Annotated in this window: 96 protein-coding genes and 2 pseudogenes (1 of these 98 cut by a window edge); 49 read left to right on the forward strand and 49 right to left on the reverse strand. The window is 71.3% G+C overall.

Annotated features, from left to right (window positions below):
• The first annotated feature begins 9 nt into the window (after positions 1-9).
• Entirely contained in the window at positions 10-336 is a 327-nt protein-coding gene (locus ACGFRG_RS18350; RefSeq protein WP_393265016.1) for a cupin domain-containing protein, read from the forward strand.
• A gap of 62 nt (positions 337-398) precedes the next feature.
• On the opposite strand, the gene ACGFRG_RS18355 is transcribed toward ACGFRG_RS18350, so the two are convergent.
• On the reverse strand, positions 399-1805 hold the full coding sequence (locus tag ACGFRG_RS18355) for a hypothetical protein (RefSeq protein ID WP_393265019.1): 1407 nt from the start codon (positions 1803-1805) through the stop codon (positions 399-401).
• 198 nt (positions 1806-2003) lie between these two features.
• The gene (locus ACGFRG_RS18360) at positions 2004-3386 is read right to left on the reverse strand and encodes an amidase (protein WP_393265021.1); all 1383 of its coding nucleotides are present in this window, start codon (positions 3384-3386) and stop codon (positions 2004-2006) included.
• Positions 3387-3605: 219 nt separating this feature from the next.
• Between ACGFRG_RS18360 and ACGFRG_RS18365 the strand changes: the two genes are divergently transcribed.
• Complete coding sequence (locus tag ACGFRG_RS18365) at positions 3606-4199, forward strand: hypothetical protein (protein WP_361421729.1); 594 nt, start codon at positions 3606-3608, stop codon at positions 4197-4199.
• Positions 4200-4290: 91 nt separating this feature from the next.
• Positions 4291-5787, forward strand: a complete 1497-nt coding sequence (locus ACGFRG_RS18370; RefSeq protein WP_393265024.1) for an alpha/beta hydrolase — start codon at positions 4291-4293, stop codon at positions 5785-5787.
• A 37-nt stretch (positions 5788-5824) separates the two neighbouring features.
• On the opposite strand, the gene ACGFRG_RS18375 is transcribed toward ACGFRG_RS18370, so the two are convergent.
• A complete protein-coding gene (locus ACGFRG_RS18375) occupies positions 5825-6901 on the reverse strand; it encodes a hypothetical protein (RefSeq protein WP_393265027.1) in 1077 nt (358 codons plus the stop codon).
• Positions 6902-7115: 214 nt separating this feature from the next.
• On the opposite strand from ACGFRG_RS18375, the gene ACGFRG_RS18380 reads away from it, so the two are divergent.
• A complete protein-coding gene (locus tag ACGFRG_RS18380) occupies positions 7116-8330 on the forward strand; it encodes an MFS transporter (protein ID WP_393265030.1) in 1215 nt (404 codons plus the stop codon).
• 23 nt (positions 8331-8353) lie between these two features.
• On the opposite strand, the gene ACGFRG_RS18385 is transcribed toward ACGFRG_RS18380, so the two are convergent.
• From ACGFRG_RS18385 to ACGFRG_RS18395, 3 genes are all read right to left on the reverse strand, one after another.
• Positions 8354-10423: a PIG-L family deacetylase gene (locus ACGFRG_RS18385; RefSeq protein WP_393265032.1), complete on the reverse strand. Its 2070-nt coding sequence runs from the start codon at positions 10421-10423 to the stop codon at positions 8354-8356.
• A gap of 200 nt (positions 10424-10623) precedes the next feature.
• On the reverse strand, positions 10624-11730 hold the full coding sequence (locus ACGFRG_RS18390; RefSeq protein WP_393265035.1) for an acyltransferase family protein: 1107 nt from the start codon (positions 11728-11730) through the stop codon (positions 10624-10626).
• 137 nt (positions 11731-11867) lie between these two features.
• Positions 11868-12896 (reverse strand): GlxA family transcriptional regulator, encoded by a 1029-nt coding sequence (locus ACGFRG_RS18395; protein ID WP_393265037.1) that lies wholly within the window; start codon positions 12894-12896, stop codon positions 11868-11870.
• Positions 12897-12948: 52 nt separating this feature from the next.
• Between ACGFRG_RS18395 and ACGFRG_RS18400 the strand changes: the two genes are divergently transcribed.
• The 4 genes from ACGFRG_RS18400 (at position 12949) to ACGFRG_RS18415 (ending at position 18411) form a co-directional block, all read left to right on the forward strand.
• A complete protein-coding gene (locus ACGFRG_RS18400; RefSeq protein ID WP_361421749.1) occupies positions 12949-13359 on the forward strand; it encodes a cupin domain-containing protein in 411 nt (136 codons plus the stop codon).
• Between the two features lie 180 nt (positions 13360-13539).
• Positions 13540-15297, forward strand: coding sequence for a S8 family serine peptidase (locus ACGFRG_RS18405; RefSeq protein WP_393265593.1), 1758 nt, complete (start codon positions 13540-13542; stop codon positions 15295-15297).
• Positions 15298-15454: 157 nt separating this feature from the next.
• Positions 15455-16276, forward strand: a complete 822-nt coding sequence (locus tag ACGFRG_RS18410) for an endonuclease/exonuclease/phosphatase family protein (protein ID WP_393265041.1) — start codon at positions 15455-15457, stop codon at positions 16274-16276.
• Between the two features lie 68 nt (positions 16277-16344).
• Positions 16345-18411, forward strand: coding sequence for a glycoside hydrolase (locus ACGFRG_RS18415; protein ID WP_393265044.1), 2067 nt, complete (start codon positions 16345-16347; stop codon positions 18409-18411).
• A 14-nt stretch (positions 18412-18425) separates the two neighbouring features.
• Here the strand turns inward: ACGFRG_RS18415 and ACGFRG_RS18420 are convergent, their stop codons facing one another.
• Positions 18426-18584, reverse strand: a complete 159-nt coding sequence (locus tag ACGFRG_RS18420) for a hypothetical protein (RefSeq protein WP_361421759.1) — start codon at positions 18582-18584, stop codon at positions 18426-18428.
• Between the two features lie 81 nt (positions 18585-18665).
• The gene (locus ACGFRG_RS18425) at positions 18666-20246 is read right to left on the reverse strand and encodes a neuraminidase (sialidase) (protein WP_393265047.1); all 1581 of its coding nucleotides are present in this window, start codon (positions 20244-20246) and stop codon (positions 18666-18668) included.
• Between the two features lie 460 nt (positions 20247-20706).
• Here ACGFRG_RS18425 and ACGFRG_RS18430 point away from each other — a divergent pair, with 460 nt between their 5' ends.
• From ACGFRG_RS18430 to ACGFRG_RS18445, 4 genes are all read left to right on the forward strand, one after another.
• Positions 20707-22674 (forward strand): FAD/NAD(P)-binding protein, encoded by a 1968-nt coding sequence (locus ACGFRG_RS18430; RefSeq protein ID WP_361421765.1) that lies wholly within the window; start codon positions 20707-20709, stop codon positions 22672-22674.
• Complete coding sequence (locus ACGFRG_RS18435) at positions 22671-24077, forward strand: adenylosuccinate lyase family protein (protein WP_393265050.1); 1407 nt, start codon at positions 22671-22673, stop codon at positions 24075-24077. The genes ACGFRG_RS18430 and ACGFRG_RS18435 overlap by 4 nt, the downstream gene beginning before the upstream one ends.
• Positions 24078-24223: 146 nt before the next feature.
• Positions 24224-25141 carry a MurR/RpiR family transcriptional regulator gene (locus ACGFRG_RS18440; RefSeq protein WP_361421771.1) on the forward strand — a complete coding sequence of 306 codons (918 nt, stop codon included), beginning with the start codon at positions 24224-24226 and terminating at the stop codon, positions 25139-25141.
• Positions 25142-25671: 530 nt separating this feature from the next.
• On the forward strand, positions 25672-26073 hold the full coding sequence (locus ACGFRG_RS18445) for a hypothetical protein (RefSeq protein WP_393265053.1): 402 nt from the start codon (positions 25672-25674) through the stop codon (positions 26071-26073).
• A gap of 18 nt (positions 26074-26091) precedes the next feature.
• On the opposite strand, the gene ACGFRG_RS18450 is transcribed toward ACGFRG_RS18445, so the two are convergent.
• Both ACGFRG_RS18450 and ACGFRG_RS18455 read right to left on the reverse strand, forming a co-directional pair.
• Entirely contained in the window at positions 26092-27642 is a 1551-nt protein-coding gene (locus ACGFRG_RS18450; protein WP_393265055.1) for a YfcC family protein, read from the reverse strand.
• Positions 27639-28994, reverse strand: a complete 1356-nt coding sequence (locus tag ACGFRG_RS18455; RefSeq protein ID WP_361421780.1) for a M20/M25/M40 family metallo-hydrolase — start codon at positions 28992-28994, stop codon at positions 27639-27641. The genes ACGFRG_RS18450 and ACGFRG_RS18455 overlap by 4 nt, the downstream gene beginning before the upstream one ends.
• A gap of 199 nt (positions 28995-29193) precedes the next feature.
• Between ACGFRG_RS18455 and ACGFRG_RS18460 the strand changes: the two genes are divergently transcribed.
• Positions 29194-29460 carry a hypothetical protein gene (locus ACGFRG_RS18460; RefSeq protein ID WP_393265059.1) on the forward strand — a complete coding sequence of 89 codons (267 nt, stop codon included), beginning with the start codon at positions 29194-29196 and terminating at the stop codon, positions 29458-29460.
• Positions 29461-29466: 6 nt separating this feature from the next.
• On the opposite strand, the gene ACGFRG_RS18465 is transcribed toward ACGFRG_RS18460, so the two are convergent.
• On the reverse strand, positions 29467-30465 hold the full coding sequence (locus ACGFRG_RS18465) for a LacI family DNA-binding transcriptional regulator (protein ID WP_361421786.1): 999 nt from the start codon (positions 30463-30465) through the stop codon (positions 29467-29469).
• A 371-nt stretch (positions 30466-30836) separates the two neighbouring features.
• Here ACGFRG_RS18465 and ACGFRG_RS18470 point away from each other — a divergent pair, with 371 nt between their 5' ends.
• Complete coding sequence (locus ACGFRG_RS18470; protein ID WP_393265061.1) at positions 30837-33974, forward strand: GH92 family glycosyl hydrolase; 3138 nt, start codon at positions 30837-30839, stop codon at positions 33972-33974.
• A 101-nt stretch (positions 33975-34075) separates the two neighbouring features.
• Here the strand turns inward: ACGFRG_RS18470 and ACGFRG_RS18475 are convergent, their stop codons facing one another.
• On the reverse strand, positions 34076-35527 hold the full coding sequence (locus ACGFRG_RS18475) for an amino acid permease (RefSeq protein ID WP_361422154.1): 1452 nt from the start codon (positions 35525-35527) through the stop codon (positions 34076-34078).
• Between the two features lie 198 nt (positions 35528-35725).
• Complete coding sequence (locus ACGFRG_RS18480; protein WP_393265063.1) at positions 35726-36682, reverse strand: hypothetical protein; 957 nt, start codon at positions 36680-36682, stop codon at positions 35726-35728.
• A gap of 623 nt (positions 36683-37305) precedes the next feature.
• Between ACGFRG_RS18480 and ACGFRG_RS18485 the strand changes: the two genes are divergently transcribed.
• Positions 37306-38025: a hypothetical protein gene (locus ACGFRG_RS18485; RefSeq protein ID WP_361421795.1), complete on the forward strand. Its 720-nt coding sequence runs from the start codon at positions 37306-37308 to the stop codon at positions 38023-38025.
• 7 nt (positions 38026-38032) lie between these two features.
• Here ACGFRG_RS18485 and ACGFRG_RS18490 read toward each other — a convergent pair whose 3' ends face one another.
• Positions 38033-39901, reverse strand: coding sequence for an alpha-L-fucosidase (locus ACGFRG_RS18490; protein ID WP_393265066.1), 1869 nt, complete (start codon positions 39899-39901; stop codon positions 38033-38035).
• Positions 39902-40099: 198 nt separating this feature from the next.
• On the opposite strand from ACGFRG_RS18490, the gene ACGFRG_RS18495 reads away from it, so the two are divergent.
• The gene (locus ACGFRG_RS18495; RefSeq protein ID WP_361421801.1) at positions 40100-40702 is read left to right on the forward strand and encodes a phosphoribosylanthranilate isomerase; all 603 of its coding nucleotides are present in this window, start codon (positions 40100-40102) and stop codon (positions 40700-40702) included.
• A 97-nt stretch (positions 40703-40799) separates the two neighbouring features.
• Complete coding sequence (locus tag ACGFRG_RS18500) at positions 40800-41789, forward strand: SAM-dependent methyltransferase (protein WP_393265070.1); 990 nt, start codon at positions 40800-40802, stop codon at positions 41787-41789.
• Between the two features lie 57 nt (positions 41790-41846).
• On the opposite strand, the gene ACGFRG_RS18505 is transcribed toward ACGFRG_RS18500, so the two are convergent.
• Positions 41847-42134: an FAD:protein FMN transferase gene (locus ACGFRG_RS18505; protein ID WP_393265595.1), complete on the reverse strand. Its 288-nt coding sequence runs from the start codon at positions 42132-42134 to the stop codon at positions 41847-41849.
• Positions 42135-42544: 410 nt separating this feature from the next.
• Between ACGFRG_RS18505 and ACGFRG_RS18510 the strand changes: the two are divergent.
• Positions 42545-43192, forward strand: a pseudogene (locus ACGFRG_RS18510) (sensor histidine kinase); the annotation flags it as partial.
• Here ACGFRG_RS18510 and ACGFRG_RS18515 read toward each other — a convergent pair.
• The 3 genes from ACGFRG_RS18515 to ACGFRG_RS18525 all read right to left on the reverse strand — a co-directional run bounded on the left by ACGFRG_RS18515 (position 43130) and on the right by ACGFRG_RS18525 (position 46528).
• Positions 43130-44437, reverse strand: a complete 1308-nt coding sequence (locus ACGFRG_RS18515) for an MFS transporter (protein ID WP_393265073.1) — start codon at positions 44435-44437, stop codon at positions 43130-43132. The pseudogene ACGFRG_RS18510 and the gene ACGFRG_RS18515 overlap by 63 nt on opposite strands.
• A gap of 197 nt (positions 44438-44634) precedes the next feature.
• On the reverse strand, positions 44635-45033 hold the full coding sequence (locus tag ACGFRG_RS18520; protein WP_393265075.1) for a hypothetical protein: 399 nt from the start codon (positions 45031-45033) through the stop codon (positions 44635-44637).
• A gap of 94 nt (positions 45034-45127) precedes the next feature.
• On the reverse strand, positions 45128-46528 hold the full coding sequence (locus tag ACGFRG_RS18525) for a cytochrome P450 (RefSeq protein WP_393265077.1): 1401 nt from the start codon (positions 46526-46528) through the stop codon (positions 45128-45130).
• Positions 46529-46860: 332 nt separating this feature from the next.
• Here ACGFRG_RS18525 and ACGFRG_RS18530 point away from each other — a divergent pair, with 332 nt between their 5' ends.
• A complete protein-coding gene (locus tag ACGFRG_RS18530) occupies positions 46861-47223 on the forward strand; it encodes a cupin domain-containing protein (RefSeq protein ID WP_361421816.1) in 363 nt (120 codons plus the stop codon).
• A gap of 45 nt (positions 47224-47268) precedes the next feature.
• On the opposite strand, the gene ACGFRG_RS18535 is transcribed toward ACGFRG_RS18530, so the two are convergent.
• Positions 47269-47541 carry a DUF1876 domain-containing protein gene (locus ACGFRG_RS18535; RefSeq protein WP_361421819.1) on the reverse strand — a complete coding sequence of 91 codons (273 nt, stop codon included), beginning with the start codon at positions 47539-47541 and terminating at the stop codon, positions 47269-47271.
• A gap of 185 nt (positions 47542-47726) precedes the next feature.
• Here ACGFRG_RS18535 and ACGFRG_RS18540 point away from each other — a divergent pair, with 185 nt between their 5' ends.
• Together ACGFRG_RS18540 and ACGFRG_RS18545 are read left to right on the forward strand one after the other, a co-directional pair.
• Complete coding sequence (locus ACGFRG_RS18540) at positions 47727-48602, forward strand: NAD(P)-binding domain-containing protein (protein ID WP_361421822.1); 876 nt, start codon at positions 47727-47729, stop codon at positions 48600-48602.
• A gap of 226 nt (positions 48603-48828) precedes the next feature.
• Positions 48829-49908: a S1 family peptidase gene (locus tag ACGFRG_RS18545; protein ID WP_361421825.1), complete on the forward strand. Its 1080-nt coding sequence runs from the start codon at positions 48829-48831 to the stop codon at positions 49906-49908.
• 87 nt (positions 49909-49995) lie between these two features.
• Here the strand turns inward: ACGFRG_RS18545 and ACGFRG_RS18550 are convergent, their stop codons facing one another.
• Both ACGFRG_RS18550 and ACGFRG_RS18555 read right to left on the reverse strand, forming a co-directional pair.
• On the reverse strand, positions 49996-50793 hold the full coding sequence (locus ACGFRG_RS18550) for an MBL fold metallo-hydrolase (RefSeq protein WP_361421828.1): 798 nt from the start codon (positions 50791-50793) through the stop codon (positions 49996-49998).
• A gap of 103 nt (positions 50794-50896) precedes the next feature.
• Entirely contained in the window at positions 50897-52429 is a 1533-nt protein-coding gene (locus ACGFRG_RS18555; RefSeq protein WP_393265082.1) for an alpha/beta fold hydrolase, read from the reverse strand.
• 107 nt (positions 52430-52536) lie between these two features.
• Here ACGFRG_RS18555 and ACGFRG_RS18560 point away from each other — a divergent pair, with 107 nt between their 5' ends.
• A complete protein-coding gene (locus ACGFRG_RS18560) occupies positions 52537-53010 on the forward strand; it encodes an SLATT domain-containing protein (protein WP_393265085.1) in 474 nt (157 codons plus the stop codon).
• A 35-nt stretch (positions 53011-53045) separates the two neighbouring features.
• Here the strand turns inward: ACGFRG_RS18560 and ACGFRG_RS18565 are convergent, their stop codons facing one another.
• Complete coding sequence (locus ACGFRG_RS18565) at positions 53046-53504, reverse strand: hypothetical protein (protein WP_393265088.1); 459 nt, start codon at positions 53502-53504, stop codon at positions 53046-53048.
• 351 nt (positions 53505-53855) lie between these two features.
• Between ACGFRG_RS18565 and ACGFRG_RS18570 the strand changes: the two genes are divergently transcribed.
• The 7 genes from ACGFRG_RS18570 (at position 53856) to ACGFRG_RS18600 (ending at position 63805) form a co-directional block, all read left to right on the forward strand.
• A complete protein-coding gene (locus tag ACGFRG_RS18570; RefSeq protein ID WP_361421840.1) occupies positions 53856-54206 on the forward strand; it encodes a metalloregulator ArsR/SmtB family transcription factor in 351 nt (116 codons plus the stop codon).
• A 55-nt stretch (positions 54207-54261) separates the two neighbouring features.
• Positions 54262-54924 carry a transglycosylase SLT domain-containing protein gene (locus ACGFRG_RS18575; protein ID WP_393265091.1) on the forward strand — a complete coding sequence of 221 codons (663 nt, stop codon included), beginning with the start codon at positions 54262-54264 and terminating at the stop codon, positions 54922-54924.
• Between the two features lie 141 nt (positions 54925-55065).
• Positions 55066-55740: a hypothetical protein gene (locus ACGFRG_RS18580; protein ID WP_393265094.1), complete on the forward strand. Its 675-nt coding sequence runs from the start codon at positions 55066-55068 to the stop codon at positions 55738-55740.
• 82 nt (positions 55741-55822) lie between these two features.
• Positions 55823-56398: a TerD family protein gene (locus tag ACGFRG_RS18585; RefSeq protein WP_361421849.1), complete on the forward strand. Its 576-nt coding sequence runs from the start codon at positions 55823-55825 to the stop codon at positions 56396-56398.
• 415 nt (positions 56399-56813) lie between these two features.
• Positions 56814-60737, forward strand: coding sequence for a Pls/PosA family non-ribosomal peptide synthetase (locus ACGFRG_RS18590; RefSeq protein ID WP_393265098.1), 3924 nt, complete (start codon positions 56814-56816; stop codon positions 60735-60737).
• Positions 60738-60894: 157 nt separating this feature from the next.
• Positions 60895-62250 carry a M1 family metallopeptidase gene (locus ACGFRG_RS18595; RefSeq protein WP_393265101.1) on the forward strand — a complete coding sequence of 452 codons (1356 nt, stop codon included), beginning with the start codon at positions 60895-60897 and terminating at the stop codon, positions 62248-62250.
• Positions 62251-62398: 148 nt separating this feature from the next.
• Positions 62399-63805: an FtsW/RodA/SpoVE family cell cycle protein gene (locus ACGFRG_RS18600; RefSeq protein ID WP_361421855.1), complete on the forward strand. Its 1407-nt coding sequence runs from the start codon at positions 62399-62401 to the stop codon at positions 63803-63805.
• A 67-nt stretch (positions 63806-63872) separates the two neighbouring features.
• Here ACGFRG_RS18600 and ACGFRG_RS18605 read toward each other — a convergent pair whose 3' ends face one another.
• From ACGFRG_RS18605 to ACGFRG_RS18620, 4 genes are all read right to left on the reverse strand, one after another.
• The gene (locus ACGFRG_RS18605) at positions 63873-64628 is read right to left on the reverse strand and encodes a dienelactone hydrolase family protein (protein ID WP_361421858.1); all 756 of its coding nucleotides are present in this window, start codon (positions 64626-64628) and stop codon (positions 63873-63875) included.
• 185 nt (positions 64629-64813) lie between these two features.
• Complete coding sequence (locus tag ACGFRG_RS18610; protein ID WP_361421861.1) at positions 64814-65596, reverse strand: VOC family protein; 783 nt, start codon at positions 65594-65596, stop codon at positions 64814-64816.
• Positions 65597-65817: 221 nt separating this feature from the next.
• Entirely contained in the window at positions 65818-66606 is a 789-nt protein-coding gene (locus ACGFRG_RS18615) for an HAD family acid phosphatase (RefSeq protein WP_361421864.1), read from the reverse strand.
• Positions 66607-66743: 137 nt separating this feature from the next.
• Positions 66744-67223, reverse strand: a complete 480-nt coding sequence (locus ACGFRG_RS18620) for a hypothetical protein (protein WP_361421867.1) — start codon at positions 67221-67223, stop codon at positions 66744-66746.
• 63 nt (positions 67224-67286) lie between these two features.
• Here ACGFRG_RS18620 and ACGFRG_RS18625 point away from each other — a divergent pair, with 63 nt between their 5' ends.
• From ACGFRG_RS18625 to ACGFRG_RS18640, 4 genes are all read left to right on the forward strand, one after another.
• Positions 67287-68240 (forward strand): helix-turn-helix transcriptional regulator, encoded by a 954-nt coding sequence (locus ACGFRG_RS18625; RefSeq protein WP_393265106.1) that lies wholly within the window; start codon positions 67287-67289, stop codon positions 68238-68240.
• Between the two features lie 48 nt (positions 68241-68288).
• A complete protein-coding gene (locus ACGFRG_RS18630) occupies positions 68289-69014 on the forward strand; it encodes a tyrosine-protein phosphatase (RefSeq protein WP_393265108.1) in 726 nt (241 codons plus the stop codon).
• 68 nt (positions 69015-69082) lie between these two features.
• Positions 69083-69322 (forward strand): hypothetical protein, encoded by a 240-nt coding sequence (locus tag ACGFRG_RS18635; RefSeq protein WP_188271897.1) that lies wholly within the window; start codon positions 69083-69085, stop codon positions 69320-69322.
• On the forward strand, positions 69322-69696 hold the full coding sequence (locus ACGFRG_RS18640; RefSeq protein WP_188271898.1) for a toxin Doc: 375 nt from the start codon (positions 69322-69324) through the stop codon (positions 69694-69696). Before ACGFRG_RS18635 ends, ACGFRG_RS18640 begins: the two co-directional genes overlap by 1 nt.
• Before the next feature lie 114 nt (positions 69697-69810).
• On the opposite strand, the gene ACGFRG_RS18645 is transcribed toward ACGFRG_RS18640, so the two are convergent.
• The gene (locus tag ACGFRG_RS18645) at positions 69811-70722 is read right to left on the reverse strand and encodes a hypothetical protein (protein WP_393265111.1); all 912 of its coding nucleotides are present in this window, start codon (positions 70720-70722) and stop codon (positions 69811-69813) included.
• Between the two features lie 196 nt (positions 70723-70918).
• Between ACGFRG_RS18645 and ACGFRG_RS18650 the strand changes: the two genes are divergently transcribed.
• The gene (locus ACGFRG_RS18650; protein WP_361421880.1) at positions 70919-71581 is read left to right on the forward strand and encodes a peptidylprolyl isomerase; all 663 of its coding nucleotides are present in this window, start codon (positions 70919-70921) and stop codon (positions 71579-71581) included.
• 19 nt (positions 71582-71600) lie between these two features.
• Here the strand turns inward: ACGFRG_RS18650 and ACGFRG_RS18655 are convergent, their stop codons facing one another.
• Positions 71601-72719 carry a glycosyltransferase gene (locus ACGFRG_RS18655; protein ID WP_361421883.1) on the reverse strand — a complete coding sequence of 373 codons (1119 nt, stop codon included), beginning with the start codon at positions 72717-72719 and terminating at the stop codon, positions 71601-71603.
• Between the two features lie 1374 nt (positions 72720-74093).
• Here ACGFRG_RS18655 and ACGFRG_RS18660 point away from each other — a divergent pair.
• Complete coding sequence (locus tag ACGFRG_RS18660; RefSeq protein ID WP_361421886.1) at positions 74094-74396, forward strand: hypothetical protein; 303 nt, start codon at positions 74094-74096, stop codon at positions 74394-74396.
• A 257-nt stretch (positions 74397-74653) separates the two neighbouring features.
• The gene (locus tag ACGFRG_RS18665; protein WP_361421889.1) at positions 74654-76540 is read left to right on the forward strand and encodes an ABC transporter ATP-binding protein; all 1887 of its coding nucleotides are present in this window, start codon (positions 74654-74656) and stop codon (positions 76538-76540) included.
• A gap of 70 nt (positions 76541-76610) precedes the next feature.
• Here the strand turns inward: ACGFRG_RS18665 and ACGFRG_RS18670 are convergent, their stop codons facing one another.
• Entirely contained in the window at positions 76611-77255 is a 645-nt protein-coding gene (locus tag ACGFRG_RS18670) for a TetR/AcrR family transcriptional regulator (RefSeq protein WP_393265115.1), read from the reverse strand.
• An 87-nt stretch (positions 77256-77342) separates the two neighbouring features.
• On the opposite strand from ACGFRG_RS18670, the gene ACGFRG_RS18675 reads away from it, so the two are divergent.
• Entirely contained in the window at positions 77343-78287 is a 945-nt protein-coding gene (locus ACGFRG_RS18675) for an alpha/beta hydrolase (RefSeq protein WP_393265118.1), read from the forward strand.
• A gap of 4 nt (positions 78288-78291) precedes the next feature.
• A complete protein-coding gene (locus ACGFRG_RS18680; RefSeq protein WP_393265121.1) occupies positions 78292-79152 on the forward strand; it encodes a tetratricopeptide repeat protein in 861 nt (286 codons plus the stop codon).
• A 40-nt stretch (positions 79153-79192) separates the two neighbouring features.
• On the opposite strand, the gene ACGFRG_RS18685 is transcribed toward ACGFRG_RS18680, so the two are convergent.
• On the reverse strand, positions 79193-79681 hold the full coding sequence (locus ACGFRG_RS18685; protein ID WP_393265124.1) for a GNAT family N-acetyltransferase: 489 nt from the start codon (positions 79679-79681) through the stop codon (positions 79193-79195).
• 69 nt (positions 79682-79750) lie between these two features.
• Here ACGFRG_RS18685 and ACGFRG_RS18690 point away from each other — a divergent pair, with 69 nt between their 5' ends.
• Positions 79751-80794: an enoyl-CoA hydratase/isomerase family protein gene (locus ACGFRG_RS18690; protein ID WP_361421904.1), complete on the forward strand. Its 1044-nt coding sequence runs from the start codon at positions 79751-79753 to the stop codon at positions 80792-80794.
• 16 nt (positions 80795-80810) lie between these two features.
• Here ACGFRG_RS18690 and ACGFRG_RS18695 read toward each other — a convergent pair whose 3' ends face one another.
• The 5 genes from ACGFRG_RS18695 to ACGFRG_RS18715 form a co-directional block, all read right to left on the reverse strand.
• The gene (locus ACGFRG_RS18695; RefSeq protein WP_393265127.1) at positions 80811-82130 is read right to left on the reverse strand and encodes a hypothetical protein; all 1320 of its coding nucleotides are present in this window, start codon (positions 82128-82130) and stop codon (positions 80811-80813) included.
• A 67-nt stretch (positions 82131-82197) separates the two neighbouring features.
• Positions 82198-83334, reverse strand: coding sequence for an NAD(P)/FAD-dependent oxidoreductase (locus tag ACGFRG_RS18700; protein ID WP_393265130.1), 1137 nt, complete (start codon positions 83332-83334; stop codon positions 82198-82200).
• A gap of 61 nt (positions 83335-83395) precedes the next feature.
• Complete coding sequence (locus tag ACGFRG_RS18705; RefSeq protein ID WP_393265132.1) at positions 83396-84511, reverse strand: glycoside hydrolase family 26 protein; 1116 nt, start codon at positions 84509-84511, stop codon at positions 83396-83398.
• Complete coding sequence (locus tag ACGFRG_RS18710) at positions 84508-86256, reverse strand: glycosyltransferase family 2 protein (RefSeq protein WP_393265135.1); 1749 nt, start codon at positions 86254-86256, stop codon at positions 84508-84510. Before ACGFRG_RS18710 ends, ACGFRG_RS18705 begins: the two co-directional genes overlap by 4 nt.
• Positions 86257-86418: 162 nt before the next feature.
• A complete protein-coding gene (locus tag ACGFRG_RS18715; protein WP_393265138.1) occupies positions 86419-88371 on the reverse strand; it encodes a PQQ-binding-like beta-propeller repeat protein in 1953 nt (650 codons plus the stop codon).
• A 161-nt stretch (positions 88372-88532) separates the two neighbouring features.
• Here ACGFRG_RS18715 and ACGFRG_RS18720 point away from each other — a divergent pair, with 161 nt between their 5' ends.
• Positions 88533-89435, forward strand: a complete 903-nt coding sequence (locus ACGFRG_RS18720; RefSeq protein ID WP_393265141.1) for an aminoglycoside phosphotransferase family protein — start codon at positions 88533-88535, stop codon at positions 89433-89435.
• A gap of 22 nt (positions 89436-89457) precedes the next feature.
• Here ACGFRG_RS18720 and ACGFRG_RS18725 read toward each other — a convergent pair whose 3' ends face one another.
• Positions 89458-90594: an AI-2E family transporter gene (locus ACGFRG_RS18725; protein ID WP_361421925.1), complete on the reverse strand. Its 1137-nt coding sequence runs from the start codon at positions 90592-90594 to the stop codon at positions 89458-89460.
• 381 nt (positions 90595-90975) lie between these two features.
• Between ACGFRG_RS18725 and ACGFRG_RS18730 the strand changes: the two genes are divergently transcribed.
• A complete protein-coding gene (locus tag ACGFRG_RS18730; RefSeq protein WP_361421928.1) occupies positions 90976-91164 on the forward strand; it encodes an antitoxin in 189 nt (62 codons plus the stop codon).
• 110 nt (positions 91165-91274) lie between these two features.
• Here ACGFRG_RS18730 and ACGFRG_RS18735 read toward each other — a convergent pair whose 3' ends face one another.
• Positions 91275-91784, reverse strand: coding sequence for a hypothetical protein (locus tag ACGFRG_RS18735; protein WP_361421931.1), 510 nt, complete (start codon positions 91782-91784; stop codon positions 91275-91277).
• A 540-nt stretch (positions 91785-92324) separates the two neighbouring features.
• Between ACGFRG_RS18735 and ACGFRG_RS18740 the strand changes: the two genes are divergently transcribed.
• On the forward strand, positions 92325-93083 hold the full coding sequence (locus ACGFRG_RS18740; protein WP_393265598.1) for a polysaccharide deacetylase family protein: 759 nt from the start codon (positions 92325-92327) through the stop codon (positions 93081-93083).
• Between the two features lie 431 nt (positions 93084-93514).
• Here ACGFRG_RS18740 and ACGFRG_RS18745 read toward each other — a convergent pair.
• From ACGFRG_RS18745 to ACGFRG_RS18755, 3 genes and pseudogenes are all read right to left on the reverse strand, one after another.
• Positions 93515-93682, reverse strand: a pseudogene (locus tag ACGFRG_RS18745) (prolyl aminopeptidase); the annotation flags it as partial.
• Between the two features lie 66 nt (positions 93683-93748).
• Positions 93749-94597, reverse strand: a complete 849-nt coding sequence (locus tag ACGFRG_RS18750; RefSeq protein ID WP_361421934.1) for an NAD(P)H-binding protein — start codon at positions 94595-94597, stop codon at positions 93749-93751.
• 132 nt (positions 94598-94729) lie between these two features.
• Positions 94730-95089 (reverse strand): zinc ribbon domain-containing protein YjdM, encoded by a 360-nt coding sequence (locus tag ACGFRG_RS18755; RefSeq protein ID WP_361421937.1) that lies wholly within the window; start codon positions 95087-95089, stop codon positions 94730-94732.
• A gap of 130 nt (positions 95090-95219) precedes the next feature.
• Here ACGFRG_RS18755 and ACGFRG_RS18760 point away from each other — a divergent pair, with 130 nt between their 5' ends.
• From ACGFRG_RS18760 to ACGFRG_RS18770, 3 genes are all read left to right on the forward strand, one after another.
• A complete protein-coding gene (locus ACGFRG_RS18760) occupies positions 95220-95780 on the forward strand; it encodes a GNAT family N-acetyltransferase (protein ID WP_393265146.1) in 561 nt (186 codons plus the stop codon).
• Positions 95781-95917: 137 nt separating this feature from the next.
• Positions 95918-96871 carry a class A beta-lactamase gene (gene bla, locus ACGFRG_RS18765; RefSeq protein ID WP_393265149.1) on the forward strand — a complete coding sequence of 318 codons (954 nt, stop codon included), beginning with the start codon at positions 95918-95920 and terminating at the stop codon, positions 96869-96871.
• Positions 96872-96954: 83 nt separating this feature from the next.
• On the forward strand, positions 96955-97920 hold the full coding sequence (locus ACGFRG_RS18770; protein ID WP_393265152.1) for an aldo/keto reductase: 966 nt from the start codon (positions 96955-96957) through the stop codon (positions 97918-97920).
• Positions 97921-98034: 114 nt separating this feature from the next.
• Here the strand turns inward: ACGFRG_RS18770 and ccrA are convergent, their stop codons facing one another.
• The 3 genes from ccrA to ACGFRG_RS18785 form a co-directional block, all read right to left on the reverse strand.
• On the reverse strand, positions 98035-99261 hold the full coding sequence (gene ccrA, locus ACGFRG_RS18775) for a crotonyl-CoA carboxylase/reductase (protein ID WP_361421950.1): 1227 nt from the start codon (positions 99259-99261) through the stop codon (positions 98035-98037).
• 70 nt (positions 99262-99331) lie between these two features.
• Positions 99332-103336 (reverse strand): type I polyketide synthase, encoded by a 4005-nt coding sequence (locus ACGFRG_RS18780; RefSeq protein WP_393265156.1) that lies wholly within the window; start codon positions 103334-103336, stop codon positions 99332-99334.
• A 189-nt stretch (positions 103337-103525) separates the two neighbouring features.
• Positions 103526-104272 carry a hypothetical protein gene (locus tag ACGFRG_RS18785; RefSeq protein WP_393265159.1) on the reverse strand — a complete coding sequence of 249 codons (747 nt, stop codon included), beginning with the start codon at positions 104270-104272 and terminating at the stop codon, positions 103526-103528.
• A 458-nt stretch (positions 104273-104730) separates the two neighbouring features.
• Between ACGFRG_RS18785 and ACGFRG_RS18790 the strand changes: the two genes are divergently transcribed.
• Both ACGFRG_RS18790 and ACGFRG_RS18795 read left to right on the forward strand, forming a co-directional pair.
• Complete coding sequence (locus ACGFRG_RS18790) at positions 104731-105339, forward strand: TetR family transcriptional regulator (RefSeq protein ID WP_361421959.1); 609 nt, start codon at positions 104731-104733, stop codon at positions 105337-105339.
• Between the two features lie 71 nt (positions 105340-105410).
• Complete coding sequence (locus tag ACGFRG_RS18795) at positions 105411-106511, forward strand: hypothetical protein (protein WP_393265162.1); 1101 nt, start codon at positions 105411-105413, stop codon at positions 106509-106511.
• Between the two features lie 75 nt (positions 106512-106586).
• Here ACGFRG_RS18795 and ACGFRG_RS18800 read toward each other — a convergent pair whose 3' ends face one another.
• Genes ACGFRG_RS18800 through ACGFRG_RS18815 form a run of 4 tightly spaced genes read right to left on the reverse strand, consistent with a single transcriptional unit; the run spans position 106587 to position 111195 of the window.
• On the reverse strand, positions 106587-107387 hold the full coding sequence (locus tag ACGFRG_RS18800) for a cyclase family protein (RefSeq protein WP_361421965.1): 801 nt from the start codon (positions 107385-107387) through the stop codon (positions 106587-106589).
• Between the two features lie 6 nt (positions 107388-107393).
• Positions 107394-108959 carry an AMP-binding protein gene (locus ACGFRG_RS18805; protein WP_393265164.1) on the reverse strand — a complete coding sequence of 522 codons (1566 nt, stop codon included), beginning with the start codon at positions 108957-108959 and terminating at the stop codon, positions 107394-107396.
• Complete coding sequence (locus tag ACGFRG_RS18810) at positions 108956-110200, reverse strand: thiolase family protein (RefSeq protein WP_361421971.1); 1245 nt, start codon at positions 110198-110200, stop codon at positions 108956-108958. The genes ACGFRG_RS18805 and ACGFRG_RS18810 overlap by 4 nt, the downstream gene beginning before the upstream one ends.
• On the reverse strand, positions 110197-111195 hold the full coding sequence (locus tag ACGFRG_RS18815) for a fumarylacetoacetate hydrolase family protein (RefSeq protein WP_393265166.1): 999 nt from the start codon (positions 111193-111195) through the stop codon (positions 110197-110199). The genes ACGFRG_RS18810 and ACGFRG_RS18815 overlap by 4 nt, the downstream gene beginning before the upstream one ends.
• A 317-nt stretch (positions 111196-111512) precedes the next feature.
• Here ACGFRG_RS18815 and ACGFRG_RS18820 point away from each other — a divergent pair, with 317 nt between their 5' ends.
• Positions 111513-112106 carry a TetR/AcrR family transcriptional regulator gene (locus ACGFRG_RS18820; protein WP_361421977.1) on the forward strand — a complete coding sequence of 198 codons (594 nt, stop codon included), beginning with the start codon at positions 111513-111515 and terminating at the stop codon, positions 112104-112106.
• Positions 112107-112167: 61 nt separating this feature from the next.
• Complete coding sequence (locus ACGFRG_RS18825) at positions 112168-113004, forward strand: carboxymuconolactone decarboxylase family protein (RefSeq protein WP_361421980.1); 837 nt, start codon at positions 112168-112170, stop codon at positions 113002-113004.
• Positions 113005-113029: 25 nt separating this feature from the next.
• Here ACGFRG_RS18825 and cpt read toward each other — a convergent pair whose 3' ends face one another.
• A complete protein-coding gene (gene cpt, locus ACGFRG_RS18830) occupies positions 113030-113560 on the reverse strand; it encodes a chloramphenicol phosphotransferase CPT (RefSeq protein WP_393265600.1) in 531 nt (176 codons plus the stop codon).
• Between the two features lie 46 nt (positions 113561-113606).
• Positions 113607-114097, reverse strand: partial view of a LysR family transcriptional regulator gene (locus ACGFRG_RS18835; RefSeq protein WP_393265170.1) — the 3' portion only. 439 nt of this gene lie beyond the right edge of the window; 491 of the gene's 930 nt are visible here — the last part of the coding sequence; the start codon falls outside the window, past its right edge; its stop codon occupies positions 113607-113609.

Below are 114097 nucleotides of genomic sequence, written 5' to 3' on the forward strand. Positions count from 1 at the left end.
GTGGACCCCATGAGCGAGATCACCGAAACAGGACCGTTGAAGAGCGTCGAGCGGATCGAGGACGCGGAGGCCGTCGTCATCGCCCCGGGGATCGTGCAGCGCAGGGTCGGCAGGACCGGCCACGCGCGCGGCTGGCTGGTCGACTTCGAGCCGGGCAGCGAGTGGCCGGAGGTCGACTTCCACACCACCGAGGAGCGCTACTACGTGCTCAGCGGGGAGGTGATCGAGGGCGAGGAGCGCCATGGGGCGGGCACCTATGTGGTGTTCGCGCCCGGCAGCCGGCACCGGCCGCGCAGTGAGAGCGGGGCGCGGATGCTCGGCATCACGGTGCTCTGAGTACGCCTGAACACACGAGTGGGCCGGAGGCACCGTGCCTCCGGCCCACTCGGCCGTGCGGGTTACTGGCGTGCGGCGTGGCCGCTCGCCAGCGGCCACTCGCGGTTGAGGGCGCCCAGCGGGATGCGGCGCTCGATCACCGGCGTCCCGAACAGCGAGAGCTGGAAGTGGAGTTGACCGCTGAGGTCGAAGCCGCCGTACAGCGCCCAGGCGCCGGACACCGAGGTCTTGCCGTCGCTGGACGCGGTGGCCTTGGCGTCGGCCTCACCGCGCAGATACGGGGCGAAGTCGGCGCTGACGCCGACCGCGCCGTACAGACCGACCGACGCCTCCGCGCCGAGTGCGCCCTTGACGCGCCCGGCGGCCGTGACGCTCGCCGTCACGGGGGTGCTGTGCACCGCCGAGGTGCTGACGGGGGACCAGCCCTTGCCGGCCGCGTAGCTACCGCCGACCCGGAAGTCGCCCTTGACGTCCTGCTGGACGTCGAGCGTGACCTTGCCGTCGGCCTCGACCTGGACGTAGCAGGTCAGATCGAGGTTGACGACGACGGGCACCGGGCCGACCTGGATGACCGGCGCGCTGTGCAGCTTGGCGAACGGGATGCGCTTGGGGGCGCCGGTGCTCGCCGCGGCGCGGCCCTGGAGCGCCCACTGCGAGGACCACTTGCCGCTCATGCCGAGGAACGCGGAGCTCGGGCCGAACCCGCCGCTCTTGCTGCCGTCGTAGGAGAACTCCACCTCGGGGGCGAGCTGCACGAAGCCGGAGACCGAGGCGCCGGCGGAGGCGGGGGCGTCCTTGGCGGTGTCCACCGCGGCGTTGACGTCCAGGCGCAGATTGCCGAGCGGCAGCTTCGCGCCGTTCGGGCCGAAGTGCAGACCGTCGCCCTTGGCCCAGGAGAAGTTGACGCCCTTCATCAGGGGCACCACGGTGACCGACGACGGGTCGACGGGGACCTTGCCGTCGGCCTTGTCCTCCTTGAGGACGGAGGCCAGGGTCGTGGAGGCGGTCTTCACCTCGGTGCCGTGCTCGGTCTTGCCGACGACTTCGGTGACCTTCGCGAGCAGGCCGTTGGGGGCGCCCGGGGCCGGTGCGCTGGCGATGATGTCGCCGACCGCGACGGGCTTGTCGGGCGCGGGGGAGTGACTGGGGGAGTGGCTGGGCGATCCGGTGCGGCGCTGCGGCGCCGAGGATATGACGGCCCGTTGCTTCGCCTGGTCGTAGGAGGCGACCTTCAGGGTGGACTTCTCCGGCTGGCCCTTGCCCGAGCGGGTGCGGGCTATGGAGGTCGGCGCGGACGACTCCAGCGGCGCGGCGGCAACGTCGAGCTGCTGGGTGTCGTCGGCCGATGCGGTGGTGGTGGCGCCGGCCGGTGCGGCCGCGCCGGTGTGCGACGAGGAGGAACAGCCGGTGGCGGCGAGCGCCAGCGCGGTCAGACCGGGGACGAGGAGGCGTCTGGTGAGGATGCGCACGTAGGGGTGACTTTCACATCGAGGGGAGGGGCGTTACTCGCAAGTAACGGAAAGGTGATCATGCCATGTACGCCAGGCGGCCGTCACATCGAGACAGCCGCCAACTCGCCCTCCGTTGCCGAAGGTTGAAGCTTCATTTACGCAGGGTGTGCGCGCCCCGCGTGTGAGGCGTCGGTGTGCATGGTGTGACGGTCCCGCTCAGCCGCCCGCTGCCGTGCGCTGCCAGGGGTTGAGCCGTTCCAACTGGGCGGCGAGGTCGAGGAGCTGATGCTCGGATCCGGGGCGCCCGACGAGCTGGACGGCGCCGGGCAGCCCCGTCGGCAGCGACCCGAACGGCATCGCCAGCGCCGGGCGGCCGGAGAGGTTCCACGGCGGGGTCATCGGTGAACACAAGGTGTTGACCGCGACGTTGGCCAGCCAGCCGCGCTCGTGCCAGGCCCGCGCCGCCGGGCCCCGGCGGGCCAGCGCGGGGGTGAGCAGGACGTCGTACTCCTCGAAGAACGGATCCAGCCGGGCGTTCAGCGCGGCCCGGTGGTCCGGGCGCAGCATGCCGAGCCGTTCGGCGGCCCGGCCGATCGCCGCGTGCCGGCGGGTGCGGCGGGTGAGCAGCCGGGGGTCGAGCCCTTCGGCGTCCTGCGCCGTGCCGCCGGTCCAGCGGGCGAGGACGACCGCGCCGAAGGACAGCGGATAGGGCGGGTGGGCGGTGGCCAGTCGGTGCCCCGCCCCGGCGAGCAGTCGCCCGGCCTGCCGGGCGAGCGCCGCGTACGGCTTGGTGACGGGCACGCCCGCGATGGGGCTGCGCGTCGAAAAGGCGATCTTGAGGCGTCGGTTGGCCCCGGCAGCCACGGACTCCGCCACCGGCTCGCCCGCCACGGACTCAGCCGCCACCGGCTCGCCCGCCAGCACCGAGAACATCAGCCGGGCGTCGGCCGCCGTCGTCGCCAGCGGGCCGTTCTCCGACATCCCGAACCAGGCGTCGCCGAGTGGGGCCGGGACGCGCCCGCTGCCGGGCTTCAGGCCGATCAGACCGCAGTGGGCGGCCGGGATCCGCAGGGAGCCCATGCCGTCGTTGCCGAGTGCGATCGGCACCAGGCCCGCCGCGACCGCCGCGGCACCGCCCCCGGACGAGCCGCCCGCCGTACGCGAGGGATCCCATGGGTTGCGCGCGATGCCGTGGACCCCGTCGGTGGTGCCGAAGACACACAGCTCCGGTACATGGGTCAGGCCCACCACCACCGCGCCCGCGGCCCGCAGCCGGGCGACGGTCTCGTGGTCGTCGGCCGCGGGCGCGGTCGGGGTGGCCGCCGAGCCGTTACGGGTCGACTCACCGCGTACCGGCAGATTGTCCTTGACCGCCACGGGCACGCCCGCGAGCGGCAGTTCGGCCAGGTCCGCGCGGGCGCCGACCGCGTCCGCCTCCGCCGGCGCGGCGGCGGCGCGCACCACCCGGAACGCACCGACCCGGGCGTTCTGGGCGGCGATCCTGGCCAGGTGCTCGGCGACCACCTCCCGGGGTGTGACCTCCTTGCGGCGCACCGCGTCGGCGATCTCGGTGGCGGTCCGGCCTGCCCAAACGGTCACGTTGGCTCCCTCGCGCTGCTGGTTCGCCACGACAGATGTGGCGGGTGCCACGGATGGTTGGAGGCCACTGTGTACGACGCGGGTGTGCCGTGTCGATACCGCGTGGATCTTCACCGCCGACCCCTGCGCCGACCCGGCCGGATCAGGGCGCCCCGAGCACCCTCGGTGCCGCGTACGACAATGGGCGGGTACACCAACCACCCCTCCCTGGGAGCTTTCTTGTCGTCACGCCTGTCGTCACACCTGTCGGCCGACCGAATCCGCCGGACCCTTCGGGGCCATGTCCGGGCGCGGGCGCTGGTGCTCGCGGTGGCGCTGCCCGTGCTGGCCGCCGTCGCCGTCGAACCCGCGCACGCGTGGCCCGTCGCCCGGGCACAGCACCCGGCACCGGCCGCCGCCACGATCACCGAGGGGCAGGTCAAGGAGGTGGCCCGGGGAGGTGTGATCACGTATCCCTCCGTCACCAGCTGTCTGACCGTGACCGTGCGGCTGCGCGGCGGCGGTCTGGTGGGTGCGCACGCGAGCCTGTTCCAGGTGCCGGGCGAGCTCCGGTCGGACGAGATCCTGCCCGCCGTACGGAAGGCCGTGGCAGGACGCGCGGTGCGGGCCGTCGAGGTCCGGGGCGCCGTCGGGGCCTGGAACCCCGGCTACTTCACCCGGGCGATCGAGAGTTACGGGGACGGGGAGGCGGTCCCGGTTCCGCAGGGGCGGGACTTCGACGGCCTGGCGCGCGCGGTGGCCGGGCAACTCGGCCAGCCCCGTGGCGCGGTGAGCGTCGAGGACGTACCGGACGGGGACCAGACCGTCCGCTGAGCGGCCCCCGGACCGGCTCGGGGGTTAACCCCACCGAGGCCGTCATGCCTGCCGTATGGGATCTTGGAACGGGCTCAACCACCCTTGTCCCATGACCACTTACCGCAACAGAAGCCTCGCCGTCGCCCTCTCCGCGGCGGCCGTCGCGACGGCCCTGACCGCCACCGTCGCCCCGGCGGCCCACGCGGGGACGGGCGGCCCCGAGGTGCCCACGCTCGACTGGACGTCCTGCGGCCCGGCCGGACAGGAGTGCGCCCAGCTGCCCGTGCCGCTCGACTACCGCGACCCGGACGGGCCGTCCCTCACCCTCGCCGTGACCCGGCTGCGCAGCGAGAACCCCGACAAGCGGCGCGGGGTGCTGCTCGCGATCCCCGGCGGCCCCGGCGGGTCCGGGGTGGGGTTGCTGAAGGAGAAAGGAGACGCGCTGCGCAAGGAGATGGCGGGCGCGTACGACATCGTCGGCCTCGACCCGCGCGGGACGGGCGGCAGCACCAGAGCGAGCTGTGAACTCACGCCGGACGACCGGAGGTTGGTCAATCTCCGCTCCTGGCCGGGTCCGGGCGGTGACATCAGCGAGAACACCGCCAGGTCCCGCCGCATAGCCGAGGCCTGTCACCGCAACGGCGGCGCGACGCTGCGCAGCTTCACCACCCTGAACGAGGCCCGCGACATCGACCTGTTCCGGCAGGCCCTCGGCGAGGACAAACTCTCGGCGTGGGGCGTCTCGTACGGAACGTATGCCGGAGCCGTATACGCGCAGCTGTACCCGCAGCACACCGACCGCTGGGTGCTGGACAGCAACGACGACCCGAACCCGAGCCGCGTCGGGCGCGGCTGGCTGGCCAACGCGGGGCAGGGGACCGACGACCGGTTCCCCGACTTCGCCGCCTGGGCGTCCGACCCCGCGCGGGAGGCCAAGGGGCTGCGGCTGGCCGAACGTGCCGAGGACGTCAGGCCGTTGGTCCTCGGCCTGGCGGCGAAGCTCGACGCCGCACCGAGGCAGACGACCACGGCGGGCGTTCCGCTCACCGGCAACATGCTGCGCCAGGCCCTCCAGTTGGCCCTGATGAGCGACGACTCCTTCCCGATGATGGCGCGGCTCGTCAAACAGGCCCAGGACCCGAAGACGACGCCGGTCCTGCCCGGGCCGCTCGCCGGGCCGCTCGACGACCAGGACGTGGCGGTCATGTTCGGGGTCGTCTGCAACGACGTCGGCTGGCCGACGCGGGTCTCCTCCTACGAGCAGGCGGTCGCCGCCGACCGCGTCCGGCATCCGCTCACGGCGGGGATGCCGGTCAACGTCACGCCCTGCACGTTCTGGCAGGACGCGCCCGCCGAGAAGCCCGCGCGGATCACCGCCGACGGCCCGTCCAATGTGCTGCTGGTCCAGAACCGGAGGGACCCGGCGTCGCCGTACTCCGGCGCCCTGAACCTGCGTCGGGCCCTGGGCGACCGGGCCCGTATGGTCACCGTCGACCACGGCGGCCACGAGGTGTATCTGGCCAACGGCAACCCGTGCGCCGACCGCACGGTCACCACGTTCCTGACCACGGGCCAGCGTCCGGAGGACTCCGTCTGTCCGAGCTGAACCGGCACCCGCACAGGGACGGTTGACCCCGCGCCCGTCAGCCGGTGAAGCCGATGTGCACGTGGTCGTGGTGGGTGGCGTCGGAGAAGTACTGGTTGGCCGTCGCGCCGCCGGTGAGCTGCACAGGGCCGCCCACGTTGTACGAGCCCGCGGCGGCGGCCGCCCGCATGAACGCGGTGATCAGGCCGCGCGAGGTCGCCGGATCGACGACCGGGTGGCCGTCGATGCGCCAGACGTCGAAGGCCCGGCCGAGCGGATGGTCGCTCGGCCGGTTCGTCCCGAACACGTTCAGCGGGTGCCCCGACCGTACGACGCTGACCGACACCCGGTAGTCGCCCGCGAGCGCGAGCATCGCGCTCAGCACGCTCTCGTGCACCTGGCCGCTGCGGATGTCCGCGGCCGAGGCGGGCGGCAGCTCGATCCGCGACCGGGCGAGCACCGCCCGCGCCGAGGCACCGAGCGCGGCCGGCGGCCCAGGGTCCGCGGGGTGCAGGGAGGTGACACCCCAGCCGGTGGAGGTGCGGCTGAGCCGGACGTCGACGGTGGTGCCGTCGTCGTGGACGGCCGCGCCCGCCCGGGTGCTCTGCGCGCAGACGACCAGGACACTCGCGGAGTCGGCGAGGATCCCGCCGTACTGGGCGTCGATCACCCGGACGACCGCCGCGTCCGCCGCCGGGGTCAGCGGCCCGGCCTGGGCGGCGAGTGCGTCGGCGAGCCGCGCGGGGATGCCCAGCGCGGCGGCCCGGGCGGCCGCCCTGTCCGGTCCGCCCTGCCCGGTCGGCCAGGTGCCGAGGGCCTCGATCAGCCGGACGGCGGCGACCTTCGCCGCGGGCTCGACCTCGCTCGCGCCCGGCCGCCAGGGAACGGCGGGCGGCAGCGTCGCGCCCGAGCCCGCGCTCGCCGTGGAGCCGGACGCCGTGGGCGGACCGGCGGCGGACGGGGAAACGGCGGTGGACGGAGAGCCGGTAGTGGACGGGGAGCCGGTGGGCGACGACGTCTTCGTGCTCGTCGAGCAACCGGCGGCGCAGGCGCACCACGCGGCGGCGCCCAGGAGCAGGGAACGCCGTCCGACGGCTGATGGCTGGTTCTCGCGGATCGTGGGACGACATGCCATGACCGCTCCTCCGACGGACGCAAGGCGTACAGATGGCGTCCACTATCCGCCCCCCGACCGCAGACGGCGGTGAACGCCTCTCCGTGACTGCTCGGGTTGCGCCATCCGCCACGGCCGCATCATGACGTCGGAAAGCTGCCGGACCCGGCCCCAGGTCGGCTGCTGGACTGTCGGGACGAAGACCGGCGGACCACCAGCCATGGGACGGGACCACATGAGCACAGCCACCACCACGCCTTCGACCTCCGAGGGCCGCGCCGCGCGGCGGCCGCCCCTGAGCGGGTGGCTCGCGGTGCTGTCGGTGACGGCGGGCCTCTTCTCGATCGTCACCACCGAGATCCTGCCGATCGGGCTGCTGACCCCGATCGGGGCCGACTTCGGCGTCTCGGACGGTACGGCGGGACTGATGATGACGACGCCGGGGATCCTCGCCGCGCTGGCCGCGCCCGCCGTCACCCTGGCGACCGCGCGCGTCGACCGCCGTCTGATGCTGTGTGCGCTGATGCTGCTGCTCGCCGTGGCGGACTTCCTGGCGGCGGCCGCGCCGGTCTACTCGCTGGTGGTCGTCTCGCGGGTGCTCGTCGGGGTCACCATCGGCGGCTTCTGGTCGATAGCGGCCGGGCTCGCCGAGCGTCTGGTGGCAGCGGAGTCGGTCGGGCGGGCAACCGCCGTGGTCTTCGCGGCCGTTCCGCTGGGATCCGTCCTCGGTGTGCCGGTCGGCACCCTGGTGGGGGACGAGTTCGGATGGCGGACCTCCTTCGCCCTTATGGGAGGTGTCTCGGCGGCGGTGTTCGCGGCGCTGATGGTGGTGCTTGTGCCGCTGCCCGCCGTGACGGCCGTCCGTCCCGCCGTACTCCGCTCCCTGCTGCGCACCACCGGCACCCGGGCGGCGCTGCTCGTCACTTTCCTGACCGTCCTCGCCCAGTTCGGCGCGTATACGTATGTGACGCCGTTCCTGGAGCAGGTCACCCACGCCAGCCCGGGCGCGGTCACGGGTCTGCTGCTGGTGTACGGAGCCGCGGGCATCGCCGGCAACTTCCTGGGCGGCGCGGTGGCGACCAGCCGTCCGCGGGCCGGCTTCGGCGGCGCGGCGGCGCTGGTCGCCCTGGCCGCGCTGCTGCTGCCCGTGCTGGGCGGTTCGGCCGTGGGAGCCGTGCTGCTGCTGATCGTGTGGGGCCTCGGCTACGGGGCCGTGCCCGTCTCGTCGCAGACCTGGTTCGCCGTCTCGGCGCCGCGTGCCCCGGAGGCGGCCGGGGTGCTGTTCACCGCCTCGTTCCAGGCGACGATGTCGATGGGCGCGCTGACCGGCGGGGTGGTCGTCGACCGGGCCACACCCTCGGCTGTCATGCTGCTGGGCGGGTCGGTGGCGGCCGCCGCCGCGCTAGCGACGACGGCCGTGGCCCCGGGCGGGCGACGCCGTCCCCGATGAGGACGGCGACGCGATCCGAGGCGCTACGAGACGGTCGGCACTCCGGCGCCGGAGTGGACCGACCAGCCCGTGCCCCCGGGCTCGAACCCGTCGGCCGGGTCCAGCGTGAGGGTGCTGAGCCGGGCCTGGGTGTCCAGGATCGCGACGACCACGCGGCCCTCGGCGTCAAGGGCGGCCGAGGGGGCGTGCACCAGCGGACCGCCGCCCAGCGGGATCCACCGCTGGCGGACCGGACTGCCGTCCAGCGGCTGGAGCGAGAGACTCAGACCGCTGTCGTCGGTGCGCTGGATCAGGGCGGCCTCGCCGCCGGGGAGCCGCACATGGGCGAGCGGGCCGAACCCGGGGGTGGTGTCGGCGATCTCGGGCTGGGTGTCCCAGCTTCCGCCCGCCTCGCGCTGACGGTTGACCAGCACCCAGCCGGTCCCGGGCTGGCGCGAGACCATCATCAGGCGGCCGTCCGACTGCTCCATCAGCGTCACCGGCGCCGCGGGCCGCGCCAGCTGCGTGCCGTAGTCACGCTGGAACGGGCCGCTGGGCGTCTGCTGGTACCAGCGCAGCATGCCCATGCCGATCATCCTGCTGGTGGCGTAGAGCTCGACGGCCCCGTCGCCGCGCGTGACGGCGGCCGCGCCCTCCAGCGCCCCGCCCTGGAGGTCTCCCCACGGCTCCCAGCCGCTCGGGGTGTACACCCGCGAGCTCAGCCCGGTGCCGAAGTTGCGGATCACGACCTGGATGCCCTTGTCGGTGGCGGCCACCACGGGCATGCCGAGCGCGCGGCGGCGCGGCTCGTGCTCCGCCGACGTGCCGTACGGGCTCTTGAGGTCGGTCCAGGTGCCGAACTCGCCGGTGACGGAGTCCTGGACGACGTGCAGCAGGTCGCGCTGGTGCTGCTCGGGCGTGGCGCCGACCGTGGCGCGCACCGCGATGACGTGGATGCGGCCGCCCGCGTCGCGCACCGCGTCGAGCCGGGCCAGGCAGCGGCCCTCGCCCCGGGGCCACTGCCCGAGCGGCTCGGGTCCCGACCAGGTCGTGCCGCCCGGCCGGTCCTGGGTCCACATCACCGGTCGGCCACCGAGCACCGCGAAGGCGGTCAGGCGGCCGTCGGAGCGCTGCTGGAGCCAACTGGTGCTGGGCTGCCAGCGGTAGCTGGTGCTCTGTCCGTAGAAGCGGTTGTAGGAGCGGTTGCCCAGCACACGGTCGCCGCACATGCCCGGGGCCTCGCGGCACTCGTGGCCGTCCTCGCCGCCGTACACCGCGAGGTAGGAGAACTTGCGGGCGGCTTCCTGGGCGCTGAGGTTGTTGGGGCGGAGCTTGTTGCAGTAGCCGAGGTAGCTCTCGACGGCGGGCGGGCACACCGGCTTGGTCTTCTCGTACGCCTCAAGGGCGGCCAGGGCGAAGAACGCGGCGGCGGTGTGGTCGGAGTTGTCGGCGTAGGTGATCGCGCCGGTCTCCTTGTTGACGCCGGTGCGCTCCGGGTCGGGGTTCATGACGCGCACGACGCTGGGCGCGTACGTCCGGAGGACGTCGGTGAGCGTGTCGATGACCCCGTCGCGCGTCATCGCCCGGCCGTCGCTCTTGGCGGGGATGGGGCTGCCGGTGGGCCGCAGGGTGTCCAGGCGCGCGTTGAGCCCGCGCCACAGGCCCAGGATGCTCTCGCCGTTGGTGCCGTGGCCGGTGCGCAGGTTGAGGAAGATCAGGGTGACCCGGCCGTCGCCGAGCGTGCTGATCTCGACGCTGACGCCGTCGTGGACCTTCATCGTCGAGCGCTGCCACTCGGCGCGCCGGTTCCCCGTGACCATGGCGGCGTACGCGGCGCGGATGCCGTGCTGGCGCGCTGCGGTGTATCCCGCGAAGTCGGCGACGGCGGTCTTGCGGCCCGGGTCGTCGGTGGGGAGGTTGATGCCGTCGGCCTCGCCGGTGGTCAGATACACACTGACCACGTCCACCCCCGATTGCAGGGACTGCAGCAGGTCCGGCGTCATGAAGTACAGGTCGTCGTCCGTATGCGCGCAGATCTGCAGATGCGGCGCGGCGGTCTCGGGCTGTCGGGGCTGGGGCAGCGAGGGAGTGGTGAAGCGCTTGAGAAGACGCATGGTCGGTAGTGGCCTTTCCTGAGCTCCGATCGGTGGGGCGGTCGGTCCTTCGGACGGGAGCGCAGCGGACGCACAGGAGGTCGCACGCTCCTGCGTGTGGTGCTGAGATGGGTGATGAGGAGTGCGGAGTACACCTCGACGGGGACTCCGCGGCGATCCGGCCGGAGAGTGTGGGGTTTCTCCGGCCGGTGGTCAGTGGGTCAGAGCTGGGCGAGGCCCTGCTTGAGGCGGCGGCCAAGCGGGCGCTCGACATAGCGGTGCACCAGCCAGGCGGCGCCCAGCATGGTGACGATCACCGAGCAGAGCAGCACATACGGCGGTACCTGCGGCGAGAGCGCGCTGAAGATCTCACGCCCGATGTTCTCGTGCAGCAGGTACAGCGGGTAGGTGAGGGCGCCCGCGTAGGGGAGCCAGCGCCAGGTGATGCCGGAGAGCTTGCCGGTGGCGACGAGCGCCATGATGGCGAAGTAGGCGGCGACGAAGACGATGACCGGCCAGGACTGGACGTTGTGCCCCATGTACTTCTCGGTGTTCGCCCAGGTACGGAGGGCGAAGGGGAGGCTGGAGCAGAAGCACACCAGGACGATGCCGGTCAGCATGAGGTTGGGGCGGAACCGGTACATCAGATAGAACGCGACGCCCGCGATGAAGTACCAGCTGCTGTCCGGCATGATCAGCAGTTGCACGGGGCTGCCCTCCGCTGTCTTGGCGAAGAACGCGCTGGCCACGGCCCAGACGCAGCAGAACGCGAGCACTCTGCGGTACGTGAGTCCCCGCCAGGCGACGACGGCGAACAGCAGGTAGAAGCGCAGCTCGGCGAAGAGCGTCCAGTAGACCCCGTCGACGTGCCGCACCCCCAGCGGTTCCTGCAGCATGGTGAGGTTGGTGATCACGTCGTTCCACGGGATGGGGCTCGCCCCTCCGGGTATCGACGCGACGGTGATGGTGGTGGCCAGGACCCCGAACCAGTACGCCGGGTAGAGGCGCACCACGCGCGAGACGAAGAAGTGCTTGAGCGGCTTGTCCCAGCAGCTCATACAGATGACGAAGCCGCTGATCAGGAAGAAGAGCTGGACCCCCAGCCAGCCGTAGGAGGTCACCGGGAAGAGCCAGGGGAAGAGCACCTTCACATCGGTGGGCCAGGCGCCGCCGAGTGCCGTGTAGTGGTAGAGCACCACGGTGAGCGCGGCGAACAGCCGCAGCCCGTCGAGCGCGTAGATGCGTGGGGGACGGGTGGCCTCGGGTGGAGAGACGGGCTCCGGCCGCTGCGTCGTCGATATGAGCGCAGCGCGCGTCGAATCGAGCATCCTGTGGTGTCCCCCTACGGTGGTGTCCCCGCCACCGGGTTGATGAAGCTGTGCCTGATGAGGCAGCCCGTGGTCAGGAGGGCCCTCGGCACATTGGCCGGATCATATGACTTACCACAGGAGCCTCACAACAATGATCATGGACGGCGTGTCGGGGGCTCGCCGCCCGGCCCGAAACGCCGCCGGTACGCGGACGGGCTGAGCCCCGTCTCACGGCGCAGCCGGGCCCGCAGATTCGCGGCGGTGCCCAGGCCGCTGCGCCGGGCGACGGCGTCCAGGCGCTGCTCGCCGCGCTCGATGAGACGGCACGCGAGAGCCACGCGCTCGCCGGTGAGCCAGGCCAGCGGGGTGGTACCGAGCTGGAGGCGGAAGCGGCGGTGCAGGGTGGCGGGGCTCACAGCCGCGCGGGCCGCGAGGTCGACCACCGTGAGGGGTTCGCCGAGCCGCTCCTGGGCCCAGGACAGCACCGGCGCCAGGGACTCGTCCGGCACGTCGGGGACGGGCCGCTCCACGAACTGGCGCTGGCCGCCGTCCCGGTGCGCGGCGAAGACGAGGCGCCGGCTCACCGCGTTGGCCACCTCGGCGCCGTGGTCGCGGCGGACCAGATGCAGCCCCAGGTCGAGCGCGGCCGCACTGCCCGCCGCGGTGAGGATGTCGCCGTCGTCGACGAACAGGACGTCCGGCTGGAGCTCGACCGAGGGGAAGCGGGCCCGGAAGGAGTCGGCCCACTGCCAGTGCGCGGTGGCCCGGCGCCCGTCGAGCACCCCGGCCTCGGCCAGTGTGAAGGCGCCACTGCACATCCCCACCAGCCGCGTGCCCCGCGCGTGCGCCCGCCGGATGGCATCGAGGACGGCCGGGCGGCGCGGCACATCGGTGTCCGGCCGGTTGGGCACGATCAGGGTGTCCGCCGTGTCGGCCGCGTCGAGCGGCGCGACACCGGTGAGGGTGAAGAACCCGTCGCGCATCACGGTCCGCGGCTCGGGCGAGCACAGGGTGAAGTCATAGAGGTCGCGGCCCAGTTCGGGTCGGCGCAGCCCGAACACCTCCGTCACACAGCCGAGTTCGAAGGGGTTGGAGTTCTCGTCGACGATCACGACCACGCGGTGGGTGCGCGACGGCGGACCGGAGGGGCGACCGGCCGTGCCCTGAGAGGAATCTTGCGGCATGTGCGATTTCTAGCACTCGTGGCGGCGCCGCGCCACGGCCGAGGATGAGCCCATGAGCGACGAGAACGACACCGAGAGCAGTGCCCCCATCGCGCTGGAGCAGGCCCTGGCCTCCTTCGACGCCCTGTGGAGCCCCCGCATCGTCACCCGCGTCAACGACTACGACGTACGCGTCGCCAAGGTCGAGGGCGACCACATCTGGCATGTCCACGAGCACACCGACGAGTTCTTCCTGGTGCTCGACGGGGAGTTGAGCATCGCCCTGCGCGAGCCCGCCGGGGAGCGATCGGTCACCCTGCCCACCGGCTCGGTCTTCACCGTCCCGCGCGGCACCGAGCACAAGCCGTCCGCGCCCGGCGGTGCCTCGATCCTCATGTTCGAGCCGAGCGGCACGCTGTCGGTGGGCGACCGCCACGACGAGGTCCCCGGCCATGTGGACGCGACGACCGGACACGCCCTCTGAGCAGACCTCACGAACCCCCGGGCAACGTCCGTACAGCGAAAGGGACTTCCCTCCCCTGGTGATCGTCTGACATCTTGCGTCCACCACTCGTTTCGTACGACCCGGTAGGTGCCAGCAGCCGCCGGGTCATCGGAGGACGCATTGATACCCCACATATTCAGACGCCCCCGACGTGCCCTCATCGCGGCAGCGGCGGCCGGTGCCGCGCTGACGTTCGCGGCTCCGGCGCTCGCGAGCACCCAGCCCGTCGTCCCGTCGCCGTCCAGGCACGCGGCTGCCGCCCCGGTCACCGGCCGGAACGCGGCCGTGGTGGCCGGCACCCGTGCCTACCTGGTCATCACCGCCCCCGGTGACAGCTCGGCGGTGCGCTCGGCGGTCACCGCCAACGGCGGCACGGTCTTCTCGTACTTCGACGCGATCGGCGTGATCGTCGCCCACTCGGCCTCCGCCACCTTCGCCACCACCCTGCGCGGCGTCGCCGGAGTGCAGCAGGTCGGCGCCACCCGCACCGCCGATGTACCGGCCGACGCCGACAACCCGGCGCTGCCCGCCAACCCGGCCCAGTCCACCACCCCGGCGGGCGAGCCGGTGCGCTGGGACATGAGCCAGATCAACGCCGACAAGGCCTGGTCCGTCAACCCCGGCTCCCCCTCGGTGAAGGTCGGCATCCTGGACACCGGCGTGGACGACCAGCACCAGGACCTCGCGCCCAACTTCGACGCGGCCGACTCGGTGTCCTGCGCCTACGGCAGGCCCGACACCCGTACCGGCGCGTGGCGGGACGTGGACAGCCACGGCACCCATGTCGCGGGCACCATCGCGGCCGCGAAGAACGGCAAGGGCGTCGTCGGCGTGGCGCCGGGCGTGAAGATCGCCTCGGTCCGCCTCGCGGAGCCGGGCTCCACCCTGTTCTACGCCGAGAACACGATCTGCGGTCTGGTCTGGGCCGGTGACCACGGCTTCAAGGTCACCAACAACAGCTACTACACCGACCCCTGGCAGTTCAACTGCCCCGACGACGCCGACCAGGCCGCCATCATCGAGGGCGTGCGCCGGGCCCAGGAGTACGCGGAGGGCAAGGGCTCCCTCCAGGTCGCCGCCGCGGGCAACGCCGACTACGACCTCGCGCACAAGACCACGGACACCGCGAGCCCCAACGACTCGACCCGGACCACCCGCCGTATCACCAACGCCTGCCTCGACATCCCCACCGAGCTGCCGGGCGTCGTCACGGTCGCGGCCATGGGCAGCGGCAATGTGAAGGCGTCGTACTCCAACTTCGGCGACGGCGTCATCGACATCGCGGCCCCGGGCGGCGACGGTGCGAGCGGTGTCTACTCCACGCTGCCGGGCGGCAAGTACGGCACCAAGAGCGGTACGTCGATGGCCTCGCCGCACGTCGTGGGCGTGGCCGCGCTCATCGCGAGCGCCAACCCCGGCATCACCCCGGCGCAGATCCGCGAGAAGCTGGCCACCGGCGCCAACGACGTGGCCTGCCCGTCGGACAGCCGGTGCACCGGTACCACCGCGAACAACAGCTTCTTCGGCGAGGGCCAGGTCGACGCGCTCAAGGCGGTCGGCGCCACGCCGCCTGCGGGCAGGTACTTCGAGAACCAGACCGACGTCGCCATCGACGACAACACCACCGTCGAGAGCCCCATCACGGTCAGCGGCGTCAGCGGCAACGCACCGGCCGCGCTGAAGGTGGGCGTGGCCATCAAGCACACCTACATCGGTGACCTGGCGGTCGACCTCGTCGCCCCCGACGGCACGGTGTACAACCTGCACAACCACACCGGTGGCGGCACGGCCGACATCAACCAGGTGTACACCGTCGACGCGTCCGCCCAGCCGGCCAACGGCACCTGGAAGCTGCGGGTGACCGACAACGCCGACGGGGACACCGGCCGGATCGACTCCTGGAACCTCACGTTCTGAGTCCGTACCGACGAGGGGCTCTCGGGCGGTGGAACAACCGCCGTCCGAGGGCCTGTCCTGTCGTGGTGCCCGGTCCGCCTTCGGCACCAGGCCGATAAATTCCATCCAATCGGATGGTTTTTGTCAATCTCACCCGATTAGTGGGGAGTTAGAGAGCATGATTCGTGCGCTCGCCAGATCCTCACTGGCCACAGCTTTGACGCTGCTCTCCCTGGCCGCCGCACCGATGTCCCCGGCGGCAGCGGCCGCGAGCCAGTCGCTGACCGTTCTCACCTACAACATCCACCACGGCGCGGGGGCCGACGACAGCCTCGACCTCGACCGCATCGCGCGCGTCATCAAGGACAGCGGCGCCGACATCGTCGGGCTCCAGGAGGTCGACCGGCACTTCTCCGCACGCAGCGACTTCGTCGACCAGGCGAGCTGGCTCGCCGACCGCCTCGGGATGCACCTGGCCTACGGGGCCAACCTCAACGAGGACCCGACCCGGTCCGGTGGCTCCCGCCGTCAGTACGGCACCGCCATCCTGTCCCGCTTCCCCGTCCTCGACGCGCACAACACCCTCCTGCCCAGGCCGAGGCAGGGCGAGCAACGCGGGCTGCTGGCGGCCGACATCAATGTGCGCGGCACCACCGTGCGCATGCTGAACACCCATCTGGAGCACACCTCGCAGACCGAGCGGCTGGCGCAGGCGGACGCGATCGACAAGGTGATCGATGAATCCGGCCGCCCCACGGTGCTGGTCGGGGACCTCAACGCCACCCCGGAGACCCGCGAGGTCACCGCGCTCACCAAGCGCCTGACCGACCAGTGGCGTGCGGTCGGCGACGGCGACGGCTACACGTTCGACGTCAACAACCCGCGCAAGCGCATCGACTACGTCCTCACCTCGCGCGGGATCGGCGCGCGGAGCGCCGACGTCCTCGACGGCGACGCCTCCGACCACCTGCCGGTGCGGGCCGAGATCTCCCTGCCCTGAGCCGCCGGAACCACCCGTACGCGTACCGCTCTTAGAACTCTCTTAGAGCGCACGACTATTCACGACCCATGAGATCCGACTCCGCACTCCACGACCACGATCACAGCGACCACCACAACCACGACCGCGCCCGACGGCGCGCCGCCGTACGCGGGTTCGCCGCTCTGCTGGCCCTCACCGCGATCACGGGTTGCAGCACCGCCGTCGGAGCCGAGGCGACCTCGGCTCCGACGGACGGCAACCCCGCCCACTCGGTCCGGGACGGCAAGCTGACCGTCGCCGTCGAGGGCGGCACGGCCGTCGTCGACATCGCCTCCCTCGGCGTACGGGCGCATCCGGCGTCGGGTGGCGACCTGGAGCTGTCCGCCCCCTCCGCCACCGGACTCGGCAAGCCGGGTCCCGTCACCGACGTCCATGGGGGAGCCCGCTGGATCTACCCCGACAAGGGGCTGACCGTCACGGCCGTCTCGGACCACGGGCGGTTGAAGGTGAGCATGCGGGCGCAGCGCGACGGCGAGGTGCGGTGGCCGGTCACCGGCGCGGACCGGTCGGCCTCGGACCTCCAACTGCCGCGCGGCGAGGGCCTGGACATACCGGTTGAGGACGCGTTCTGGAACGCGCCCGACCGTGGGCTCACCGGCGATCCGATCGACCTGGGCTCCGGCGCGCTGAGCATGCCGCTGTGGGGGTATACGTACGGCCGGCACGGCGCCAGCTATCTCGTCCCCACCGACATCGGCACATCGCTGCGGTTCGTCTCCGACCACGGGCGGCTGCGCAACACGGCCACCCACACCTTCGACGCCGGGGCCGGCACCCGCTCGTACACCGTCACGTTCAAGCTCACCGACGGCAACCCGGTGGCCCCTGCCGTCGACTACCGCGACTGGCTCGCCGAGCACGGTGAACTCGGCAGCCTGCGTGAGAAGATCAAGAAGAACCCGGCCACCGGAAGACTGCTCGGAGCCTTCCACGCCTATCTGTGGGGCGACGCCCGCAAGCCGCAGGGTGTCGAGGCGCTGCGCCGACTCGGGGTGAGCCGGATGTGGCTCGGCTACGACCCCGGCAACGACCCGATGGGCGCCGACGCGGTGAGCGCCGCGAAGAAGGACGGCTACCTCGTCGGCCCGTACGACTCGTTCGCCAACGGCCAGGACCGCGCCACCGCCGACTCCCCGAACTCGGCGTGGCCCGACACCGTCTACCCGGACTACTGCGTGATCGACGCCAAGGGCAAGCCGGAGACCGGCTTCGGGAACCGGGGCTGCTACCTCAGCACCCAGGCGTTCGAGCAGTCCGAGCCCACCAAGGGGTATCTCGCCGCCCGCACCCGCGCGATGGTGGCCAACGGCTCCGACAGCTACTTCCTGGACGTGGACTCGGCGGGCGACCTGTTCCGCGACTACGCCCCCGGCCACAGGATGACGATGGCCCAGGACCGGGCCAACCGCCTCGCCCGGATGAAGCGCCTCCAGGACGGCGGCCTCGTCCTGGGTTCGGAGTCCGCCGTCTCCTGGGCGAACGGAGTCGTCGACTTCGACCACGGCTCGGCCACTCCCGTCGCCAACGGGCTCTGGAAGCTGGAGCGCGACAAGGAGACGTGGGGCGGCTACGCCCCGGAGAAGGCGCCGAAGACGTTCTTCAAGCCCGTCGACCTCCCCGCCGACCTGGCCAAGGAGATGTACGACCCGAAGTACCGCATCCCGCTGTACGAGACCGCCCTGCACGGCTCGCTCGTCAACGTCGAACGCTGGGAGCTGTCCTTCGGCAAGCTGCCGCAGCAGAAGACCACCCGGGCGCTGCTGGCGATGCTGTACAACGTGCCGCTGAACTACGTCCTGGACGGGCCGACGATTCTGCAGGACGCGCCCGAACTCGCCGCGCTGCAGAAGTACTTCGCCCCGCTCCACGAGAAGGCGGGCACCGAGCGGCTCACGTCGTTCGCCTGGCTGACGGGTGACCGCGGTGTGCAGCGCACGGTCTTCGGTGAGGGCGCGCTGACCGTCACCGCCAACTTCGGCACGACCGCCCACGACGGTCTGCCCGGCGGATGCGTGAGCGCGAAGCTGAAGGGGGACAAGAAGCCGCGGCTGCTGTGCCCGGCGAAGGTCATCGGGGCGGGGCCGCGGAAGTAGGCTCCCCGGCCCGCTCAGCGGTACAGCGGCGCCGGGAGGTTGGGGCGGAGCGGGGCGATCACGCGTTCCAGGCTGCGCTGGATGTGCTCGGCCTCCCGGCGTACGTCGTCGGGCACGTCGCCCCGTTCCCGTATGAGCTGGTCGTAGATCGGTACGTCACCATGGCTGTTCACCGCGCGCTGTCCTCCTGGCTGCCGGCGACTGCCACCGGCGGGACGATTTTAGGGGGCGGGACCGGCAGCCAGGAACGCGGGCTAGCGTCGTGTGGAGTGTGCGGTGGTATGGGCCGGGGCGACCGAATGCGGGGCGGCGGCCGGGGTCGCGGTGGTGGGCGCGGTCGCCGGGTGCAGGAGGCCGGTGAAGGCGTCCGTGGAGTTCAGCGGCTGGCTGTCGTTGGCCTCCACCAGAAGCGGACGTACGGTCCCGGGTCCGTCCGTGACCAGTCCCTGGTAGTCGCCCAGGAAGTGCCCCCAGCCCGCGACGGGCGCCTGGAGCCAGTCGAAGACCCGGCTGATCCGCCGCTCGGAGGGGTACTGCTCACCGCCGCGCGGGAAGGACACCAGCCAGGCCGCCGTGGGCAGGGTCGTGGTGTCGCCGGGCGTCAGGAAGCGCAGGTCGTAGTACGTGACCGAGACCGTGCCCCGCCCGTCCACGGCGATGGCCGGGGTGAACGCGGGCGCGTTCGGCGCCTGGTTGATGCGGGTCGGACCGGACCAGGTGTGCCCGCCGTCGGTCGAGTGCACCAGTTGGATGGCGTCGAACTTCCCGCCGGTGAACTCGCTCCCCTCGTACGCCATGTACAGCTCACCGGTGCGGGGATCGATCGCCGCGCTGGGCAGCCCGGATCCGGCGCGCAGCGCCTTGGTGGAGTCGGTGGGCGCGTTGGGGTCGACCTCGGGGACGGAGGTGTCGGTGGCGACCGTCTCCGGCTTGGACCAGGTGCGCCCCTGGTCGTGCGAGCGCACCATCGCGAAGTGGATATCGGTGGCCGTGGTGGCGTTGACGTCCGAGTAGGTCTGCCACTCGAAGAAGTCGTAGAGGGTGCCGTCGCGCGGGTCGGCCACGATGACGTTGCCTATCGTCTGCGAGTTGGGGACGACGCTGGTGTCGACGAAGGGCTTGGCGGTGGACCAGCTCCGGCCGCCGTCACGGGTGATGGAGATGTACCCGGGCCCGTCGAAGACCGGACTGGGGCCGGTCGTCACCTGCTGGATGCGGTCCCAGACCTGGTAGGCCGTGCCGGGGTGCAGCGGGTCGGCGGTCACGGAGTTCTTGTCGTCGACGAACGCCGCGTCGGTGTCCTTGATCAGCTCGGTGGTGTTGCGCCAGCTCTTCCCGCCGTCGTACGAAGTGGTCGCGGCGACTCCGTTGCGGGCGGTGGTGGCGTCGAAGACCAGCCCGCTGGCGTACGCGACACCGTCCGGCCCGAAGCTCACCCAGGGGTCGGAGGCGCGCTGGTAGGCGAGTCCGCCCGGTGCGCAGTGCGAGAACGGCAGCGGCACGGTCGTGAAGTGCTCGCCGTCCGTGGTGTACGTCGACGTCAGCCCGCGCGAGCCGCCGTTGGACCAGCGGTCCTGCTGGAACACGCCGATGACGTTGTGCGGGTCGCGCGGATTGGCGGAGAGGTTCGGCTCCTCCTCGGCGGCGGGGTGGTTGGTGCCGGTGCCGTCGCCGGTGATGTCGCAGGCCGCGTACGGGTCGCCCGGCGAGACCAGCCGCAGGGGCTGGTCGGCCGCCTGGCCGATCGAGGGAACGAGAAGCGTCAGCGCCGCCGACGCGACCGCCCAGAACGACGCTCTCGCTTGCCATACCGATGATGTTGCACATACACGCATGAGACCCCCCATGGTCCTTTGGCTGTGGTGCCTGGTGACTGTCCTGGGTGGTGCTGTGCTGTGCCTGGTGCGATGTTCGACTACTGCCGGGCAGTTGCGCGGTTGCCGCGCGCCGGTGAGCATATTGAGCCCTGCAGCGAACTGGCGGGATTTGGCCGGAGTTTGGCGAACTCCTGACCCTGGCACGGCCTCCCGGCACCGGCGGGAACGACCTCACACGGTGGGCAACCGCACCGTGAGGTAGCTCACCACACTGTGCCGCATCACCCCTGTACACAACCTCACAGTCGCCTGAACTCCACTGTGAGAACGCCGCAGTTGGCCGGTTGCCCTTGAGGTCAGCGCGCTGTCCGGCGTTATCTTCGGGGCCCCGCCGGCCACGGTCGAACCGGTGCGCGGCGGGCGAGACGCCCAGCGAACCGTCGCGGAGTTCCCGGTCGGGAGACAGGAGTGTGTTGGCATGAGGAGTGGCGATACGAGAACGCTGTGCATCGTCGGGGCGGGGCCCCGCGGGCTCTCGGTTCTTGAGCGGCTGTGCGCCAACGAGCGGGCCGAGCCATCGCACTCCGCCGTGATCGTCCACGTCGTCGAACCGCACGAGCCGGGCGCGGGCGCGGTGTGGCGCACCGACCAGTCCCGTCTGCTGCTGATGAACACGGTGGCGTCCCAGATCACCGTCCACACCGACGACAGCTCCCGCATCGACGGCCCGGTGGAGCCCGGGCCGAGCCTGGAGGAGTGGGCCCGGGGTCTGGTCGCGGCGGGCGCCCGCGCCGGGCAGGACGAGCAGACGCTCGCCGAGGCACGCGACCTGGGGCCCAACACCTACCCGAGCCGCGCCTTCTACGGCAGCTATCTGACCGCGATGTTCCAGCAGGCCGTACGGCGTGCCCCCGCCCATGTCACCGTCGAGGTCCACCGCTCGCGCGCCGTCGCCCTGGCCGACAGCCACGGCCTGGCCGACGGCGAGCAAGCGGTGTGCCTGGCGGACGGCAGCTGGCTCAGCGGGCTCGACGCGGTGGTGCTGGCCCAGGGGCATGTGCCGGTGCGGCCGACCGCCCGCGAGCAGACGACCGCCAGCCTCGCCCGTGTCCACGGCCTGACCTATCTCCAGCCCGCGAACCCGGCGGACCTCGACCTGAGCGCCGTCAAGGCGGGCGAGCCCGTCCTGCTGCGCGGCCTCGGCCTCAACTTCTTCGACCACATGACGCTGCTGACCCAGGGGCGCGGCGGCTCCTTCGACCGGATCGACGGCCGTCTCGTCTACCGGCCCTCGGGCCAGGAACCCCTGTTGTACGCGACCTCCCGCCGGGGCATTCCGTACCACGCCCGGGGCGAGAACGAGAAGGGCGCCTCCGAGCGCTACTACCCCCGGCTGCTCACCGTCGAGCACGTCGCCGAGCTGCGCCGACGCGCCGAAGCCGGTGAACGGATCGTCTTCGGGACCGAGTTGTGGCCCCTGATCACCCGCGAGGTGGAGAGCGTCTACTACGGTGCCTGGCTCGCGGCCCACGGCCGGGCGGCCGAGCGCGAGACCTTCGTCGACCGCTTCCTGGCCTGCGCCTACAAAGAGGACCGGAACGCTCTACTGGACGCGGTGGACATCCCCCGCTCGGCCCGGTGGAGCTGGGAACGGCTCTCCCGCCCGTACGACGGTCACGACTTCCCCGACCGGGACGCCTTCCGCGCCTGGCTCCTCGGCTATCTCCGCGAGGACGTGCGCGAGGCGAAGCACGGCAATCTCACCGGTCCGCTGAAGGCCGCCCTCGACGTGCTGCGCGACCTGCGCAACGAGATACGGCTCGCCGTCGACCACAACGGTCTCGAAGGAGACTCGCACCGCGACGAACTCGACGCCTGGTACACCCCGTTGAACGCCTTCCTCTCCATCGGCCCGCCCACCTCCCGTATCGAGGAGATGATCGCGCTGATCGAGGCCGGTGTGCTCGAACTGACCGGCCCGGGCACCGAGATACGCATCGACACCGCGAGCCCGTCCTTCGTCGCCCATTCGCGCGCCGTGCCGGGACCCTCCGTGCGGGCCCGTGTGCTGATCGAGGCGCGGCTTCCGGAGCCGGATCTGCGGCGCGCCGCCGACCCGCTGCTCCAGCACCTTCTCGCCACCGGGCAGGCCGTCAACCACCGTGTTCCCAACCGGGACAAGGGCGACTACGAGACCGGTGGGCTGGCCGTCGCCGAGCGCCCGTACCGGATCCGTGACGCGCACGGCCGTGCGCACCCCCGGCGGTTCGCGTACGGCGTGCCGACGGAGTCGGTGCACTGGGTGACCGCCGCCGGAATCCGGCCCGGTGTCGACTCGGTGACCCTGGCGGACTCGGACGCCATCGCCCGCGCTGTCCTCGCCCTCGCACCCTGCCCCGAGGTGGCGGTCGCCACTTCGGACGCGCTGCAAGGAGCACTCGTATGACCAGCGAGCGGAACGCCTTGATCGACTCCGGACTCCTCTCGCCGGTCCGGGCGGGCACGCCCGTGGAGGAGGCCGTCGGCGACGCGGCCTGGCTCCAGGCGATGCTCGACGCGGAGGCCGCGCTGGCCAGGGCCCAGGCGCGGCTCGGCACCCTGCCGAAGCGGGTCGCCGAGGTGATCGGTGCCGAGGCCCGCGCCGAGCACCTGGATGTGCGTGAACTCGCCCTGGCGGCACGGGAGACGGCCAATCCGGTGGTGGGCCTTGTGCAGGCGTTCAGCCGACGGGTCGCGGCCGTGGACCCGGACGCCGCCCACTATGTGCACCGCGGCTCCACCAGCCAGGACATCTTCGACACCGCCACGATGCTCGTCGCCCAGCGCGCCCTGCGGCTGATGCGCGCCGACCTCGGCCGCTCCGCCGAGGCGCTGGCCGCCCTCGCCACCGCGCATCGCGACACCACCATGGCCGGGCGCACCCTCGCCCTCCAGGCGGTGCCCACCACCTTCGGCCTGAAGGCGGCGGGCTGGCGCAGGCTGCTGCTCGACGCCGACCAGCGCCTCGCGCGCGTCCTGGACGGGGGGCTGCCCGTCTCCCTCGGCGGAGCGGCCGGCACGCTCGCCGGATATCTGGAGTACGCGCGGCTCGACGGCGAGGGTCCCCTGGACGCGGCCGACTACGTGGCACGGCTCACCGAGACCTTCGCCGACGAGACCGGCCTGGCCTCGACCGACCTTCCCTGGCACACCCTGCGCACCCCGCTCGCCGACCTCGCGGCCGCACTCGCCTTCACGGCCGGCGCCCTCGGGAAGATCGCGGTGGACGTCCAGTCGCTGACGCGCACCGAGGTGGGGGAGGTGGCGGAGCCCGCCGTCGCCGGGCGCGGCAGTTCCTCGGCCATGCCCCACAAGCGCAACCCGGTCCTCGCCACGCTGCTGCGCAGCGCGGCACTTCAGGTCCCGGTCCTCGCCGCCGGTGTCACCCAGTGCCTGCTCGCCGAGGACGAGCGCTCGGCCGGTGCCTGGCACGCCGAGTGGCAACTGCTGCGCGAGTGCCTGCGGCTGGCGGGCGGCGCCACGTACACGCTGGTCGAGCTCGCCGAAGGGCTCGAAGTGCGGCCGGAGCGCATGGCCGCGAACCTGGCCCTGACGGGCGGTCAGATCGTGTCCGAGCGGATCGCCGCCGTACTGGCCCCGAGGCTCGGCAAGGCCGAGGCCAAGCAGGCACTGACCCGGGCCTCGCACACCGCGCAGCAGTCGGGGCGTCCGCTCGGCGAGATCCTGGCCGAGTCGTCGGAACTGCGCGGCCACTTCACCGGCGACGAACTGGCGGAGCTGTGCGACCCCGCCAACTACACGGGCGCCGCAGGTGTCCTGGTGGACCGGGCGGTCGCCGGACCGCGCTGAGGCGTCCCGTACCACGCGATCCCCCGGTGACCTGCCCGCCGGGGGATCCAGCAGGTCAGTGGTGGAATCAGAACCGGGTTGTCCGAAGGGTGAGCTATGTTTTGAGCACGTTGTGAAGGCGCGAGGCACGAGAAGGAGGCCCGCCGGTGTCATCGGGGCAGAAGGCGCGAGCGCAGGCGGCCGCGATCACGCCCAGCGGGCAGCCCGCGTCCACCGAGCGCGCCCCGGCCGACCGGGTCCGCGCGCTGTTCGGCAGCCATCAGCTCTCCCCGGGCCAGCGCCGTATCGCCCAGTACCTGATCGACCACCTCACCGAGGCAGCGTTCCTGTCGATCACCGAGCTCGCCGAGCGGGTCGGGGTGAGCCAGCCGTCCGTCACCCGCTTCGCAGCCTCCCTCGGCTTCAGCGGCTTCCCCGCATTGCGGGACGCGCTCCAGCCGATCGCCCTGAGCGCGGTCGCCGGATCCCCGGAGAGCCGTGAGGCGCTGCGGCACAACGAGCTCCAGGCGGCGGTGGACGCGGAGATCGAGAACCTGGAGAACGTGCGCCGGCTGCTCGCCGACACCGACCAGATGCTGGAGATCGGCCGCGAGCTGGCCCGCTCGGTGCCGCTGACCGTCCTCGGCCTGCGGATCTCGGTCTCGCTCGCGGAGTACTTCGCGTACGCGGCCCGGCGCATCCACCCCGATGTGCGCCTGGTGACCCGTGGCGGCAGCGTCGCCTATGACGCGCTGCTGCAGTCCCGGTCGGCGGGCGGGACCTGGGTGCTGGCGTTCGCGATGCCCCGGCACGCCAAGGAGACGCTGGCCGCGCTGCGGGCCGCCCGGAGCGCGGGGCTGCGCATCGCGCTGATCACGGACACCACGCTCGGGCCGCTCGTGGACGAGGCGGACGTGGCGCTGACGGCGGGGACCGGATCACGCCTGATCTTCGACTCGTACGCGGCGCCGGGCGTCCTCGCGGCGGGTCTGCTTCAGGCGATGGCGGACGCGGACCCCGAGCGCACCCAGGCGCGCCTCGAAGGCTATGAGCAGGCCGCCGACCAGCATGGATTCTTCCTCTAGGCGGACATAGGGAAGTCGGCCGCGGTGCCGAGCCCCTTCGGGGGCGCGGGGCTGTGTCGATGTGCGGCTCCGCCGCGATGGGGGTCCCCCTGTTCGAGCGAAGTCGAGAACTTGGGGGAGCGGCCGGCCGCCGACGGCCCGCAGTCGAACGAACCGCACGTCCAGCGGACCGCTGAGGCGCCTGCGGATTCATCCCCTGCGGCCCGGATAGGCCCCGTTTTCACCCTGCCGACTCCGCCGGATCTTCACACTTCCAAGGCGCATGAATTTTTTCATACTCTTGTTTACTCGACGGTATATATGTTTACTGAGGCGGTGGTGCTCACGGATCCCTCACACGCCAAGGAGAGCGACCCCACGCACTCCTGGAACGCACACCCCGCCTGACGACCCCCTCCTCACGTCAGTCGCGGAGTCCGCTCCGGGCTTGCGGATCCGGCAGGGCCCGCCCTGGCGGCCTCGGTTTACCCCTAGGCCGAGGCCGCCCACCCCTCTCGATCAACGTTCGACATCATTCGGAAGCGACGAGAATGTCCTACACGGCCCGTATCACCACGCTCAGCCCGGAACTCAGTCCGGACTGGCCCTGTCAGGTCAAGGCGCCCGGGACCCGTGACTGGGAACGCACGGCCACCCGCTGGCTGCGGGACCTCCTCCCGGCCCGCTACGCCGGGTACTCCCCGCTGACCCGCCACCATGTGCTGCTCGCCCGGCACGCCCAGCTCCAGCTCACGCACGAGATGCGCGCGGTGCGGGTGGCGCTCCAGACCAGCCGCGCCGAGCTGCCCCCGATGGGCGTCGCCGAGGCCGTCATCGAGAACACCATCCGGATGTACGCGACGGAGCTGGAGCAGCTGGGCCGGCTGGCCCGGGGCGTGCGCCTCGTCACCGACGCGCTCGTGGGCGACAGCGCCACCTGCCGCAGGTTCTGACCCGCGACGCGTACCGGCTCAGGTCAGCGCCGCCCCCAGGGCCACGAAGCCGCAGATCAGCACGAACAGCACGGCCAGCAGCGGCCAGACGAAGCGCAGGTACTTGTCGTAGCCGACCTTGGCGAGGGCGACACCGCCGATGGTCACGGCCGTCGTCGGCACCCACAGGTTCATCCAGCCGCTGGCCGCCTGCCACGCGGTGACGACCACCGCGCGCGAGACGTTCGCGAAGTCGGCGAGCGGGGCGAGGATCGGCATCGCGAGGGTGGCGTGGCCGGAGGTGGACGGGATGAGGAAGGCGAGCGGCAGGTTCACCAGGAACACGATGACCGCGAACACGCCGGACGAAGTCCCTTTGACGACACCCTCGATGGAGTGCAGCACGGTGTCCGTGATCTTGGAGTTGTTCATGATCACGGTGACGCCCCGGGCCAGCATGATGACGAGCGCGGGGGAGATGAAGTCCCCCGCGCCCTGAATGATCGTGGAGCTCAGCTTCTGCTCGCCGAGGCGGGCCACCACCCCCACGAGCACGGCCGCGCACAGGAAGAGCGCCGCCAACTGCGCGAAGGACCAGCCGAGTTCGAAGGAGTACGGCTTCGCGTCGGCCTTGCCGGTGAGCGCGCTCGACCACGGCACCACCGAGAAGATCATGAAGGCGAAGACCAGGCCGAGCACGGCGAGGACGGCCTTGTGCGTGCCGGTGAGCTCGGGCGCCTCCTCCGCGTCCTCGTCCGTCGCGGTCTGCTCGCGATCACCTGGCAGAAAACCGCTGACGGAACGCTCGGGATCCTTCTGCACGCGCCGCGCGTAGCGCACTACGTACGCGATGGTCACGGCGGTCAGCACCAGCCACATCACGAAGCGCAGCACGATGCCGTCGCCCAGCGAGATGTCGGCCGCCGAAGAGGCGACGCCCGTCGCGAACGGGTTGACGGTGGAACACAGCACCCCGACCCCGGCCCCCAGGATCGCCGTACCGACCGCCACCATCCGGTCGTAGCCGAGCGCGAGCATCATCGGCACCAGCAGCCCGTAGAACCCCAGCGTCTCCTCGGCGAAGCCCTCGACGGTGCCCAGGACGGAGAAGACGAGCATCACCCCCGCGATGAGCAGCGCGCCGCGCTCGCGCAGCCGGTGGGCGAGCCGTGAGATGCCCCGGTCGAGCGCGCCGGTGGCGAAGACGACGGTGATGAACGCGCCGATGGCGAGCACGAAGAGGAACACCCCGGCGCTGCCGTAGAGCGCACCGCTCAGATCGGGTCCGACCTGACCGCTGGCGGCGTCCTTCACGCCGTAGAGACCGTTGACCGGTGCGAGGAAAAGGTCGTTGAGGCGGTCGACGAAGCTCTGGGCCGACGCCACGCGGTGGTAGGTGCCCTGGACGGGCGCGCCCTTGTCGTTGCGGTCGTACTGCCCGGACGGGATGAGGAAGGCGAGCAGCCACACCGCGACCGTGACGATCGCGAGGACGGTGAGGGCGCTGGGAAAGGTGAACCCGGCCTTGTGCGGCGGTTCCTGCTCCGGCTCCTCGGCCTCGGCGGCCGGCCGCGCGCCGGTGCCGCTCACGCGCCGCCGCCCTCGGCGCGGAAGTCGGCCGCGTACTCGCGGACGAAGGCCGCCATGGCGATCACCGTGTTGCGCAGCTCGGAGAAGAGCACCCGCTCATTGGGCGCGTGCAGGTTGCACATGCTGTCCTGGGCGCCGAACAGCAGCACCTCGGCCCCCGGCGCAGCCTTGGACAGGCCGTTGACCAGCGGAATCGAACCGCCGGTCGCCACATAGGAAGCCTCCTCGCCCCAGGCCTCCTTGAGCGCGGTGAGCGCGGCGCGATAGGCCGGGCCGCCGGTGTCCGCCTCGAAGCCGGGCCCGGTGTCGCCGGGTGTCACGGTCAGCGCGATGCCGAAGGGCCGCAGCGCCCGCAGGTGCTCGACCAGCCTGAGCTGCGCCTCCTTGGGGCTCTGGAGCGGATGGAAGCGCAGGTTCAGCTTGGCTCTGGCGTACGGGACCACGGCCGATGCCGCGTGCTCGACTCCCGGGGCGTCCAGGCCGATGACGGTGATCGCGGGCCCGCTCCACAGCCGCTCGCCGAGCGGGCCCGAACCAATGAGCGGCACCCCGTCGAGAACGCCCGCGAGCGAGCGGAACTCGTCCTCCGTATACGTCGTCCCCGTCCAGGACTCCCGGAGCAGCCCCTCGACAGCCACATCGCCGTGCACGTCGTGCAGGGTGGCCAGGACCTTCAGCAGGGCGAGCAGCGCGTCGGGCGCCGCGCCGCCGAACTCACCGCTGTGGCGCGCCTCTTCGAGCGTACGGACCTCGACGGTCACTTCGGCGACGCCGCGCAGCCCCGTGGTGAGGGTGGGGGTGCCGGGGCGGAGGTTGCCGAGGTCGGCGATGACCATCGCGTCGCAGGCGAACCGCTCGGGGTCGGTCGGCGGGTACTCGTCGAAGGGGCTGCCGTACTCCTCCTGCCCCTCGATGACGATCTTGATCCCGACCGGCGGCCGTCCCTCGTACGCCCGGAGCATGCCGAGGTGGGCGATGACATTGGACTTGTCGTCCGCGATGCCCCGGCCTCGCAGCCCGCCCTCGACCGGCGTCGGCTCGAAGGGCGGCGAGAGCCACAGCGCCGCGTCGCCGGGCGGCTGGACGTCGTAGTGGCCGTAGAGCAGGACCGTGGGCGCGGCGGGATCGGGGGGCGGGATCTCGCCGTAGACGACCGGTGCGGTGCCGGGCAGGTCCAGCCGTTCGACGGTGGGGACACCGGCGCCCCGCAGCAGCTCCACCACCAGGTCGTGCGCCTGCTCGACGGGTTCGGGCGGAAAGCCCGGGAAGGCGATCGAGGGGATCGCGGCCAGCCGCTCCAGATCCGCGCGCAGCCCGTCCATCAGGCCGTCGACTCGGGTTTCCAGGTCCATCGCACGCCGCCCTGACTGCCGTTCTGCCGACGCGCCTCATACACATGTCGACATGGTCGAATGTCGTCGGCACCACGATTCTCGATCGGGTGCGGCAGCGCACGCCGGGTGGTGCACCCGGGTCACCCGCCCGGTCGCGGACCCTTCGGCGGCGGGCCGGAACCCGGCGATGTCAGTGGCGGCTGGCACGCTGGCGGGTATGGACGAGCTGATACGGCGCCGGGTCTACGGCGCGGACCATGACGACCCCGACCCCGGGCCCCGGACGGGCCACGACTACCGGGAGCTGGTGGCCGGGCCGCTGGACGGGCTGCTGCTCGACGTCACCGGGTGGAGCGAGGAGCGGCTGCGGGAGGGGGCGCCCCTCGCCACGGAGATCGGCTCGCACGGACCGGGCGGCCACGCCTGGTACGGGCCGCGCCCGGGCGACCCGGGGCACTGGGACTGGTCCGGTGACACGCCCTGACCGCGATCAGGCACCCCCGCCCACTGCCCCGCGCACGATGAGCCGCGTCAGCAGGACGACCGACCGCGGCGCCGAGCGGTCGCCGTCGATCCGGGCGAACAGCAGATGGGCGGCCGTGGTGCCGAGCGCGACCGGGTCCTGGCTGACCACGCTCAGCGGCGGGCTGAGGCGATCGGCGAGCGGGAAGTCGTCGAAGCCGACCACGGCGACGGGGTCGGCCCGCCCCAGCCCGTTCAGCACCCCCATGGTGATCACGTCGTTGGTGGTGAACAGCGCGGTGGGCGGCCGGGACAGGGCCCGCAGCTCGGCGAGCGCCACCGCCGCGTCCGCCCGGGAGCGCAGCTCGTGCCGGACGAGCGCGGGGTCCTCGGGCACGCCGTGGGCGGCGAGCGCGTCGCGATAGCCCGCGTGGCGTTCGCGCTGGGTCCAGATGCCGAACCGGTCGCCGAGGTAGGCGATACGGGTGTGGCCCCGGCCGAGCAGATGACGTACGGCCCGCTCGGCACCGGCGCGGTTGTCGACGGTGACGGTGTCCACGGCCAGCCCCTTGGCGGGCCGGTCCACGCACACGACACACGTGCCGCCCTCCATCGGCTGCTTGAGGAAGCCGTGGCCGCCGATGGTGGGGACGAGGATGAGGCCGTCCACCTGACGGGCCGTGAACGCGCCGATGACCTCGCGCTCGCGGCGCGGTTCGTCGTTGGTGCTGCCGACGAGGACGAGATAGCCGCGCCGATGCGCCTCGTCCTCCACCGAGCGGGCCATGAGCGCGTAGAACGGGTTGGCGAGGTCGTCAACCACGAGCCCGATCGTGGACGTCCCGAGGTTCTTGCGCCGTAGGTTGCGGGCGTTGTCGTTGCGCTGGTAGCCCAACTGCCGTACGGCCTGCTCGACTCGGGCCGCCGTGTCGGGGGAGACGCCGGGCTCGCCCGACACCGCGCGCGAGACGGTCATGGTGCTGACCCCGGCGGCACGGGCCACGTCCTTCATCGTCGGGCGCTTCACGGGCCTCCTCGTCGTCGGAATCCGGTGTACAGCTTGCTAACGTTCCCGGCGGAGTGCTGTGCGGCACCGTGGGAATCTGATGAACCGTCAAAAATAGTTGAGCGCCGATGTTTTGGTCATTTTTGCAGATGAGGGCGGAGCATGCGAGAGGTCGGCGGTTCCCGATCCGGTACGCACTCTTGACGGGCGGTCAGGGACACCTCAACAATCCCGAGTTGATTGGTAACGTTCACACGCACTCCGAGCATCACCCGTCCCCGAGGCCCCCCGCCGGACGGCGAGCGGTCCTCCGCGAGAAGGTGGTCCCCCTCATGCTCCGTTCCGTGCACCCCGCGAGACCGGTGTCCTCAAGGCCGGTGTCCTCAAGACCGGTGTATTCAAGACCGGCCCTGCGGTCCCGATATCTGGGCGCGCTCGGTGCCCTCGCTCTGTCCGCCTCCGCGCTCGTCGGCCTCGCCGCGACGCCCGGCCACGCGGCCCCGCTCTCCCTGACCCAGTACGTCGACCCGTACATCGGCACCGACGACAGCAGCGCGCCCAACCCCGTGCCGGGAGGCGCCGGAGGCAGCACCTACCCCGGCGCCGTGGTCCCGTTCGGCGGCGTGCAGTTCAGCCCCGACACCCCGACGGCCTCGCCGTCCGGCTACCGCTACAAGGACACCTCCGTCGAGGACTTCAGCCTCACCCACTTCGACGGCGCGGGCTGCGCCAACAACGAGGACCTGCCGCTGCTGCCGGTCACCGGCGCGCTCGGAAGCTCGCCCGGCACGAACTGGACGAGCTATGCGTCCGGGTACACCAAGGCCAACGAGGTGGCCAAGCCCGGCTACTACAAGACCCGCCTGGACCGGTACTCCACCGACGTCGAGCTGTCCGCCACCACCCGTACCGGCATGGGCAAGCTGACCTACCCGGCCTCCACCTCGTCCCGGCTGCTGATCAACACGGGCCGCAGCGCGACGGGCAACCGCGCCGGCACGGTCCACATCAGCGGCAACGAGCTGACCGGAAGCGTGACCGCCGGCGGGTTCTGCGGCTCGTCCAAGACGTATCAGATCTACTTCGACGTGCGCTTCGACCGGGCGCCCACCGGCTTCGGCACCTGGTCGGGCGGCACCGTCTCCGACGGCTCGGCGAACGCGTCGGGCACCGACACCGGCGCCTATGTCACCTTCGACACGACGAGCGACACCTCGGTCCAGTTCAAGGTGGGCCTGTCGTACGTCAGTGTCACGGGCGCGCAGGCCAATGTGACGGCGGAGAACAACGGCTGGGACTTCGGCGCGGTCCGCACGGCCGCCGACGACTCCTGGAACCAGATGCTCAACAAACTCCAGGTCTCCGGCGGCAGCGCCGACGAACGCCAGAAGTTCTACACCGCGCTCTACCACGTCCTGCAGAGCCCCAACATCTCCAGCGATGTGAACGGCGACTACCGGGGCTTCGACAACGCTGTCCACCAGTCGGCCCGCCCGGTCTACCAGAACTACTCGGGCTGGGACATCTACCGCTCCTGGGCCGCGCTGGTCGCCCTGATCGCGCCCACCGAGGCGAGCGACATCGCCAAGTCGATGGTCCTGGACGGACAGCAGGGCGGTCTGCTGCCGAAGTGGTCGCAGCAGACCAACGAGGACTTCGTCATGACGGGCGACCCGGGTCCGATCATCGTCGGCAGTCTGTACGCGTTCGGCGCCCGCGACTTCGACACCTCGGCCGCGCTCTCCCTGATGGAGAAGGCGTCCAACGGCGGCACCGCACAGGGCAGCGCGATCCGCGGCCGCCAGTCGACGTACACCAGCCTGCACTACCTGGACGATCCCTCCGACTCGCTCGAATACTCCGCGTCCGACTTCGCGGTGGCCCAGTTCGCGAAGGCGCTCGGGAACACCTCCAGCTACGGCACCCATATGAGCCGGGCGCAGTGGTGGCGCAACACGTTCAACGCCGAGTCGTCATACGTCCAGCAGCACCGGAGCGACGGCTCCTGGACCTGGCCGCTCGATCCGGCGAGCCAGTCGACCTTCACCGAGGGCAACGCCTCGCAGTACACCTGGATGGTTCCGTACGACTTCGCGGACCTGATCAACTCGATGGGCGGCCGCCAGAGTGCCGTCCAGCGCCTCGACCACCACTTCACCGAGGTCAACGCCGGCCAGAGCAGGCCGTACTACTACATAGGGAATGAGCCCGAGCACGGTGTGCCCTGGGCCTACAACTACGCGCGCCACCCCTCCGGTGCCTCGGACGCGGTGCGCAAGGTGATGGCCGACTCCTTCACCACCGGAGCGGGCGGGCTGCCCGGCAACGACGACCTCGGCGCCACCTCGGCCTGGTACGTGTGGGCGGCCCTGGGGATGTATCCGGCGACGCCCGGCGCGGACACGCTCGCCCTGCACGGGCCGCAGTTCCCGTCCGTCCTGATCCAGCGCGCGGCCGGGAACATCACCATCAACACCTCCGGGTCCGGCCCGTATGTGCAGGCGCTCGACGTCAACGGAACCGCGACCACGCACAGCTATCTGCGCTACCCGGACGTCGCCGGGGGCGCGACCCTCACGTACACCATGGGCGCCGCACCCGGCGCGACCTGGGGCACCGGGGCGAACGACGTGCCGCCCTCGTTCCAGGACGGCGGCACTCCGGTACCCGCGGCGCCCGAACTCGGTCCCAACCTCGCCCAGGGCAAGGCCGCGACCGGAACGGCCACCTGCGCCACGGCGGAGAGCGCGGACAAGGCGGTGGACGGCTCGCTGATGAACAACAGCAAGTGGTGCTCGGCCGCGGCCACCCCCACGCTCCAGGTCGACCTCGGCTCCGCCCGTACGGTGTCGTCGTTCGTCGTCAAACACGCCGGGCTCGGCGGGGAGAACACGGGTTGGAACACCGGTGCCTTCCAGATCCAGACCAGCACCGACGGCTCCTCCTGGACCACGGCGGCCACCGTCACCGGATCGCGCTCCAGCCGGACGTACCACCCCGTCTCGGCCAGAACGGCCCGCTACGTACGGATGGTCATCTCCAGCCCGGCCAACACCTCCAGCAGCGCGGCACGCATCTACGAGTTGGAGGTGTACGGCGGCGGGAGCAGCAACTTGGCCCTTGGGCAGCCCGCGACCGGCTCGGCTCCCTGCAACTCCTCGGAGACCCCCGACAAGGCGGTCAACGGAAGCGTGAGCGGCGGCAACAGCGACAAGTGGTGCTCGTTGGCTCCCGGCACCAAGACCCTCCAGGTCGACCTTGGCGCGTCGCATCAACTGAGCTCGCTCACCGTCCGCCACGCGGGCGCGGGCGGTGAGAGCGCGGCCATGGACACCAAGGACTTCGACCTGGGTGTCTCCGCCGACGGTAGCACCTGGACCACGGTGGCCCAGGTCCGCGGCAACACCGCCGACTCCACCACCAGTCCGGTCGCCGTTTCGGCCCGCTATGTGCGGCTCTCGGTGATCACGCCCACCCAGACCACCGACCAGGCCGCCCGTATATACGAGTTGGAGGTCTACGGCAGCTGAACCGTCGCGACCGGTATGCCATGCTCACGGCATACACGAGCGTGCCCCGGCGGGTGTGGCCCGCCGGGGCACGCGTGCGTGGGCCTGCGCGTGGGCCTGGGTCAGACGAGGTCCATCGCGGCCACCTCGTCGGGGCTGCCGTAGCTGACCGGGCCCTGGAAGCGCCGGCGGGCGGTCGCGAACCACCACAGGGTGGCGATGAACAGCACCGCGCCCAGCGCGATCGGCGCGTAGTTGAAGTTGTCGGTGGTGATCGGAGAAGTCTGCGGCAGCATGAACAGCACACTGCTCAGGACGATCCAGATCACGGCGATCGCCGCCACCGGCTTGCCGTACCGGCCCAGGTTCCACGGGCCGGGCTCGAAGTCGTCCAGGCGCAGCCGCAGGAAGATGGGCACACCGTAGGCGAGGTAGAGCCCGACGACGTTGACGCTCACGATCGCGGTGAACGCGGTGTGCGACCACCAGCCCGGCACGATCAGCACCAGCGAGCAGGCCGCCGCCAGCCACACCGCCTTCACCGGGGTACGGGTGCGCAGGGATACCGAGTGCCACCAGCGTGAACCCGGCATCGCGCCGTCCCGCGAGAAGGCGAAGATCTGGCGGGTGTTGCTCGTCATGTTGGCGAGGCCGCAGAAGAGCATGGCGCCGATCACGATCAGCAGCAGCAGTTTGGCGGTGCCCATGCCGAGCGCGTCGACGAGGATCTGCACCGGCGGCGCCGACGCCTTCGCCTCTCCCGCGTAGTCGCGGATCGCGTAGACGAGGGCGAGCATCAGGACCAGTCCGGCGAGCGCGGAGTAGACGATCGCGCGCATGATGCCCCGGGGGGTGTTGACGGTGGCCTTCACCGTCTCCTCGGACATGTGGAAGCTGCCGTCGAAGCCGGTGAACGTCCAGCTGGTGACCAGCAGGCCGAGCATCGCCGCGTACAGACCGTTGTCGAAGCCGGTGTTGTTGACGAAGTGGTTGGCGAAGGACGCCGACTGGTGGTGGCTCGGCTTGAGGGTCAGGGCGGTCACGATGACCACCATGCCGATCAGCAGCCACCACACGGAGATCCGGTTCACGACGGCGACCAGCTGCACGGTGTAGGTGTTGGCGAGCGCCTGCACCAGGAGGATCACCGCCGAGATGCCGACGGTCTGCTGGGCCGTGGGCTCGTACGACGTCCACTGCATGGCGATGAACGCCTGGATGAAGGTGGCGGCCGCGTAGTTGGTGGCGGCCGTCCCGCCCACCTGGCCGACGAAGTTGAGCCATCCCGTGTACCAGGACCAGGCGCCGCGATGGCGTTTGGCGAGCTTGCCCGCGGAGAAGTAGAGGGCGCCGCTGGTCGGGTACGCGGAGGCGATTTCGCCCATCGCGGCGCCGACGAACAGCACCATCACCGAGACGCCTATCCAGCCGAACACGAGAATCCTCGGCCCGCCGGCGGCCATACCGAATCCGAATGCGGAGAAGATACCGGAGATGATGTTGATGATGGTGAACGAGATGGCGAAATTGTCGAAGGCGTGGAAACGGCGGGTGAGTTTCCGGGGATAGCCCATCGCATGCAGGGTCGCGTCGTCGTCGAAGGCGACGGAATCGTCATGGTCACGGATTTGCGGGCGAGTGCGGGATATGCGCTCGGACACAGGGGCAACCTTTCCGGTGGGGGGTGGGGACGGGGGTGCGGGGGTCGGGCGCGGGTGGCCGTGCGGTCGGGGCGTGCGGAATCAGCGGTCGGACCGGTCTCGGAAGCCAGGTCAAGCCGGTCCGGGTACCGGGAGTCCGCACGAACGCCTGGCCTTGGTCAGCCGTTCCTCGGGATCGCCGAACACACTCCAGGGCATGCGCGAGGCATAGGGACCCATGGCCGTGAGGACTTCCCGCGCCTCGAATTCGCGCTTCGCCATGAAGAGCGCGTGCGCCAGATAGGCGAGGTCCAATACGGGGGTGAAGCGATAGGCGGCGGTGCGCGGAAACCAGTGCCGGTAAATGCCGAGTGCCGTGGTCGTCCACTGGGACTGTTCCCAGGTGCTGTCCGCGAGGAGCGCGGCCGGATCGTACTCCTCGACCAGTGCGACCAGCGGAAGGAGCCGTAGCGCGGAGGTGGCCGGGGCGCGGTGGCTGAGAAAGGAGGCGACGTCCCAGCGGGCGCTCGCCGAGCCGCCGTTGCGGGTGAAGAAACAGGCCAGGAACCGGTGGTGTGCCTCACGGTTCCAGGGGTCGAGCCGCAGGATGTGGGAGAACAGCTGCCAGGGCCCCGGCGGCGCGGTCAACAGCCCTTTGGGAGCGGGGTCGTAGGAGCGCTGGAGGCGGGCCAGCGCCAGCTGAGCCACCCACGGAGTGGGGTCCGCGGGTAACAGCCGCGCGGCTCGCGTGCACGCCGACTGCGCGATGCGCGCCAGGGTGTCCGCCCGGCCGTCCGCCGCGTCGGCCATGCGCAGCGCGCGCACCATCGCCACGCGCGCCGCCAACAGCGCGGCCTCCGCGCCCGGTTCCTCGGACATCCAGCGTTCGGCGAGGTCGGAGTCGGCCGCCTCGGACGCGAGGACCAGCGACCGGTGGGCCCGCACCTCGAAGTCGGTGCGGGTCTCCTTGAGGACGTTGTGCGCGCTCAGGTAGCGGCCCGCGCGCACGTCGATGCAGGCCTGGGCCAGCGCGCGATCGTCGGCCGCCGGATGCCACACGTACTGTCCCTCGAACGAACCAGCAGCCACGATTCCCTCCCCCTCCACAGACGCCACCACGCGGGTATGAATTCCGGCCACGCCGAATTAACCCCGAGTCGGCTCCCGAACTCGGGATCACCGACAGCGAGGATCACCTTACTCATCCCTAACTCGCATCGAAACTCGTCGCCCGGAATATCTGCTTCCAGGCGCTTTATGGTGCGGGTAAAGGGATGCCCGCGCGCCCGAGTCGTGGTGGGTCGGCGGCAACAGCGGGCGCAGGGTATCTATTTGGCATATTCTTCGCGCCGGTCGCCGCCTGTCTGTTTTCCCTTGGAGGTGGCTGAAAACAGCTGTCGGATGGGGCGGGGTGGGAGCGGGTGACCTGACGGCGTGACAGCCGATGGCGTGAGGTGTGCGCCGGTATGCCCGGTCGCCCCGTGCGAAGGGTGACGGCTCCGTCGCGGCGGGGAGTCCGCACTGGTGAGGGTAGGGTTTGTCAGCCAACTCTGAAGCGGGCGACGACCCGCGGAACTGCTCTGTCACTGTATCGGCAGGGGGGAACGGGACCACTTTTCGGCCGATGACGATCGGAAGTGGAACCCGAGCGTGCCGCTCTCCTTCAGACTTGGGTTTGCGGGGGGCCGTGCATGTTTTCCACCGGAGGGGCGATGACGGACAGCGACTTGGCATCCTTTGCCGCGGCGGGCGAGGACCAGAGTGTTCGCCGGGTGCGGGATTTGATGATGACCTGTCAGTGGGAGGAGTTCGTGGAGTCGGCCCCCGCCTTCGCCGCGGGCGTCGACGCCGTCGCGGCCGACCGCCGTTCTCCCGACGAGTTCTGGTTCTTCAAGGGTGACCAGGTGATGAAGGCCGACATCGTCACCCACCAGGTCGTCGAGCCCGCGCGGGGCATCGCGGACAAATGGCCGCTGGTGACCGCGGACTACGCGGGCGACATCTGTGCGGCGTTCATGCCGCCGGGCGCCGTCGCCCCGATCCTCGCACTCGTCAAACCCCAGGGGGACGCGGGATTTCTGGACCTGGACGGTGTGCTCGAATTCCAGATCGCGACGGTCTGGGACCAGATCGGGGCGGCGGCTCCCGCCGGGTTCACCGGTATCGACGCGGCGATGCCGGACCCCTTCGACGACGGTCACCTCTACCTTTTCTCGGGGGAGCGGTCGGTGCGGTGCAACCTGATGGCGGGCACGGTGGATGCGCCCATGGCGACGGTGGACCGCTGGAGCGGAGTGCGGGCCACGGGCCTGGACGAACGGGTCGACGCCGCGCTGTCGCGCCCGGGCGACACCGTCGTCCACCTGCTCCACGGCGACCGGTACATCAGCCTCGACCTCCACACCCAGACCTGCCGCGCCCACACCTCCTAGGACCGAGTCAGCTCGCGTACAACTGCCGTGTGGGGACGATCTGCTGGGCCTGGCCCGGGCCCGACCAGAGCAGTTTCATATGCGCCTCACCGGTCTGCTCCGCGTAGTCGATCCTGATCGTGTGCCGGGTGCCCGCCGTGAGGCTCAGCTGCCCCTTGTCGACGCGCGGCTCGTGCGGCGACCAGGAGTCGATCACCAGCTTCCCGTCGATCCACACGCGCGTCATGTCGTCGGAGACGGTCGTGAAGGTGTACGTCTCGGAGCGGCGCGGCTCGATCGTGCCGCTCCACCGGATGCTGAACCGGTCCGCCGGGATGCTCCGGTCCGGTGAACCGGTGAACTTCCACGAGTGGTTGACCGTGGGGTCGACACGGGTGATCTTCGGGGTGCCGCTGAGGTCGGCGTTGTCGAAGATCTCCTCCTTGAGCCCCTTGCCGCTCCCGACGGGGCTGGTCGGGCCGGGGTTCACGGTCAGCTCGATCACGGTGGCCGTGCCGTTGGTGGCGGCGCCGCCCGGCGTGAGGTCATACCCGTCCCCGGCCTTGACGACCCGCACCTTCTGGCCGCTGTCCAGCACCCGGGCGGCCCGCACGTCGAAGGCCGTACGCGCGCGCAGATGCAGGGCCGCGCCGCCCGACGGCCATCGGGTCACCGCCGCGTACAGCTTGTCGCCCTTGCGGCTGACCGATCCCCAGGCCGGTTCCTCGACCAGACCGCCGTAGCCGGCGCCGTACACGGCCTCGCCCTGACCGGCGGTGCGCAGCCAGTCGCCCATCTGCTTGAGGCGGTCGACGGCGGGCCGAGGCAGCCGGCCGTGCGCGTCGGGGCCGACATTCAGCAGGTAGTTGCCGCTGCGCGATGCGGTGGCGAGGAGGTTGCGGATCAGGGTCGTACTGGATTTCCAGTTCTGGTCGTAACGGGCGTACCCCCAGTGGTCGTTGAGTGTCATGCACGACTCCCAGAGCTGTCCGTCGACCGGGCTCGAGGGGATCTCCTGTTCGGGTGTGCCGTAGTCGCCGTCGACGACGCGGCGCTTGCCGACCCGGTTGTTGACGACCAGACCCGGCTTGAGACCGTGCAGATACGCCTCCAGCCGCTCCCCGTCGTTCGCCGTCCAGGGGTTGGTGGGATGGTCGGCGCTCCACTCGCCGTCGAACCACAGCAGGTCCGGGTCGTAGCCGCCGACGAGTTCCTTGAGCTGGGCGTACATACGCTGTTCGTACTTGGGGAAGGTGGCCGGGTTCGCGAAGTCCGGGTCGTGCCAGTCCCAGATCGAGTAGTAGAAGCCGAGCTTGATGCCCGCGGCGGTGGTGGCCGCCTTCAGTTCGGCGAGGATGTCGCGGTTCTTGTCGAAGGCCGAATGGTCGTGGAGATTCCAGGAGTTGGCCTTCGTGGGCCACATCGCGTAGCCCTCGTGGTGCTTGGCCGTGATGACGATGTAGCGCATCCCGGCGTCCTTGGCCGCCTGTGCGACGGCCTTCGCGTCGAAGTCGGCGGGGTTGAAGGTCGCGGCCTGTTTCTCGTACGCGTCCATCGGGATGGCGCACTCCCGCTTGATCCACTCCGCGTTGCGACAGACCGTGCCGTCGGGGCGGCGGTACTCGCCCTCCCAGTTCGCGTACGACCCGAAGTGGATGAACATGCCGAAGCGGTCCTGGCGGAACCAGTTGGTGCGGGACGAGGTGAAGGGGTCGTCGGTGGCGTAGTCGGTGCCGGGGCCCATGGTGTGAGCGGTGCTGTGCGCGGCCGGAGCGGTACTCGGCGGGGCCGCGCCGCTCGCTGCCGTGGCGGGGGCCATCCCGGCCCCGAGGGCGGCGGTGAGCAAGACGGCGAGCCCGGCGACCGAGCGGCCGGTGCGGGTGAGCAGGGTGTGCATGAGGCGCCTCCCTGGTCCGGTGCTGAGGGTTCGCCGGGGAACGTAGGGACGAATACATCGGATGTCAATGCGCGCTGCTGTGGTCCGGCGCCGCATGTCTGGTTCGAATCCCGGTGAGTGATCCGATGACTGTGTCGATGTCTGTCAAAGGGGCCAGGTAGCCGACCCGGCCGGTGCCGGGTTTGGTTGACTTGCCGCATGAGCGATCTCTTCGTCAAGATCTGCGGTCTGCGGACCGAGCGGGATGTGGACACGGCCGTCGACGCGGGAGCGGACGCGATCGGCTTCGTCTTCGCGGCCGGCGCGCGCACGGTCGACGCCGACACCGCCCGGCGGCTGGCGCTGCGGGTGCCCGCGCACGTCCTCACGGTCGGGGTCTTCCGGCGGCAGCCGTTGGACGAGGTGCGGCGGCTCACCGAGGAGAGCGGCATCCGGGCCGTACAACTGCACGGGGACGAGGGGCCGGAGTACTACGAGGCGCTGCGCGACCCGGGCCGGACGCTCATCCGGGCCACCTCCGCCACCGAGCACCCGCCGCGCCTCGGTGAGCTGGGCGAGGACATGCTGCTGCTCGACGCCCCCGACCCCGGCTCCGGCAAGCCGTGGAACTGGGCGTCGCCGCGGTTCACCGCCCCCGCCGGACGCTGGCTCCTGGCGGGTGGCCTGCACCCGGGCAACGTCCGCCGGGCGGCCGAGACCACCGGCGCGTGGGGAGTGGACGTCTCCAGCGGGGTGGAGAGCGAACGCGGCGTCAAATCACCGGAGTTGATCCGGTCCTTCCTGGCGGCGGCCCGTTCGTAGCGGCCGTAAAACCCTGCGGTGTTGTGCGTCGGCTGTTCGGGGCCCCGTCCAAAGGGCGGGAGCCCGGAACGCCGGGTCCCGCCGGTACCGTGGGCCCATGACGACACCGGACGCGATAAGTCCCGTAAGCCGCACGGCACTTGCCGTGGCCGCCGTGCGGGCGCGTGAGAGCGAGCGGCCCGACAAGCTCTTCGACGACCCGTACGCCGCCGCCTTCCGCTCCGCCGCCGTCCAGTCCGCCGCGCCTAGGGCCTGTCCGGTGGATCTGGCCGCCTTCGGCACGGGGTGCCGTTTCGGTGCTGGTGAGTGGGGGTGTGGTGCGTCCAGCTGCAAGGCGGAGGAGGGCGGCGACGCGGAGCGTCGGCAACCGACGACAACGCCGCAGATGGGCGTGCCACACCCCCACGTCCCAGGCATGATCCACCGGACAGGCCCTAGCCCGCTCGCGGTCGGCTTCGCCCATCACGCGGTGATACGTACGCGCTTCTACGACGACGCGTTGCTCGCGGCGTGCGACGCGGGCATCCGGCAGGTGGTGCTCCTCGCGGCGGGCCTGGACTCCCGGGCCTTCCGTCTGCCGTGGCCGCCGGACACCAGCGTGTACGAGCTGGATCTGCCGCCCATCCTCACCTTCAAGGAGGGCGTGCTGGACAGTCGCACGGCCGTGGCCCGCTGCGCGCGCACGGTGCTGCCCGTGGACCTCCTCGACGGGGCCTGGGCCGAGACGTTGCGGGAAGCGGGGTTCGACCCGGCGGCCCCCACCGCGTGGTTGGTCGAGGGGCTTCTGGTCTACCTCACCGCCGACGAGGCGGCCGGTGTCCTCGGCGTGGTCGGCGAGCTGAGCGCCCCGGGCAGCCGGATCGCCATGGAGCGGGGGAGCGGCACAGTGGTCCGCCCGGACGGTCCCGAGCTCGCCCGGATCACCGAACTGTGGAAGGGCGGACTCGGCGGCGCCACCGTGGACTGGCTGCGCGAGCACGGCTGGGCCGTCGAGGAGTACGAGCTGCGCGAGCTCTCGGAACGGTACGGCCGCCCCGTCGCGAACCCGCTCCCGACCGGGTTCCTTTCCGCCCGGCGCGCGGGGTAGCGCAGAGGGGTGCGCGGCACACCGCGCAGCCGCGCCTCGTTCTTCGACAGGCGCGCCTCACGCTTCGAGCCGGGCGAATCCGGAGGTGCGCCAGGACCGGCCGTCCGGCGTGATCGCGTACGCCTCGCACCCCTCCAGCGACTCCAGCCACGCCCGCGCGTCCTGGCCTCGGGTGAAGGCGGCGGTGGCGTACGCGTCCGTCATGGTCAGCCGGGGGCCGGTGACCGTGATGGAGGCGAGGCCCGTGGCGGGTGCGTCCCGGTGCGGGTCGATGATGGGGTGCCCGCGTTCGGCGGTGCCCGAGGTGGCGACGGCCAGGTCCGTGCCGGTGACGACGGTGGCCAGTTCACCCGGGCCACCGTGTCCCGCTCACCCCGGCCGACCGCCGCGCCCTCGCGGCCGTACCGGTCGACGGGCACGGACACGACATCCACCTCAGCCGGCTCGGGGCGTATCGCGTCATCGCGGTGCGCGGCGACGACCAGGACGTGCTCATCACCGGGCTGCCCCTCCACCCGGTCGAGGAGACGCTGCACCGGCTCGAAGCGGTCGAGGCCGTGGTGTTCGGCGCCGCCCTGGTGGCCACCGGGATCGCGGGCGCGCTGTGGGTGCGGCTCTCGCTGCGTCCTCTGCGGCGGGTCACCGTGCAGGCGGTGAACGTCGCCCGGCTGCCGCTCGCCAGTGGCGAGATCGCCATGCCGGAGCCGCTGGCGGACACCGACCCGGCCACCGAGGTCGGCAACGCGCTCAACCATATGCTCGGCCACATCGAGGACGCCCTGAAACGGCGTCACGCCAGCGAGGAGCGGCTGCGCCACTTCGCCGCGGACGCCAGCCACGAACTGCGCACCCCGCTCGCCAACATCCGCGGTCACGCCGAACTCGCCCTGCGCCACCAGGGTTCCGTGCCCCCCGCCGTCCATCACGCGCTGCAGCGGATCGACGCCGAGTCGCAGCGCATGACCGGTCTCGTCGACGATCTGCTGCTGCTCGCCCGCCTCGACGCGGGCCGCCCGCTGGAGCGCGAGAGCGTCGATCTGACGCTGCTCGTCCTGAACGCCCTCGACGACGCCCGCGCCGCCGGTCCCGCCCATCGCCGGCTCCTGGACCTGCCCGAGGAGCCGGTCACCGCGACGGGCGACGCCCACCGCCTCCAGCAGGCCATCGGCAACCTCCTGGCCAACGCCCGCACCCCTACGCCGCCGGGCACCGAGGTGACCGTCGCCGTGGCCGCCGAGGGCGCCGGCGCGGTGCTCACCGTGACGGACAACGGGCCGGGCATCCCGCCGGAGCTCCAGCCGGAGGTCTTCGGCCGCTTCGTCCGCGCGGATCACGCCCGCTCACGCAGTACGGGCAGCACCGGCCTCGGCCTCGCCATCGTGCACGCCGTGGTCACCGGTCACCAGGGCTCCGTCGACGTCACCAGCACACCGGGCCGCACCGTCTTCCGCGTCACGCTGCCGGGCTGAGCGCCGGGCCGCCGGACCCATCGCGTACGACGCCGCCAGGATCAACCCGCCGAGCACAGCCCACCCCGGGGTGCCCCAGTCCACCAGGAGCGCGGTCAGCAGCAGGGGGCCCAGGGTGCGGGCCACCGTGACGCCCGTGCCGAACAGGCCCTGGTACTCGCCGATCCGGTCGGCCGGCGCGAGGCCGAAGCCGAGCTGCCAGGAGCCCGCCGAGTGCAGCATCTCGGCCACCACGAGCAGCACCGACCCGGCGAGCAGCGCGGTGACGGCGACCCAGGGGGAGCTGCCGTACGCCGATACGGCGAAGACCGCGCAGGTCACGAACATGACCGCGCCGGAGCGGCGTACCGCGCGCACCGCCGTGCCGAGTCCCGTCACACCACGGGCCGTGCGGACCTGGAAGAGCATCACGGCGGCGGTGTTGAGGACGAACAGCGCCGAGACCAGCCAGGCCGGCGCGGTCGTGCGCTCGGTGATCCACAGCGGCAGGCCGAGGCTGAGCAGCGGCATCCGCAGCAGCAGAACGGTGTTGAGGAGCGCGACGACGACGTACGGCCGGTCCCGCAGCACCATCAGCCGGCCGTCCTTGCCGGTGGGCACCGGCTCCACCCGGGGCAGCCGCCACAGCAGCAGCGCGCAGGCCAGGAAGCTCGCCGCGTCCATGGCGAAGACGGTGAGATACGCCCTGGTCGTGCCCGCGTGCAGGGCCACACCGCCGAGCGCCGCGCCCACCGCGAGCCCGGCGTTCAGGGTCGCCTGGAGGCGGGCGAGCAGCCCGGTCCGCTCGCTTTGGGGGACGAGTCCGGCGAGCAGCGACTGGCGGGCGGCGGCGAGTCCGGACTGGGCCGTGGCGTAGAGGCAGGCGGCCAGGACGAAGGGCAGGAACGCGCGGACGAACAGGAACGACGCGACGGCCGCGCTCGTCGTCAGGGCCAGCAGCACCGACGTCCCCCGGGGCCCGTGCCGGTCCGCGAGCCGCCCGAGCGGCACGCCCGCGACCGAGCCGATCGCCCAGGCCACGGTGAGCCCGAGCCCGACGTGGGCCGGGGTGAGGCCGACGACATGGGTGAAGTAGAGCGCGGAGGTGACGTAGTAGGCGCCGTCGCCCACGGAGTTGCTGAGCTGGGCGAGCGCGAGAAGGCGTCGCGGGCCCGCGAAAGGCGTCTGCCGGATCTTCATGGACACGACACTATGGCCTCGGTGGCCCTGTTGTGTGGTCCATTGAACATCTTGATCGATGGGCCACTTGAGGTGGCGTCACATGGGGTTCACCGAGCTCAGAGGGCCTGAACGTGCCATGCGGTGCCGACCGCTGGCTCAGCGGTGGCACCACATGCGCACGTGCGTCCGGAGGGCTCGGGGAAGAGCCGGCCGGCTCAGTAGTGGTGGCGCTCGCCGCCCTCGGAGTCCTTCTTGCAGTCGTGCTCGTAGAACGAACCGTGGTTGGCGCTGCTGCCCATCGCGGTGTGACACTCGGAGCTCTTGCCGTGCTCACGACCGTAGTTGTGGTGGCGGCCGTAGTCGCGGTCGCGGTCGTAGCTGGTGTAGCGGCCGTGGTCGTCGTTGTCGCGGCCGTAGCTGTTGTGGTGCCGGCCGTAGTCGTCGTTGTCGCGGCTGTAGTTGCTGTGGTGGCGGCCGTAGTCGTGGTCGCGGTTGTAGTTGTGGTGGCGGCCGTTGTCGTGGTCGCAGTCGTCGTGGGCCAGCGCGGTGCCGGCTCCGCCGAGGACGGCACCGAGGGCCAGGACACCGGCGGCGATCGTGGTACGCAAACGCATGAGTTCTCCTGTGAAGGGAGACGGAACGTGACCTCCACAGCGATCACCGTTACGGGCAGCGACGAAACCTGTCTTCACCCGACCGCCGACGGTGTTAGCCCACTTCCCCGAACCCCGGGTGCGGCTTCGCCTCGGGGCGGGTTCGATGGCGCACGGTGGCCCGCAACGGCGTCGCGGGTTGCAGCAGCAGAACTGGGTACGGCGGCACCTCGGTGCCGGGCAGGTCGAGGCGGCAGCGCTGGGCGACGGCGGCCAGGATCAGAGCCGCCTCGACCTGGGCGAAGCGCGCGCCGAGGCAGGTGCGCTGGCCGCCGCCGAACGGGAACCAGGCGTGGTCGGGCACCGCGTCCGGCGCGTCGCTGTCCCAGCGTTCGGGGCGGAACCGCTCGGGCTCGCGGAACCAGCGGGGATCCCGGTGGGTGGTCCACTGGCTGCACCACACGATGGTGCCGACGCGGATGCGGGTCCCGCCGAGCGTGGCGCCCTCGCGGGCGACCGCGGGGATGAGCCAGACCGGCGGATACAGGCGCATCGTCTCCTTGACGATCTGCCGGGTCCACACCAGGTCGTCGTAGTCGTCGATGGTGGGCGGCCGCCCGGCCAGCACCCGCTCCAGCTCGGCCTCCAGCCGGGCGCGCACCTCGGGCGCCCGGGCCAGCAGGTACCACGCCCAGGTCAGAGCCGTGGACGTGGTCTCGTGACCGGCGGCCCAGAGGGTGACCGCCTCGTCGCGCACCTCCTTGGGCGTCAGTGGCCGTCCCTGTTCGTCGCGGGCCGCGAGGAGCCGGCCGAGCAGGTCGTCCCGCTCCTCGGCGGCGCCGCCCGCCGCGACCCGCGCCTCGATCAGCCGGTGCACCTCGGCGTCGATGGTCCGCACGGCGCCCAGCAGGCGCCGCCGGGACGGCGTGCGCACCCACGCGGGCAGGAAGAGGCCGATGCTGCGCAGCTCCTCGCCCACGGCCCGCGTCGCCAGGTCCATCGCCTCGCCCAGCGCGGCCGTCTGCTCGCCGAGGTCGTTGCCGAACAGCGTGCGCACCACCACCCGCTGGGTGATGCGCGCCATCTCCTTCTGGATGTCGATCCGCTCGCCGTCGCGCCACCGGTCGGCCTCCGCGCCCGCGCACTCGACCATGGTGTCGGCGTACGTACGGACCTGGCGCGGCCGGACGGTGGGCTGGACGAGCGAGCGCTTGCGCCGCCAGTCGTCGCCCTTGCTGCGGATGACGCTGTTCCCGGTGATCTGCTGGAACGACCAGCCGATCTCCAGGATCTCGTACGTGTCCTCCCGTCCCGCCAGCATCTCCATGATGTGCTCGGGGCGGGAGACGAACAGGCTGCGCCGGGGGCCGAGCGACCAGGTCACGGCGTCCCCGTAGTCGTCGCGCAGCCGCGCGAGGAAGCCCAGGGGATCCCTCCCGAAGGCGGGGAGATCGCCCAGCGGCGGCAGGCCGCGGGGGCCGCGTACGAGGCGCAGCGGGGGCGTGGATACGGGCATCGGGACTCCCGGGGTGTGCCGGATGCGGTTCACCATAGGGAGTGTGTGCCCACCGCCGGGCGGCGACAGGCCAGCGGCCCCCGGACGTCACGCGTCCGAGGACGGCTCGTCGGCCAGATCGGACGGTTCGGTGAACTCCCTTGCCGTGAGCGCGTGTTGAGTCGACAGAGGGCCCGCAGGATGCCGGTGTTTGCGCAGGTCAGAGAGGTGCTGTCACTCATACGGCTCATGCCGATCGCAAGCGGACGGGCGCGGGGATACGTTCGGGACCACAGTCGGTTCGCGGCTGCCTGCCGCATTCCCCCCGTTCTCACCGCCCGAGGAGCACAGTCATGGCCGGTCTCGTACGCAAGAGCTTCGACTCGCCGGAGGAAGTCCGTCCCTTCGAGGACGGCAAGGGCAAGCTGGAGGTGGTGAACGTCGACGCGGGAGCGGTGGGCCGGGCGACGTTCGAGCCGGGCTGGAAGTGGTCCGAGCACGTCAAGCCCATCGCCCAGACGGACAGTTGCATGGCCGCCCACGCGGGCTACGTCATCTCCGGGCGGATCAAGGTCGTGATGACCGACGGCCAGGAGGAGGAGTTCGGTCCGGGCGACTACTTCAACATCGCCCCCGGCCACGACGGGTGGGTGCTCGGCGACGAGCCGTGCGTCGTCGTCGACTGGCAGGGGTTCGCGGACTACGCGAAGGCCTGACAGCCAGGACGCTCGGACGGCTCCGGGCTGCGGCTGGGGCCCTGTTCAGTGGGTCAGCGGATACGACCTCCGCCCCGTCGCCTCGTCGATCTCACCGTGTGCCTTCTGCAACAGCTGCGACGCGAGATCCATGAGGACGCGCGCGCCCGCGATCTCCTCGCCGACGCGTAGCTGCTCCGGGTCGGAAGGGTGGCGCATGGCGTAACCGCGCCCCTTCACCTCGGTGCCGTCGCCGAGCCTGACCAGGGCCGCAGCGCTGGTGCGGTCGCCATCCTCGGAGAATTCCAGTTCCACATGCCACCCGACGAGCGTGGTCATGACGGATCACCTCCAGGGCTTGCCCCTTTTCCGTGTCTCCAGGGTCCCTCTGCGCGGCCTGGGACGCTACCTGTGCCCGCGGGACTCCCCGGCACCGCTGTGACCTGGATGGTTTCCTGAAAGTCCGTATCCCACTATGAAGTGGGTACTTGTCGGGCTCGGGGCCGGGCCCGAACGATGGGGGCATGACGAACAATGATCTTGCACCCGTAACCGTTCTCGGCCTCGGCTCGATGGGCCAGGCCCTCGCCGGTGCCTTCCTCGGCGCCGGACACCCCACCACCATCTGGAACCGTTCCGTCACCAAGGGCGAGGAGCTGGTCGCCCGGGGCGCGGTGCGGGCCGCGAGTGCCGAAGAGGCCGTGCTCGCGGGGGAGTTGGTGGTGGTCTCGGTCGTCGACTACGACGCCTCGAAGTCCGTTCTCGACCCGCTGACGGACGTCCTCCAGGGCCGTGTCCTCGCCAACCTCACCTCGTACCCGCCGGAGCGCGCCAGGGAAGCCGCCGCGTGGGCCGAGCGGCACGGTATCTCCTATCTCGACGGCGCCGTGATGGTGCCGACGCCGCTGATCGGCCGACCCGAGGGTTTGATCCTTTACTCCGGCCCGCGCGACGCGTTCGCGTCGTACGAGAGCGCGCTGACGGCGCTCAGCGGACAGGCTGCCTATCTCGGCGGGGACCACCAGCTCGCCGCCGTCTTCGACCTGGCCATGCTCGACTATTTCTACGGGAGCATGGCGGGCATGGTGCACGCCTTCGCGCTGGGGCGCGAGTACGGGGTGGCGGCCAAGGACCTGGCGCCGTTCCTCCACACCATCGGCGCGATCATGCCGGCCATCACGGACGGCAGCGCCGTCACCGTCGACTCCGGTCAGTACGACGGGTCGCAGGCCAACCTGGCCATGATGACCGCGAGCGTCGACCACCTGCTGCACATGTCGCGCACCCTCGGTCTCGACTCGGGCGTGCTCGCGGCCATCAAGTCCGTCGCCGACCGCGCGATCGCCAAGGGGCACGGGGCGGACGACTGGGCGGCCACCATCGAGGCGCTCAAGGCCTGACCCGATCCGGCGTCTGACCGGTGGCCATTCGCGGTCAACTACCTTACGAATGGCCAAAGTTCAACACTTGCGCAAAGCTGCAATGATTCGCGATACTCGGCCGTGCTGGTTGGCATGGACGCGATAAATCTCGTGTACGCCGGACACCCCGGCGGACGTGCCCACCGGCGCTGTCCTCCGGGCCCGGCACACCGTGGCGGGCTCAACCCCCACTGGAGGTACCGAGATGAAGCAACGAAGGACGTCCGGGCGGCGGCGCGCGGCCACAGCCGCGGCCGGAGCCCTGGTGCTCACGGGCACCATGCTGGCGACGCAGAGCGCGACCGCGGCTCCCGCGTCACCCGGCGCGGACGGGCTCACCGCCGTCTCGGCGGGCCGGCTCGCACACCACGTCGAGAGCGCGCTCGCCGGCCGCACGGCGGGCTCGTACTACGACAGAGGGGCCGGCAAGCTCGTCGTCAACGTGGTCGACAGAGGCGCGGCCGCCGCCGTCCGCGACGCGGGAGCCGAGCCCCGTCTGGTCAGCCACTCCCTGGCTCAACTGAACGCCACTCGGCAGCAGTTGAAGGTCAAGGCGTCCATCCCCGGCACCGCCTGGTCGATGGACCCGGTGACCAACAAGATCGTCGTCAAGGCCGACCGCACGGTCACCGGCGACCGGCTGGCCAAGCTGTCCAAGGTGGTGCGCGGACTCGGCGACACGGCCGTACTGAAGACCACGCCCGGACGGTTCCAGCCGCTCATCGCGGGCGGCGACGCGATCTGGGGCAGCGGCGCGCGCTGCTCCCTCGGGTTCAACGTCACCGTCGGCGGCCAGCCGTACTTCCTCACCGCCGGGCACTGCGGCAACGCGGTCTCCAACTGGTCCGACCAGCAAGGCGGTTCGGACATCGGGGTCACCGAGGCCTCGACCTTCCCGGGCCACGACTACGCGCTGGTCCGCTACACCGCCGACGTCGACCACCCGAGCGCGGTCGACCTCTACGACGGCACCTCGCAGCCGATCAGCGGCGCCGGATACGCCACCGTGGGCGAGCAGGTGCAGCGCAGCGGCTCCACCACCGGGGTCAACGGCGGCCAGGTCACCGGTCTCAACGCCACCGTGACGTACCAAGAGGGCCAGGTCGACGGCCTCATCGACACCACCGTCTGCGCCGAGCCCGGCGACAGCGGCGGCTCGCTCTTCGACGGCGGCACGGCCCTCGGCCTCACCTCCGGCGGCAGCGGCGACTGCAGCTCGGGCGGCGAGACGTTCTTCCAGCCGGTGCCGGACGCGCTGAACGCGTACGGGGCGCAGATCGGCTGACCTCCTGAACGGCCTTCGCGCGAAGGCATTTCCGCGGCTTTTCCGGGCGGCGGCGCCGCACCCGTCGGCGTCGCCGCCCGGCTGTGCTTACGGTTCGAAGGTCGCGAGGAGTTGTTCAAGGGCCGCCTGGTCGGGCCCGATGAACGGGTCCGAGTCCGGCGCCATCGTGAGCGTGTCGGTCATCCGCGCGGACACGCCGACCGCGGGCGGCAGATGGGTGCACAGGACGGCCTCGGGCGCCATGTCCCGCAGCGGCTGAACAGTGGCGAGGTACTTGTCCCGGTCGGTGATGTGGACCCAGGGGCTGTCCACGGTCGCCCAGAGCAACTGAGCCGCTCGCAGGTCGGCCGGGTCGACCATCCGTACGTCGTCGTTGGTGGCGAGCTCCGCGGTCGGCATGGCTCCGCCGAAGCAGTCGGAGCTGAAGCAGGTGCGCGAGCGGTCGTCGTAGAAGCCGACGGTGGCCGGGTTGTCGAACAGCGGGGGGCGGAAGGCACGCAGCGTGCGGTCACCGACGTCCAGGGTCTGGCCGGGATTGACCAGACGGATGCGGTCCAGGGGCAGCGGGCGTTCGGTGGACATGATCCCGGCGCCGATGTACGTCGTCACGACACGCGCCTTCGGGGCGGCGTCGAGCAGCGCGAAGATGCCGCCGGTGTGATCGCGGTCGGGGTGGGTGAGCCAGATCCAGCGGACGTCGGCGGGGTCCACGACCGAGCCGAGCGTGTTGAGGAAGTCCCGGTCGGGAAGGCCCAGGCCGGTGTCGACGACCACGGGCTCCGCGGAGTGCAGCACGAACGCGTTGACCGGCAGGAAGCCGATCCCCGGCACTTCGAGGCAGTCGGAGAGGACGGCGGTGTCGCTTCCGATCTTGTGCGTGGTCATGGTGGGCTCCCACCCCCCTACGCGTATATCTCCATGGTGACTCCGCCCTGGTGCCCACGCATACGCGGCAAGGGCGGCGCTCGCACACCTCCGGATGTACGCGTTACCCGCCCGTACACGTGAGGTCGGAGGCAGGCAGCCGTCCGCTGTCGAGATAGGCGTTGACCGTGTCGTTGACGCAGGCGTTGGCGTAGGTCAGGCCGTAGACCGCGTGGCGGTACGAGTTCCGCACGGTGACCAGGCGGGAGCCGGGCCAGCGGGTGTGCATGGCCCGCGCCTCGGAGTAGAGGACACGCGGATCCCCGGTGGCGTTGACGAGCAGCGCCGGGACGTCGTTGTCGACGACGGTCGGCCGCTCGCGCGGCGGTGTCCAGAACGGGCACGGGGTGATGTCGTTGAAGAGCGGGCCGAAGAGCGGGTGGCGTGTCCGGCTGCGCTCGATCGCCCGCCGGAAGACCTCCGGGTCGCGCGGGCCGGGGGTGTCGGCGCAGAGGTACGCCGTCTGCGTGCTGCCGTACGCGGAGTCCTGCCCGGTGAACAGCGACGGCAGGAGTTCCGCGAGGCCCGGGTCCGGCTCCGCCCGCCCGGTCTCGGCGGCCCGCTTCAGGGTGCGGACCATGGCGGCGATGTCCTGGTCGGTCTGCCGCAGGTCCTCGCCGAGCACCCCGTACATGAGGAGCGGCACCACATGCCGGTCGAGCCTGTACGTCCCCACCGCGAGTGGCCGCCGCACGGCCGCGGCCTGGACGCGGTCGACGGTGGCGAGCACCCCGTCCGCCGTCGAGCCGAGACCGTAGGTGCCGTTGTGGGCCGCGGCCCAGGACGCCCAGTGCCGCAGGGCGTTCTCATTGGCCTGCTCGGTTCCGTACTCCGGCCAGGGCGCGAGGTGGTGCGGTTCGTGGACGCCGTCGAGGACGACGCGGTCGGCGCGGCCGGGGAACATCGCGGTGTACACCTCGCCGAGGTAGGTCCCGTACGAGATCCCGAAGTAGGAGATCCGGCGGCGGCCGAGCACGCCCCGCACCACGTCCATGTCCCGGGCGGCGTTCCGGCTGGACGCGTACGGCAGCAGATCGCCCGCGTTGCGTCGGCACTTCGCGGCCAGGCCGCGCTGGAAGTCCGTCATACGGACGAAGTCGGCCCGGTCGAGGCCTGCCCCGCGCATGGAGGTGGAGGTCGGCCAGCGGCAGTCGAGCGGCGCGTTGCGGCCGACGAATCGTGGGTCGATGCCCACCAGGTCATAGCGTGCGGCGACCTTCTTCAGCGCCGCATGACGGTCTGTCAGGTAGTCGATGACCGGATCGCCCGGTCCGCCCTCGTTCACCACGAGGGCGCCGATCCGGTGGGCGGTGTCGGTGGCCGGGACGACCGCGACCGCGACGGAGATCGTACGGCCGCCCGGGCGCGAGTAGTCGAGCGGGACCGTCACGGCCGCGCACCGCGCACCCAGCGCGGCGAGCTGCTTGCCCGGGGCGTCCTGGGCATTGCGCACACAGGACTTCCAGGCCGGGGCCTGGCGGTAATAGCGGTCGAGGGCGTGGTCGGCGGCGGACGCCGCAGGGGTGCCGATGAGCGACAGCGAGGCGACCATGGCCGCCGCTCCGAAGTGGACGCGATTGCGGTACGCGAGCTTCATGCCACGGAGCGTAGTTCCTGTTATGTGTGCCTTGGAGTGGATTGCGCAAAATGGCGATCGTGGCACCACGTGATTGCGCCACACGCCCGTTCGGGCACCATGGTCAGGTGCCGAGAAACCGACGAACGCCACCGCCGCCCGCGCCAGTTGACGATCCGCTGCTGGATCAGGCCCTCGCGGACCTCGACTGGTACGCGCGCTGTCGCGACCGCGCCCGCCGGTGGCACTGGGTCATCGAGCTGGGCGCGCTGCTGACGGGGGCCGCGACGGTGGTGGTGGCGGGCATCCAGGCTCCCGCCGCCGTCACCGCCACCCTCGCGGGAGCGACTGTCTTCATCGGTGGATTCCGCCAGGTCTTCGGCCATGCGGAGCGCCATGTGCTCGCCGCGGAGGCCTGGTCGAGGCTGCGCTTGGCGATCCGCCGCTACCGTCTCGTCCCCGAGGCGCAACGGGACGAGGCCGTCCGCCGGCGCCTCCTTGAGGAGGTCGAGACGGTGGCGACGAGTGAACTCCAGAGCTGGGCCGCCAGTCGGCGCGGGGTGCAGCCGGGGCCACTGATGGGCACTCAACTGCCGCAGTGACGAGCTGACGTGAGGCGCACCCCGCTACGTCCGGCTCAGCCCGTGAAGTGGAGGCAGATGCCGAGCGGCGCGCCCCAACCGGTGTGGACGCGGACCAGTATCGCGCTGTTGACGACGGTGACGCTCTCCGAGTAGACGTGCGCGTCGCCGACGAACTCCTGGGAGGGCAGACCCGCGCCCGCCTCGGACGCGGAGGCGGTCACCGGCTGTCCGGCCGACACCGGGGCGCCGTACCAGGTGATGACCTGGCCGTCGTTCACCCCGGTGTAGCAGTTGGTCTGGGTGAACGAGGTCGCGCCGAAGGCTCTGTTGCTCACCAGTGTGGCGGCGGGGTGGTTGTCCCGGGCGCTGTGACCCGAGGGGGCGGAGCTGGAGGACGACTTCGGCGTGGTGTCCGCCGAGGCGATCCCGGGAGCGGTCAGCAGGGCGGCGGCCACGGCCGTCACGCCCAGTACGCCGGTCAGCGAGCGCTTGGCCTGCGAGGAAATCCGCATGGTGAATCCTTTCTGTGCCTGTCAGTTCCTGGTCTGTGCTGTCTGCGCCTGTCTGTTTCTGGCGAGAGCGGAGCGTCGGACGGGAATCCATAGGTGGCGCAAAGGTGCGATGGGGCTGCCGTGATCGATGTCATGCGCCCATCAATTCCCCGACTGTGCTCGGCGACGGGAACGCCGCCGAGCACTGCCAAGCTAGGCCGTCGCGAAAGCCGTCCGGTATCCCGAATACTGGGTATGGCGCGACCGGCGGTCCATGTGCGGTCGCGCGGCCTCAAAGGCGCGGTGCGCGGCCCCTAGACTGGGGGCGTGCCGGGCCCGGGGACGTGGTCCGGGCGGAACGGGGGAGCGAACGTGACGGCACGCAACGGCAACGTCGAGGACCCGCCTGCCGAGGTGCTGGCGGAGGCGGCCGCCGTGTTCGGCCTGCTGGCCTCGCCCGCGCGGCTGCACATCGTATGGGCCCTGGCGCAGGGCGAGAGCGATGTCACCGGACTCGCGGAACGCGTCGGCGGCGCTCTGCCCGCGGTGAGCCAGCACCTGACCAAGCTGAAGCTCGCGGGCCTCGTACGCGCGCGGCGCGAGGGCCGGCGCCAGATCTACTTCGTCGACGATCCTCATATGGTCTCGATGGTCCGCCTGATGGTGGGTCAGCTCACCGACGTAGTCGAGTTTCCCGAACGCCGACTGCGCGGCCTCGGTTGAGGCGCGGCGGTGACGACGGTGGCGTACAGGGGCAGGGGACAGGAGGAGGTCGGTGATGGCTGAGCGGCGCAGGCGTGGGCTCGGGTGGTGGCTGGTGCTGCCGATCCTCGCGCTCGCCCTCTGGGCGTGGTCGCGCGGCGGCGACGGTGCGGACACGAAGAGCGCCAGTCCGAGGAGTTCCGCCGAACCCACCTCCTCGGCGAGCCGCACGGCCTCCGCCGACAAGCACAAGGAGTACGACCCCGCCGACTACGCCCCGCAGGTGCGTACGTATGCGAAGAAGGCGGGCGTCAGCGCGCAGCTACTGATGGCGATCCTCTACAACGAGTCCTACAAGCCGCACGACCCCGATCTCGAACGGTCCTGGCAGGCCTACAAGCCCGACTCCGCCTTCGGTATCGCCAATATGCACCGGGCCGCCTTCGACGACACCAAGCGCGGCCGCGACTTCGCCGACCGGCGGTGGGAGGAGCTGCCCGACGACCGCGCCCTGGCCGTCGAGGCGGCGGCCTGGCATCTGCACGACCTGGCGAAGCAGCTGCCCGCGCACTGGCCCGGTGCGCGCACCAAGGACGAGCTGCTCGCGATGGGGTACAACGCGGGCGGCGGCAACATGCTGGCCTTCGCCCGAGGTGTCCATCCGGGCAGCCAGGCCCAGTCGTATCTCGACAGGCTGCACGACAATTGGGAGAAGTCGGGCGCTGCCGTACGCGGCTGACGTCCGAGATGTCCCCTTCATCCCCTCTTGCGCCGCTTATATCCTCGGCAACACTTTAAAAGTTGCGCAATGTTTGAAGTATGGTGTGCGGCGGGAACGCCCGCTGCCGGTCAGGGGCGTGGGAGGGCCTGGGGGTGGGGAGTGGCGCGCGACGGGGACGGGCTGCGGGCGCAGGACAGGGTTGTCTTCGCCCACGCCCTGCAACAGGCTCTCGATTCACCGGAGATACGTGCGGCGCTGAGCGACGCCTCCGCGACCGTCCGCCCCGAGTGGCTACGGGCCCAGGCGCTGCGCGACCGTGAGGTGATCGCCGCGGTGGTCGCCGCCGAGTACCGTGTCTACCTCCGGGCGAACGCCGCCGCCGAGTCGGACGCCGACGGTGGAGCGGTGGATGCGGGCGCACCGTGGCGCGACGGCGAGCGGACCACCAGTGTGCGCGACGAGTTGCTGTCCGCGCTCGCCGTTCTCGTGCCCGCGCTGAGCGCCGTCGCCGCGGCAGCCTTCCTCCTCATCGGCCACAGTCTGGAACTCGTGGGACTGCATCCCATGCTCGCCGATGAGTTGCAGACGTGGGGGTGGGGATTCGCCCTGCTCGCCGGAGCGACTGCGGGCGTCGTGCTCGCCCGGCTCCTGATGGCGGCCGCGCGCAACGCGCCGATGGCCAAGGCCGAACCGACGGCGGACGCGTACGACCGTGCCCGGCGTGAACAGGCCGTGTGGCGCCGGGCTCTGCTCGAACGGGGAGTGCTCCCGTATCTGCGCCGTCGTATCGAGGAGGAGCGGCGGGCGGCGTCGGACTCCGAGACGCGCCGTTGATACTTTAGTGGTTGCGCAAGTGGTGTAACTATAGTGACTGTCGGAGCAGGACCCGACGGACTCGACGCACTGGAGGAAGACCGTGGGAGTGACCCTTTCCAAGGGCGGCAACGTTTCGCTGAGCAAGGAGGCGCCCGGTCTGAGCGCCGTGACGGTCGCCCTCGGCTGGGACGTACGGACCACCACCGGCGCCGACCACGACCTCGACGCCAGCGCGCTGCTGTGCACGGAGGCGGGCAAGGTCGTCTCCGACCAGCACTTCGTCTTCTACAACAACCTGACCAGCCCGGACGGCTCCGTCCAGCACACCGGCGACAACCTCACCGGTGAGGGTGAGGGGGACGACGAGTCCATCAACGTCGACCTGTCCCGCGTCCCCGCCGACGTCGCGAAGATCGTCTTCCCGGTCTCCATCCACGACGCGCACGCCCGGGGCCAGAGCTTCGGCCAGGTCCGCAACGCGTACATCCGCGTCGTGAACCAGTCCGGCAACGCGGAGCTCGCCCGCTACGACCTGAGCGAGGACGCCTCGACCGAGACCGCGATGGTCTTCGGCGAGCTCTACCGCCACGGCGGCGAGTGGAAGTTCCGCGCCGTCGGCCAGGGGTACGCCTCGGGCCTCGCCGGGATCGCGTCCGACTACGGCGTCAACGTCTGACAGCTGCCGCCCGACGCCTGAGCCCGAAAGGCGTTCCGGGCATTCGAAAACACCGGTATGAACCTCGGGTTCATACCGGTGACCGGCATGCCCTGCCATTTGTCGGCTACGGCGGTTCTTTTGTGTTGGCGGGCCGGATCGCCGTAGGGTTGCTCCCGTCGATAAAGGCCCGATAAGGGCCCGGCGCCCTGTCACAGACTGAACACAGAATTTGACCCCTGGTTCCCTTTGATTCGAACGGATTTGGCGAAGAGTCGGCCGACTCTTGGTGCGCTGTTTGTCGTTGAGATACGAACCAAGACGGCCCATCGCGCATCTCTCAATACGTTCAGCCCGCGTCCGCACACGCGGAGCACCTTTCCAAAGGAACCTTCCCTTGAACCCGCAACCGCCATACCCCACCTCGGTGCGACGGATGACACATCCGCAGGAGCTGTTGACAGCTCGCCCCGCCACCGGGGCACTCTGGCAGCCCGTTCCGCCGCCCGCCGCCCGTACCCTCCTCGATGTCCTGGAGACGACCGCCCGGACCTACCCCACGGCGCCCGCCCTGGAAGCCGGGACCAGAGTGCTGGACTACCGCACCCTGATGGCCGAAGTCGACGAGCTGGCGGCCAAGTTGAGAGCGCAGGGTGTCGGGGTGGGGGACCGGGTCGGCATATGGGTGCCCTCCGGCACCGCCGACCTGTATGTGGCCATCCTCGCGGTGCTCCACGCCGGCGCGGCCTATGTGCCGGTCGACGCCGACGAGGGCGCCGCGCGCGCCGAGATGATCTGGTCCGAGGCGGCGGTGTGCGCCGTCGTCGGTGCCGGACGCTCGCTGTTCGCCCGCCCCGAGTCGGCTCCGCGGGCGGTACGCGGCAGGCCGTCGCTCGACGACGACGCGTGGATCATCTTCACCTCCGGGACCACCGGGGTGCCCAAGGGTGTCGCCGTCAGTCACCGTTCCGCCGCCGCCTTCGTCGACGCCGAGGCCCGGCTGTTCCTCCAGAACGCCCCGCTGGGCCCCGGCGACCGCGTGCTGGCCGGGCTCTCCGTGGCGTTCGACGCCTCCTGCGAGGAGATGTGGCTCGCCTGGCGGCACGGCGCCTGCCTGGTCCCGGCGCCGCGCTCGCTGGTGCGTGCGGGTGTCGACCTCGGGCCGTGGCTGGTCGAGCGCGGGATCACCGTGGTGTCGACCGTGCCCACGCTCGTCGCGCTCTGGCCGCCCGCCGCCCTCGACCGGGTGCGGCTGCTGATCGTCGGCGGCGAGGCCTGCCCCGCCGAGCTGGTGGACCGGCTCGGCGCGGGGCGCGAGATGTGGAACACCTACGGTCCGACCGAGGCCACCGTCGTCGCCTGCGCCGCCCGGTGCGTGCCCGGTGAGCCGGTACGGATCGGCACGCCGCTCGACGGCTGGCAGCTCGCGGTCGTCGACGCCCAGGGGCACCCCGTGCCCTGGGGCGCGACCGGTGAACTGGTCATCGGAGGTGTCGGCACCGCCCGCTACCTCGACGCGGCCAAGGACGCCGAGAAGTTCGCGCCCCACCCCGCTCTCGGGGGCCGCCGCGCCTACCGAAGCGGCGACCTGGTGCGCGCGGAACCCGAGGGGCTGATCTACCTCGGCCGCGCCGACGAACAGGTGAAGATCGCCGGGCGCCGGATCGAACTCGGCGAGATCGACGCCGCGTTGCAGTCGCTGCCGGGGGTCCGGGCGGCCGCCGCGGCGGTGCGTACGACGGGCAGTGGCGCCCAGATCCTGGTCGGCTATCTCGTACCTGATGAACCGTCAGTCAATGGCGGTCTGGACACCGGCGCCGCCCGGCGTCAGCTGCTGGGCCGGCTGCCGCAGGCCCTGGTACCCGTCCTCGCGCTCGTCGACGACCTGCCCACCCGTACCTCCGGCAAGGTCGACCGCAACGCCCTGCCCTGGCCGCTGCCCCAGTCCGCGAGAACCGTGGACGACAGCGCGGGCGGGCCACCCCTCGAAGGCACCGCGGCCTGGCTCGCGACGCTCTGGGAGGACCTGCTCGGCATGCCGGTCGGGGCGGACGCGGACTTCTTCGTGCTCGGCGGCACCAGCCTCGGCGCGGCGAAACTCGTCACCGCCCTGCGCGAGCGCTACCCGGCGGTCTCCGTCGCGGACGTCTATCACTGCTCGGGTCTGCTCGCGCTCGCCGAACGGCTCGACTCGTTCGGCGGGCGCGGCGCTGCCCGCCGTGAGGTGCGGCCGACGCCGCGGCACGTCGGAGTGGTCCAGAGCCTCGTCCTGGCCGTGCTGTTCACCGTGACCGGGCTGCGCTGGGTGCTGGCGCTCGCCACCCTCGACAACATGATCGGCCCGCTGCCCTGGGCCCCGCACACCTCCTGGTGGGTCGTGCTCGGCGGCTGGGCCCTGCTGTACAGCGCCCCCGCGCGCCTCGGTATCGGCGCGGGCCTGGCCCGGCTGCTCACCCGTGGCATGCGCCCGGGCGACTACCCCCGGGGCGGCGCCACCCATCTGCGGCTGTGGGCGGCCGAGCGGGTGGTGGCCACCTTCGGCGTCCCGTCGCTGCTCGGCACCCCTTGGGCCTCGGTGTACGCCCGCGCGCTCGGCTGCGAGGTCGGCCGTGACATCGTGCTGCACACCATGCCGCCGGTGACGGGCCTGGCCCACCTCGGCGACGGCTGCGCGATCGAGCCGGAGGCCGATCTGTCCGGCTGGTGGCTGGACGGTGACGTACTGCGCCTGGGCGAGGTACGGATCGGGGCCGGCGCCCGGGTGGCGACGCGCTCGATGCTCTTCCCCGGCGCACACCTGGGCGACGGCGCCGAGCTCGCGCCCGGAGCATCCCTCGACGGCACGGTGCCCCCGTACGAGCGCTGGGTCGGCGTGCCCGCCCGGCGTGACGCGGCCGCACCCCCGGCGGGCAGCGACTGGCCCGCCCCGCACCATCGCCACCCCCGCCGCTGGCACTGGGCGTACGCGGCCGCGCTCCTTGGCTTCAACGTGCTGCCGCTCCTTGCGATGCTGCCCGCCCTCGCGCTGCTGTACGAGGTCGCCGGACACGACACCTCGCTCGGCGTGCTGCTCGGCGATCTGCTGTGGACCGCGCCGATAGTCACCGTGCTCAGCGCGACCTGCTACGCCGCCCTGCTGGTGGTGGCGGTCCGGCTGGCCGCACGGGCGCTCAAGCCCGGTTTCCATCCGGCGCACGGCAAGGCGGCCTGGTGCGCCTGGGTCACCGCACGCCTGATGGACCAGGCCCGGGGCTCCCTCTTCCCGTTCTACGCCAGCCTGTTCACCCCCGTATGGCTGCGCCTGCTCGGCGCGCGGGTGGGGCGCAGGGCCGAGCTGTCCACCGTGCTCACGCTGCCGAGCCTGATGACGGTCGAGGAGGGCGCCTTCCTCGCGGACGACACCCTGATCGCGCCGTACGAGACGCGCGGCGGCTGGCTGCGGCTCGGCGAGGCGAGCGTGGGACGGCGGGCGTTCGTCGGCAACTCCGGCATCGTCGGACCGGGCCGCGCACTGCCCGACGGCGCGCTCGTCGGCGTCCTGTCCGACGCGCCCGCACACGCCGAACCCGGCTCGTCCTGGCTCGGCAGGCCCGGCTTCACCGTGGCGCGCAGCGCGGACACCGGCGATGTGAGCCGTACCTTCGAGCCGCCCCGGCGGCTGGTGCTGGCTCGCGCGGCGGTCGAACTGTGCCGTGTCATACCGCTGCTGTGCAGCGCGATACTCGCCGATGTGTCGTTCGTCGTCCTTCAGGAGGTCGTCGACCTCGACGGCTGGGCGCTGGCGTCGGCGCTGGCCGGTGCGCTGATGCTGGTGACCGGTGTGGTGGCGTGTCTGACCACGACGCTGGCGAAGTGGCTCCTGGTGGGCCGGTTCCGCCAAGGCGAACACCCGCTGTGGAGCTCCTTCGTGTGGCGCAACGAGCTGTTCGACACCTTCGTCGAGGAGCTGGCCATGCCCTGGCTGGGCAGCTCCCTGATCGGGACCCCCTTCCTGAACACCTGGATGCGGACGCTGGGCGCGCGCATCGGGCGCGGTGTGTGGTGCGAGAGCCACTGGCTGCCCGAGACGGACCTGGTGCGGCTCGACGACGGTGCGAGCGTCAACCGGGGCTGTGTGCTGCAGACCCATCTGTTCCACGACCGGCTGATGCGCATCGACGAGGTCCGCCTCGGCCGGGGCGCCACGCTCGGCCCGCACTCGATCGTGCTGCCCGGTTCGTCGATCGGCGCCGCCTCGGTGGTCGGCCCTTCGTCGCTGGTGATGCGCGGCGAGCAGGTCCCGGCCGACACCCGCTGGCTGGGCAACCCGGTGTCCGCGTGGGCGCCGCGCAGCAGCGAACCGGCGACGGCCTCGGTGTGACGCCCTGCCAGGGGGCCCGCCCGCGCGTCGCGGGCGGGCCCCTCGAACCCCTGGAACTCCTCAAGGAGACGCAACCGTGTGTGGCTGGACTCGTCGTGCCTTCGTCACCGGCGCGCTGTCGCTCCCTGTCTACTGTGCCTCGACGGGTGGGAGCCGGATGGACGCCGACGGAGTGACCCGGGCGGAAGAGCGCCGCGCCGCGGCGGCCGGTCACTATTTCCCCCGCCACGGCGACCCCGCGTTCCACCCCACCGCGTACGACCTGCGACTGGCCTACCTGCCCTCGACGCGCACCCTGACCGGTCTCGCGCGGGTGACCGCCACGGCCGAGGCGGCCGTCGAGCACATCGGCCTCGATCTGTCGGCCGCGCTCGGGGTGAGCGCGGTGAGCCTGGACGGTGTGGACGCCCGGTTCCGCCACCGCCGGGGCAAGCTGTGGATCGACGTGCCGGGCGGGCTGCGGCCCGGGCGGTCGTTCACCGCCGAGGTGCGCTACTCGGGCCGACCCCGGCCGCTGCGCACCCCGTACGGCGACATCGGCTGGGACTACACCCCCGGGTCGCCCTCCGGGGTGCTGGTGGCCAGCCAGCCGCTGGGCGCCTCGTCCTGGTTCCCCTGCAACGACCGCCCGGGCAGCAAGGCCGCGTACCGCATGGCGGTGACCGTCCCCGACGGGCATCAGGTGGTCGCGAACGGGACGCTGAGCGAGCGTGCCCCGGCGAAGGCGCGGCACACGACGTGGACGTATGAGCACCGCCGCCCGATGGCCAGCTATCTGGCGACGCTCAACATCGGCCGGTTCGCCTTCAGCGACCAGCACGGCGGCCCGGTGCCGATCCGCAACGCCTACCCTCCCCGGATGGCGGCCGCCTTCGCGCACGACTTCGGACGCCAGCCCCAGATGATGCGGCTCTTCGAGAGCCACTTCGGACCGTATCCCTTCGAGGTGTACGGGTCGGTCGTGGTGGAGGCCGAGCTGGACCAGCCGGTGGAGAACCAGACGTTCTCCCTGTTCGGCGCCAACCACCTGGACGGCAGGCGCGGCAGCGAACACCTGGTCGCCCATGAGCTGGCCCACCACTGGTTCGGCAACAGCGTCGGACTCTCCGAGTGGCGGCACATCTGGCTCAACGAGGGCTTCGCCACCTACTGCGAGTGGCTGTGGTCGGAGCACAGCGGCGGCGCCGACGCCGACGAGTGCGCGGCGGTGAACTGGGCCGACCTCGCCGACGACAGCCAGCGGGTCCGGATCGGCGACCCGGGCCCGGCCAAGCTCTTCGACGAGCGGGTGTACTCGCGGGGCGCCTGCACCCTGCACGCGCTGCGCACCACGATCGGCGACGAGCGGTTCTTCGCCACGCTGCGGGCGTGGGCGGCCGAGTACCGCCATCGCAACGCCGGGACCGGCGAGTTCATCGCCCTCGCCGAACGGCACGCGGGCCGTGGCCTCGGCGACTTCTTCCACCCGTGGCTGTACGAGAAGAAGCTGCCGCCGCTGCCGAGCGCCGTGTGACCCGGCGCACACCGCCGCACGCCCGCGCAGGCGGAACACACCACTTCCACATCCTTGCTATATTGCGCAACTATGCAAGTCGCTCGCTTCGCGGACGGACCACTCCGCGAACGGGTGCTGACCACACCGGGCCGGGGGACGAGTGAACATGCCGAACAGCGGCGCGGGCGTACGCGGTTGGACGGCCCGCCGTCGCAACACCGAACTGGTGCTGGTCGTCCTCGCCGTCCTCATCGCGATGTTCGGCCACGCCTCGGTGGGCCTGGCCATGCACGACTCGCTGCCCTCCGGGTTCTGGGGCTACAGCCTGGGTCTGGGCGCGCTCGCGCTCACCGCGCACCTCGCGGTACGGCGCTTCGCCCGCTACGCGGACCCGCTGATCCTGCCGGTCACCGTGATGCTCAGCGGTCTCGGCCTGGTGGTGATCGACCGGCTCGACGACTCGTACAAGACCCACTACCACGCCACCTCCGCCGCCCCCGGACAGGTCATGTGGACGGCCGTCGGTGTCGGTGTGCTGATCGCGGTCGTCGTCGCCCTGAACCACCACCGGGTGCTCCAGCGCTATACGTATGTGGTGATGGCGACGGCGCTGCTGCTCCTGATGGCACCGGCGTTCTTCCCCGGGGACACCTACGGCGCCAAGCGCTGGATCTTCCTGGGGCCGGTGTCGTTCCAGCCCGGTGAGTTCGTGAAGATCAGCATCGTGGTGTTCTTCGCGGGATACCTCACCGTCAACCGGGACGCGCTGGCCCTGGCCGGGCGCCGGGTCGCGGGCGTCAGCCTGCCCCGGGGCCGCAACGCCGGGCCGGTCATCGCCGTGTGGGTGCTCAGCCTGCTGGTCCTGGTCTTCGAGCGCGACCTGGGCACTTCGCTGATCTTCTTCGGCGTGTTCGTCCTCATGCTCTACGCGGCCACCGAGCGCACCAGCTGGGTGATCTTCGGTGTGGTGATGGCCGCGGTGGGCGCGGTGGTGGTCGGGTCGCTGGAACCGCACGTCCACGGCCGCGTGGTGGCCTGGCTGCACCCCTTCGACATCTATCTCCCGGCCGACCGGCGCCCGGCGGGCCTCGTCTCCGACCAGGCCGCGCAGGCGATGTTCAGCTTCGGCCACGGCGGACTCACCGGAACCGGACTCGGCCGGGGCGAGCCCTGGCTGATCGGGTTCGCCGGGCGCAGCGACTTCATCCTCACCACCATCGGCGAGGAGCTCGGCTCGGCCGGAGTGATCCTCATCCTCATGCTGTACGTCCTGCTCATCGAGCGCGGACTGCGCACCGCCCTGGCGACCACCGACCCGTTCGGCAAGCTCCTGGCCCTGGGGCTCGCCGCCACCATCGCGCTCCAGGTGTTCGTGGTCGCGGGCGGTGTCACCGGCCTGATCCCGCTGACCGGCAAGGCCCTGCCGTTCCTGGCCCAGGGCGGATCGTCGTCCGTCGCCAACTGGCTGCTGGTGGCGCTGCTGCTCAAGGTCAGCGACAGCGCGGGACGCGCTTCGACCCAGCCGGAGGGCAACGCCACGATCCTCACACCGGTGGCTCAGCCGGCGAGATGAGGCGCGGAGCTCCGGGCGGGACCTCGGCAGTGCGAGTCCCGCCCGGGGCTCCGCCCCTGAAGTTCCGTCAGAGAGCGCGGGCGAACAGCGCCAGCAGCTCCTGCCAGTGGCGCTCGTCCGCCTCGGCGTTGTACGCGGCGGTGTCGGCCTGGGTGAACCCGTGATGCGCGCCCGGGTAGATCCCGCCGCTGTGGCGGACACCCGCCGCCGAGAGGGCCTTCTCCAGCTCCTCGATCTGCTCCGGCGGGTTGCCCCCGTCCTGGTCCGCGTGCCCGAAGTAGAGCTCCGCGGTGATGTTCCCGGCCAGCAGGTGGGGGCTGTCGGGGGCATCGTTGGCCAGCCGTCCGCCGTGGAAACCGGCGGCGGCCGCGACGCGCGCGGGGTAGGTGCCCGCGGTGCGCAGGGCCAGCCCGGCACCCATGCAGTAGCCGGTGAGGCCCGCCGGTCCGCCGGTGGTCAGGGGCGACGCGGCGAGCCACGAGAGGTAGGCGTCGGCGTCCCGCATGGCCGCTTCGGCGGTGAGGGCGAAGATGTGCGGGGTGATCTCGTCGAAGAGGTTGGGGCGCTGCGCGGGGTCGATGAACTCGGGCAGCTCGACCAGCGGCGCGCGGCCGCCGCGGTAGAAGAGGTTGGGCACCAGGACGGTGTATCCGGCCGCCGCGATGCGGTCCGCCATCTTCTTGAGGTGGGGGCGCAGCCCGAACGCGTCCATGTAGAGCAGCACCGCCGGGTGCGGGGCGCCGTCGTCGGGGTGGGTGAGATAGGCGTCGGCTATGCCGTCCGGGGTGGGGATGTCCAGATCGGTTCCGAGCACGGTGGCCATCGTGAATACTCCTTCAATCCTGACGAATCCTCACCGCAGGATAGGCGACCAAGATGGCACCGAGACATCGCAGTTGACCTTTGTCACGTTCTCGACGGTCCGTCGCACGCGGGTGGCGAAAAACCGTGGACCGGCAGGTCACCCTGCCGGTCCACGGTTTTCGGCGACAGGTTCGCGCCGCGGGCTCAGCCTTGTCGCGGGTTCGGCTTGAGGACGGCGAACACCGCGCCGTACGGGTCGGCCAGCCAGGCGATGCGGCCGACGTCGGGCACGTCGGAGGCCGGCATGAGCACCGATCCGGCGTTCTCCTGCACCTTGGTCACGATGACGTCGGCGTCGGCGACGGCGAAGTACGGCACCCAGCCCGGATCCCGCTGCCCCTCCTGGAGCGCGGCCACACCGCCGAAGGAGGCCTCCCGCTGCTCGCCGTCCTTGACGCTGAGCACGCGGTAGACCATCCCCGGTGCCTGCATCTCCTCGGAACGCCAGCCGAACAGGCCGTTGTAGAAGGCGATGGCGCGCACCGGGTCCGGGACGTGCAGTTCCGTCCACACCAGGGTGTTGTCCTCGGACGCCTTCTCCAGGCCCTTGGTCTTCCCGGGCTGCCAGACGGCGAACTGCGCGCCCTGCGGGTCGGTGAACTGGGCCAGCCACCCCTCGCCCATGACGTCCATGGGCTCGGCCCGCACGGCACCGCCCGCGGCGACCACGTCGCGCGCGGTGGCCTGGATGTCGTCGCTCTGGAAGTACGTCGTCCAGGCCGACTTGGCGCCGTCCTCGGACAGCTTCCCGAGCGCGCCCACGGTCTTGCCGCCCAGCTGGAAGAACCCGTATCCGCCGGACTCGGGCCCGGCGGATACGAGGTCCCACCCGAAGACCGCGCCGTAGAACGCGGCGGCTCGGGTCGTGTCGGGGCTGCCGAGGTCGATCCAGTTGGGTGAGCCGGTGCGGAAATCGGTGCCGAGCATGCGTGTCCTCCTGCGGTTCCGGTACGACGACGCCTGCCACGATGCCGACCGCACGGCCCGCCGGGATGATTACCGGGCTGGGCGGGGCGGGGTTTCACCCGGACGGTGGCAGGGGCGGCGGCAGTGGGACGCGGCAGGAGATACCGCACGGCCGAGGCCGGGACGCACGACGACGGCGCGCGCCCCGGCCTCGGCCGGATCAGAGCAGGAACAGCGCGGAACTAGGGCAGGAAGTACATCGGGTTCGGGATCTTGTACGTCTTGTCGGCGTACCCGCCCGCGAGGTCGGTGTACTGGTCGCCGAGGTTGGCGACGATGTTGTAGCCCATGTCCTCGATGTGCTTGCGGGTGCCCGACTTGTAGTCGACCGTCGAACAGGTCCACTTGGGCTTGCCGCAGCTCAGGTACGCCGGCGGGTTGGTCTTGTCCTTCAGGAAGAAGTGCGCGGTGTCGACCGGAACCGCGTAGCCCGCCCTGGTGAGGTTGGCGGCGCTCGCGTCGCGCTGGGAGACGTCGCGGCCGGTGAGGAAGAAGACCGTCACACCCTTCTTGGCCGCGTAGTCGACCAGGTCGGGCATGCCGAACACCGCGATGGAACGGGCGCTCTGGACATACGCGTTGAACGCGGCGGCGTTGTACGCGAAGCCGTTCTTCTTCTCGTAGTCGTACGTGAGCAGCGTCGTGTCGTCGACGTCGAGCACGATGGCGGGCTTGCGGCCGTCGCGCCCGGGGTGCGCGGCGGCGTGGGCTATCTGGCGCTTGGCGCGGGCCTCGATCGCGGCGACCTGCTTGGCGTAGTTGCTGGTCGGCGAGGCCTGGTAGGCCCCGGTGGAGTCGGCGGCGCCCCCGTAGTAGGCGTCGATCTTCTCCTCGACCTTGGTGATGTTCGGGATCTCCTTGTCGCTCTTCGGCGTGCTGTCGCCGGCGGAGGCCGCGCCGGCGCCGTACAGAGCGGCGCCGGTCACGGCGAGGGCGGCAGCCGTGGCTGCGGTTTTGGTGAGGGTGCGCATGGGCCTCATATCTACGCGCATCACACATCGCCCCGCCAGGGGGTTTGATCAACTCTTTACCATGTGCGGCCGACCTGGGAAGTCCACCAGGCGGCGGTGGGCCACGCCCCACTCGCCGATGAAGAAGTCGAAGCCGTTCACGCGTGTCGACCCGTGGTGCCCTCGGCCAGTGAGTCGGCGAGGTAGGCGTCCAGATCCGGCGCGTGCGGCGCGAGCATGTGCCGGACCCAGGCGTCGCGCTCGTGCGTGAGCGGCGGCAGCTCCCAGACACAGCCGATCCACGGCCGGCTCTGCACGGCGAAGTGCGTCGGGTTCAGGTCCGGGCAGTCGAGGGCGGGCTGGCCCGCCGCCGCACCACAAAAGTGCAGCACGTTGTCCCACACCCAGCTGTACACATTGAGGTAGGCGCCGGTGTCGCCGCCCCGGTGCAGCACCAGGAATCCGGCCGGTGGTGTGCCGTCCGGCCCGGGCAGCAGCCGCGGCAGCACCGCGTAGGCCGCCTTCTCGACCGCGGGGTCGATACCCGTCGGATCGGCGGTGACGTGGTAGCGCTTGAAGTGCCGCCCGCCCACCTCGATCGGCGGCGGGGTCGTCAGGAACTTCTCTTCGAAAGCCATGTCCGCACGCTAGAAGCACTTCACTGACACCCACTGTCAGTGAAGTGCGGCACAATTCCCGGCATGCGCGCCGGCCGACTCCTCTCCACCCTGCTGCTGCTCCAGACCCGGGGCCGGATGACCGCCGCCGAGCTGGCCGAGGCCCTGGAGGTCTCGGTGCGGACCGTCTACCGGGACATGGACGCGCTGCACGCGGCCGGGATCCCGCTGTACGCGGACGCCGGCCACCGGGGCGGCTACCAACTGCTCGACGGCTACCGCACCCGCCTCACCGGGCTCAGCCAGGAGGAGGCCGAGGCGCTGTTCCTCTCCGGCGCCCCGGGTCCCGCCGCCGAGCTCGGGCTCGGTTCGGTGCTGGCGGCGGCCCAGCTGAAGGTGCGTGCGGCGCTGCCGCCCGCGCTGCGCGACCAGGCCGGCCGCATCCAGGCGCGCTTCCACCTCGACGCACCCGGCTGGTACGCGGACGCCGACCCGGTCCCGTTCCTGCCCGAGGTCGCCCAGGCGGTATGGAACGGCCGTGTGCTGCGGCTGCGCTACCGGCGCTGGAAGGAGCCCACGGAGGTGGACCGGCGCCTCGAACCGTACGGCCTGGTGCTCAAGGCCGGTCGCTGGTACGTCGTCGCGGCGCCCGGCCCACGTGCGTACCGGGTGGACCAGATCCTCGAACTGCGGCTCCTGGAAGAGGAGTTCACCGTTCCCGGGGACTTCGACCTGGCCGGGTTCTGGCAGGCGTATCAGGAACAGTTCCACTCCTGGCTGCACACCGCCGACGCCGTCGTACGGGTGTCGCCCCTCGGCGCCGCCCGCCTGACGGGCGCGGCGGCGCGGGCGCTGCGCGCCTGCGGTGAGCCGCAACCCGACGGCTGGACCCGCGCGGTCCTGCCGATCGAGTCCATGGATCACGCCTGCCGGGAATTCCTGGCCCTGGGACCGGAGATCGAGGTCGTCGAACCGGCGGAGCTGCGGGAGCGGATGGCCGCGACGGCCCGCGCGATCGCCGCCCTGCACGCCGACTGACGCCGGGCGCCGGGGTGTTGTGCCAGGTCAGTGCATAGGGTGTGCCGAATGACACGACACCTGGATTTCGAGCGCCTGCACAACTTCCGTGACCTCGGCGGCTATTGCGCCTCGGACGGACGCACCGTGCGCTGGGGCCGGCTGTACCGGTCCGACTCGCTGGCCAAGCTCCAGGGCGCGGACTGGGACCGCTTCCTCGCCCTGGGTATACGTACCGTCATCGATCTGCGGTATCCGTGGGAGATCGAGGCCAAGGGCAGGGTGCCGGACGCCGACGGGTTCACGTATCTCAATCTCAGTGTGGAGCACCGACCCTACGACCAGGCGGAGATCGACCCGGCGCTCGACCCATGGCGCTTCCTCGCCGACCGGTACGCGGAGGTCGCTCTCGACGGGGCCGAGGAGCTGCGGCAGGCGCTGGAGGCCATCGCGTCCGAGAGCGGGCCGCAGGTGTTCCACTGCGCCTCGGGCAAGGACCGCACCGGCCTGCTCGCGGCCCTCGTCCTCTCGCTCCTGGGGGTGGACGAGGACACCATCGCCGCGGACTTCGCCCTCACGGAGCTGGCCACGGACCGGCTGATCGCGGACTGGCGGGCGGCCAACCCGGGGCGGGCCCTCAACTGGCCCGGATACGGGCGGGCGCCCGAGGAGGTCATCCGGCTCTTCCTCGCCGACCTCACCGACACCTACGGTTCGGTGCGCGACTACGCGGTCAAGCACATCGGGGTGGACGACGCCCTGATCGAGAGGCTGCGCGCACGGCTACTGGACTGAGCACCGTGGCGGCGGGCATCGGCCAACGTGGCCTGGACCTGATGGTACCTACTAGGTACCATCAGGGTATGCCGTCCTTGAATATCACGTTCACCGACGAGGAACTGGCGGAGGTCCGCGCCGCCGCGGCCGCCGAGGGCAAGTCGCTCAAGCAGTATGTGCACGACCTGCCCCTGCGCGAGCGCCAGCGCCGTCAGTTCGTCCGCTACGCCGTCTCCTGGGGGGAGGCCCATCGGGAGCAGTTCGACGAGGCCTTTCCCGAAGAGGTCCCCCCGGCCGACCGTCCGCAGGGGAGCCAGGCCGCCTGATGACTCTGTACATCGATGTGCCCTGGCTGCTCGATGTCCAGGAACAGGCCGTCCCCGAGGACGTCTCCGTCGCCGACTACTCGGCGCTCGTCGCCGCGGTCGCCCGCCACAAGACCCGTATCCCGCGCCCCACCACCGCCGAGCCCGACCCGGCCTGGCGCGCCGCCGCGCTGCTGCACACCCTGGTGCGCCTGCAACCGCTCCCGTACCGCAACTCGCTGTACGCGTGCCAGGTGGCGGTCGCGTATATGCACGCCTCCGGCGAAGGCATGGACCCGCCGTACGGCGCCCTGGTGGATCTCGTACGGGACATCCAGGCGGGCAAGGCGTCCGTCTACCAAGCGGCGGACAGCATCCGCGAGTGGCGGCTCTGACCGCCGCGACAAGGGCTGCGAACACGGCTGCTACAAGGCTTTGAACAGCAGCGCGCCCGCTCCGGCGGCCGGTCCCTGGGGACCTGCTGGAGCGGGCGCTCGCGGTGATCGGGGTCAGTGCAGCACGACTACCTTGTGCATCCCGAGGAAGGCGTGCGGCACGCCGTTCTTGTCGTCCGGGATGAAGCAGAGCAGCGCGTAGGTGCCCGGCGGCAGGTGGTGCGCCCGCAGCAGGACCGTGCCGCCGGGGGAGACGGCGCCGAGGCCGAGAGCGGGTCCGGTGAACGGCGCCGTGGCCGGCTTCCCGGCCGCGATCTTGTCGAAGAACGCCTGGAGCTGGGCGTCGGTGGTGCCCGGCTTCACCGGCTGGAGCTGCATCTCGTGGAGCTCGTCCGCCGCGTTGTGGAGCAGGATCGGGTCCTTGGCCTCGTGCAGGCCCCGGACGTCGAAGCGCGGCCCGGCCGGTGTCTCACGCGTGATCACCGTGGCGCGGTCGGAGGTGCGCAGGGTGGCGTGGTTGTCGTCGTGTACATGGATGACACGGAAGACCGGGTGCGCGGGGTCCTTGAGGAAGGCACTGAAGTCGAGCAGGACCAGCCGTCCGGGCTTGACCCGCGTGGTGAAGCTCTCCGACACCTTCGGGGTGACGAAAGCGCCGCCGGGCGCGTCCGCCTCGTCGCGCAGCGCCGTGATGCCCTGGACCGTCGGGACCGGCATGCGGCTGACGGCCTTGGTGAGATCGGCGAAGATCTTCTTCAGCGTGACGCCGTGGTGCGGGCGCAGAAGTTGCAGCTGGCGGCCGCCCGCGTCGTCGGTGTGGACGCGGAAGGTCCGCAGCCCGCCCCGGGCGTCGTCCTGGGCGTGGATGCCCGAGGTGTCGATGCCGATGTCGATGGGCTTCGGGCCGTGGTGGTGGCGGGCGCCGGACGAGGCGTCGGCGTTCGCCATGCCGCCGAGCGCGCCGGCGACGGCGAGAGCGGTGACGGCCGCGGCTCTGGCGCCGCGTCGTAGCAGTGCGGTGCGCATGGAACTCCTGTCGTTGTACGAACCCCTGATGACCAAGGCCACCACCTCGCGGGCCGACGGACCGTCAGCCACGCTGACGGTAGGGCCGATCGGAGCATCGGCTGTGTCCCGGGTGATGCATGGTGCGCGGGGGGAGCGGGCAGGATGAGGCGGCCATGACACACCCGTCCGGTGTCGCTCCGAAGGGAACCGTCCCGTGCTCCGTAAGGTAAGCGCCCTGCTCGCCGCCGCCGCTCTGCTTCCGCTCGGCACCGCCGTGCACGCGGCCGCCGCCCCCACGGCCCCGCCCGCCCAGGCGCCCGCCTGCACCTACACGCCGGCGGTCCCCGCCGACAACTTCAAGGGGATACCGGTCTTCGACCCGGTCAAGGCCGCCCGGCCCTACAGCGCCACCCTGCGCACCGGCCAGGGCGCCATCACCTTCCAGGCGCTGACCGACAAGGCCCCGTGCACCACGTACTCCTTCAAGTTCCTCGCCCAGCGCGACTACTTCGACCGCTCGCACTGCCATCGGCTCACCACCGCGCGTATCTACGTGCTGCAGTGCGGCGACCCGACGGGCACCGGGAGCGGCGGGCCCGGGTACTCCTTCCCCGACGAGAACCTGACCGGTGCCACCTATCCGGCCGGGACGGTGGCGATGGCCAACGCCGGGCCCAACACCAACGGCAGCCAGTTCTTCTTTGTCTGGAAGGACACCAAACTCTCGCCCGCCTACACGCCGTTCGGCCGGGTGACGGCCGGTCTCGACGTGCTGCAGAAGATCGCGGCGGGCGGCGAGGACGACCAGAACAACCCCGGGGACGGTTTCCCGACGCTGCCGGTGAACATCAGGCACGTACAGATCAGGAACAGGTAATACGTGTCGGCCGGGCCTGTCAGGGACTGGTCGCGCGCACCGGGGCCGTGCCCTGGCGGGCCTTTTCGGCGGCCACGGCGAACGCTCTGTTGGCCTCGGTCTGGCGCCGATACGTCTCCGGCAGGTCCGGCAGGGCGAGCAGTCGGTCGCAGGCCCGCAGCGACCCCGCGTAGTCCCCGGTCCAGTACGCCGTGATGGAGAACTCGAAGAGCAGCCCCCACCGGTAGACCCAGGGCTGGGTGAACAGGATGTCGTCCGGGGCGGCGCGGTCCAGGCCCGCCACGGCGAAGGCGTGGGCCGACCGGTGGTGGCCCCGCGTGCGGAGCCGGGACGTCAGCTCGTAACAGGCCTCCAGCCGTTCCGGGCGGGCTTCCCAGGCCCGTACGAGGGCGTCCAGCGCGCCCGGCCAGTCGCCGCTCTCCGCCCGCAGGACGCCCACCTGCAACTGCGCGCAGTACACCTCCTCCACCCAGCCGCCCATGTCCGCCCGGCGCTGGTAGAGCGCGATGGCCTCCTCGGTGCGGCCCATGTCGCGCATGGTCTGGGCCAGGTAGAAGACGGTGCGGGCGTTGTCGGGATCGCGCTCCAGCTCCGCGCCGAGCAGCCGGGCGTCCCGCTCGAACTTGTCGTGCCGCGAGCCGCCGTCGGCGAAGTCCTGGATGGTCAGCGCGTCGAGGTTCTCCTGCCGGGAGCTGTCGTCGCAGGTCAGGTACTCATGGGTGACACCTTCGTAGCGCCAGTCGAGGTCCGCGCGGACCAGGCGCTTGACGCGGTACGAGGTGGTGCCCTCGTGGCGCAGCATGTACGCGTCGGCGGTGAGCTCGGGGAGTGGGCCGTCGCGGCGGATGACCAGGTCCGCGTCGAGGAGCAGCAGATAGTCGGCCTTGCCGCGCGCGTGGGCGATGTTGAGGCTGCGGTTGTGGCCGAAGTCCACCCAGGGCTCCTCGTGCAGCTGGCCCGGGACGCCGTCGAGGGCCGCGCGGATCAGGTCCTGCGTGCCGTCGGTCGAACCGGTGTCGGAGATGACCCAGGTGTCGATCAGATCGCGTACGGACGCCAGGCACCGCTCGATGACGCGCGCCTCGTTCTTGACGATCATGCAAAGGCAGATGGACGGCTGCTGCCCGGCATCCTTCATGTCCCGCACACCCTTCGTTTCGCGGCGGCTCACTGTGGCACGAGGGCGGGCGCGCGGGGCGCCGTGCGCGCGGAGTCATCGGCGACGGCCTTCGGTTGGCGTAATGCGCCAGGGGCCGAGGGGCGGGGCGTTGCTCCGCGCGGTGACGATTGTTGGTCCGATGTGCTGATAAACGGGCGTGTCAGCCCGATATCCGTGGACGAGGGGCCGTAAGCGGGGAGGTTTCCGTCGGCGTTGGATGACGCCCATAGAAGCCTCATCTAGGAGTAATGGGATATGGCTCCTGATCACACGACAAGGTCGCGGCTGGGGCCGCTTCCCCATCGGGGCAGACCTCGCCGGTGGCGCTCTGGCGTCCCTGGCCATGGTGCTCGCCGGTGTGGCGAGCCCGGCGGTGGCCGCGCCCCAGGGCGCCGGTGCCCCCGTGGCGCGGCCCGCGGGCGGTGGCGACGACCACTGCAAGCACGAACCGGACAGGAAGGCGGGCACGCCGGGCGCCCGCCCGGGCGGCGGCGGTGGCGACGACCACGATCACTGCAAGGGCATGGGGCCGAAGGGTCCGCCCGGCCCCACGGGTCCCACTGGCCCGACGGGTCCCCCCGGCCCGACGGGTGACACGGGTCCTACTGGCGACACCGGTCCCACTGGGGACACCGGGCCTACGGGTCCCACTGGAGCCACTGGCCCGACGGGTCACACCGGACCTACTGGTCCTACCGGTCCGACGGGTCCTACCGGTCCGACGGGTCCCACCGGACCTACCGGTCCCACCGGAGCCACCGGTCCCACCGGCCCCTGCACCGCCATCGACGGCATCGAGCCCTCCGACACCGAGGACTTCACCGCCGTCCCCATCAACGGGAAGGCGTTCGCAGGCCGGCAGAGCACCCCGGGCGGGGCCATCGTCTGGACGGACCTCACCAACGCCGACAACCCCCACTACCCCGCCCATGTCTGCGGCATCTCCATCACCGAACACGGCAACGACGCCTGGATCAAGGTGGTGACCACCGACGGGACGATCTGGCAGACACACGGCGACGTGAACGGAACGAACTTCGTCTGGGACGAAGGCTGGACCCAACTGGCGACGCCTGTAGCGGGTTCGCTACGCAGCGGCGCCCCGCGCAGGACAGGGGGCGCCCGAACCTCCTGAGCCGCCGGGAACACCGGGTGGATGCCTTGGGCTCCATGGCATCCACCCGGTGTCGGCGGTCACCACGTACGGCCCGGGCGTGTGCGCCCGCGCATGCTGCCGCACGCCCTTCGGCGGGTTCTCGCCACGCGGCACGCTGGCCGGTGAAATCGGCCGAAGGAGTTGGCCGAAAACCTCGGCGGGCGGCAGTCCGAGAGATGAGAGAGAGGGGAACGTCCATGTCTGTGGTCATGTCGATGAAGTGGGCCGGGGTCAAGCCCGAGCAGTACGACGCGGTACGTGCGGAGGTGAAGTGGGAGGAAGAGACCCCGGCCGGTGCCGTGCTGCATGTGGCCTGGTTCGACGGCGGCGCACTGCATGTGACCGACGTGTGGGCCTCCCAGCAGTCCTTCGAGAGCTTCTTCGCGGAACGCCTCGCGGCCGCCGTGGAGAAGGCCGGGATCACCGGCGAGCCGGAGACGCAGTTCGCTCCGCTGCACCGCCGTTTCGTGGCACCCGGGGTGAGCGCCGGCGGCGTGTAGCGCCCTGAGTGCTCGGTCGTCGAAATCCCGGCGCCAGAGCCCCGGCGTCAGCATGCCGAGTCGGCGAACCAGCGGTCGAGCAGTTCCGCGTCCCCGGCGCTCTCGACCGCGTCCGCCACACGTGCACCGGCCACGCGTGCGATCGGCCCTGTTCACCCCGATATGCCTTCCCGGCGTACCGGGTCTTCGCGCTGCGTCCCTTTGCCATTTCCGCATCACATTGACCTCAAGCTTGGTCGAGGTCGTACGTTTCCTTCATGAGCATGGAAGCCACCGCGTGGACGCAGCTCCACAATGTCATGAACGCGCAGCAGGACCGACGCCCCTTCGATCGATCGACCCTGCGGCGCATCGCCGCGTTCGCCCGCCCGCATCGCCGCCGTATCGGGCTGTTCCTGCTGCTCAGCGTGGCGACGGCGCTGCTCGCGGTCGCCACCCCCGTCCTCGCCGGGCGTGTCGTCAACGCGATCGTCAGCGGCAAGGACGAGGGGACGGTCACCTGGCTCGCCGTGCTCATCGCCCTGATCGCCGTCGCCGAGGCGGGGCTCGGGCTGCTGAGCCGCTGGCTGTCGGCGAACCTCGGCGAGGGGCTGATCCTGGATCTGCGGACCGCCGTCTTCGACCACGTGCAGCGGATGCCGGTCGCGTTCTTCACCCGGACCCGTACCGGCGCGCTCGTCAGCCGTCTCAACAACGACGTGATCGGCGCTCAGCGGGCGTTCAGCAACACCCTCTCCGGCGTGGTCAGCAATGTCGTCACGCTGCTGCTCACCCTCGGCGTCATGCTCAGCATCTCGTGGCAGATCACCGTGCTCGCGCTGGTCCTGCTGCCGATCTTCGTGCTGCCCGCACGCCGGATGGGCGCGCGGATGGCGAAGCTCCAGCGCGAGGCCGCCGAGCACAACGCGGCGATGGGTACCCGGATGACCGAGCGTTTCTCCGCGCCCGGCGCGACCCTGGTCAAGCTCTTCGGCCGGCCCGCCGACGAGTCCGCCGAATTCGCCGCACGGGCCCGCCGGGTGCGTGACATCGGGGTGCGCACGGCGATGGCGCAGTCCGCCTTCATCACGGCGCTCACGCTCGTCTCGGCGCTGGCCCTCGCCCTGGTGTACGGGCTCGGCGGGTACTACACCCTGCACGGCCACCTCAAGGCGGGCGCCGTCGTCGCCCTCGCCCTGCTGCTCACCCGGATGTACGCGCCGCTCACCGCGCTCGCCGGTGCTCGCGTCGAGGTGATGAGCGCGCTGGTCAGCTTCGAGCGGGTCTTCGAGGTCCTCGACCTCAAGCCGTTGATCGCCCAGAAGCCGGACGCGCGGCCGGTGCCGGAGGGGCCGGTCTCGGTGGAGTTCGACGGGGTCCGCTTCGGCTACCCGTCCGCCGACAAGGTCTCGCTCGCCTCGCTGGAGGAGGTCGCGAGCCTGGACACCCGGGGCGGCACCGAGGTTCTGCACGGCGTCTCGTTCCGCGCCGAGCCTGGCCAGATGGTGGCACTGGTCGGGTCCTCTGGCGCGGGCAAGTCGACCATCGCGCAACTGCTGCCCCGGCTGTACGACACGGACGAGGGTGCCGTACGCCTCGGAGGTGTGGACGTACGCGACCTGACCGCCGACTCGGTCCGCGACACCATCGGCATGGTCACCCAGGACGGCCACCTCTTCCATGAGTCGGTCCGCGCCAACCTGCTGCTCGCCCGGCCGGACGCCGCCGAGGAGGACCTGTGGGACGCCCTGCGCCGCTCGCGCCTCGACGGGCTTGTCGCCTCGCTGCCGGACGGGCTCGACACGGTCGTCGGCGAGCGCGGCTACCGGCTCTCCGGCGGTGAGCGCCAGCGGCTGACCATCGCCCGGCTGCTGCTGGCCCGCCAGCGCGTGGTCATCCTCGACGAGGCCACCGCCCATCTGGACAACACCTCGGAGGCGGCGGTCCAGGAAGCACTCGCCGAGGCGCTGGAAGGCCGCACCGCCGTGGTGATCGCCCACCGGCTCTCCACCGTACGGGCCGCCGACCTCATCCTGGTGGTCGAGGACGGACGGATCGCGGAGCGGGGCACCCACGAGGAACTCCTCGCGCTCGGCGGCCGCTACGAGGAGCTGTACCGCACCCAGTTCGAGCGCCCCGGCAGCGCGCCCGCGGGACTCGGCTGAGCCCGCGGCCCGGCCGGTGAGCCCGGCAACTCACCGGCGGGCGGCCGGGCGGTGCGGCGCGGATGTACGGCTATTCGGGCGCCGCCTCCTCCCGCTCCAGCGCCCTTACCAGGGCCGCGAAGCCGGGGTCGATTCCCTCCCTGTCCCCGCCGGTCCGCCAGTCCACCAGGAAGCCGCGCAGGACCCCCAGGATCATCTCGGCGACCTCCAGCTTGCGCTGGTCGGACCAGTGTTCCGGGCAGATGGCCAGCAGCGTCGGCAGATACAACTTCGCCGCGCCCCGCCCGAGTTCGGCATAGCGCGCCGGGTCGTACATCGCGAGGCCGATGGCCTGGTCGAGCGCCAGCTGTCCGGGGTCGTCGGCGATCAGGGTCGACCAGATGGCGCGTACCCGGGCCGCCAGCGAGGGGCGGCCGGTGATGGCGGCGGCAGCGGCCACCGCGTTGTCGATACGCCGGGTGCGCAGTTGCAGGATCGCCTGCTGGAGCAGGTCGTCCGCGCTGTCGAAGTAGTACAGGAGCACCTTGTGCGTGGTGCCGGCCGACCGCGCGGCGCGCCGGAGCGAGAAGTCGACCATGCCGTGGGCCGCCAGGTCCTCGCTGACCAGGTCCAGCAGCTCGCGGCGTCTGGCCTCGCCCCGCTTCGATCCGGTCGACCGCCGGTAGCCCGACCGTTCCTCCGTGGTGTCGTGCGCGTCCCCGTCGGCAGCGTCCATCCCGCATGTCCTTCCGAAAGCCTCGCCAGTAAGTGAACCGCGTGGTTCACTCTATCCGAGAGCGGTACGGCTCACCGGGAGGTTGTTGTGCACTCGTCCGTGGAACGGCAGAAGGTTCACTTCAGCAGCGGCGGCACCCACTGCGCCGCCTGGCACTATCCGGGCACCAACGGCGGCTGTGTGGTCATGGCCTCGGGAACGGCGGTCACCAAGGAGCCGGGCACCGACCGGTTCGCGCGGCGCTTCAACGAGGCCGGGTTCGCCGTCCTCGCCTTCGACTTCCGCCGGATCGGCGAGAGCGGCGGCGAGCCGCGCCAGGTCATCCGTATTCCCGACCAACTGGCCGACTGGCAGGCCGCGATCGCTTACGCGCGCGCCCTGCCGGACGTCGACCCGGCCCGCATCGCCATCTGGGGTTTCTCCCTGGCGGGCGGACATGTCCTGCGACTCGCCGCACGCGACGGGGAGTTGGCGGCGGCCATCGCCCAGACACCGCTGGCCGACGGCCCGACCATCGCGCGCGCGGCGATGCGGCACAGCACACCGCGCGCGATGCTGCACCTGACCGGGCTGGTGCTCCTCGACACGCTCGGCGCTCTCGTCGGCCGTCGGCCGATCCTGGTGCCGAGCGCGGGCGCGGCCGGAACCGTGGCCGCGCTCACCACACCGGACGCGATGGACGGCACCCGCGCGCTGGACCCCGACGGCCGGTACCCGGACTGGAATCAGTCGATCGCCGCGCGCTCGGCGCTCGCCCCCGGCTTCTACCGGCCCCTGCGCGACGCGCCGCACGTGAAGTGTCCGCTGCTCGTCGTGGTCAGCGAACAGGACCAATCCGTCCTGCCCGGCCCCGGCCTGCGCGCGGCCGAGCTGGCGCCCCAAGGCGAGTCCGTACGACTCCCCGGCACGCACTACGCTCCGTTCACCCACGCGCACGAGCAGGCCGTGGAGGCGGAAACAGCTTTCCTGCAACGGAACTTGCTCGGTCCGTCGGCCGACCTTGTACGACTGCGGCCACCGCGGCGAAACTGAGGGCATGCCGATCAACGAGCAGGCACCGGACCACGACGTGACGGACGACGCGGAGCAGACGGCCCAAGCCGCGTTCGATCTGGGGGCGCGGGAACGCACCGCGGGCAACATCGACGCCGCCCGCACCGCGTTCCGGCGCGCCGCCGACACCGGCCACCCCGACATCGGCCCCATGGCCCTCGCGAACCTGGCCGTACTGGAAGCAGCGGCCGGGCGGACCGATGCGGCCCGTGCCGTGTTCGCGCAGGCGATAGCCACGGGGCATCCCGATCACGCGCAGAAGTCCCTCTTCAACTTCGCGATCTTCGAGCAGCGCAACGGTGAACTGGCGCACGCCCGCGAGCTCTACGAGCAGGCCATCGCCGGAGGGCATCCCGAGCACGCCCGCAAGGCCCGCTTCAACCTCGCCAACCTGGCGGCCCACCAGGGCCGACTCGGCGAGGCGTGCGGCCTGTTCCTCGGGGCCATGGCGCCCCCGTTCCTCGGGGACACCGCGGAGCGGGCCCACCGGCGCCTCATCGAGGTCGACCCCAGCCACCTCGCCGAGGCCCGCGAGGTGTACCTGACGGCCATCGCGAACGAGGACAAGGAGACGGCCGCGCGGGCCCGTGATCTCCTCTTCGATCTCGACCCGCACTACATCCTGCCCCAGGACACGATCACCCTCGGCCCGAGGACGGTCGACCTGGCCGACGTCGAGTCCGCCGACTGGGCGATGGGGCGGCGACCGGCCTATTCCAGCGGCCATCTCGACGTCTACACGCGTGACGGCCAACAGCACACGGTCTTCCTCGACCTGCGCGACCGCTACGACCGCCGGAAGTACGAGATGCTCCGGGCACACCTCGGCCCCGACTCGATCTGAGCGGTCGCAGTGAGATGACGGGTGATGCGGTACGGGCAGCTCAGACGGCGACGAGCCGACGCCGGTACCGCACGCCCGGGCGCCCGTCGATGACGGTGTCCGCCACCACGGTGAACCCGCTGCGGGTGAGGACGGCCATGGACGCCGGGTTGTCGAGGGTGGTCTTCGCGGTGAGCGCCGAGAGCCCGTACGCCTCGGCAGCCAGCCGGCACACCTGCGCGACCGCCGCCGTCGCCATACCCCGGCCCGAGGCGCGCTCGCCGATCCGGTAGCCGAGCTCGGCGGACCCGTCCTCGACGTCCATGAGATTGATCCGGCCGACCAAGTCTCCTTCGCCATCCACGACGACGTGGAAGTGACACACCCCGGCGTCCTGTTCGGCGAGAAGAGCGCGCAGGCGGGAGGCGAACTCGGCGAAGTACGCGTCCCCGCGATCCGGTACGGTCCGCGCGAAATACTCCCGGTTCACGCGCTCGAATTCCAGCAGAGCGTCCGCGTGTTCGGCCCGCAGCCGTTCCAGCCTCACCATGCCCGCCAGCATACGCACGCACCCGGCGCCCGGACCGGCCGGTGGGAGGTTGCCTTTACGATCACCGTTGTGACGAACACTACGACCCCGACCCCCGCAGAAGATGAGGTCCTCGTCCGCGAGGAGGGCCGCGTCGGCCGACTCACCCTGAACCGCCCCCGCGCGCTCAACGCGCTCAGCCACACCATGGTCCTCCGCGTCGAGCAGGCGTTGCTCGCGTGGCGGAGCGACCCCGACGTGGCGGCCGTGGTGCTGACCGGGGCCGGTGAGCGCGGCCTCTGCGCGGGCGGGGACATCCGCGCCATCTACGAGGACGCCCGCGTCGGCGGCTCCGCCTCGGCGGAGTTCTGGCGCGACGAGTACCGGCTCAACGCCCTGATCGCCCGCTACCCCAAACCGTATGTGGCCCTGATGGACGGCATCGTGATGGGCGGCGGGGTCGGGGTGTCCGCGCACGGCAGCGTACGCGTCGTCACCGAACGCTCCCGGGTGGCCATGCCGGAGACGGGCATCGGCTTCGTCCCCGACGTCGGCGGTACGTATCTGCTCGGGCGCGCGCCCGGTGAGCTGGGCACGCATCTGGCGCTGACCGGCGAAGCCGTCGGCGCGGCGGACGCGATGCTGTGCGGCCTGGCCGACCAGTTCGTACCCTCCGAGCGGCTCGACGCACTGGTCGCGGAGCTGACCAGGGCGCCCGTCGACGACGTCCTCTCCCGGTACACCGCCGAGGCGCCGCCCGGCGAACTGGCGGCCCACCGGGAGTGGATCGACGAGTGCTACGCGGCGGACACGGTCGAGGAGATCGTGGAACGGCTGGTCGCACACGGCGACCCGGCCGCCAAGGAGGCCGCCGTCACGCTGTCCGCCAAGTCCCCCACCTCCTTGAAGGTCACGCTTGCGGCAGTGCGCCGGGCGCGCCGACTCGGCTCGCTGGAGCGGGTGTTGGAGCAGGAGTACCGCGTCTCGTGCGCGGCACTCACCTGCCCCGACCTCGTGGAGGGCATCCGGGCCCAGGTCATCGACAAGGACCGCACTCCCCGCTGGTCACCGGCCACCCTCGCCGAGGTCACCGAGGAGGACGTGGCCCGCTTCTTCGCCGCACCGGCCGCCTGAGATCCGGGCCCCGTGCTCAGGCGAACTGGGAACTGGGCACCGGGCCGGACGAGTTCAGCCCGGACCGGTCGCCCCGGAGCCAGGTGCCGCGCACGGCCGCCGCGAACTCCGCGAACCGGTCGTCCGGGTCCGCGGGCGTCTCACCGTCGCCCTCCTCCGGCGTCGGGTCGGCGCCCACGATCTCGGCGGCGATCCGCGCCGCCGACCGGTCGTCGGCCGGTGCCTGCGCCACCTCGCCGTCCTCGTCCTGGCGCAGCTGCTCACCCCAGGGCGCCATCGTCATCTGGTGCAGCAGGGCGACGCTGTCGGCGGTGACCACCGGCGGATCGGTCCAGTTGCTCGCGTGCTCGTGGAGCACCTGCCCGGGGACACGGTCGAGGAGCTGCCCGAGGATCTCGGCGCCCTGGTCCGTCTCGCCAAGATCGTTGAGGTCGTACGCGATCACGACGGTGTCCTGGCGCCCCGGCTCGAAGGGCCGCGACGGCAGACCGAGTACGTCGGCGGCGGCGAGGCCGAGGATCCGGCTGCCCCGGTCGGGCAGCAGCGACACCGAACCCGGCCGCACCTCGGCCGAGTCCAGCAGCGTCTTCAGCCGCAGCAGGCCCTGGAGGCACTGGTCGTAGGAGTCCTGGAACCAGGCGTACCGGCCGGTCATACCGGCCCCGAAGCCGAACGGGGACAGGGTGCCCAGGACCGTGCCGCCCATCGCGTACTGCCAGCCGCGCAGATCGTGCGTGTCCAGCGGGCTCACGGACCCGGCCGCGGCGGCCCGGTCCAGCATGCGGCGCTGGCGGTCGCGCGTGGGTATCCACATCTCGTCCTGCGGGTCCGGCAGCAGCGCGTGGTGACGGTTCGCCAGGGCGAGGTCGCCGGACATGATGGCGTTGTAGGCCAGCAGATAGCGGTCCGGCCAGTCGGCGAGGCCGCTCTCGTGCCGCGCCAGCACCTCGACGGCCTCGCCGTGCCGGCCCTCGCGCTCGTACGCGGCCACCAGCTCACGCACCACCGAAAGCGCGCCCGGGTGCAGCCGCAGGGCCTCGCGCAGAGCGGGGACCGCCAGGTAGGAGAGCCCGCGCTCGACGCACGCGTAACCGAACGCGTACAGCTCCTGGGCCGACTCGGGCGCGGCGGCCAGCTTCTTGGCGGCCTTGCGCAGGTCGTCGAACCCGGCCGCCCCGGCGGCCCGCTCGACCACGAGCGCCACCTCACCCAGCGGCAGGGTTTCGGCCCCCGCCCTCAGCAGCCGCAGGGCGCCGGGGATGTCACCGGCCTCCAGGCACTCCCAGGCCTCGACGAGCTCGGCGGACTTCGGGCGGGTCTTCTTGCGCGAGAACATCCGCAGATCATCGCCGATGGTGAGGTGTGTTCTCAAAACGTTTCGCGAGGCCCCGGCCTTTTCGCCGCTACCGCCGCTCCTCGTTCCCTTCGGGCTCCAGCACCCAGTCCAGGTCGTGATGGTGTCTGCCCGCTGCCCGCGCGCAGACCTCGGCCTCGCTGGTCGGGCCGAAGGTGTCGGCCAAGGCGTTGGACGAGGCGCCCGACCGGTGGCGTGCCACGGCGGCTTCGGTGTCCGCGTGCACCAGATCGGCGTTGATCGCCATCGCCGCCCGCACACCGCCCGCCTGGGCGAGCGGCAGTGTGGCCATCGACTCGGTGACGTTGCCCGCCACCCACACCCCGGCCACCTCGGTCAGGCCCGTGGCATCCGAAGCCACGTACGTACCCGTGCCCATGGGGTGTTCCACCGGGGCGAGACCGAGGCCGGACAGCACCTCGGCGCGCGCCACCAACCGTGGTGCCACCACCAGTGCCGCCACGGCCACCCGCCGCCCCGAGGCCAGCTTCACCCCGGCCAGCCGGTCCGCCACCACGTCCAACGCGGTCACCTCGCCCTCGACGACCGTGATCCCGCGTGCCGCCAGGCGCTCGGCATCCTCCTCGGCCAGGACGGAACCCGTGGGCAGGAACAACGTGACCCGCGACGACCACTGCCGCATCAGCAGCGTCTGATGCAGGGAGGCGGGGCGGCCGCCCAGCACCCCGATCGGCGCGTCGCGGAACTCCCAGCCGTGACAGTACGGGCAGTGCAGCACATCGCGCCCCCACCGCTCGCGCAGCCCCGCCACCTCGGGCAGTTCGTCGACCAGGCCCGTCGTCACCAGGAGACGCCGAGCACGCAGCTCGCGACCGCTCGCGGTGGTGACGACGAAGCCACCCGCCACCCGCCGGGCCGAGACCGCGCGGTCGGACACGATCCGGCCGCCGTATCCGGTGACCTCCTCGCGGCCGACGCGCAGCAGTTCGAGCGGCGCCACACCGTCGCGGGACAGCAGGCCGTGGGCCGCCGACGCGGGGGCGTTGCGTGGCTCGCCGGAGTCGACGACCAGCACGGAACGGCGGGCGCGCGCCAGCGTCAGCGCCCCCGCCAGCCCGGCGACGCCCCCGCCGATCACCACGACGTCCAGTTCGCCGGGCAGTGCCGCGTGCGGTTCTCCGGGCGTTTCTACGGGCGTTTGTGAGGAATCCCTGTTCGCAGTCATGGAAACACCGTGCGCCCTGCCTCCCGGACCCGCCATTTTTCTTGCCGATCCGGCAACGGCCTCAGCGGCGGCGCAGCGGCACACCCGGCTCCCACCGCTGCTGGTACCGACCGGCCGACGCACCGGCGGTGAAAGCCGCCGAGGACGCGGTGGACGTCCCCACCCGCCAGTCGATCTCCTTCACCGCCTGGTACCAGACGACCCCGATGATGTCGCGCCGACGAGGCAGCGTGCGGAACATGTCGCTGATCCACTCGGCCTTCCGCCCGGCCGCGTCGGTGGCTCCGACCTCGGTGATCACGAGCGGCTTGCGGGTGAAGCGGCGCAGCTCCGTCCGCGACGGGTTGAACAGCCGGTCGAACGACTGGTAGTTCTCCTTGCCCACCGTGCCGTAGTAGCCGGACAGACCCACCCAGTCCACATACGCGTCTCCGGGGTAGAGCCCGGCCAGCGGTGTGGAGTTGGCGTAACTGATGTTGGGGCTCCACACCCACACCGCGTTGCGCGCCCCCACCGCGTCGAAGATCTGGTGGACATGGCGCCAGGCCCGCACGTACTCACCGGCGCGGTTGCCGTTGGACTGCTCGCACCACGGGTACCAGTAGCCGTTCATCTCATGGGCGAAGCGGATGGCCACCGGGTAGTGCAGTGACTTGATGCCCCGCGCCCAGGACCGTACGTAGGCGTCGAAGGAACCGTCGATGACGGCGGAGAGGCGATACGCGGGTTGTTCGCCGCGCAGCCTGGGCTCCTTCGCCTCGGCCGTGTGGTCCCAGGGCTCCCAGGCGATCATCGGCAGCATGCCCCGCTCGGCGACCCGGTTGATCGCCCCGGCGTCGAAGTGGTCGCTCTTCCAGTCGGCCGAGAACTCGTACACCTGCGGATGGTGTCCGCTCTGCCGGGCGAACTCGGCGGCTTCCGTGAAGTCATGGGTGCCCGCCGAGGTGAAGACGCCGATGAACGCCTTGCCGGTGGCGGGGAAGGAGACGGCGGTGGGTTGCGTCGGGGCGGGGTGTTCGGCGTCGGGCAGTACGGTCGTCGGGGGCAGTACGGCGTCCGCGCGGGCGGCTGCCGCGCGGCGGTCGCGGTCCGCCAGGTCCGGTGCGAGCGTGAAGGTGTACCAGGTCAGCAGCACGGCACTGAGCAGCGCGAGCAGCCGTGGTGCCGTGACCCTCACCGTTCGGCCCTCGCGGTGCGCAGCCGGGTGGAGAGTCCCTGGACCAGGGCGAGCAGCGGTGGGGCCGAACCGGCCGCGAGGCCGAGCAGTGTCCACATCCGCATGGCTGTGTAGTCGTGGTGGTGCAGAAAACTCACCGTGAGCAGAGCACCGGCGAGGAGCGCCCACAGCAGATGGAGGCGGAAGGTGCGCAGCGACTCCGAGCTGCGCAACTCGCCCTTGGCGGTGACGACATACGCCAGCGGCCGGCGCAGCAGGGCGTTCGCCGCCGCGTCGATGTAGACGGGCCCGGCGAAGAGCGAGAGCAGGATGCCCGCCGTGCCGATCTCTCGCCGTTCGTGTTCGGCGAGGTTGAACCGGCGCAGCCAGAGCCACAGCACGAACGAGCCGCCCATCCCCGCCGACCACAGCAGGAACCAGGGGAGCCCCGGCAGGTGGATGGAGGAGACCCCGAGCAGCATGTACAGGGCGGTGGCCAGGGTGCCGAGGCCCAGACTCATGGCGACGCTCGGGTAGTAGAACTGCACCAGACCGTAGAGCAGCCGCTGACCCGGCCGCAGTCGAATGCCGTCCCGCAGCCGGGAGTTGAGAGTGATCTCCCAGACGCCGTACGCCCAGCGCCGCTGCTGGTTGAAGTAGTCGGTCCAGGTCGTCGGGCCCTCGCCGATCGCCACCACATCGGGGGTGTAGACGCCCTTCCAGCCGTTGCCGGTGGCGGGGTTGACCGTGCCGTGCACCCGCATGCTCGTCAGATGGTCCTCGATGATGGAATCCTGGTAGCCGCCGATCTGCTGCCACGCGGTGACGCGGTAGAGGTGGTTGGTGCCGATGAGCAGCGGGGCGTCCAGGCCGTTGCCGCCGCGCTCCACCATGCTGCTGAACAGGTACTGCTGCACCGAGGCGCCGTGCGAGACCCAGTTGTCGTAGGCGTTGCCGTACACCTGCGGGGCGACGACGAACGCCGTGTCGGGGGCGTGGAAGTAGCCGAGGGTGCGCTCCAGGAAACACGGCAGCGGCACATGGTCCGGGTCCATCTGGGCGACCACGTCGTAGTCGTTCTCGTGCTCGGCGCGCCAGGCGTTGTGGTTGCCGGACTTGGTGCGGGCGCGGAACGGGCCGGACGGCTGGTTGTACTCCGGGCGCCCCTTGCGGCTGAAGTGGTGCACGCCGAGGCGCGCCGCCATCTGCCGTACGCGCGGATCGTCGCCCTCGTCCAGGATCCAGACGTCCACGGTGCAGTTCCAGCGCTCCACCTCCAGCATGGCCCGCAGGGTCCGCTGGACGACGGCCAGCGGCTCCTTCGACGGCACGATGGTGGTGAGCATCGCGACGCGCAGCCCGGACGGCGGGACCATCGGGACGGGGTCCTTCGCCCGGAAGGCGAAGACCCAAATGGCCGCCGCCTGCACGACTTTGATCGTCTCGACGGCGACCACCAGACAGAACCCGACCCGGGCCAGACACAGCCCGCAGCCGCCGAGCCCGGTCACCCCCGGCCCGGGCACATGTTCGGGCAGCAGCAGCCAGCCGATGAACACGATGTCGGCGAGCGCGGTGGCGGTCGTCACCGCCGTGAGCAACACCCGCTGGTCCAGGCGCAGTACGGGGCAGTACGCGACCTCCCGGCCCGGGTTGGCCAGCGGACCGCAGGCCCTGGCGGCGCGGACATAGGCTTCGACGGCCGACGCGTTGCGGCGATCCCTCCTCTCGGCGCGCCGATCGGGCCGGGATGCATCTCTGGACATGTCCCCCCTTAGTGGCAACCAGCGTCACTCCGCTGTGAACAGGCCACTACCTGTTGTGAGTGAAGGACAGCGCGCGTCGGCCGCCGGTTCCCGCCGGGCCCGGATACCACCCGCTCGGATACGACGGGTTCAGAAGGGACTCGGAGAGGGCTCCGGCAGGGATCAGATACGAACGGCGTACAGCGTGCTGTCGTCGCCGATGTACGCCGTGTCCTGTGCGACGGCCGGTGAGTGCGCGGGAGAGGAGGCGGAGAAGGCCCACAAGTGCTCCCCGGTGGCGGAGCGCAGTGCGTAGAGCCTGGTGTCGTCGCTGCCCACGTACACCACGGATCCCGCCGTGACAGGTGAATGCACGTCTGCCGCGGCGGTGAACTCCCAAGCGGGCTTGCCGGTTTGCGCGTCCAGGGCGTGCAGCGTCTTCCCACCGCCCACGTACACCACACCCTTCGCGATCGCGGGGTTGGATCCCACCGAGGCCCCCTCGAACCGCCATACCTGCTTGCCGGTGCCCGCGTCAACGGCGTAGAGGTTGCCGTCGGTGCTGCCGAAGAAGACGAGGCCGCTCGCCGTACAGGGGATGCCGGACACGGCCCCCTTGGTCGTGAAGGCCCACTTCCTGTCACCGCTGTACGCGTTCACCGCGTAGAGGTTGGTGTCGCTGCTGCCCACGTACACCGTGTCGCCGGAGACCGCGGGGGAGTGGGTGTCGTTGTCCGCGGTGAAGGCCCATCTGCGACGTCCGTCGACGGTGTCCACGGCGTACAGCCGGTGGTCCGCGCTGCCCACATACGCGACACCTCCCGTCACGACCGGGGTGTGGACGATGCCGCCCGTGAGGAACCGCCAACGGACCTCGCCCGACAGCGCGTCGAAGGCGTAGAGCGTACGGTCGTCACCGCCGAGGTAGACGCTGCCGCCCAGCACGCAGGGGGCGGAGCCGATGGCCGCGCCGGTCGTGTACGACCAGCGGCGCTGCCCGTCGGCGACGGCCAGCGCGTACAGCGTGCCGTCGTTGCTCGCCGCGTAGACGAGGTCACCGGCGACTCTCGGGTACGACAGTACGGTGCCGGTGGTCGTGAACCGCCAGCGCGGCGTCCCCGGGGCGGCCGCCCTGCCGTCGTGCGTCAAGGCCCAGGCGGCGGCCGCGACCCCGCCGGCGGCCACGAAGCCCGCGGCGCCGTACAGGAGTCGGCGCCGGCTGACCGGCCGCTCGGGCGGCGGTGGGGGAGCGGGGGTGTACGCGGGCGCCGGTGGCGTGGGAGGGTCCGGGACCGGGGGCGGGCCCGTCACCGTCTCGTCCTGCCAGGTCGTGGGCAACCACCCGGCCGAGAGCAGTTCCACCGGCGAGCGGCCACCGGTCAGGGCGGGCATCAGAGCCGCCAGGGTCGGACGGTCGGCGGGCTTCTTGGCCAGGCACCAGGCGATCAGCCGACGCAACCCGGCCGGAACCGCCGCCAGATCGGGCTCCTCGTGCACCACACGGAACAGCAGCGCCGCCACCGACACCTCCCCGAAGGGCCCGGTGCCACTCGCGGCGAACGCCAGTACCGAGCCGAGCGAGAAGACATCCGACGAGGGCTCGATCGCGTGCCCCTGGATCTGCTCGGGCGACATGTACCCGGGAGAGCCGATGGTGGTTCCGGTGAGGGTGAGTCCGCTGTGCTCGGCGAGCCGGGAGATCCCGAAGTCGATGACGCGGGGCCCGTCTTCGGCCAGGAGCACGTTCGCGGGCTTGAGATCCCGGTGGATCAGGGAGGCGCCGTGAATCGCGGTGAGCGCTTCCACCAGCGCCGCACCCAGAGCCCGTACCGACCGCTCCGGGAACGGGCCGCACTTGTGTACGGCTTGCTGGAGCGAGGGGCCGGGAATGTAGGCGGTCGCGAGCCACGGCTGACGCCCTTCGGGGTCCGCGTCGACCACCCCGGCCGTGAAGAACCCGCCCACGGCACGGGAGGCGATCACCTCGCGGACGAAACGCTGCCGGAAGGCGGGTTCCTGTACGTACTCGGGACGGATGACCTTGATCGCGACCCGTCGACCGCTCGGCGAATACCCGAGGTAGACGCGGCCCATGCCGCCACTGCCCAATTGGGCGACCACTCGGTACGGTCCCACCGCGACGGGATCGTCAGGCCCCAATGGCTCCAAGGCGCCCCCCGGGTCACGTCCTGGACATATCACCAACTCGCTTGCCGTAGCAGCGTATCGAAGCAAGCCAGGGGTCCGCCGGAAAACGTCCTTGACGTGCGCCGGAGGGGAACGATCGGATACCGCCCATGAGCACAGGGCAGCCGCATCCGGGCCTGCGTCCCCTCGACGAGGATCTCGTACGGAAGCTGATAGCCCGTCAATTCCCACAGTGGGCGGGGCTGATGGTGAAGCGCCTCTCCTCCGGCGGGACGGTCAACGCCATGTTCCGGCTGGGCGACGACATGGTCGTACGGCTGCCGCTGGGGGAGAGCGGGGCCGGGGATGTGACGATGGAGCGGGAGTGGCTGCCGCGGCTCGCGCCCTTGCTGCCCACGCCTGTGCCCGAGGTGCTGGGGGCCGGGGAGCCCGCCGAGGGGTATCCGTGGCCGTGGTCGGTGTACCGGTGGCTGGCGGGGGAGAACCCGTCGGCGGGGGCGCTGAGCGAGCCGGCGCTGCTGGCGAAGGACCTGGCCGGGTTCGTGGCGGCGATGTGGAGCGTCACCCTGCCCGGGGCGCCGCGCGCCTACCGTGGCGGGCCTCTCGCCTCGCTCGACGCGTCGACCCGCGCCGCGATCGAGGAGCTGCGCGGGATCCCGGAGGAGGGTGTCGACTGCGATGCCGTGGCGGCCGTGTGGGCGGACGCGCTGGCGGCGCCGGGCGGGGACGGGCCGCCGGTGTGGCTGCACGCCGATCTGATGCCGGGCAATCTGCTGGTGGACGGCGGCAGGCTGACCGCGGTGATCGACTTCGGGTGCACGGGGGTGGGCGACCCGGCCTGCGATCTGTTCCCGGCGTGGAACCTGCTGCCGCCCGATGCGCGGCGGGTCTTCCGCGAGGCGCTGGACGTGGACGACGCGATGTGGCGTCGTGGCCGGGGCCGGACGCTCTCGCAGGCGCTGATCGCACTGCCGTACTACCGCACGACGAACCCGACGATGGCGCGCAATGCCCGCCATGTGATCCGGGCGGTGCTGGAAGAGACCGCCTGACACGCGACCTCAGCGGCGGCTCTCAGCGGTGCGCGTCGGTCTTGGTGAAGACGTACTCGTCGAGGATGAGGCCGATGGCGACGGCGGCCGGGATGGCGACGAGTGCGCCGATGATGCCCAGGAGCGCGCCGCCGATCAGTACGCCGACGACGGTGACCAGCGGGTGGACGTTCACGGCGAACTTCATCACCTTGGGCACGATCACGTAGTCCTCGGCCAGCCGGAAGGCGATGTAGAAACCGGCGGTGGCCACGGCGACCGGCAGCGAGACGGACAGGGCGATGAGACTGACGACGATGCCGCCGATCGTGGACCCGACGATCGGGACGAGGTCCATCAGTGCGACGAAGACGCCCAGCGCGGCGGCGTAGCGCACCCCGGTCGCCTCGCACCACAGGAAGGTGGCGAGACCGGCGATCACGGAGGTGGCGACGTTGCCGAGCATGTAGCGGCCCGTGCGCGACAGGATCTCCTCGGTCATGGCTCGTACGTGCTCACGCCGGTCGGAGCGGACGAAGCGCAGGCAGAAACTCTTGAGCGCCGGCAGGAACGCCATCATGTAGACCGCCACCACGATGACGATCGCGGTGGAGGCCACGGCGCTGATCACGGCCTTCCCCGCCCCGAGCAGCCCGCCCAGCAGGTCGGACGTCCCGCCGGACGACAGGCGCTGGTGGGCCTTGTCCAGCAGATGGAAACGATCCTCCAGCTTGCCGAGCGTGGACTGGTGGTCGTGCAGCTGCTTCAGCCAGCCGGGGATCGCCTTGGTCAGGGCGTTGATCTCGTTGCTGACCGGTGGGATGACCAGGGCGAGGAATCCGGCCAGGGCCGCCAGCACCAGAGTGAGCACGACGGCGACGGCCCATCCCCGGGGCAGCCGGTGGCTGGTCAGCCAGGTGACGACGGGGTCCAGGGCGATGGCCAGGAACATGGCCAGCAGCAGGAGCGTCAGCAGATTGCTGACCTGGAGCAGGGTCTGGGTGGTGACCCAGGCCAGGGTGCCGCCCAGGCCCAGGGCGAAGCCGACCTTGAACCAGGACGAGCCGGGCGCGGCGGCCGGGCGTGGAGCGGGGCCGCGGCGGCTCACCGGCGGGGGCGCGTCGGCGGGGCCCTCGGCGGGATCTCGTCCGTCGGGGTCGTCAGGGGGAGAGGAGGCCATCGTGGTGCCCCCGTCCACCGGGGTCGGCCGAGGCGGCGGAGCGGGTGGCCCTCATGCGTCCCTGCCTCTCGTCGGTGTTCCGTGGCGGCTCTGTCGTGGCTGTCTCGGAGTCGTGGGTCCTCTCGTGTCCGTTGTTCCCAGTATCCCGATCCGGCGAGTCCATGCCCGGCGTGCGGACGTGCTCATTCACTCGTATGGCCTATGGCGCGGGCGGCCCCCGCTCCCGTAGACAGGTAGGAAATCGTTCCCGAAATCGGTCCGGACGGGCGGCTGCGGGGCGTCGGCGGTGGCTGTGCGCGCGCTCCTCTTTTTGCTCCGAGATGCACTTCACGGGCCCAGTGGTGACTCTGTAGGCGGGGGCAGTACCCAAGGAGGATGGCCATGTCCGTGTTGGACAAGCTCAAGCAGATGCTGAAGGGTCACGAGGACCAAGCGGGACAGGGCATCGACAAGGCGGGTGACTTCGTCGACGACAAGACCCAGGGCAAGTACAGCAGCCAGGTCGACACCGCCCAGGACAAGCTCAAGGATCAGCTCGGCAGGGACCCGGGCCAGCCCCCTCAGTCATAGCGACGCCACTGTTCGAATGGGCCCGGCTCGTACAGAGCCGGGCCCATGTGGCATGCGCCCGCGTGCGGTGCACTGGCCGCTGACGCCCGCCTGCGGCCGCGCGGGCGGGACTACCCGAGCAGATCGAGGAGTTGACGGGCCGGGATCACGGGTGAGGTCACCGGCGGGGCGGCGGCGACGGGCGTTCCCAGCTCGCTGAACCGCACGGAGACGGTTCGCCCACCGTCGACCGCGTACTCGGCGCCCCGCAGCACGGGCCGACCGTGTGCCGACACGTATACCCGTACGGTGACAGGCCCGTTGACCTGTACCAACGAGCGTACGCGCGCCCCGTCACGCTCGACCACGGCTCCGGCGCTGACGGCTCCGCCTCCGCTCCCGGCCTCTGCCAGCAGCCGACCTGCCCGGCAGACCGGCGCAAGGCCCTCCACCTCCGGCTTCTCCCCGGGCAGGTCGGTCACCAAGTACGCCCCGCGCAACAGCCGGGTGGCCCGCCAGGCCGGGTCCGACCGCGGGTCGGCCACGGGATCGACCACCTCGTCGAGCGGGCCGCCGTGCAGAGCCGCGAGCGCGTCGGGCACGGCGTCGTCATCCCAGTGCGTCCAGACCCGATCACCCATAACGGTGCTCTCGGCCCGCCCCAGCCGCCCCGCGCAGTTGCCACGTGTATCCACCCGGGCGTCCACCGCGGTGCTGGACCCGTCAGCCCCGCGCAGACTGCCCACCATACGAAACGATCCGGCCGCGCGGAGAGGTTGTACCGCCTTCCGCAGCGTCTGCGCGTCGCTCTCCTTCGCCGTGCCACCGCTGCACGCCGACGCCCCCGCCACAACTGACAGGGCCGCCACGCAGAGTGCCGGTATCCGCAACGCACGGGCGGCGCCCATGTGTCCCCCAAGTGATCGATGGCGAAGCCCACTGGCGGCCACTCTTCACCATGACCACCGTCCGGCACATACATCCGTGCGTCACGTTCCGTGAGACGTCGGGCCGGATCGCGACGGCGTCCGTATGGCCCGTGTTAATTGCGAATTGGGTGAACCGTGCGTGCTGCGCATATCGTCCTCACTTCGGAGAGGCGGGACCAACGTCGGCGGGGAGTGGCGTTCGTGGCACTGGGCGAACTGAAGAACAAGGTGACGAGGAAGTACGCCGTGGGCATGGCGGTCGGGGCCTCGGTGGTGGCGCTCACGGGGGCGGTGTGGGGCGCGACGCTGTTGACCGGGTCGGGCGGAGGCGGCGTGCATCGGGGCGCGGCCGGTAACCAGGGCTCCGTTCGGGAGGGTTCACAGAGTCCGGAGGTGACGGTTCCGCAAACCATCGCGCACGCGGCCGAGTCGGGCGGGCAGGCCGTCAACATCACCATCGACGACGGGCCGGACCCGAAGTGGACGCCGAGGGTTCTGCGGGTTCTGAGGGAGAACCAGGTCAGGGCGGTGTTCTGCATGATCGGCCCGCAGGCCGCGCAGTACCCGGACCTGGTCAAGCAGGTGGTCGCGGAGGGCCACCGGCTGTGCGACCACACGATGACCCACAACACCGCGATGGACAAGAAGCCCGTGGCCTTCCAGCAGCAGGAGATCCTGGCCGCGAAGAAGATGATCGAGGACGCCGCCGGGGGAGCGAAGGTGGAGTACTACCGTGCCCCGGGCGGAGCCTTCACCCCCGACAGTCGGCGCATCGCGGCGGCGGCCGGGATGCGGCCGCTGGGCTGGAACGTGGATACGAAGGACTTCGAGAAGCCGGGAACGGCCGTGATAGTGAACAACGTTCACCGGGAGCTGACGAACGGTCCCACGATCCTGTTCCACGACGGCGGTGGCGACCGCCACCAGACCGTCGCGGCGATGGAGCAGATCCTTCCGTGGCTCAAGGAGCACGGCCACCCGACCAGTTTCCCGGTCCGGACCCAGCCCTGACGGAGGGGACGCTGCTGAGGCGGACGGGGCACAGGGTGCGTCGTGGCCGGGGAACTCGCCCCGCTGTGGCCGAAAGTAATGTTCTCCGGCGATGGAAGAGCCGCGTTGGGCATGGCGTGAACAATGCAGTGGGATGGACGCGCACGCTGGACTGGCAGGTCTTGACCACCCCGCCCGCGCCACCGCGGGCCCCCTCCGCCCCGGGCCGGCTCACGCCGGGCCCCGGGTCGCGGTCGGGTTCCGGGCCGGGACCCCGGATAGAGGGGACTCCGGTGTACGAGGCGGTGGTGCGGCTGTGGTTGTCCCTGGGACGGGAGGTGCCGCGGCAGGCGGGGAGTACGGTGTGGAGCGTCGGCGCCGACTCCTGGCGCGCCGATGGCCCCGACTTCTTCGGTCGAGGCTGAGACGGCGCTTCGCCGGACGCGCGGATCGCCGTGCGAGAAGTAGTGGGAGCAGATGCGTACGAGGGCGAGCCGGGCCGTCGAGGGGCGGTCGCCGTAGGGGTTCGTGGCGCCGTTCGTCTCGCCCGACAGGACCGCGTCCTCCCAGGCGCACCAGTCGGCCGTGGCCGTCTGGCGCACTCCGGCGTCGGGATGTTCATCCCTTTGTCGTACGGCTCGATCGGCGGATAAGGCTCGACCACGTCAACTCCCTCCCGGTGTGGCTCAGATGAAGGCGGCCGCATGGTCGGCCGCCCAACGGGCGAACGGTAGCGGTGGGCGGCCCAGTACCCGTCGGGCGGTGTCCGTCGCCGGGGAGCCGCCCTTGGTCGCGGCGGCGATGAGCTCCACCACGGCGGCCGCCGTCTCCCGTGAGCCGAATGGTGCGAAGTGGTCCAGGGCCTGCGCCTCGGTGAGTTCCTCGATGCGGATGGACCGGCCCGTGGCCGCGCCGATCAGCTCGATCTGGCGGCGCTGCGAGAGCGACTCCGCGCCGGTCAGGAGGTCGCTGAGGTCGCCCGACCCGCCCTCGGGCCGGTGGCCGGTCAGCGCCGCGACCGCGACCTGTGCGATGTCCCGCTCGTGGATCGGCGCCGTCACCGCATCCGGGTGCAGCAGCCGGGCCACGCCCTCCTTGCGGATCGAGTACGACCAGCTCAGCGCGTTGTTGGCGAGGACGAGCGGACGGATCGGGGTCCAGCGCAACCCGGCCGCGGCGAGCACCCGCTCGGCCGCGCGGTGCTCCAGCGAGATCGCGTTGGCCTGCGCGTACGGCAGGAGCACGCTCCCGGACGACAGGAGCACCACATGCTCGACGCCCGCCGCGCGAGCCGCGTCCGCGAAGTCCGCCATGCCCGCCGAGGTGACGTACAGGAAGACCTGCCGCACCCCGTCCAGCGCGGCCGTTAGCGTCTCGGGCCTGGTGAGGTCGGCCGCGACCACCGGCACGCCGGGCGGCAGATCCGCCGACGCGGGGTTGCGGGCCGAGGCCCGTACCGGCTCGCCCGCCGCGAGGAGCTGATCCAGCACATGCCGCCCGACACTTCCGCGGGCCCCGATCACGAGCGTGGTCATGGTCGTCCTCCCCGGGCCGGCGTGCTTCCCGACCCTCAGCAGCCTCGCGCAGGACCAACTGCCCCCGGGCAGCCTCGGACAACGTAGTCCCGGCAGCCGGTCCTGCGCCGTCGCCCGCCTCAGTACGACCGGTTACGCCTTCTTGACCACGCTGGACTTGAGCTGCATGGCGCCGAAGCCGTCGATCTTGCAGTCGATGTCGTGGCCGTCCACTCCGTCGATCAGCCGGATGTTGCGGACCTTCGTACCGGCCTTGATCCCGGACGGGCTGCCCTTCACCTTGAGCGCCTTGACGACCGTCACCGTGTCGCCGTCGCTCAGCACATTGCCGACGGCGTCCTTGACGACCCGCTCCTGCGCGGCGCCCTCGCCCTCCGCGTCGCCCTGGGCGGGCACCCATTCGTTGCCGCACTCCGGGCACACCACGAGGGCGTTCATCTCGTACGTGTACTCACAGGCGCACTTCGGACAGGGAGGAAGGTTCTCGATCATGTCTCCAGAATATCGCCGGGAATCGCCCCGATCGTGCAGCGGCTCAGCGGTGCACAGGGTCCCTGGCGACGCCTATGCGAAGATCCACTCGCCGTGCCGGACGGCGCCGTGGAAGACCGTGGAGGGTGAGATGTACGCGATATCCCTGGGCGACGACGGGGCCGAGCTGCGCCCGCTGGAGCCGTGGCAGGCCGAGGAGTTCCTGGCCCATGTGGACCGGGGTCGGGAGTTCATCGGGCAGTACAACGGGCTGCCCGACGTCGTCACGGACCTGGAGTCGAGCCGCGCGTTCCTCCAGGCGTACGCGGACAAGACCGCCGCCGACACCGGGCGGCTCCACGGCATCCGCGTGGACGGCGCGCTCGTCGGCGCGGTCCTCTTCCGGCGGCTGGACGTCGCGCAGGGCATCGCCGAGGCGGGCTGCTGGCTGGAGCCGACCGCGACGGGGCGGGGACTCGTGACGCGCGCCGTGCGCGTCATCATCGACTGGGCCGTCGAGGAGCGGGGCATCCACCGGGTGGAGTGGTGGGTCTCGGCGGGCAACGAGCCCAGCATCGCGGTGGCCCGACGACTCGGGATGACCCGGGACGGTGTGCTGCGCGAGAGCTATCTGTACCGGGGCAAGTGGCACGACGAGGAGATCTGGTCGGTGCTCGCGCAGGAGTGGCGGGCGGGCGATCAGGCCTCTTGAGGCGCTGATACGGCAGCCGACCGAGGCCACGGCCATCAACCGGGGCCAATGTAGCCGATGAGAACCAATGCAACCAACCGGGCTCAAAGTGACGTCATGGCAGGTGTCCCACCGTACGAATGACCGAACGAAAGGACATGACTGTGCGACCCATCGGAGCTGGTGCGAGCCGACGGACCGTGCTGGCGACGGGAGCCGGGGCGGCGCTCGCCGCCGTATCCCTGGCCGCCCCGGCCCGAGCCGCCTCGCCCGCGACCGGCGCGGCGGACCGTGTCACCCGGCAGTTGCGCGCCCTTGAGCGGGAGCACGGCGCGCGCCTCGGTGCGTACGCCCATGACACCGCCACGGGACGCACGGTGGTGTACCGGGCGGACGAGCGCTTCCCGATGTGCTCGGTGTTCAAGACCCTCGGCGCGGCCGCGGTCCTGCGGGACCTGGACCGCGACGGTGAGTTCCTGGCCCGCCGCATCCACTACACCGCGCAGGACGTCAAGGACTCCGGCTACTCACCGATCACCCGCGAACCCGAGAACCTCTCCGGCGGTATGACGGTCGCCGAGCTGTGCGAGTACGCCATCACCTACAGCGACAACACCGCCGCCAACCTGCTGCTGCGTGAACTGGGCGGGCCCACCGCCGTCACCCGCTTCTGCCGCTCCACCGGCGACCGGATCACCCGCCTCGACCGCTGGGAGCCCGAGCTGAACTCGGCGGAGCCGTGGCGCGAGACGGACACCACCACACCCCGGGCCATCGCGCGGACGTACGCCCGCCTCGTCCTGGGCGACGCCCTCGTCCACCACGACCGCCGGTTGCTCACCGAGTGGTTGCTCGCCAACACCACCAGCGGTGAACGTCTGCGCGCGGCGTTGCCCGCCGACTGGCGGGTCGCCGACAAGACCGGGGGCGGCGACTACGGCGTCAACAACAACGTCGGTATCGCCTGGCCACCCCGCCGCCCGCCGGTCGTCCTGGCCGTCCTGACCACCAAGCCCGCCCAGGACGCCGTCGCCGACAACCCCCTGGTCGCCAGGACGGCACGCGTGCTGGCCGAGGCGATGACCGGGCCGCCGCCGGATAAATCCAGCTGACGGCCGCGCGCAACTCGCCTATCGTCAGCGTGATTTCCCGCGGACACCCCGTTCGGCCAGGGACGACGACGTGGAGGTTGTTGGTGCGCTACCGCGAGCTGGGCCGCAGTGGGTTGTCCGTGTCCGAGATCGGTTACGGCGCCTGGGGTATCGGTGAGTCCAGTTGGGTGGGCGCGACGGAGGACGAGTCCGTACGCGCCCTGCGCCGTGCCGTCGACCTCGGTGTGAACTTCATCGACACCGCCCGTGGTTACGGCGAGAGCGAGCGGATCGTCGGGCGCGTGGTGCGTGAGCTGGCGGGCGACGAGGTGTACGTCGCCACCAAGGTGCCGCCGAAGAACCGTGTGTGGCCCGCGCCCGCCGGCCTCGACCCCGCCGAGGCGTTTCCGGGCGAGCACATCCGTACCAGCCTGGAGACCAGTCTGCGGGCAAGCGGCCTGGACCACTTCGACGTCCTGCAGCTCCATGCCTGGAGCGACGACTGGGTGGGGCGCGGCGACTGGCTGGAGACCATCGCCGAGCTGAAGCGGGAGGGCAAGATCCGCCTGTTCGGTGTCTCCGTCAACGACCATGAGCCAGACAGTGCGCTCGCGCTCGTACGCAGCGGCGTCGTGGACAGCGTGCAGGTCATCTACAACGTCTTCGACCAGGCGCCCGCCGACACCCTGCTGCCCGCCTGCGAGGAGCACGGTGTCGGCGTCATCGTACGGGTGGCGCTGGACGAGGGCGGTCTCACCGGCCGGATCACCGCCGATACGACGTTCCCCGACGGCGACTGGCGGCACCGCTACTTCCGTGGCGACCGCCCGGCGCAGATCGAGCGGCGAGTGGCCGCGATCGTCGACGACCTCGGCATAGGCACCGGGGAGATCGCGGAGTACGCGCTGCGGTTCGTGCTGAGTTCACCGGCGGTCTCCACCGTCATCCCCGGTATGCGCAGCGTCCGCAACGTCGAGCGCAACACCGCCCTCAGCGACGGGCGTCCGCTCACCGCCGACCAGCTCACCGTACTGGCCGAGCACCGGTGGGAGCGCAACTTCTACTCCTGATGCGGGAGTTGACGGGAAAGGGCCGGTCGGGGGTATCGTCGTCGCCACGATGCCCCCGACCGGCCCGGTTCCGTCGGCGCGTACACCTACTGCCTGCGCGCGTATACGTACCTGTCAGGCGCTCAGCGCGTTGACACGTACGGCCATGTTGCCGGACGGGTGCTTGTTCTCGTACATCAGCTGGTGCGCGAGCCCCGTCTCCTCGAAGTCGCCGACCCAGGACAGGCACGGGTCGAGCTTCTTGCTGGCGGCGAGCTCGATGACCTGGCGGCACTGGCGGATGTTCGCGAAGTGCGAGCCCTGGAGGCGCTTCTGACGCATCCACAGGAACCGCAGGTCCACATCGCCGTTGTAGCCGCTGGTGCCACCGCAGATGACCACCATGCCCGCCGTGTCGCACAGGTACATGGAGGTGGGGATGGTGTTCTGACCGCTGTGCTCCAGCACGATCTTCGGCGCCCGGCGCTCGCCGAGGACGTCCCAGAACTTGGTGCCGAAGGCGCGTACGCCCTTCATCCACTTGCCCATCGCCGCGCTGTCCGTGGTGTCCGGCAACCGGCCCCAGTGGTCGAACTCGTTGCGGTTGATGAACCCTTCCGCGCCGAGCTCCAGACAGTGCTTGCCGCGCTCCTCGTCGGAGACCACGGCGATGGGGACACCGCCGCGGATCCGGGTGATCTGGATCGCCATCGAGCCGAGGCCACCGGCGCCGCCCCAGATCAGCACCGGGTCGCCGGGCTCCACCGTGTGCGGGGCCCAGCCGCACAGCTGCCGGTAGGCGGTGGCGCCCGTCAGCAGGAAGCAGGCGGCCTCCTCCCAGGTGAGGTTGGCCGGCTTGGGGTGGCACTGGTAGTCGTCGACGAGGGCGTACTGCGCGAACGAGCCGTAGTTCGTCTCGTATCCCCAGGCGTTCTGGGTGGCGGAGGTCATCGGGTCGGCGCCCATCCGGATGTCCTGGGCCCTCTCGTCCCAGGTGCAGCCCGACAGCATCACCTCGTCGCCGACCTTCACACAGGTCACGCCCTCGCCGACGGCCCAGACTATGCCGGACCCCTCGGAGCCGCCGATGTGGAAGTCCTCGGGCTCGCCGCGCTTCTGCCGCCCGGCGATGACGTCGTAGGGGTAACCGAGCGACGCCCAGACGTTGTTGTAGTTGATGCCCGCGGCCATCACATAGACGAGCACCTGGCCCCGGCCGACGCGCGGTGTGTCCACGACCTCCATGGCGAAGCCCTGCTCCGGCGGGCCGTAGCGGTCCGGGCGGATGACCGACGCGTGCATCCGCGAGGGCACCTCGCCCAGCGGGGGCATCTGTCCGATGTCGTACAGGTCCTTGGTCAACTCTTCCTCCACCTGGTGTTTCTGTCGTTGCTGTCGAGCTGGGGGTGTCGCAGGGTAGTCGCAGGGGTCGTCAGGCGACGGTTTCCGCTTCGATTTCCGCTTCGAGCTCCCGGGCCAGTGACGCCGTCGTGGTCTCCTTCACCAGCCGGGTCATGGGCAGGGCGACGCCGAGGTCCTTCTCCAGCCGCTTGCGCAGCTCCGTGGCCATGAGCGAGTCCATACCGAGCTGGCTGAACCGCTTGTTCACATCGAGCCTGGCGACGCGCATCTTGAGGACGGCGGCGACGTGCTCCGCGACGCGCTCGGTGACGGTGCGGTCCGTGGCGGGCCGGGGGGTGGGCGTGGGGTGGGACGTGGCCGCCGCGACGGGGGCCGGTGCGGGTGCGGCTGCCGTGACGGGAGCGGTTGTACGGGCCGGAACGGTGGTAGGGGCGGGAACAGCGACCGGTGCCGCGTCCTCCACCGCGCGGGTGGTCGCACCCGCCGGGTTCGCGGCGATCCGCAGGCTGCCGCGCAGCTCGATCACGAAGCCGCTGGAGGGGTCGGTGAGCCGCAGCTCGCCGGTGAGTTCGATGCCCTGGCCCGTGCCGTGCACCTCGCCCGGTTCCGCCGCTCGCGCGTGCTCGGCCGTCATGGTCGCGTTCACCTTGTCTTCCTCGGTCTGTTCGCCGGTGCGGCGACGTATCGGCATGCCCTTGGCCTCGGCGACGACACGGTGTCCGTCGTCGAACAGGGCGATGTCCAGGGCGAGTTCGCCGTGGGCGGCCTCGGTGATGCGGCACGCGGTCCACAGCTCGTCCGTCGCCGGGCCGTACACCGCGAACCCGGTGAGGTTCGGGGTGAGGAGCGAGGGGTCGGGGAGCAGCGCCAGGGCCGGCTGGTAGGCCGAGCGCACCAGGTCGGGGTGGACCGGGTGGCCCGGGCGGGGCTCCATCGAGGCGGGCCTGCGCAGCCGCGCGACGGCTTCGCCCCGCCCGAGACGGATCTCGTCCAGTACGTGCCGGAGCGCACCGGCCCCGGCCGTACGGCGGTAGAACGTGTCGGGGTCCAGCCGGTCCGGGCAGCGGGCCAGGATCCGGTCGAGCGGTTCGTGCCCGGCCGGGGTGTCGTCGGGCAGCGCCGTGGCGGTTCCCCCGGCGCGCCGGGTCCAGTCGCCCTCGCCCGGTCGGCTGGTGACTTCGAACTCCCAGCTGCCGTCGGTCGCGGCCGGGGTGAGGACGACCCGCAGGGTGTGCGCCTCGCCGGGGCGCACGAGCAGCGCCTCCTCGATGTCCACCCCGGTGAGCAGCACCGCGTCGCTGCCCGAGGTCAGGGCGGCCGCGGCCCTGGCGGCCTCCACGAACTCCGGTCCGTGCACCACGGCCGGACCACCGTCGGGGCTCTCCGGCAGGAACGGCGACCCCGGCGCGTCGAGCCGGAACTCATGGGACTGCGGCAGGGACTCCAGGTCCTCCACCCAGTAGCTCTCCCGCTGCCAGGGGTATGTCGGCAGCGGTACGCAACGGCCGCCGCCGTACAGCCCGTTCCAGTCGACGCGGGCGCCCGTCTCGTACACCTTGCCCAGATGGGTCAGCAGGGTGCGGCGCTCCGGCTCCTCGCGCAGGAGGGAGGCGATGGCCGCGCCGGGCAGGGCGGCGTCGTCGAGGGAGTCCTGCACCGCGCCCGACAGGACCGGGTGCGGGCTGATCTCGATGAACACCGTCTCGGTCTGGAGCGCGGTGCTGAGCACGGCCTCGTGGAAGTGGACGCGGCCGCGGATGTTGCGGGTCCAGTACGAGGCGTCGAGCCCGGTCCCGTCCTCCAGCTCACCGGTGACCGTCGAGCGCAGCGGGACGCGTCCGGCGCGCGGCTCGATGTCCCGTAGTTCCGCAGCGAGTTCATCGAGCAGCGGGTCCATCTGGGCGCAGTGCGAGGCGGCTTCGGCCTTCATCACACGGCAGAACACGTCGCGGCTGTCCAGCTCGGCCTTGATCTTCTCGATGCCGTCGATCTCCCCGGCGAGGACCGTGGTGCGCGGGCCGTTGCTGGCCGCGACCGAGACATCGACCGCGAGCTCGGCGATGAGCTGTTCGGCGTCGGCGGCGGTCAGCGCGGCCACCGACATCGTGCCGCGCCCGGCGACGCGGTCGCGGATCAGCCGGGCCCGGCGGCAGACCACGGCCGCAGCGTCGGCAAGGCTGAGCGCGCCCGCGACGCAGGCGGCGGCCGATTCGCCCATGCTGTGTCCGATGACCACGTCCGGTTCGACGCCCCAGGCCCGCCAGGTCTCGGCGAGCGAGACCTGGATCGCCCAGAGCACCGGGTGCACGATGGCCACGGTCTCGCCGATCAGGTCGCTGCCGTCGCTGAGCCGGTCGATGACGGACCAGCCGGTCTCGGCGCGTACGGCCTCGTCGCAGCGGATCAGCGCCGCGCTGAACGCCGGGGAGACGTCCATGAGTTCACGGCCCATGCCGATCCACTGCGAGCCGTGGCCGGAGAAGACGAAGGCGACCTGCGGGCGGCCCGCGTAGCCCGTGTGGCCGTCCTCGGTCAGGGCGTCGCGCAGACGCTCGGCGAGCGCGTCGTGGCTGTCGCCGACGACCGAGAGGCGGCAGTCGAGGTGCGGGCGCCGGGTGGCGGCGGTGTGGCAGAGGTCCGCGAGCTCGGCGGCACGGCCCGCCCCGCCCGGGGCGAGGTGGTGCGCCAGGTCCTGGACGCGCTGGCGCAGGGCTTCGGGTGAGGCGGCGGAGACGGTGAGCACGTGCTCGGCGCCGCTCTCGGCGGTGGCCGGTTCGCGGACGCCGCCGCCGTCGGGCTCGGCCTCGGTCAGGACGAGGTGCACATTGGTGCCGGAGACGCCGAATCCGCTCACCCCGGCGGCCAGCGGGCGCCCTTGCGCGTCGAGGGGTACGGCGCCGAGGTGCGGGATGTCGAGACCCGCCGCGTCCCAGTCGACCGTGGAGGTGCGTTCGGTGACATGGAGGCTGCGCGGCACGGTGCGGTGCTTGAGGGCCAGCGCGATCTTGATCAGCCCGAGCACGCCCGCGGCGGAGCCGGTGTGGCCGATGTTGCTCTTCACCGAGCCGACGAGCAGCGGCCGGTCCGTGCGGTGGCCGCCGAACGCGGAGGCGATCGCGCCGAGTTCGATCGGGTCGCCCGCGCGGGTGCCGGTGCCGTGGGCCTCGATGTAGTCGACGTCGGACAGGGCGATCCCGGCGTGCTCGTACGCGAGTTGGAGCATCTGGCGCTGGCCGCTCAGGGCGGGGCTCATCATGGTGTCGCTGCCGGCGCCGTCGTTGTTCATCCCCCAGCCCCGGATCACCGCGCGGATGGGGTCGCCGTCGGCGATCGCACGCTCCAGCGGCTTCAGGAGGACCACGCCCACGCCTTCGCTGAACACGAAGCCGTCGGCGGCGGCGTCGCCGAAGCGGCAGTTCTCCGAGAAGACGTTGGCGTCGACGAACCCGTGGTTCTCGGTGTTGGCGAGGAGCAGCTGCGAGCCGCCCGCGATGGCCATGGTGGACTCGCCGGCCTGGAGGCTCTGGCAGGCGAGCGCGATGGCGGTGAGGGAGGAGGAGCAGGCGGTGTCGACCGACAGTCCGGGCCCGGTGACGCCCAGGGCGAAGGAGACGCGGCCCGTCGTGGTGGAGCGCGAACCGGCCCCGAGCGAGGCGTGGATGTCGGGCCATCCGATGCTCTGCTGGAGATCCCAGTAGTGCACGTTGGTGGTGCCGACGTAGACGCCGGTACGGGTCCCCGCGAGCTCGGCGGGGTCCTGCCCGGCGTCCTCAAGGGCCTCCCAGACGGTCTCCATGAAGAGCCGCTGCTGCGGGTCCATGCCCGCCGCCTCCCGGGGGGAGATCCCGAAGTACTCCGCGTCGAACCGGTCCACGTCCTTGAGGAGCGCGGAGCGCACGCGCGCCCCCGGAATCTCGTACTGCCGCCCGAACCGGACGGGCGGAACGTCCTCGACCGAGCAGACCTCGTCCATCAGGAGCTGCCAGAAAGCGTCCGGGCCGTCGGCGCCGGGGACTCGGCAGGCCATTCCCACGATCGCTATCGGTGCGGGCCGCACCGGGGTGTCTTGACCCATGATGTGTACGTGACTTCCTTAAGTCGGGCAGGCCGCGCGGCAGTCGGCTGCGCGGGATCGCTTCGACTCTCGCAATATCGGCCCGGAATGTTCAACGTGCCGTCAGCAAATTGCCATCGGGTCTCGTGAATTCATGTCGCCAGTGGCAGGTTGCTGCCTACACGTAACGCGCGTGAAACGGCTGCGGACTCATGCCTGCAACAAGCCCATGCTGGATGCGTAGAGCCCGGCCTGGAATCGGGAGCGCGCGCCGAGCAGCCGCATGATGTCCGCGACTCGTCTGCGGTAGGTCCGCACCGACATCTCCAGTTCCCGGGCCGCCGCCTCGTCCGTGCAGCCGTCGCCGAGCATCTGCAGAATGCGTGTTCCGCAGTCGCTGCTCAGATATTCCTGGAGCTGCTGGTACTTGGTGAGCGGGGCGCCCCGGTGCCACGCGGTCATCATGAGGTCGTGCAGCGCCTTGACCACACCGGGCGCGCGGATGATCGAGGCCCCGCCGGCGGTGGCCACGCCGGGCGAGCGCACCAGCGCGACCTGCCGGTCCACGACCACGGCGGCGTGCCGTACGGCGGTCGCGGCCAGCCGGATCTCCAGGCCCTCGACGACCGCGCCCAGCCGGGCCAGCCGGTCGTCCCCGGCCAGGTCCGGCGCCGCGAGAATCCGCACGCGGATATCGCGCGGATGCCGCGCGGCCAGTCCGCGTAACGCGGTGCCGACCACGGGCAACGCGTCCTCGGAATTCGGTATGAGCATGGTCACCGAATGCTCGGCCCGCTCCACCAGAGTGTCCAGTGTGTTGGCGGCGACACTTCTGTCGTCTATGACGGCGAGTGTCGAATCTTCGAGTGCGCGGATCTGGACGTCATTGACGACGGATTCGATCAACGGCCGCATCTGTGACAGCACTTCGTCGCAGAGCGAGTTGGAATTACGCATGCACGCCTCATCGAGTTTGCAGTATCGCGTCCGAAAAGGCAGCCACGCTCGCAGCATCAAGGGAGTGCGGGGAAAACCGGGTAGCGATGCGCGGAGCCCACCATTTCATGCCCCTGGGAAAACACGCCTCTCTGTGATCACCACCCTACCGCTGAGTAACGCTACAGTTCGTAGCGATACATCGTCAACGCGTGACCGCTGCACGGGGGTTGACATCCGGCCAGTCGCGTGGTGCCGAGTTCGTGACGCGGCCCACACGGAGGGCTGGTCGAGCCCGCGCCGACCCTCGTCGGCCACCGTGGGGCGGGCCCGGTGGGGCGGCGGTTACCGCCGGTTCGGCGACCCCTCGGCAGGTCCGACGGCGTGAACCGGCCGATCGCGCCCGGCGGTTCGGATCTGACGCTTTTTGCGTGGTACGAATTCTTGCGGGGCACGCAACTTCTGTACGCTGCCCGGCCATGGGCACTGCACAGCACAACGCCCCCGGGCCGGGGCTGCGCGAGCGCAAGAAGCAGGCGACCCGCACCGCGCTGAGCCTCGCGGCGCTGCGGCTCGCCTCGGAACGCGGCTGGGAGGCCGTGCGCGTCGAGGACATCGCGGCTGCGGCCGGGGTGTCGGCCCGTACGTTCAACAACTACTTCTCCAGCAAGGAGGAGGCCGTGATGGCCACGGGCGCCGACCGGGCCGAGCGCGTGCGGGTGGCGCTGCGGGCGCGGCCGCCCGGGGAGCCGCTGTGGGACGCGCTCACCCATGCGCTCACCAGCGCGCTGGGGGAGTCGCCCGCCGTCGAACCCGGCATCGTCCTGCGCGCCCGGCTGACCCTCGCCCACTCCCAACTCGCCGCCGAACAGATGCGGTTCGAGACCACCATGGCGGCAGCCCTCGCCGCCGAGATCGCCCGGCGCACCGGCGCCGACGCCGAGCGCGACCTGTACCCGCGCCTGGCGGCCACCCTCGCCCTCACCACCACCCGGCTCGCCTTCGAGCACTGGGTGACCAGCGGCTCCGACGCCTCCGCGCTGGACTCCGTACGGCAGGCGCTGCGGCGCGTACGGATCGATCCGTAGCCCACCGCGGCGCGGACCCCGTCCGGCGCGGCCGCCTCGGGTGCCCCGACGCACAGAGAGAGCCAACTGCCATGTCCCGTAAGCCAGTCAGCACCGAAACTCCCGCCACCCCCGACGGTGCCGGATCGACCACCGAGCCGGTCGGCGCCGGCTCTCCCGCACCGGACGGCTGGCGGAAGGTCCCGATCCTCGTCGTCGCCCTCACCGCCCTGCTCGTCGCGATGCTCACCGCCTTCGCGTTACCGGCGATCAACTCCGGCCCGCACAAGGTGCCGATCGCCGTCGCCGGGCCCGACGCGGCCGCCGTGAAGATCGCCGGGCAGCTGGAGAAGGCCAAGCCAGGCGGGTTCCGCATCAGGACGCTGCCCGACGCGCGGGCGGCCCGCGAGCGGATCGACGACCGCGACATCTACGGTGCGGTCGTCGTCGGCGCCACCCCGGGCGCGAAGCCCGAGGTCCTGATCGCCACCACCGCGAGCCCCACCATCGCCACGACCCTGCGCACCCTCGCCCGCGCACTCGACCCGGCGACCGCCGACTCCGGGGTCGTGGTGCGCGATCTGCACCCGCCGATGGCCGACGACCCCAACGCCATCGGGCTCTCGGCCGGTGCGCTGCCGCTGGTGCTCGGCGGCTATCTCGCGGCCGCGGCGATCGTGACGCTGCTGCGCGATCCCGCCCAGCGCGCCGCCACCGCCTTCGGGTTCTCGATCGCCGGTGGTTTCGCCCTCACCGCCCTGCTGCAGTACGGCTTCGGCGTGACCAACGGCAACTACGCGCTGACGTCGCTTGCGGTCACCTTCAGTACGGCCGCCACCTGCTGGACCATCATGGGTCTGAGCGCGCTGCTCGGCGGCGCCGGTCTCGCTCTGGGCGCGACCATGATGATCTTCCTGGGCAACCCGCTGTCGGGGCTTGCCGCCGGTCCCGAGTGGCTGCCGACCCCGTGGGGCACCTTCGGTCAGTTCCTGCCGCCGGGCGCCGGCGGGACCCTGCTGCGCTCGACCGCGTTCTTCGACGGCTCGGGCAGCACCCGCGCCCTGATCGTCCTGTCCGGCTGGCTCCTCGGTGGCCTCGCGCTCTTCGTCCTGGGCTCACGCCGCCAGGCGGCGCCGGGAGCCGCGGCCCCCGCGCCCGAGCGCGAGCCGGAGCCCACGCTCGGGAAGTCCTAGGCGGGGAGACCCGGGCGGGAAGTCCTGGGAATGGCAGCGGCCGTACGGGCCCCGAACCCGTACGGCCGCTCCGCCTCACTCCTCGACGAAGGCCACGGCCCGGGTGGGCGCCGCGCTGGTGCCGGTGAGTTTCAGCGGGAAGAAGCCGACCATGAAGCCGGTCGGCGGCAGGGAGCCCAGGTTCACCAACTGCTGGACGATCAGCGCCTCCTTGTCCTGGATCGCGTAGTGGCCGTCCCAGATGTGCGTGCTGTCACCGCTCTCCTGGAAGGCGGCGCGCATCCTGGGGATCGGACGGTCCCAGCCGATGGCGTCGGTGCCGAGGATCGTCGCGCCCTTGGCGGTGAGGTAGCGGGTGCCCTCGCCCGACATGCCGGGGTAGTCGAAGTACTGCGGCTCGCCCAGGGTGTAGCGCTCCTGGCCGGTCCGGATCAGGACCGCGTCGCCCTCCTGGATGTCGCGCCCGGTCGCTTCGACGGCCTTGCGCAGCGCCTCCACTGGTATCGCTTCACCTGGCTTGGCCCATGGTCGTACGTCGAGGACCAGGCCCGGGCGGTAGAGCTCTTCGAGGGTGAGGTCGCTGATGGTGCGGGACGGGCGGCCCTCGCACAGCCGGCCGCTGTGCAGCGGCGCGTCCACGTGCGTTCCGCAGTGGGTGCTGATCTCGCGCATGACCTCGCCGGCCGGTCCCTCGCGGCTCGGCAGGTCGTCGGGGTCGCAGCCGAAGGACGCGACCATGAAGTCGCGGCCCCAGGCGTCGTGCGTGTGGTAGTCGATCTTCGGCGCGACCACCAGCGCCAGGTCGGGCATGTCGGGGGGGATGAGGTCGAGGTCACGGGGGTCGAGGGGGGATGTGAGGTCTACGATGCGGCTCATCTCAACTCAGCCTCTCTCGGGCTCGGCGTGCGGGGACCTGCCGATGACTCCTCTCAGCTCGGTCTTGAGGACTTTTCCGTAGGAGTTCTTGGGCAGCGCGGCGACGAAGCGGAAGTCCCGCGGCCGCTTGAAGCGCGCCAACTGCCCAAGACAGTGCTGGTCCAGTTCGCTCGCCGTCGCCTCGCGCCCGTCCGCGAAGACGACGAAGGCGACGGGCAGTTCACCCCAGTCGGGGTCGGGAGCGCCCACGACGGCGGCCTCGGCGACCGCCGGGTGGCGCAGCAGGGCCTCCTCCACTTCACGCGGATAGATGTTGGAGCCCCCGGCGATGATCAGGTCCTTGGCCCGGTCGACGAGGGTGAGGTATCCATCCGCGTCGAGCCGCCCGAGGTCGCCGGTGTGCAGCCAACCACCGCGCAGGGTGCGCGCGGTGGCCTCCGGGTTGTTCCAGTAGCCCGCCATCACGGTGTCACCCCTGACGGTGACCTCGCCCGTGGTCCCGGGCGCCACCTCCCGGCCGTCGGCGTCCACCACACGCACTTCGACGCCGGTGCGCGGGCGCCCGACGCTCGCCAGGCGCCGTCCCAGCGCCTCGGCGTCGTCGCCCTCGTGGTCCTCGGGCCGCAGATGGGTGATCGTGGCGGGGGACTCGCCCTGCCCGTACCCCTGCCACAGCCGTCGGGCACCGAAGCGGGCGATGACCCTGCGCAGGTCCTCGGTGTACATCGGGGCGCCGCCGTAGAGGATGTGGTGCACCTGCCCGACCAGGTCGTCCGGCAGCAGGGCCGGGTCGAGCAGTCGGCGCAGGATGGTCGGCACCGCGAAGAACGTCACCGGGCCGAACGCCCGCAGCGCCTCGGCCAGGGCGCGTGCGTCCACCGCACCGCCCCGGGGGAAGACCTGGGGGCGCGAGCGGGCGACGCCGGCCAGACCGAAGAGGCCGCCCGCGTGGGAGAGGGGCGCGATGTGCAGCAGCGAGGCGTCCATGCCCCGGCCGATGTCGGCGAGCGCGCACGCGGTGGCCGCCGCCAGGTTGGCATGGGTGAGCGTCGCGCCCTTGGGGTGGCCGGTCGTGCCGCTCGTGTAGAACAACCACGCCGGGTCGCCCGGTCGTACGTCCGCCGGAGGCTCGCCGCCGGTCTGCTCGGCCGCCCCGGCCAGCTCCGCCACCGAGGTCAACACAGCTGATCCCAGGCCGTGTTCACGCAGCGGACCCATCAGCTCGTCGGTGGCGACACACACCCGGGCCGTGCAGTCCTCGATCTGCTGGGCGAACTCCTTCGGGTGCAGCCGCGCGTTCATGGGCGTCGCCACAAGCCCGGCCCACCACACGCCGAACAGGATCTCGGGATAGTACGGAGTGTTGCGCATCGCCAGCGCGACCCGGTCACCCGGTCGCAGACCGTACTCCCTCAGCAGCGCGGCCCCGATCGCCCGGGCCCGCTCGGCCAGTTGGGAGAAGTCCCGCAGTACCTCCGCGCCCTCGCACACCGCCGGGGCATCCGGGGTCCGCCCGGCCGCGCGGTGCAGCAGGGCCGCGATGTTCACGGGTCCGTACATCGGCTCGTTCATGAACGTCCCCCTTCGCCGGGCGGCGCCTCCAGGACGACGACCGCGGCGGCCGCCTCCTCGAAGCCCAGGAACCCGCCGCCGTTCTCGGCGAGCCCGATGCGGGCGGCGGGCACCTGACGTACCCCGGCCTCACCGCGCAACTGAGTGGTGAGCTCCGCTATCTGGCCGATGCCGGTGGCTCCGACCGGATGGCCGTTGCACTCCAGACCGCCGGAGGTGTTCACCGGGAGGCGGCCGCCGAGCGCGGTCGCCCCGCGTTCGGCCGCGAGCGCGCCCTCGCCGGCCGCCACCAGGCCGAGGGCTTCGAGCTGGAGGACCTCGCCGATCGCCGTCGCGTCATGGACCTCGGCGAGCGAGACGTCACCGGGTCCGAGTCCCGCACGTTCATAGGCGGTCGCCGAGGCCAGCCGGGTGATCTGCCGTGCCTCGTCGTCCAGGGCCCGGCCCGATCCGGAGGCCACCACGCTCGCCCGGATCCGCACCGCCCGCCGTAGCCCGAAGCGCCGTGCCGCCGCCGGTGAGCAGACCAGAGCCGCCGCCGCGCCGTCGCCGATGGGCGCGCACATCGGCAGTGTCAGCGGCGCCACGATCTCGCGTGCGGCGAGCACTTCGTCGACCGTGAGCGGGGTGCGGTGGGTGGCCTTGGGGTTGAGCGAGCCGTGCCGCCGGTTCTTGGCGGTGACGGCGGCGAGCCGACGGGCGGTGCAGTCGGGGTGGCGGCGTTGGTAGTGGGCGGCGAGGGCGGCGTAGACGTCCATGAACACCGAGCGCCGCCCGGGCGCGGCGGGCTCGGCCCCGGCCGCCTCCCGCAGCGCCTTGAGCTCGGCCTCCCAGCGCGCCACGTCCAGACCGCCCCGGAACGCCTCGGTCGTGCGCGCCTCGTCGGCCCCGTACATCTTCTCGGCGCCCAGCGCCAGGGCGACCTCCATCTCCCCGGCCCGTACGGCGGTGGCCGCGAGGTGGAAGGCCGTGGCACCGCTCGCGCAGGCGTTCTCGACGTTGACGACCGGAACGCCTTCGAGGCCGGTGCCCCGCATGGCGATCTGACCGCGTATCAGATGCTGGCCCTCCAGGGCCCCCTGGGTGGCGTTGGCGAAGAACACCCCGTCGACCACGGAGGATTCGACCCCGGCGTCGGCGAGGCACAGCGACAGAGCCTCGCCCGCGAGCGCGCCGACGCCGAGGTCCGGGAACCTGCCGTACGGAGTACGGCCCACGGCGAGCACGTACGCGTCGTTCATGAGCCGTTCGCGGGGCTCACCGGGATACGGACGGTGTTGCGCAGGACGCCGATCCCCTCGACCTCCAGCTCGACCACGTCCCCGTCGCTCAGCGAGCGCGCCAGGTCGAACCCGGTGCCCGAGGGGACCGTGCCGGACCCGATGACGTCCCCAGCGTGCACCGCCCGGTCCCGGCTGAGCTGCACGATCGCGTCCTCGAAGCTGTGGTGCATGCCGTCGGTGCCGCCGCGCGACCACTCCTGGCCGTTGACCCGGGCGGTCATCGTCAGGGCGTACGGGTCGGTCAGCTCGTCGCGGGTGACGATGCAGGGGCCGAGGGTGTTGGACCCGGCGAAGTCCTTGCCCTCGCAGGGCCCCACGCCCGCCCGCATCAGCACCATCTGGAGGTCCCGCGCGCTCCAATCGTTGAAGACCGTGTACCCGAAGATGTGCTCCGCGGCCGCCCCGGGTTTGACCTCCCGGCCCGTGCGGCCGACCACGGCGGCGAACTCCAGCTCGTAGTCGAGCTCCCGCGCCCCGGCCGGGGCGGTGATCACGTCCTCGGGCCCGCTCACCGACAGATGGTCGGCCGTGTAGTACATGACCCGCTCGCGGAACAGCGGGTTGAGGTCGAATCGGCCGCTGGCCATGAGCCGTTCGAACTCGGCTGCGGGATCTTCCGCCCCGGCGGACTGGCGACGTGCCAACTCCCGTAATCCGGACTCCAGATGGGCGATGAACAGCCCGCAGTCGCGCAGCCGGGTCGGGCGCGGCAGGGGCGACAGGAGGCGGACGTCGGCCCGGGGGAGCAGGTGGGCGCCGGGACGGCGTTCGGCCAGCTCCCGGGCGCGGGCCAGACCCGCGTCGGCCGACTCGATCAGGGCCTGCATGGAGGCGAAGGCCGCTTCGTCGGGGGCCGCGGCGGCGAGGCCGAGGACGGTCGCGTCCTCGTCCAGCAGTGCCCCGACGCACTGATGATTCGGTTGGTTCTCCCTCACGAACGTGACCAGGCGCATGACGTCTCCCAACGTGGGGTCGGCGGCTCGGAACAAGTCTCGGAACGGGTACGGCTCGGAGTGGGTACGGCTCAGAAGGGGCACGGCGAAGAAGCGGTGCGGCTCAGAACATGTGCGGCTCGGAACGGGAAGGCTGGACGGCTTCGGCACAGTGGCGAGATTCGCTCACCCGTGAAGACTGGACAGCGGTCCAATCGTTGGACGGCTGACACAGACCGTCAAGACCTCGGACATGATCGGTGTCCGCGCGATGCCCGGCCCGGCGTCCGCCGCCGGAGGTCTGGGGCGGCTGCGCCCCCTGTGGAACAATCGCCCGCATGGCCGGTCGTCGTGAGGAATCCGCGCGGGAGAGCCGCCGCCGTCTGCTCCAGGCGGCGACGGACCTGGTGGCCGAGGCCGGCCCCAGGGCCGCGTCCGTACAGGCGGTCGCCGAGCGGGCGGGCATCAGCCGGGGCTCGGTCGCCTGGCACTTCGGCTCCAAGGACGGCCTCATCGTCGAGGTGATCGAGCATGCCTTCACCACGGCCGAGGAGGAGTACCGCCGCCGTCTGCCCCCGTCCGGCCCGCTCTCGTTCGACCTGCTCGTCGACGCGCATCTGGCCGTGGTCGACGCCCCCTGCGGCCGTGTGTTCGCGACGGTCCTGCCCGAAGTGCTCGGCGTGGAGGGCCCGTTGCGGGACGCGTATGTCCGAGGTTACGAACGCACCCGGCAGGTGTGGATCGGCTATCTGGAACGGATCACCGCCGCGACGCCCGGGCTGCCCGACGCGAAGAGCCTGGCGTCGATCGTCTTCGGCAGCGGCGTGGGCGTGAACACGCTGCACAGCCTCGACGGCCTGGTCGACCGCGAGGCGTCCTTCGCGGCACTGAAGCAGCTCTTCGCGCTGGCGGTCGCTCCTCGCGGGGCGTGAGGGCACGGACACCTGGTGTGTGCTTGCGTTGGAGTGCACTCCAACCTCTAACGTCGATCACATGAACAGCGCACAGCACCACGCACCCGCTCACACCGACTCGCACACCGAAGCCGCCGTCGACGACCGTTTCGAGCGTGGCCTCGAACTGCTGAGGAAAGTGGGCGGGAAGGAGCGGCCGGCCGTTCTCGACGCCGTCGCCGACATCGCCCCCGACCTCGGCCGTATGACGGTCGCCTTCGGATACGGCGAGCTCCTGGCGAACGACCGGCTCAGCCTGCCCGAGCGCCAAGTGGCCACCGTCGCCGCGCTGTCGGCGCTGGGCAACGCCGCCCCCCAGCTGCGCTTCCACATCGACGGCGCGCTGAACGTGGGTGTCACCCCGGCCGAGGTGGTCGAGGTGCTGATCCACACCGCCGTGTACGCGGGATTCCCGGCCGCGCTCAACGCCATCGCCGTGGCCCGCGAGGCGTTCGAGGCCCGGCCCGACCTCGCCTTCGAGCCGGTCGAGTCGGCCGCGCCGGGCGGGCGTCACGAGCGCGGGCTCGCCAAGCTCGCCGAGGTGGACGGGCACGCCGGGGACGCCGTCGTCGCCTCCCTGCGCGACATCGCCCCCGATCTGGCCCGCTACATCATCGAGTTCTCGTTCGGCGACATCTACGCCCGGCCCGCCCTGGACCTCAAGTTGCGCGAGCTGGCGAGCGTGGCCATGTGCACGGCGCTCGGCACCGCCGCGCCCCAGCTGCGGGTCCACATCCACGGCCTGCTCAACGTCGGCGGCACCCAGGAGGAGGTCGTCGAGGTCATCACGCAGATGGTGGGGTACGCGGGGTTCCCGGCGGCCCTGAACGGGATCGCGGCGGCCCGCGAGGTGTTCGCCGAGCGGGCCGAGGGCTGAGCCCCGGTACTCACCCGGTGGTCGGTCACGGCACCCGCGCGTCGATGGCCCGTGCGCACTCCATCGACTCGACGTGCGCGGTGTCCACCTCCACGTCGTACACCATGCCCCGGTGGACCGCCTCCGCCTGGGACGCGGCCATCCCGATGATCCGGTCGCCGCGGGCCACCTCGCGGCCCGCGGCGATGACGCCGTCGCACCGGACGCCGACCCACACCACCCGCAGCCCGCCGAGCGCCTTCTGCCAGCGCAGCCGCGAGTCCGCCCCGCCGAGGAAGACCTCGTCGAGGATGATCCGGGCGCCCGCGCGGGCCATCGCGGCGATCCCCTCCATCCACGCGGCCTCCACCGCCCGGAACTCGGGACCGACGATCACCTCGCCGTCCTCCGCGAGCTCGATCCCGCCGTCCCCGGCCCGCATCGACGCGGGCATCGCCGCCACCAGCGTGTCGATACCGAGAGCCAGCCAGTGATCCGGCAGCACCGCCTGCAGACACCGCGCGATCCCGGACTTGCCCGAGCTGGAGCCACCGTTGAGGACGATCACCTGAGTCATCACCGCGCCACAGTAGGAGCTCGACGACCGTGCCCGAAACCGGATTTCAATGCTGGGCCCACCGGGGTGTCCAGGTCCCGGCGGCGTGGTCGGACAGCGCCGAGCCGAGGTGGTCCCGCAGGGCGGTGAGCGCCGGGTGGGTGTTGTCGGCGCGCCAGATCAGCGAGTGCGGGTAGACCGGGGTCGGGTCGTGCACGGGGATGCGCCGCAGGTCGTACCCGGCGGGCCAGACGAGCCGGGTCTGTTCGCCGACTATGGTCGCCAGTGTCGAGGAGTCGGCGATCGTGTCCAGAAGAGGCTCGATGCCGAAGTTGGGACCGAGCGGATCGATGGTGAGCCCGAACTCGGCGGCGAGCTCGTCGTAGTACGCGGCCCACTCGGTTCCGGCGACGATACCGGGCATCCAGATCCGGTGGCCCACCAGTTGACGGAGTGTCACTTGCCGGGTGTCGGCGAGCACGTGGCCCGGACCGGTGAGCAGCTGGAGCGGTTCGTCGTGCACCGGGGTGGCTTCGACGCCTTCGGGGAGCTGGCGTA

The organism is Streptomyces sp. NPDC048696 (genome assembly GCF_043198895.1).
In the GTDB taxonomy this organism is placed as follows: domain Bacteria; phylum Actinomycetota; class Actinomycetes; order Streptomycetales; family Streptomycetaceae; genus Streptomyces.

Bases quoted from the DNA above. Each gene is read 5' to 3' on its own strand.
- ACGFRG_RS18350 (WP_393265016.1), top strand. From the start codon at position 10: ATGAGCGAGATCACCGAAACAGGACCGTTGAAGAGCGTCGAGCGGATC.
- ACGFRG_RS18370 (WP_393265024.1), top strand. From the start codon at position 4,291: ATGACCACTTACCGCAACAGAAGCCTCGCCGTCGCCCTCTCCGCGGCG.
- ACGFRG_RS18375 (WP_393265027.1), bottom strand. From the start codon at position 6,901: ATGGCATGTCGTCCCACGATCCGCGAGAACCAGCCATCAGCCGTCGGA.
- ACGFRG_RS18380 (WP_393265030.1), top strand. From the start codon at position 7,116: ATGAGCACAGCCACCACCACGCCTTCGACCTCCGAGGGCCGCGCCGCG.
- ACGFRG_RS18385 (WP_393265032.1), bottom strand. From the start codon at position 10,423: ATGCGTCTTCTCAAGCGCTTCACCACTCCCTCGCTGCCCCAGCCCCGA.
- ACGFRG_RS18390 (WP_393265035.1), bottom strand. From the start codon at position 11,730: ATGCTCGATTCGACGCGCGCTGCGCTCATATCGACGACGCAGCGGCCG.
- ACGFRG_RS18395 (WP_393265037.1), bottom strand. From the start codon at position 12,896: ATGCCGCAAGATTCCTCTCAGGGCACGGCCGGTCGCCCCTCCGGTCCG.
- ACGFRG_RS18400 (WP_361421749.1), top strand. From the start codon at position 12,949: ATGAGCGACGAGAACGACACCGAGAGCAGTGCCCCCATCGCGCTGGAG.
- ACGFRG_RS18410 (WP_393265041.1), top strand. From the start codon at position 15,455: ATGATTCGTGCGCTCGCCAGATCCTCACTGGCCACAGCTTTGACGCTG.
- ACGFRG_RS18415 (WP_393265044.1), top strand. From the start codon at position 16,345: ATGAGATCCGACTCCGCACTCCACGACCACGATCACAGCGACCACCAC.
- ACGFRG_RS18425 (WP_393265047.1), bottom strand. From the start codon at position 20,246: ATGCGTGTATGTGCAACATCATCGGTATGGCAAGCGAGAGCGTCGTTC.
- ACGFRG_RS18430 (WP_361421765.1), top strand. From the start codon at position 20,707: ATGAGGAGTGGCGATACGAGAACGCTGTGCATCGTCGGGGCGGGGCCC.
- ACGFRG_RS18435 (WP_393265050.1), top strand. From the start codon at position 22,671: ATGACCAGCGAGCGGAACGCCTTGATCGACTCCGGACTCCTCTCGCCG.
- ACGFRG_RS18445 (WP_393265053.1), top strand. From the start codon at position 25,672: ATGTCCTACACGGCCCGTATCACCACGCTCAGCCCGGAACTCAGTCCG.
- ACGFRG_RS18455 (WP_361421780.1), bottom strand. From the start codon at position 28,994: ATGGACCTGGAAACCCGAGTCGACGGCCTGATGGACGGGCTGCGCGCG.
- ACGFRG_RS18460 (WP_393265059.1), top strand. From the start codon at position 29,194: ATGGACGAGCTGATACGGCGCCGGGTCTACGGCGCGGACCATGACGAC.
- ACGFRG_RS18475 (WP_361422154.1), bottom strand. From the start codon at position 35,527: ATGGGCTATCCCCGGAAACTCACCCGCCGTTTCCACGCCTTCGACAAT.
- ACGFRG_RS18485 (WP_361421795.1), top strand. From the start codon at position 37,306: ATGACGGACAGCGACTTGGCATCCTTTGCCGCGGCGGGCGAGGACCAG.
- ACGFRG_RS18490 (WP_393265066.1), bottom strand. From the start codon at position 39,901: ATGCACACCCTGCTCACCCGCACCGGCCGCTCGGTCGCCGGGCTCGCC.
- ACGFRG_RS18495 (WP_361421801.1), top strand. From the start codon at position 40,100: ATGAGCGATCTCTTCGTCAAGATCTGCGGTCTGCGGACCGAGCGGGAT.
- ACGFRG_RS18500 (WP_393265070.1), top strand. From the start codon at position 40,800: ATGACGACACCGGACGCGATAAGTCCCGTAAGCCGCACGGCACTTGCC.
- ACGFRG_RS18515 (WP_393265073.1), bottom strand. From the start codon at position 44,437: ATGAAGATCCGGCAGACGCCTTTCGCGGGCCCGCGACGCCTTCTCGCG.
- ACGFRG_RS18520 (WP_393265075.1), bottom strand. From the start codon at position 45,033: ATGCGTTTGCGTACCACGATCGCCGCCGGTGTCCTGGCCCTCGGTGCC.
- ACGFRG_RS18525 (WP_393265077.1), bottom strand. From the start codon at position 46,528: ATGCCCGTATCCACGCCCCCGCTGCGCCTCGTACGCGGCCCCCGCGGC.
- ACGFRG_RS18530 (WP_361421816.1), top strand. From the start codon at position 46,861: ATGGCCGGTCTCGTACGCAAGAGCTTCGACTCGCCGGAGGAAGTCCGT.
- ACGFRG_RS18535 (WP_361421819.1), bottom strand. From the start codon at position 47,541: ATGACCACGCTCGTCGGGTGGCATGTGGAACTGGAATTCTCCGAGGAT.
- ACGFRG_RS18540 (WP_361421822.1), top strand. From the start codon at position 47,727: ATGACGAACAATGATCTTGCACCCGTAACCGTTCTCGGCCTCGGCTCG.
- ACGFRG_RS18545 (WP_361421825.1), top strand. From the start codon at position 48,829: ATGAAGCAACGAAGGACGTCCGGGCGGCGGCGCGCGGCCACAGCCGCG.
- ACGFRG_RS18550 (WP_361421828.1), bottom strand. From the start codon at position 50,793: ATGACCACGCACAAGATCGGAAGCGACACCGCCGTCCTCTCCGACTGC.
- ACGFRG_RS18555 (WP_393265082.1), bottom strand. From the start codon at position 52,429: ATGAAGCTCGCGTACCGCAATCGCGTCCACTTCGGAGCGGCGGCCATG.
- ACGFRG_RS18565 (WP_393265088.1), bottom strand. From the start codon at position 53,504: ATGCGGATTTCCTCGCAGGCCAAGCGCTCGCTGACCGGCGTACTGGGC.
- ACGFRG_RS18575 (WP_393265091.1), top strand. From the start codon at position 54,262: ATGGCTGAGCGGCGCAGGCGTGGGCTCGGGTGGTGGCTGGTGCTGCCG.
- ACGFRG_RS18590 (WP_393265098.1), top strand. From the start codon at position 56,814: ATGACACATCCGCAGGAGCTGTTGACAGCTCGCCCCGCCACCGGGGCA.
- ACGFRG_RS18595 (WP_393265101.1), top strand. From the start codon at position 60,895: ATGGACGCCGACGGAGTGACCCGGGCGGAAGAGCGCCGCGCCGCGGCG.
- ACGFRG_RS18600 (WP_361421855.1), top strand. From the start codon at position 62,399: ATGCCGAACAGCGGCGCGGGCGTACGCGGTTGGACGGCCCGCCGTCGC.
- ACGFRG_RS18605 (WP_361421858.1), bottom strand. From the start codon at position 64,628: ATGGCCACCGTGCTCGGAACCGATCTGGACATCCCCACCCCGGACGGC.
- ACGFRG_RS18610 (WP_361421861.1), bottom strand. From the start codon at position 65,596: ATGCTCGGCACCGATTTCCGCACCGGCTCACCCAACTGGATCGACCTC.
- ACGFRG_RS18615 (WP_361421864.1), bottom strand. From the start codon at position 66,606: ATGCGCACCCTCACCAAAACCGCAGCCACGGCTGCCGCCCTCGCCGTG.
- ACGFRG_RS18620 (WP_361421867.1), bottom strand. From the start codon at position 67,223: ATGGCTTTCGAAGAGAAGTTCCTGACGACCCCGCCGCCGATCGAGGTG.
- ACGFRG_RS18625 (WP_393265106.1), top strand. From the start codon at position 67,287: ATGCGCGCCGGCCGACTCCTCTCCACCCTGCTGCTGCTCCAGACCCGG.
- ACGFRG_RS18630 (WP_393265108.1), top strand. From the start codon at position 68,289: ATGACACGACACCTGGATTTCGAGCGCCTGCACAACTTCCGTGACCTC.
- ACGFRG_RS18635 (WP_188271897.1), top strand. From the start codon at position 69,083: ATGCCGTCCTTGAATATCACGTTCACCGACGAGGAACTGGCGGAGGTC.
- ACGFRG_RS18640 (WP_188271898.1), top strand. From the start codon at position 69,322: ATGACTCTGTACATCGATGTGCCCTGGCTGCTCGATGTCCAGGAACAG.
- ACGFRG_RS18645 (WP_393265111.1), bottom strand. From the start codon at position 70,722: ATGCGCACCGCACTGCTACGACGCGGCGCCAGAGCCGCGGCCGTCACC.
- ACGFRG_RS18655 (WP_361421883.1), bottom strand. From the start codon at position 72,719: ATGAAGGATGCCGGGCAGCAGCCGTCCATCTGCCTTTGCATGATCGTC.
- ACGFRG_RS18660 (WP_361421886.1), top strand. From the start codon at position 74,094: ATGTCTGTGGTCATGTCGATGAAGTGGGCCGGGGTCAAGCCCGAGCAG.
- ACGFRG_RS18665 (WP_361421889.1), top strand. From the start codon at position 74,654: ATGAGCATGGAAGCCACCGCGTGGACGCAGCTCCACAATGTCATGAAC.
- ACGFRG_RS18670 (WP_393265115.1), bottom strand. From the start codon at position 77,255: ATGGACGCTGCCGACGGGGACGCGCACGACACCACGGAGGAACGGTCG.
- ACGFRG_RS18680 (WP_393265121.1), top strand. From the start codon at position 78,292: ATGCCGATCAACGAGCAGGCACCGGACCACGACGTGACGGACGACGCG.
- ACGFRG_RS18685 (WP_393265124.1), bottom strand. From the start codon at position 79,681: ATGGTGAGGCTGGAACGGCTGCGGGCCGAACACGCGGACGCTCTGCTG.
- ACGFRG_RS18695 (WP_393265127.1), bottom strand. From the start codon at position 82,130: ATGTTCTCGCGCAAGAAGACCCGCCCGAAGTCCGCCGAGCTCGTCGAG.
- ACGFRG_RS18700 (WP_393265130.1), bottom strand. From the start codon at position 83,334: ATGACTGCGAACAGGGATTCCTCACAAACGCCCGTAGAAACGCCCGGA.
- ACGFRG_RS18710 (WP_393265135.1), bottom strand. From the start codon at position 86,256: ATGTCCAGAGATGCATCCCGGCCCGATCGGCGCGCCGAGAGGAGGGAT.
- ACGFRG_RS18720 (WP_393265141.1), top strand. From the start codon at position 88,533: ATGAGCACAGGGCAGCCGCATCCGGGCCTGCGTCCCCTCGACGAGGAT.
- ACGFRG_RS18725 (WP_361421925.1), bottom strand. From the start codon at position 90,594: ATGGCCTCCTCTCCCCCTGACGACCCCGACGGACGAGATCCCGCCGAG.
- ACGFRG_RS18730 (WP_361421928.1), top strand. From the start codon at position 90,976: ATGTCCGTGTTGGACAAGCTCAAGCAGATGCTGAAGGGTCACGAGGAC.
- ACGFRG_RS18735 (WP_361421931.1), bottom strand. From the start codon at position 91,784: ATGGGTGATCGGGTCTGGACGCACTGGGATGACGACGCCGTGCCCGAC.
- ACGFRG_RS18740 (WP_393265598.1), top strand. From the start codon at position 92,325: ATGGCGGTCGGGGCCTCGGTGGTGGCGCTCACGGGGGCGGTGTGGGGC.
- ACGFRG_RS18750 (WP_361421934.1), bottom strand. From the start codon at position 94,597: ATGACCACGCTCGTGATCGGGGCCCGCGGAAGTGTCGGGCGGCATGTG.
- ACGFRG_RS18755 (WP_361421937.1), bottom strand. From the start codon at position 95,089: ATGATCGAGAACCTTCCTCCCTGTCCGAAGTGCGCCTGTGAGTACACG.
- ACGFRG_RS18760 (WP_393265146.1), top strand. From the start codon at position 95,220: ATGTACGCGATATCCCTGGGCGACGACGGGGCCGAGCTGCGCCCGCTG.
- bla (WP_393265149.1), top strand. From the start codon at position 95,918: ATGACTGTGCGACCCATCGGAGCTGGTGCGAGCCGACGGACCGTGCTG.
- ACGFRG_RS18780 (WP_393265156.1), bottom strand. From the start codon at position 103,336: ATGGGTCAAGACACCCCGGTGCGGCCCGCACCGATAGCGATCGTGGGA.
- ACGFRG_RS18785 (WP_393265159.1), bottom strand. From the start codon at position 104,272: ATGCGTAATTCCAACTCGCTCTGCGACGAAGTGCTGTCACAGATGCGG.
- ACGFRG_RS18790 (WP_361421959.1), top strand. From the start codon at position 104,731: ATGGGCACTGCACAGCACAACGCCCCCGGGCCGGGGCTGCGCGAGCGC.
- ACGFRG_RS18795 (WP_393265162.1), top strand. From the start codon at position 105,411: ATGTCCCGTAAGCCAGTCAGCACCGAAACTCCCGCCACCCCCGACGGT.
- ACGFRG_RS18800 (WP_361421965.1), bottom strand. From the start codon at position 107,387: ATGAGCCGCATCGTAGACCTCACATCCCCCCTCGACCCCCGTGACCTC.
- ACGFRG_RS18805 (WP_393265164.1), bottom strand. From the start codon at position 108,959: ATGAACGAGCCGATGTACGGACCCGTGAACATCGCGGCCCTGCTGCAC.
- ACGFRG_RS18810 (WP_361421971.1), bottom strand. From the start codon at position 110,200: ATGAACGACGCGTACGTGCTCGCCGTGGGCCGTACTCCGTACGGCAGG.
- ACGFRG_RS18815 (WP_393265166.1), bottom strand. From the start codon at position 111,195: ATGCGCCTGGTCACGTTCGTGAGGGAGAACCAACCGAATCATCAGTGC.
- ACGFRG_RS18820 (WP_361421977.1), top strand. From the start codon at position 111,513: ATGGCCGGTCGTCGTGAGGAATCCGCGCGGGAGAGCCGCCGCCGTCTG.
- ACGFRG_RS18825 (WP_361421980.1), top strand. From the start codon at position 112,168: ATGAACAGCGCACAGCACCACGCACCCGCTCACACCGACTCGCACACC.
- cpt (WP_393265600.1), bottom strand. From the start codon at position 113,560: ATGACTCAGGTGATCGTCCTCAACGGTGGCTCCAGCTCGGGCAAGTCC.